Genomic DNA, 113,278 nt, shown 5'->3' with positions numbered 1-113,278 from the left:
CCGCAGCCCCAACCTCCCCTCCGAAGAAGGACTCGTCGTCTCCTACAGCGGCGTCGTCGAATCCGCACACCGCGTCGGACGTACTCTCTACGACATCGACGACTCCGCCCTGCGCGACACCATCGCCGCCGAAGTCAGCACCGAACAGGCCGCCATCGAATCCGCCGAACGCGGCGACCTGTCCGCCCGCGCCCGCCAAGCCGTCGAACTATCCCGCCCCGACGTCTCCCCGGCCCAGGTACAAGCCGCCGACGACCTCTTACGCGCCGACCCGCTCGGCTCCATCGAACTGTTCACCGAACTCGACCCAGCCTCCGCCTCCGTCGCCGCCGCACACTGGCTGCTCGCCGCCGCCGAAGTCGCGGGCGAAATGGCCGGTGTGCCATGCACCGACGTCGTCGTGGAAGCCGACGACATCGAAGCGCTCCAAGTCGAAACACCCACCCTGGTACTCGAACGACTCGACGCGGGGGAGAGCCCAACCGAAGTAGTCGTCGACCTGATCGCCGAAGCCATGGCCGTCCACGAAGGCCGGGTGCCCGCGCCGTGGGCCGTCGTCGGCCGCGTCGCCGAAATCGAAGAGCAAGCACGCAAATTCGAGGTCGACGCCGACACCCGCGAAGCCATGCTCGCCGGCTTCCGCATCAGCCGCCTCGACCCCTCCCGCCCCGCCCTCGACCTCCTCGAAGACCTCCTCGACGGCATCCGCGGCTGCCTGCTCCTCTACGCAGCCCACACCGACGACCCCGACGTGGAAACCCTCTTCACCGCCGACGTCCGCCTAGAAGCCGACGCCGACCCCGAACACCTCCTCTGAACCCAACTGCGCCGCATCGCCCACAACGAACGACGCCGCTCCGCAGGTGACAGCGGTGGTGTGGCACACGTAACCGCACCGCCCGCGCGGCAGCCCGTCGATGGCGTGGCTACCTGCCGCGCATAGGGGACGGCGGTCGTGTGGCACGCATAACCCACCGTCCGCGTGGCAACATCCACCGAGGGCGCGGCGACCCGATGCCCCGCCGCGTGCAGACGAACCAACGGCCGAGCGGCACACCATGGCATCAACAATCCAGACGGTCCTGCCGTGGTGTGCTTCTTGCGCCACCGGGTTGCCGAGGTCTGGGCGGACGTCGCAGGTGGCCCTGTCGTTGCTCACCGAACGGGATATGACGGCGTCAAAACGCGGGTGACGCCGCCGCTATCTCCAGTTCGAGACGGCCCGCTATGTGTGCCACTCGCGGATCATCCGCCGAGCGGGTCATGACGGGCGTCGAAACGCGGGTGACATGGCCGTCATGTCTCGTTCGAGACGGTCCTGCCGTGGTGTGCTGCTTGCGCCCTCGGGTTGTCGAGGTCAAGGGTGGACACTCGCATAGCTCACCGAGCGGGACATGATGGCGCGAAAACGCGGGTGATGCCGCCGTCATGTCCCGTTCGGCGATACATAGCGGGCCGCCTGGGCGTTGAGCGGGACATGGTGGCGGCGGAACACGAGAGAGCTTCGCCATTGGCGTGCCACTCGCGCTACTTGGCCGCCTGGTCGGCGGCGGGGTCGGTGCTCAACCAGTGCAAGAGACCCTCGTAGACCGCGTGGTGGTTGAGGAGTGTGAAGTGATTGGCGGCCGGGATATGGAGGCCGTTGGAGTCGTCGAAACCTATGCGGCGGGCGCGGTTTCGACCCGCGGCGCTGGGGGTGAGGACCAGGCCGTCACCGATGATGCGGCCGAGGGGGTGGCGTGGACTGCGGGTGACGCAGGCGGTGACGAAATAGTGGTCGGCGCCATGGAGGAGGGGGACCTCGCGAATAGCCCGGCGGGCCAACGCGTCCGTGTCGGCACCACGCCAATCCTCGTCGACCAGCGAACCCTGCCGCAGATCACGGATCCCCGCACTGCGGCGACGCAGTAGGCGACCGAACGGACGAGTCTCGGGCACCCGGACCAACGCGGCCGACGCGTAGTGCACAAGCTGCTCGAGCGGCGCACCAAGATGCGGCGAACCAAGACAGACCAAGTGCCGAACCTTGCCCACCCAGGCCAGCCCGGACTCACCCGCGTCGAAACACGCACCACGCGCGATCAACCCACCCATCGAATGCCCGACCAACGATAGCTGCTCGATATTCACTGGCCAGTGCGCGACAAGCCGTTCCAGCAACTCACTCAGCTGCCGGGCATTCTCGGAGATGTGCAAACCGCTGTTGTACCGGATCTGCACAGTGCTGTACCCGAGATCCTGCTCGAGCCCCTCGGCATAGGTCGTCCGCCCACCCAACCGCCACGCATGCTCGGTCTCTACCAGCCCATGCAGAAAAACCACCACCCGCGAACTCGGTTGCGCGACATAGTTTCCGATCAGCTCGGGCGACACCGGCTCCCCGTCCACCCGCAACGTCATCGGCCCGGCGAGGATCGGCCGCGCATCCTCGAGATCGTCGCCGATCAACCCCTGCAACGCACCGAGGAAACCCGCCCCGAACACCGTCCGCGACGGCGCCTGCGCACCCGGCAGATCCACCGTCCGCTCGGCCAACCGTCCCGCCGCGACAGCCGTCCCGCTCACGATCCGATACACCCCGTCGGCGATCGCGTCGTGCACCACCTCCACCGGCAACGCGGCCGGACCGACCCCGAACCGCACCGCCGCGAAAACCCGCCAAGCGATCGCGCGATGCACGGACGCGATCCCGTCCACCGCGCCACCGAGCTCGTCGCCAGCCAACCGGGCAAGGGCCCGGACCTCGGCCTGGCGCTGATGCGTCTGCTCAGTCATGATTTCAGTGTACAAGCGTGCACTGAAATCCTCAGGGTGTCAGGAAGCTCGCGGCACCCGGCTCGCGCCCACCGCGGACTCGGTAAGACTGCCCAGATACAACGCACCGTCCCGCTCGACAACGCCGGTGACCATCGCGAAGTTCGTCCCCTCGGTCTGCAAGTCGTGCACCACATTCCCGTCGAAATCGACCGCCATCACCCAAACGGTCTTCGCCAGTTTCGGCTGCACCCAATCGGGCAGCATCCACACGACGCGCCGCAGATAGCCCGGCAGTGGAAGTAACTGATCCAGCACCGGATTTCGCGGAGTAGGCAGCGTGATCCACACGAGCCCATCGCTGCCGAGGCCGAGGTTATCCGGGAACCCAGGAAGGTTCTCGATGAGACGGTCGTGCGTGCCTGCCTTCGGTCCGGTGAGCCAGTAGCGGGACAGTCGATAGCTGCCGGTCTCGGCGACGATTACGCACGAGCGGTCCGGCGCGAGCACCACCCCGTTCGCGAAATGCAGGTTGTCGAGCAGAGTTTCGACCTTGCCGGACGGGTCACGCCGGAACAGTCGGCCGGTTCCGGAATGCTCGAGCAGGTCTCCCTTGTAGTCGGCCAATGAGTAGCGGCTCGACGAGGAGGAGAAATAGATCGTGCCGTCAGTGTCGCGAACGACGTTGCTGGCGAACGGAAGTCGCTCACCGTCGATCTCATCGACGAGCACATCCAGCGCGCCGTCCGGATCCAGTTGCAGCAGACCACGTTCGAAGTCGCAGATCAAGACGGTGCCATCCGGATCGGCATGCAAGCCGAGCGGCCGTCCACCGGTATTCACCAGCTGACGCACGTCGCCATCGGATGGATCGATGCTGAGGATCGATCCGTCCGCGATTCCGGCGATCAGCCGTCCGTCCGGGCCGAGCACGACATCTTCGGGCCCTGGACCCGGTAGCTCGAATCGGGTAAGTGCGGGAAGCGGTGGGTTGCTGCGGGTTTGGCGCGCTCGCGGGGGAGTGGGTGGCGGTGTCCAGCGTTGGGGATTCATCGTCGATGTGGGCACCTCTCAGAGGGTAGCGCCGGGTTGGTCGATGTCCCGGCGGAACGGTGGGGTAGGGGAGGGTGCTGCGGATCGAACGTTCGAGTACGGATCGGGCTACGTAAGGGAAGTGTCGCTAGGCGCAATCGGCCGCGATTGCTGGGATGGCAGGTCATGTTCGGACACCGCAGGTCCACTCTAAATAGAAAAGGCATGTTCTTACGTAGATATGCGCATCTAACTATGTGATATCCGCTAGGGAGGGCGGCCACAAGTGCGTCGGATGAACAGCCTCGTCGGCTACGACCTCTGGTCCGCGATAGGGGACCCGGCGCCGCATGCTCGACCTACTCCTGGCCGACGGCGAGGCACCGCCACCACCGACGACTACCGGTGACCAGACAGGCCGTCACAAGAGGGCGAGGGTTGAACCGCCAGGGGAGCGCGGCGGCTTCACCGGCGAGCAGGAACGGGTGCGGCCCCGCAGTCATCACGGCGCGGCGGACCGCGGTTTCAGGGCGGCGGCCCACAAGTGCGTCGGCTGTGGAGTTTCGGCACTACTTGCTGACGTACATCACCCGTCGGCGAGGCGTTGGATGGTGGCACTCAACCAGGCCTGGAGACCAGCGGGGTCGCTGAGTTCGGCACGCAGGACCCGCCGACGAGTCGAGACGCCGAGCACGAAGGCATCGATCGCCGCAGCCCGGTCGCGCGCGTCCGCGTCGTCGAGGCCGTTATCGCGCAGGTAGCGGTACAGCGGCTCCAGCGAGTTCGTGTCAAGGAAAACGGCAAGCGCCTCTGCCGCCTCGGGCCGTTCGCCGGACGCCCGTTGCAGCACGAGCAGCGGATCCTCCTCGGGCGCACCGAACCAGCGCTCGACGATGCTCGTCGCGAGGCGCGAACCCAACGCGGAAAGCTCGCCATCGAAGGAGTCCGATACCGGGATCTCCACCTGGGTCGCCGCCAGGAAAAGGCCGTCCTTGCCGCCGAAATAGCGTGTGATGAGGTTGGGCGAAACGCCGGCCGCGTCGGCGACGCCCTTGACCGTGGTTGCCACGAACCCGTGCTGGGCGAACTGGCGTTGCGCGTGCTCCAGGATCCGTTGCCTGGTAGCGGCCGCATTACGCAAAGTCATGTGTACAAGCATACACATCTATGTGTACGCTGATACACATGATCGACGAAGTGCGGGACCGACTCCAGTGGACGCGACGTGTCACGACCCCGTGGAGTAACGACGAGAAGCGCGGCATCACCGAGACTCGCCTCGATGAACTCCTCGAACGCTGGGCGAACGGATACGACTGGGGCGTGCACGAGCGCCGCATCACCGAGTTCCCTTGGGCGACAGTGCGGGCAGGCGACACCGAACTGCGAGTGATCCACCAGCGGTCCGCGACTCCCGACGCCCCGGTCGTCGTATTACTGCATGGCTGGCCGGATTCGGTGCTGCGATTCGAGCGCGTCCTGCCTTTGCTCACGGACATGCACGTGGTGGTTCCCGCGCTGCCCGGCTTCCCGTTCGCGGCCCCGCTCGCCGGTCCCGGCATGTCGGTCAACCGGATCGCCGAGATCGTCGCGGACGCGCTGGCTGAACTCGGTTACTCGCGGTACACGGTGTCCGGCGGTGACGTGGGTGGCACCGTCGCGGAAATCCTTGCGGCACAACACCCGGACCGTGTTGCCGCTCTGCACCTCACGAATATCGCCCCTGTGCGCGCGCTTACGGCGGATCGATCGAAGCTCCCGCCCGACGCGGTCGCCTACCTCGACCGGGCGGCGCAGTGGTTCCGAACCGAGGGCGGCTATATCGCGGAGCAGTCGACGCGCCCGAATACCCTCGCGGTCGCCCTCGGCGACTCACCCGCGGGCCTCGCGGCCTGGATCGTCGAGAAACTGGAGTCCTGGTCCGACGCTTCGGCCTTCACCACGGACGAACTGCTCACCTGGGTCACCGCCTACTGGGTCAGTGGCACGATCGGCACCTCATTCGCCACGTATGCCGAACCGGCCACCCTACCGGGCCGGATCGAAACGCCGACAATGCTTTCCGTGTTCGCGCACGACATCAAACCAGAGCCGCGAAGTTACGCCGAGGCGTTCCTGAACGTCTGCGAGTACGTGGAACACCGTGCTGGTGGCCACTTCTCAGCGTGGGAACAGCCCGAGGCCTACGTCGGCGACCTACGCCGAGCGGTCAAGCTGGGCGGCTGAAACCGCCTGGCGCCGAATCGAATCGACCGCTTACGGCTGATGCGTGATCGAATACCACAGCACCGCGAGGGTGCCGAGCACGAACAGCGGTGAGAGGATCCAGGTTTCGAGCTTGTTCCCGGTGCGGTCGATGATCGGCACCCTGGTGCGGAGTTTGAACGGCCAGAACAAGCGGCAGCCGCGGTCGGTGAGGCAGTCGCCGATCAGGTGCACCAGTGCGCCGAGGCCGACGGAGAACGGCAGCCACACGGGCTTGTCCGAGATCCAATGGTCCATGGCGAACGTCCCCGCGGCCGCGAGGATCACGATGGTGCCCCACGCCTCGATCCCCTCGCCGGGCGGACATAGGTGCAGCGCCCGCACAGCCAGCGCGAGCAGGAAGAAAACGAGCCCGAGGGTGAACCAGCGGCCGATCCAGTGCTCGCCCGCCCATGTGCCGTAGGAGATGGCGGCGACGAAGGCGAAGGAATGGGTGGCGTGCCGATGCCCGCCCGAGATCCACGAGATGAACTTGCAGAGGTAATAGGAGATTGGACCGAGCACATGCGCGATCGTTCCGTCGGGATGGTCCGCGTCTGGCAACAGCGCCGCACCCGCCGTCAGGAATGTTCCGAGAATCAGATCCACGGGGCCGAGATGCCCTGATACATCCTGGATTGTCGGGTAGGTCAAGATCGCTACGGGCAGCGCCGCTGCCGCCCCCGACCAGGCCAAAGCGCCACTGGTCGCATGTGAATGTCCAAGCACCGCTTGAAGGTTAGTTCACCTCAGCATCGTTCAGCGAATGCCGGTTCAGTGATCTTGTGCGGCGGGCGAATTGGGGGATGGGTAACCTGTGGCGATCGGGATCGGCTGTGCGAGAGGCGCGGTAGTAGGGGAGCGGACCGATTGGGCAGGGCGAGTTGGCATCTGACGGGGAGTAAGGCCTGCGACATCGCAGTCTGAGCACGCAGGGGATCGCGTCAACGACCTTCGGAACGGTTGATTTCGAGTATCAACGTAAGAAAACATTGTGGTACCTAGACGTGCGTATATATGCATATAAATGCTATTGAGTAGTCGCCGAACAAACAACACTCCTGTCCAACAACAGCATTAGAGCCGAGCGGGGAGCTCTGGCCAGTCAGCGAAGGCCCGCAAGGGTTCCGTCACGGCCGAGCGTGCGGGTTGACGATGCGATCGAGTGCGTGCAGATCGGATTCGAGGGTGTAGAAAACCCGCAGCGCGATGAGGAAGGCGAACAACCCGCACACGCACAGCCCCACGATCGAGGCGATCACCGTCTGCTGCTGCGTGGGATCGAGGAACGCCACACCCGCGGCAACCCCGAAGAGGGGAACCGAGGCGGCGATGCCGAGGTAGATCCGGCTGCGCCGAGCCAGCCGATGCAGCTGAGCCGATTCGTCGGGGGAGCTGAGCCCGGCCGCGACCAATCCCGGGTAGTACCAGCGAAGTACGAAGAACGTCACCGGGAAGTAGGTGTAGACCACGGCCACCGAGGCGGCGACCAGATGGGACGCGATCAGGTTGAACAGCAGCCCGGCGGAAAGGTCCGCGATGTCGTGCAGCTTGATCAGGAAGGCCACCAACGCCAGCAGCCACCCACCGAACGCGACGGCCGCGATCCGATCGCTACAGGCAAGGGTGTCCGCCCGCGCTTTGGCGAGTGTCTGTTCGCTGTACTGCTTGCCGCTGCGCAATCCGTGCGGAACCAGGAACACCAGCCGACACCAGTACAGCAGGATCGCGATGCCGACCGGATAACCGACGGCGGCCGCGATCAGCCCGAGTTTGGTGAGTTGCGCCTGCCCGTCGGCGCCGAGTTCGAGGTCGAGCAGTCTGGTGTTGTGCGTCGAGAGGTACAGCCCGCCGAGCAGCTGCCCGAGCGCGCTGGACAGCGTCACCACCGGCATTGGCCGCATCCGCATCCGGCCGCGCAGACTGCGTCGTGGTGGGTCGACGAGGTCGCGGGCGGTCCGGTCCAGGGTAAGTTCGAGGTGCTGGGCGAGGTCGGCGCCGGTGGCGTAGCGGTCGTCGCGGTCGGGGGACAGGCAGGTCAGCAGTGCGTGGCGCAGGATCTGCGGGCAGTCCGCCGGTGTGCTGGCCTGTAGGCGGTCCTCGATCGGCCGTCGGCGCAGTTCGATCATTCTGGTGAGTGAGGTGTCGGATTCGCCGATGCCGAGTTCGTCGGTGAAGGGGAGCCGCCCGGTGAGCAGCTCCCACAGCACGACCGCGAGGGCGTAGAGATCGCTGCGGGTGTCGAGGTCGGCGGCCGTGGTGGGGAGCGCGGGATGGCAGGCCTCGAGTTGTTCGGGGGACATGTAGGCCAGTGAGCCGCCGAAGTAGGCGACCGGGCTCGCGCCCGGTATATGCGCGCTGAAGCTGATATTGAAGTCGGCGAGCTTGGGTTGGCCGTCCGCGGTGAGTAGCACGTTGGCGGGTTTGATGTCGCGGTGCAGGACGCCCGCGCGGTTGGCGTAGTCCAGTGCGGTGGCGAGTCGGCTGCCGAGCCATGCGACGGCTTCGGACCAGCTGAGGCGCGCGAGGTCGGTGCGGGTGGCGGACGGTTGCGGGCTCAGTACGCCGCCGGCGGTGACCGCGGCGTCGACCGCGTCCAGGAGTAGTTGGCCGGTGCGTTGGGCGATCGGCGTGGTGCGGACGAGGCGGAGGACGCCGAGCAGGGTGCCGCCTGGCACGTACTGCATGTACATCAGTTTGAGGTGTTGTTCCTCGATCTGGCGTTGGTCGAAGACGCGCACGATGTGTTCGTGGTCGAGTTGGGCGAGGGTCTGTGGTTCGCTGCCTCGGTCGCGTGAGATCTTCACCGCGACAAGGCGTTGCATGGAGCGTTGCCTGGCAAGGAATACGCGCGCGAACGCGCCTTGACCGAGGGCGATGAGTAGGTCGAAGTCGTCGATGGTGGCGCCGGGGGAGATGGTGTCGAGCGCGTTGATCGCGGTCGGGTCGGAGAGCACTGTGGTGCGGAAGTTCTCGGCGGCGAGGATGTCGGTGTCGAGCTGGGTGGCGAGTTGCGCCATTTGCGAGGCGAATTCGTGTTCGTACTCGGTGAGGTCGAGTCCGAGGTCGCCGCCGCGGCTGCGTGCGGTGATCTCCTCGTAGATGAGGTCGGGCGGCAGTGGGGCGGCGTCGAGTTCGGGGAACTGTGCCCGGTATTCGGCGAGGCGTTTGCCGTTGGGTGTTTCCCGCCAGCGATGCTGCAGGTCCACCTTGATCAACTCGATCAAGGCCGAGCGCCGCAACCGGTCTTCGGCAGGCAGATGCGCCGCCAGGTCCGGTGGAGCGTCCGCGTCCTCCCAAGCACTGTCGAATCCAACAACCAGTCGCGTCAACGCGGTCTGCGTCGCCGCCACCCGGTCCATCTCCATGTGGCCCACCCGATCAAAAATGGCTTCCCGAGCCCTCATCCGAGGATAAACGATCTTTACGGGCTCGGCCGCCGAATTACCTGCTACCGCAAGTTACGTGGTGGGTGGGCTGCTCCCGAAAACAATACGCAACCAAGTGTTGCGCGTTGAGGTCTTGTCGGCTAGCGTCATGCGCAACAAAACGTTGCGAGTTAGGGAGTTGGTATGGAGTACGGGCGAATTGAGCGGACGATGTACGTCGAAGCGACCCCGGAGGTGGTCTACGAGGTCATCAGCAGCCCCGAACATCTGAAGCAGTGGTGGCCCGACGACGCGTCGCTCGAGCCCGTTCCCGGTGCGGTCGGCACCCTGAGCTGGGGGACCGGAGCCGACCAGGAGATCGCCTCGATCACCGTCGTCGATGCCGAGCCACACCGGTTGTTCTCCTTTCGCTGGACCCATCCGGCCGATGAGGCGGCCGCCGTTGGCAATTCACTGTTCGTCACCTTCGAACTGACCCCCTCCGGCGACGGCACCACGGTCCACATGGCCGAGACCGGATTCCGCGAAATGGGCTGGGCGATCGCCGTTCTCGAACAGCAGTACAACGCGCACATCAACGGCTGGAACACCCACCTGCCGCGACTGGGCGACTACGTCGCACGACTGGTCTCGAGCCGATGAACAGCGTCGTCGACGACGACCTGTGGTCCGCGATAGGGGACCCGACCCGGCGCCGCATGCTCGACCTACTCCTGGCCGACGGCGAGGCCACCGCCACCACCCTCAGCGAACGACTACCCGTGACCCGCCAGGCCGTCGCCAGACACCTCAGCGTCCTCGACCGAGTCGGCCTCGTACACGGCACCCCGGCGGGCCGGGAGCGGCGCTACCGCGTCGACGACGCGCAACTCGCCCGCGCCGTAGCCCAGCTCAACGCGGTCGGATCGACATGGGATGCCAGGCTCCAGCGCATCAAGCGCATCGCCGAAGCCATCCAACGCGGCAAACAGCAGTAACGAGAGGAATCGACATGGTGGACATTCTGCACAGGGTCGGGATCAAGTCACCGTCCGTCGACGACGTCTACGCGGCATTGACGTCGGTCGACAGCCTGGCGGGCTGGTGGGCGAGCGACACTCAGGGCGACGCGAACGCCGGGGGAGTCATCCAGTTCCGTTTCACGGCAGGCGGATTCGATATGAAGGTGGTCGACCTCCAGCCCGGAAAGCAGGTGCTGTGGGAGGTTATCGACGGGCCCGAGGAGTGGGTCGGCACCGAAGTCGTCTGGGATCTCCAACGCGAGGACGACTACACGATCATCCTGTTCAAGCATCAGGGATGGAAAGAACCGGGGGAGTTCATGCACCACTGCAGCACCAAATGGGCCATCTACCTGATGAGTCTGAAGCAGTTGGTCGAAACCGGAACCGGGGCACCAGATCCCCGAGACGTCCAGATCAGCAACTGGCATTGAGCCCGAATATCGTTGGATAAGGGCCGGAACGGCTGTATATGGTGCGCACCATGGAGATTCGGGAGGTCGTCGAGGCCGACTGGCCGCAGGTGTGGGCGATCATCCACGATGTGGTCCGTCGGCAGGAGACATTCACCTACGATCCGGCCATGAGTGAGGGGGAGGCGCGCGGCATTTGGCTCGAGCGGCCGCCGGGCGTCACCGTTGTCGCCGTCGAAAGTGACCGAGTGCTCGGGACCGCGAAGATGGGTCCCAACCGCGCTGGCCCTGGAGCGCATGTGTCGACGGCGAGCTTCATGGTTGCCAGCGATGCACGGGGCCGCGGGGTGGGTACGAAGCTGTGTGAGCACGCATTGGATTGGGCGAAGAGCCGCGGGTACGCGGGCATGCAGTTCAACGCGGTAGCCGAGAGCAACCAGACAGCCGTAGACCTATACCGCCGCCTCGGCTTCTCCATCATCGGCACCGTACCTGCCGCATTCGAACACCCCACACTGGGCCGGGTAGGCCTGCACGTGATGTATCGGCAGTTCTGATCTCGCTCGCAGGTTCTGATGCTCGCGGACAGCGCACAGATCAGGACAGCCGAGCGAGCTACCGGGCCGATGGCCGAGCAAGGGCAGCTACCCGTTCACCCACCTTCAGGTAGGCGATCGCTGCGAGCAGCCGCGCTGGGGCATCGCCGAACGCACCAAGACCGGCATTACACGGCGGGCAGAGGAGACCTCGAACCGCGCCCGAGGTGTGATCGTGATCCACGGCGAGCGGTACTTTGCACAGCTGTTGCCCGGCCTTGCGCGGTCGGCCGCCAACGCGAGACAGGTCGATATCGGTCTCCAGCACGCCGCAGATCGCGCAGCGATACTGTTGCTGTTCACGCATGGCGTCGTACTGCTCTGGTTTGATGCGGTACTTGGCCCAGAGGTTGGCCCGGCGGACGACAAGTGGCCCTTGGCGCGCGCGGCGGGCGCGCTGGTAACACGCACAGCAGAGCGGTGCGCGCGGATTTGTTTGCGCCATCATGCTTCTCGGCTGCAGCTTGCCGCAGCCGTTCGTTGGCGAGCACTGGATCAACTCGTCGGGGGATGGCTGCGGCGTCATGGTGAGAATTCTGGCAGGGGGCACTGACATCTTCTCTACTGATATTCGATTCCGTGCGACGGGGCAGAGCCAACCTGACATAGTGTTGATTATCGGCGTAGAAACGGGCGTGGATAAATGGGGGTTACGCCGGTCGATGATGTTGGTGTGTGCGGTGTTTCGTGTTGCTGGCACCCCGGCTTGCTGGGACGCTCCGCCCTGGCTTATGGGTGTCGGTGTTGCGTGGGTTGGATCGGTGTCGATCTCCCCTTGGCCGGATTTGCCGCTGATGTAAATATTCCTGTTTGCGGCCGACTTGGGCGGAAAGTATTGAGCTGGTGCTGGATTGGGGTTTTGAGGCTTCTCCCCTAGGTCCTCTGCCCTACCTTCAAAACGTCACTGTGACGTTTTGAAGGTAGGGCAGAGGATGGTGAATGCTGTTGCGAGGCTGCCGTTCCGGCTAACTTCCGCTGGTGCCGCCGTAGTAGCCACCGAGGAGGCGGCGACGGCGCTTGCGCTTCTTGTTGGCGTCGGCGGTTTTCTGGTCGGTCGAGTTGGCGGGTTGTTCATCGGGCTTGTCGGTGTTTTTACAGAAGATGCCCATGCGTGATCCTTTGTCTGGCGGCTTGTGTTGTCTGCCAGTGTGTTCCGGGCGTGCTCGGTGCCGCATCGGGCGCAGGGATGGGTGGGCGTACGCCGCGGTGCGTAGGTTTTGCGGTCGTGAGCTGCGGGTGCAGTCCACCTTTGGTGCCAGTCGTCAGTCCATCTGTTACTGACTGGATCTGTTTTCAGATGCCAGTTGTCGGTCATGCTGGGCGGGTGTTGATTCGTCGGCTAGTTGCGCTGTATGTCGGGTTGGGGCTGTATGGGTTCTCGATGGCTGTGATGGTGCGTGCCGGGCTCGGGTTGGATCCGTGGGACGTGTTCCATCAGGGTGTTGCGCAGCATGTGCCGATCAGCTTCGGGGCGGTGACGGCGCTGACCGGGATCGCGGTGCTCTTGGCGTGGATTCCGTTGCGGCAGCGGCCCGGTCTGGGGACGGTGAGCAATGTGGTGGTGATCGCGGTGTCGGTGGATGCGGGGCTGTGGCTGTTGCCCGCGTGGGAGATGATTCCGGCGCGGGTGGGTGCGATGGGTGCCGCGGTGCTGCTCAACGCGATCGCTACGGTGTTGTACATCGGCGCCGGGATGGGTCCAGGTCCGCGTGATGGACTGATGACTGGACTGGTTCGCCGGACCGGTATGTCGGTGTGGGTGGTGCGGACCTCGATCGAGGTGACGGTGTTGACGATCGGTTGGGTGCTCGGCGGCAGTGTCGGGATCGGGACGGTTGTCTATGCGTTCGGCATCGGTCCGCTGATTCAGTTGCTGATCCCCGCGGTGAATCGCTACCTGCCCGGCTTCGAGACCAAACCGTCGGCTGAGCCCGTGGCGGTCGTCCCCGCGTGAGTTCGAGCGGGACATGGTGGCGGCGCTACTCGCGATATGCCGCCACCATGTCCCGTTGATCTTGGTTTCTAGGGCTGGGGTCGACTCCCCTGCCGTTCGTTGTCTGTGCAGGAACCCTCCCCTGAAACGTCACTGTGACGATTTAGGGGAGGGTTTCCCTGGATTCTGAGAGGCGCGTCGGTTCGGCGGGTCGCCATCCACCGCCACGTGCGCACCAAGATCACCAGGACGATCACGTGGGCGGTGTGTAGCGCCCACAGTGCGAGCCACGGCCGGAGGAACCCCACCTCGGTGTGCTGTCCGCGGTCGCCGACGCAGTACATCGAGTAGTTGGTGCTTTGTCCTTCGGAGTCGTGGAAGGTGTCGGAGACGATGATCGGCTCGGTGTACGGCGCTTCGCAGAACAAGGGTGCGGTCAGTTTCGCTTCGCCGGGCCAGATGGCGACGGGCAGCACGGCTCCGAGGATCGCGGTACTGAACAGGATTGCGGCCAGTGTCGCCAGGATTCGTGGGGATCGTCGTTGGGTCTGGTCGGCGGGGCGTTCGCCGCTCATGCTCGGCTCATCCGCAGAAATGTTCCGGCACGGTCGAATTGGGCGACCACCGTGGTGCGCGGTGAGCTGACGTTGACGGTCATGAGAATCTCGGGCCCGACGCGGTTGACCACCACCGACGAAACGTATCCGTCGTCCACCGCACTCTGGGTGAGTGCGGTATCGACGACGTGCTCGAGGCGCAGCAGGCCGGGAACCTCTCGGATATCGAACATCTCGCTGTCCGGGTCGTCGAATGCCGACACGTGTACCGGTGTTGGACCGTGCAGGGTTGTGTTGGCGAAGGTGTAGTCGTCTTGCTGGTCCGGGTGGGTGGGAACCTGGATGCGCAGGTGGGCGGCGGTGTCCTGGGTGAGCAGGTCGGGGTTGTCGGCGAGGAAGCGGCTGAGCTGTGGTGGCTGATCGAACATGGTCAAGCTGTGAGATTCGGGTGCGGTGAGCACGATGACCGAGGCGTGGATCTCGGTGGTGCCGAGGCGTTGCCGGAGAGCGTCGATGGCGGTGGCCGGCAGGGCTGAGACGAGTCCGCCGCCGCGGGCCTGGATGGTCTTCTCGAAGTCGGCGCGGTCGACCGCGCCGATGCAGCCGGTGGTGCCGACTGCGATGAGAAGTGCTCCGAGTATGGCCACCAGGCGGGAGTGGCGGTGTGGCATGGGCTGCATCGTATAGCGCTGGGCTGACGGGAGTTTGGCGAGCGCGAGGGCCGGGTGGGTGTTAGGTTCACCGAGAGTTGGACATCGGTCCATCTGGTGCGGAGGGTTTGGTGCGCAAGACGTCACCGGCTGTGATCGCGTGTGCGGCATTGGGTATGGTGCTGTCGCTGGGTGGGATGCCGGTGGCGTCGGCGACGCCCGGGTTCGGTGAGTATGTGGCGCTGGGTGATTCGTGGGCGGCCGACGCGTCGTTGATTCAGGCGACCGATGATTTCGTGCCGTTGGGGTGCGCGCAGAGCCGGGGCAGTTACGCCAAGCAGGTGGCGGCCGCGCTGGCGGTCCCGGTGTCCCGGGATGCGACCTGCGGTGGGGCGATGTCGAAGAATATGACCGCACCGCAGGGCACTGCGCTCGGGGTCAATCCCCCGCAGTTCGATCGGCTGAGCGCCTCGACCGATCTGGTGACCCTCGAAATCGGCGGCAACGACGCGGGATTGGCGGCGACCGTGCAGCGATGCCTGACCAGTGACGCGTCGGCATCCCCGTGCCTGGACGCGCTGGTGGTCGGTGGTGTGGACCAGATGTCGCTGAATATCGCCGCGTCGGAGCACAGAGTGGCCGCGGCGGTCGACGGGATTCGGCAGCGTGCACCGCATGCGCGGATTCTGCTGCTGGACTACTTCGAAGGAGTCAGCACCGGCCACGGCTGCTTCCCCACCGTGCCGATCTCCGACGCCGACGCGGACTGGTTGGGCCGCAAGCTGATCGAGCTGAACGCGATGCTGGCGCGAGTGGCGCGGACGACCGGTGTGGAGTTGATCGACACCTACCGCACCAGCATCGGCCACGACGGCTGCCAGCCACCCGGTGTTCGCTGGGTGGAAGGGCTGATCCCCTGGTCGAGCAACCCGCCCGGGTTGGCGGTGCCGTTCCACCCCAACCAACTCGGTGCCGACCACCAGGCGCGCAGCATTCTGGCGGCGCTGGGTAGGTAGTCCCCCACCCTTGTTGTGGTGCACGGGGTCGAGGTCCGTGCCTCTCCGAATCCGCTACGCGCGGGTACCCACCAGCGACGCAGGTGCCCAGAAGCGCCGACAACGGCCCCCTTTCAAGATCATGGGGAACTGGTGGCGGGGGCTTCTCGAACTTTGCCGCCACCAGTTCCCCATGATCTTGATCCCGCCCCCTGAAACCCCCGCCAACCCGACCGCATCGAGACCCGCGCACGTTTCTAGGTCCAGTGCGGTCGTCCTGGGCGAGTGCTCGATCGCGGCTCTGGTTGGTGTCCACAGCATTCCGCACATCAGCGCCGACAGCCCTCGTGAGCCATACGCGTACGGCGGAGGTCGTCATCGAATTGCGTGCTCGGGAGTCGAGGTCGCCGTCGAACTCAACATCGGTCGGAGCACGCGCTCCGCCGCACCGTCGTCCAGCCCGCCCCAGTCATGCCTTCGCCTGATGGTCACGCTGACACCGCCGACCACCAGACAGCCCTCGGTGTCGCATCGAACGGGACATGGCGGCGGCTCTACTCGCACAATGCCGCCATCATGTCCCCGTTCGATGCTGCCCTCGTCCTCGTTACCGTTGGACTACTTGGAGTCGACCGGTCGGCTATCAATGCACGGCTAGCTTGGGTAGAACCCGTCGGCCATCACATCACCTCGCCGTGGCGTCTGGCACCCCACCCGGGCACGGTGTTGTTCCCGTCAACTGGCATATGAGCCCCCTCCGTATCGAACCGGCCGTCATCGCGGCAGCCCTCGCTGCCGATGCTGATCTTGTCAACCATGTGGCACCAGCATTCAGGGGTAGCTGGGTCGCGGCCTGGCTACCGGCGATAGTTGGCACGGTCGGTTGCCGCAGCGTTGCCGATGTCAATGTCAACCTGGTGCATGGCCCGGCGGTCACGGACACGTTCTCCGGCTGACCTCGGTCAGGAGCGGATGCGGCGCGCATCAACGCCGCCTGACTCAGCCCTGGTCAGCGGGCTATCTGACTGTTCGCCGGTGTGTGCTGCTGTGTTGCGGCAGCATTGCTACTGCTGGGCGGATTGCCAACGACGCGCCGCGTCGGGCCGCTCGGCACCGAGGAGGAACGCCATGCCGGACCTATCGGAATCAGCGATCAAAGAGCTGAACGAGGCTATCCAACGTCAGGTCGGATCGATCATGTCGACGCCGACGATGCAGCAGTTGGCGTCGGTTCTGCAGAGCAAGGCGGCCGAAGCGGGGTTGTCGAAGGACACGTTGTCGGAACTGACGGCCAAGCTGCAGTCGATGGGCGATCTCGCGTCGAAGGGCAATGGTGGCGCGATGGATCTGAGCACGCTGCTCGGCGCGTTCGGGCTGCTGAACACCGACGCCTTCAAAGACGCGGGCGCGGCGCAGAAAGATACGGGTGCGGCGGGACGTGCCGGCGAGACGTCCGCGTCGGCGGCGCATGATCAGGTCAGTTAGTAGGACATCAGCGTTGCCGGGGTGCGGCGAGGGAGGCGTTTCGCCGCACCCCGAGCGGGACGAGTCACCTCCGCGGTGCGGTCAACGGCAGCTGCGATCCCTCCAGGTCGAGGTGGGCGATGTCGCCGAGCCTGACGAGTTGGCGGTTGTGGAAGTAGCTGTCCTCACGCAGTTCGGTGATGCTTCCTGATGGACCGTGGAATCGCGCGTAGTCGAGTGATTCGATCGGCAACCTCATCCACGACGTCACGGCGAAGGTGAGCGCGCCACCGTGCGTCACCACGATCTGGTGTTGGCAGTGGCTCGACGCGATCGTCTCCATTGCCGCGTAGACGCGTGCACCGAACGCGCCCATGGTCTCCGAACCCGCGATGCCATCATGATGTCGCATCCGATCGCCGACAGCGGGCGGGGTGCGGAACCGCTGCCTCAGCCATTGCAGGCTTGCCTTCGGCCTCGCCGTCGGACCCACAGGCACGAGGGTTTGGAGAAGTCGGCTGTCAGTTTTCAGTAACCCGCACGCCACAGTGTTTGCGGGACCCTGGCAGCGCTCATAGGCTCGGGCACTGGACAAACCTTTCCGGAGGCCAGGCTGCGCCGGCAGAAGTCTGTCCGTCCAGACGGGACAAGCCTTGTTGCCGTCCATGCGTGTGAAGGTGCTACTGGATGTTGGATTACGGCATTGACATGTCCGGTGTCGAGCGCGATCTCGCTCTGCCCGATTTGGTGGCCGAAGGATACGAGCTCGACGCTCTGGTATCAGCGCAGCCCGACTGGTCCATACCCACACCGGCGGTGGGGTGGACGATCGCCCATCAGATCGCTCATCTCGCTTCGGCTGATGAGAACGTGCTCATCGCCATCCGAACCCCGGAGGCATTCGACGCCGTCCTGAAGCACGCGGAGGCCGAAGGCCCCCGGTACCGCGATCTCGACGCCGCCGAGGGCGCGGCCAAACCGCGATCGGAACTGCTCGAACAGTGGCGTGCCGGTCGCATCGAGGTGGCGGCGGCGCTCGGTGACATTGCCCTCGACCATGCGTTCCCGTGGTACGGCTCGCAGCTGACCCCAGCGCTGATGGTGCCGCTGCGACTGATGGAAACGTGGGCGCATGGGCAGGACGTTTTCGATGCGCTGGGTGTCGCGCACCGTGCGACGGGTCGGCTCCGGCATATCGCCGCTTTGGGTGTCGTCGGACGAGAGCTGTCGTTCTACACGGCCCAATTGCCCACCCCGGCAGAGCCGTTCCGTGTCGAGCTGATCGGTCCCGACGGCGAAACCTGGGCATGGGGGCCAGCAGATGCCAGGCAGCGGGTCCAAGGGAGTGCCCTCGACTTCTGTCTCCGGGTCACCCAACGCAGGCCCCTAGCCAAGACCGACCTCACCGCCGTCGGAGAGGACGCGCAGAAGTGGCTGGAAGTCGCTCGCATCTTCCTCTGAAAAACGTACTGCTACCTGAACTACCTGTGGGCCGGACCAGTGTGGGTGCGACGCCGACATCGTGCGAGGGGCCGCCGCCAGCTCCCCGCTGATCCGGCGTCAGTGGGTTACGGATCTGCAGAAACCGCATCCGCCGTTACGCAGCTCGGTCGCGTTCTCGGCGACCACGGTTGTGTGGGTGTACGCACCGGAGACGTCGTAGGCCCTCTGACTGGGATCGCCCCACAGCACGCGGCCCGCGGTCATCGCGGCGGACCGCGGTTAGGGCGTCGGCGGCCCACAAGCGCGTCGGCCGCCGCAGTGGAGTTTGGTGTCGAAGGCGGGCGCGATTCGTCCCGGCGAGAACGGTTGGGGCAGTCGCGTGCGGATGAGTCAGCGGCACACACTCCGTAATCAGCAGGCCGGCTGACTACGCCGTCACGACAGTCACTCGATAACCGAGGCGGATCTCGCGGCCGATGTGGGCGGCGCCGCTGAGGTAGAGCCAGCGGTCGGTGCCGCCGCGCGGGTCAGGCAGATACGCGGCTTGGACGTGTTCGACGCCGAAGGGGAAGTTGCCCGAGATCGAGGTCGCGATGCCGGTCATCAGGTACGCCTCGGCCAGCAGTCGCGGCTCGGGGACGGCCGCGGGCAGTGGTGTCGCGGTGGGGACGAAGAACCCGAACTGTTCGGGCGGTGCGCCGGAGCCCTGGACAAGCATGCCGGTCACGAACAGTCGCGCGATTCCGGTGTGTACCAAGCATTCCGGCGTCAACTGCAACGGTGGAGTCGGCCGCAGCTCGAGTTGGAACGCCATGCGCCGAACTTTACGGTCACCGACCACCGCTGTCCTCACGACAATCCCCGGCCCGCCGCCGCGCCAGACACCGGCGCTCTACGACGTGCGCGGCGCTCTACGACGTGCGCGGCGCCGCGGAGTGCGGCAGGCCGGGCAGTCAACGCCTCTCGGTCCGGGTCTCAGCCGACCCTGCACCTGTGCTCAGCTGAGCGCGCGGCCGGTGCCCCGCCGAGACATTCGACCCAGCGGCGGCATCGAGTTGGACGCGGATCTCGGCCCCAAGCATCCGCGGGCGACTAGTGGATGGCACCGGGTTCTCTACGGCTAACGGTGTCCGCGATGGCATGCGACGCGACACTGCACACGTCGCTGCTTGGGTCGATCGCGCGATCGGACCCAGCTGACCCGCCAGAGAAACTCACCGTCGTAGCGGCCTTCCTGGCTAGCGTTGCGGTCGATGCAGACATGCACGCGCTGCATCGGGGTGACGTGAACAGCGTTGGTGCACTTCATAATTCATCGTCTGCACCAGCGGTTCCACGTGAATCAGCCTGACCGCTCGTACGACTCCGGCGGCTGCCCGAAGCTCGGCATCGAGGCATCCGCGTGCTCTCGAGTGCAGTGTGGAATGACTCCGGGGTCCGGATGGCGATGGACACGTTCGCATCACCGAACCGAGATGAGCAACCTGATTGGGCGATCGTCACTCCCGCGGAAAGTTCCGGCACAGAGCATCCGCATCGCAGGGCTCGACGCCGCAGCGCTCGAGCGCCAGAGCCAGCGCGTTGGCAATGTCGGCGAGCTTGATGAGATCGCGCTCAGCCAGTGCCGGATCGGCGGCGATCACCGCAGAGTCCCTTGGCGCGTGGCGCGAGCCGCGCGCCGCTCAATTCCGAGTGCGCAGCGCGCATGAGGGGGTGATGATCGCTGATACCGCGCGTTGGGTTTGTTGCGCATCCGATTACCAGTTGATCCGTTCGTGGCTCGATCAGCGAGCGCGCGGTTCCATCGGGCCGAGTACCGATCGCCAGCCGGAATCATCTCCCACCCGAGCAACCGCCCCGGCCCACATTGCTCACCCGCGACATCGCCCGCGGCCAGGCGACGCTTCCCACGCCGAAGGGGACATGACGTCGGCTCTAGAAGCAGGAGGCAACGGCCCACATTGCTCTTCAGCGACATCGCCCGCGACCGGCGACGTTCCCGCGCCGAAGGGGACATGACGTCGGCTCTGGAGGCAGAGGGGTTCGCTGTCCGGAACTGCCCGGCCGATAGGGTCGGGTGGTGACGTGGACGGTGGGCTTCGACCTGGACATGACGCTGATCGACTCGCGACCGGGCGTCAGCCGGGCCATCGATATTCTCGCGGCCGAGTTCGATGTGCCGGTGCGCGGCGCCGATTTCGCCGATCGGCTCGGGCCGCCGCTGGCCACCTTGCTTGTCGAAGCGGGCGCGCCAGAGGAGCTCGTTCCGGCGCTGGTCACGCGTTATCGCGAGCTCTATCCGAGCATCGTGTCGAGCATTCCCGCGATGCCGGGCGCGGATGCGGCGCTGGCCGCGATCGAGGAACGCGGCGGGCGGGTACTCGTCGTCACCGGCAAACACGGTCCGCTCGCGCAATTGCACATCGATGAACTCGGTTGGCGGATAGACCATCTCGCCGGTGACCTGTGGTCCGCGGCCAAGGCCGCCGTTTTGCGGGACGAACACGCGAGCATCTACGTCGGCGATCACGTCGGTGACATGCGCGGCGCGCAAGCGGCCGGTGTCCTCGCGATCGGCGTCACCACCGGACCGTGCGACGCCGCGGAACTGCGTGCCGCGGGCGCCGACGTGATCCTCACCGACCTCACCGAGTTCCCGCAGTGGCTCGCCGACGAGCTCGGCCCGGTCGCCGACGCGGGTTAGCCGCTTGCTGGTTCGGCCACGATCACGCCTCGAATACCGTACGTCGTCCCAGTTGTGCCACAGGCCTGCCCGCCACGGCTCGTTCACGGTCACCGCCCACCCAGTCCGGTTGTGCACCCGGTGAGCGCGCTCGTCAGGCGTAGCGGGTGGGATTCTCACGGCGCCGACCCTGCCGATGCCCGGCTACGGCTGGCCTCTGCGACCGGCTCAGCGAGGTCGGCTGGGGTCTCGACCGCGAGCCACGGGCATCGCGTCAGCCGACCTCGCTGGCGATCCTCGATAACCGCGCCATCAGTTCGATGCGAACGAATACGACGATGGCATTGCGCCACAGCATCCGCCCGCTGGACCGCCGCTTGTCCTCGATCACCGCGCCCTCACCTCGGCACGGTCGCGCACCGGCGAGCGCGTCCATTTGTCCAGTGCGCCAAACCAATCGGGGGACGCCGACGGGTATCACCTGCGCTGAGCACCGTATTGATCATGGCGTCGCGCGGATCGTCTAGCCTGCACACGAGGCGCCCGCGGCGCAGCGAGGGTGTGTTGAGAGGAGAACGAATCAATGGACCGTTTCACCGACAGGGTTGCCGTGGTGACGGGTGCGGCGCAGGGTATCGGCGCGGCCACCGCGTTGCGGCTCGCGATCGAGGGCGCTTCCGTCGCGGTGCTCGACCGCAACACCCCCGACGCCACCGTCGAACAGATCACCCGAGCGGGGGGCACCGCGCGCGGCTACGTCTGTGACGTCACCGACCGCGGCTCCGTGCAGACCGTATTCGACCAGATCGCCACCGATCTCGGCGATCCGCACATCCTGGTGAACAACGCGGGCATCACCCGCGACGACCTGTTCTTCCGGCTCTCCGAGGACGACTGGAACGCCGTGCTGTCGGTCAACCTGACCGGTGTCTACCACTGTGCCCAGGTCGCGCAGCAGTACATGGTCGCCCAGCGCTACGGAAAGATCGTCTCGCTGTCGAGTCGCTCGGCCCTCGGCAACCGTGGACAGGCCAACTACGCCGCCGCGAAAGCGGGCATCCAGGGCCTGACCGCCACCCTCGCCATCGAGCTCGGCCAATACAACATCAACGTCAACGCCGTCGCGCCCGGCTACATCGCCACCGCGATGACCGACGCCACCGCCGAACGCGTCGGCATGTCCCCCGAACAACTGCAGCAGTCCGTCGCCGAACGCACCCCACTCGGCCGTGTCGGCCAGCCCGAGGAGGTCGCCGCCGTCATCGCCTTCCTCGCCAGCGACGAGGCCTCCTACGTCAGCGGCCAAACCCTCTACGTCAACGGCGGCGCCCGCTGAAGATCAACGGGACATGGTGGCGGCATTATGCGAGTGGCGCCGCCCGCATGTCCCGTTGATCATGAATCCCACAGCTATGAGCGGGCGGATCATGCTGTGCGACAACAAGGTTTGGTCCGGGCAATCGGATGAACGACGGGGCGAATGATCGTCTGGCGGCGGCGCTCGACGAGCCGTCGGCCTCGGGGTGAGGCCGCACGCGGTCGTTCGCCTCGAGCGCTGGCGAACCGCCGCGCGGCAACGCCGACATCAGTCCGTGGGGCAGACCTTGTGGGTGCACGCCCACTGCCGCGAATCCGAGCGAGTGGGTGGGCATCGCGTCCACCTGACTCCTTCCGATCCTCAGCTTCCAGGCCAATGGCGGGTGCACGGGCCTCGATAGCGTGCCGATGCCATCGGCGCAGTGCTCGTCATCCAGGTAGACGCTTCAGGCGAACTGTCGGGCAACCTCTGGTGGTCACCCGCGACCTCCTAGGCTGCCCGGCGAAGTCCACGCGGCTCGGAGCACGATCAACGAGACACGACCAGGCATCATGACCCGGATCCCGTACTCAGCTCACCACGGAATCGGGCCGTGGCGGTCGAAGTAGCCGCCGGTGGGACCGTCGGGTCCGATGGTGGCGAAACCGACGATGACATCGGTGCCCTCGGTCAGGGTTTGGTGTCCGGCGTTGCCGTTGAAGTCGGTGGCGGTGTAGCCCGGGTCGACGGCGTTGATCTGGATGTTCGGTAGTGCGCGCGCGTATTGCGAGGTGATCATGTTCAGCGCGGACTTGGACGAGGTGTAGGGCAGGTTCGGCAGGGTGGATTCGAGACGGTTCGGATCCGAGGTGATGGCCAGGGAACCCATTCCGCTCGACACCATCACGATGCGCGGTTGGTCCGCGGCGCGCAGCAGCGGCAAGAACGCGTGGGTCAGTTGGACGGGGGCGAAGACGTTGGTTTCGAAAACCGGGCGCAGGTCGGCGGCCTGTGTCTGGTCCGGGTCGGCGAACCCGCCCGAGATTCCCGCGTTGTTGATGAGCACGTCCAGGTGTGTGGCTCGGTCCCCGATCGTGTCGACGGCGGCCGCGATCGAGGTGATGGAGGTGACGTCGAGCTGGACGAATTCGACGTTCAACCCCTGTTCGACCAGCTCAGCCGCCGCCTGCTTGCCGCGGTCGGCGTCGCGGGCGCCGAGGAACACCTGCCAGCCGAGTTCGCCGAGCCTGCGGACCGTTTCGTGGCCGAGGCCCTTGTTCGCGCCGGTCACCAGCGCTGTTGTCGTTGCGTTCATGACCCCAGCCTCGGTGTGCGTGGCGCCGGTGGGCAGGCCCGCCTTGTCCTGGGACCGGTGGTACCACCCCGGGTGAGTGCGGGTGCGGGATGATCGAGTGATGGACCGTTCCGAACTCGCGGCGCTGCTGCGTCAAGCCCGCACCCGGGTACAGCCGCGTGATGTCGGGTTGCCCGCGGGCGCGCGCCGTCAGGTGCCGGGGCTGCGTCGTGAAGAGGTCGCTCAGCTTGCCGGGGTCAGTGTCGATTACGTGGTGCGGCTCGAGCAGGGGCGCGGTCCGCGTCCCTCGACCGCGGTGCTCGGCGCACTGTCGCGGGCGCTGCGGTTGAACGACGACGACCGTGACCTGCTGTTCCAACTCGCCGGATCCGCACCACCACAGGCGGGCCGGATCGCGCAGGTCGTGCGGCCGAGCGTGTTACGGCTGCTCGACCGGATGGCGGACCTGCCAGCACTGGTGATGTCCGCGAAAGGTGATGTGCTGGCCTGGAATTCGATGGCGGCGGCGCTGCTCGGCGATTTCTCCGCCTGGCCGCCCGCGCGCCGCAACATCATCTGGCAGTGCTTCCTCGGCGCCGAACCGAGCCGGGTGCGCTTCACCGCCGAGGAGTTCCGGATGGTCGCCGCCTACGGTGTCGGCACCCTGCGCAGCGCGAAGGCCCGCTACCCCACCGACCCCGACCTGGACCGTCTCATCGCCGAACTCCGTTCCCGCAGTAGCGATTTCGAACAACTCTGGCGCGAACGTCCCTCCGCTCAATGGCGCAGCGCCACCAAAACCGTCGCCCATCCCGAACTCGGCACCATCGTCTTGGAATGTGACACCCTGCTCGTCCCCGACGCCGACCAATCCGTCGTCGTCTACTCCGCCGCTCCCCATACCCCCGCCGCCTCCGCCCTGGATCTGCTGCGCGTCACCGGCACTCAGCAGTTCACCGACCACACCTGAGCGATCCGTCGCTCACCACCAGACCCGCGATCCGGAACTCGCCTACGCCGCCTTGTACTTACGCAGGTACTGCCCGGTCAGCGAGACCGGGTCGTCGAGCAGCGCGGCGGGGGTCCCGGTGAAAACCACCTCACCGCCTGCCTTGCCACCGTCGGGGCCCAGGTCGATCACCCAGTCCGAGTGCGCGACCACGTCGAGGTTGTGTTCGATGACGACCACCGTATTGCCGCGCTCGACCAGACCATCCAACAAGGCGAGCAGGGTGTCCACATCGGACATGTGCAGCCCGGTGGTCGGCTCGTCGAGAACATACACCGAGCCGGTATTGCCCAGTTGGGTGGCGAGTTTGATGCGTTGACGCTCACCACCGGACAACGTGCTCATGGCCTGACCCAGGCTCAGGTAATCCAGGCCGACCTCGTTCATGGTGCGCAGCTTGGCATTCAACGCTTTCTCCGGGAAGAACCCCAGCGCTTGCTCGGCGGTCATCTCCAGCACATCGGCGATCGACTTGCCGCGCAAGGTGAGTGCGAGCACGTCCTCGGAGAAGCGGCGCCCGTCGCAGGCATCGCAGTGCGTGGTCACCGGGTCCATGTAGGCGATCTCGGTGATGATCACCCCGCGGCCCTCGCACTGCTCGCACGCACCGGCGGAGTTGAAACTGAACAACCCCGGCGCCGCACCGGTGGCCTTGGCGAACAGTTTGCGGATCGGATCCAGCAAACCAAGATACGTCGCCGGAGTCGACCGCGAGGACGCCCCGATCGCGGACTGGTCGACGAAGATCGCCTCGGGATGCTCGACCACGAACACATCCCGGATCAAACTGCTCTTACCCGACCCCGCCACCCCGGTGATCGAGGTCAGCACCCCGGTCGGAATCGCGACGGTCACATCCTTGAGGTTGTGCACCCCGGCATGCTCGATCAGCAACTGCCCACTCGCCTGCCGGAAGGTGTCCTTCACGGTGAACGGCCGGCGCAGCCCGGCTCCGGTCGGAGTGTCGGCGGCACGCAACTCGGCGAAACTGCCCTCGAACACGACCCGCCCGCCATGGGATCCCGCGCGCGGCCCGACATCGACGATGTGGTCGGCGATCTGGATGACATCGGGATCGTGCTCGACCACCAGCACCGTGTTCCCCTTGTCCCGCAACGCCTTCAACAGATCGTTCAACCGCCCCACATCACGCGGATGCAGCCCGACGCTGGGTTCGTCGAAAATGTAGGTCATCCCGATCAACGTGCTCGACAGATGCTTGATCATCTTCAACCGTTGACCTTCACCACCGGACAACGTCGAGGTCGGCCGATCCAGGCTCAGATACCCCAGCCCGATATCGGCGACCCGCTGCAGCGAGGTCCGGATCGCCGCGGCCAGCCCCGCCGCCGCGGGCTCGGTGATCTCCTCGAGTACCGCCATCAGATCGGTGATCTGCAACCCGGCCCAGTCGGCGATATTGCGGCCTCCGATTTTCGTGGCCAGCGCCGCCGCGTTGAGCCGAGCCCCATGGCAGGTCGGGCAGATCCCCTCGGTGAGGAACTGGCGCATCTGCTCACGCGTCTTCTCGCTGAGCGTGGAAGTGTCGCGCTGCAGGCGGGTGCGGGTGAACTTGGTGGCGATGCCCTCGTAGTTGGCCTTCCAGGTGCCCTTGGCGAAGGTCAGCTCCACCTTGCCGCCGGTGCCGTGCAATAGATCCTCGAACTCCTCGGCGGTGTAATCGGCGAGCTTCTTGTCCGGATCGAAACGCCCGGAGTTGCCGTAGAGCTGCCATTCGCCGACGCCGACACCGTAGCCGGGCAACAGGATCGCGCCCTCGTTGAGCGATTTGGTTCGATCGAGCAGCCGATCCGGATCCGCGCGCACCGTGATGCCGAGACCGTCGCAATCCGGGCACATGCCCTGGGGCACGTTGAACGAGTAGTTGTAGACGAAACCGGCTGAGGGCGCACCGAATCGGGCGAACATCGCCCGCACCATCGAGAAGATGTCGGTCATCGTGCCGACCGTCGACCGAGGGCCGCCACCGACCGGCTGCTGATCGATGATCACCGGCGCGGTCAGATTCTCCATCGCCTCGGCGTGCGGACGTTCGTAGCGCGGCAGGAAGTTCAGGATGAACGCCGGAAACGTCGCGTAGAGCTGACGCTGCGATTCCACCGCGATCGTGTCGAACACGATCGAGGACTTGCCCGAACCGGACACACCGGTGAACACCGTGATCTTGTTCTTGGGGATCTCGAGCGACACGTCGCGCAGGTTGTGCTCGCTGGCACCCAGGACGCGGATGACATCGGCGGGAACGGCGGCTTCGGCGAAAGGCATACCGGACACCATGCCATCAGGTACCGACAATATGCCCGGGGGAATGTGATGCAGGTCACAGGAATTGAGTGGTTGTCGGACCCCGTCCGTACTGTCGTGGCGTGAGTGACGATCCGTACTGGAACCACAACACCCACTTCCACCCCTGGCTGCTCGCGCAGGTCCCCGAGACCGCCCGCACCGTGCTCGACATCGGTTGCGGCGACGGACTTCTCGCCGCGAAGCTCGCCCGCCGCGGCCTGCGGGTGCGCGGGGTCGATCTCGACCCGGCCATCCTCGACAAGGCAACGCCCGCACCGGATGTCACGTTCGAACACGGCGACTTCCTTGATCTGCCAGGCACTTTCGACGTCGTCACCGCCGTGGCGACCCTGCACCACGTCCCGCTCAAAGATGGCCTGACCGCCCTGCGCCGACTGGTCGCCCCCGGCGGCACCCTCGCGGTGGTCGGTCTGTGGAAGTTCGACCTCCGCACCGACTACCCGTATCTGGCGCTGCTCCCGGCCATCGTCGCCATCGACACCTTCCACCGACCCCAACGCGCCGACCCCGACGTGCACCTGCGCGACCCCGAGGACGCCTACCTCGAAATCCGCAGCGCCGCCGCCGAAATCCTGCCCGGCGCCCGACTACGCCGCCATCTGCTGCTGCGCTACACCCTGCTCTGGCGCAAGCCCGCCTAGCTCCTGCCCCTCCCCAGCGGCGGCTTCCCGCGATAAAGTGCACAGATGGCCCCCTCGCGCGCGCACCGGACCCGGAAGGTCACCGTCACGCTGCCCGAGGAACTGGTCACCACTCTCGAACGCTGGCGCGCCGAAGGGCGCATCGAATCGCTGTCGGCATTCGTCTCCGAATCGGTGCTCGCCCGGCTCAACACCGCCGAATCGCTGGCCAAGCTCGAGGAAGTCTTCGGCGGCAGGCCACCGCTGGACCTGATCAACAGAGCACGCGCCACTCAGGGACTACCGCCGTTATCGGAGGAGGACGCGGGCGGACCGCACGCCGGCGCCGCGTGAGGGCCCCGGCCCTTGGCGGTGTCGTCTTCGACACCGCCGCCGTCGTCAGCTGGGCCAACCAGGCCAACTACGCCCAGGCCGTGGTCTGGGCGACCGTCGGTGCGGGCAACACCATCGTCGTGCCCGCCACCGCCCTGGCCGCCGCCCGCGCCCACATCCCCACCGACCGCCTCGACATCCTCGCCGTGCTCCTTGAACTTCCGCACACCATCATCACCGCCCTCGACCGCGCCGCCTCCGAACGCCTCGGCGCCGCCTTCGCCGGCCGCCCCGACGCCGAAATCCTGCTCCCCGCCGGGCACGCCGCCGCCGAAGCCGTCGCCCGAGACTGGCCATGCCTGACCTCACGCCCCAAGAAACTGCGTCAACTCGATCCCCGCGTCATCATCGACCTGCTGCCCTGATGCCGCACACCTCCTGACTTCTCGTACCGGACATCGCATGCGATGTCGGGTGCGGGAAAACACGACGCGTACCCGACATCGGCAGGTGTGCGCCAAGTAGAGCTGTGCGTGCAGGACGGGCGTCGAGACTCGGTGTGGTGGCCTGGTCTCGGCGCGGGAGGTTCGATCACCGGGGGCGAACTGATCCATGCTGTGGTCGGAGCGCAGTGATGTAGGTGAAGCCGAATCCAGGTCGACCGGGCCGGTGTCTGTCGCGCAGTTCCAGACCTCAATGTACTTACATTTGCAAGTACATTCGGCCTTGCAGATGAGCGCTCATCCACTTAGGATCTGTCAAATCGGGGCGGTAGGTTTTTCTGGCTGGAACGTACCGGTGGCGGACTGCAGCGGTGTCAAGAGCGGGGGTGAGGCCGAGGTGTACTCGGATGCTCCCTGAAGTAGAGAGCGACGGAAATGGCTGAACCGAAGACGTCGACCTTGGTCGGTCTGGCCGTAGTGGCGCTGTGCGCCACCATCATCGGCTTGGTGGCGGGAATCGTCGCCGGGCTATCCGGTACCGGAGCCCCGAACGCAATCCTGGTGGGCGGCGGCGCGGCGCTGACGGCGTCGGGGGTGGGCATCGCGGCCCTTAAGGTCCTATTGCCCTGAGTCGCCAGAATCTTTGTGCCGCATCGGTTTTCGAGTCGGCGAGGGGCGGCGGGCCCGGTCTCAGCGCAGGAGTTCGATGACCGGGGCGAACTGCTCCATGCTGTGCTCGAGCACGGTGATGTAGGTGAAACCGTAGCGGTCGCGGTGGGCCCGGACGCGGTCGGCGATCTCCTCGGGGGTGCCGATCAACAGGGTCGGCAGGTCTTCGGGGTGGTCGGCGACGTCGTCGGGCAGGGCAGGGCCGAACAGCTCGAGGACCGCGGTGCGTTCCTCCGGGGGCACCACGCGCTGGATCAAAATGTTGAACTCGACGCTGCGGCCGCCGAGTAGATCGCGCACGTAATCGACCTTCTCGCTCATCTCACCGACGCCGGCCAGATGCAGCGGCCCACCGTTCTCCGTGGCCGACGCGCCGGGGAAGGCGATGATGTCGGCGTGTTCGGCGGCCAGGCGCAGCAGCCGGTTACCCCAGCCCGCGATCAGCAGCGGCGGCCCGGACGGCTGGGCGGGGCGTGGCTGATACTCCGGATCGGAGAACAGGGTGCGCAGCGTGGTGACCGTGTGCTCCAGATGGGCGACGCGCTTGGCGCCGCTCTCGAAAGGGATACCGGCGGTCTCGAATTCGGCCTGCACATAGCCCGCGCCGAGACCGATCTCCACCCGTCCCTCGGTGAGTTGATCGGCGCCCGCGATATCGCGGGCCAGCAGCACCGGATTATAGAACGGGGTATTGAGCACGAAGGTGTTCAACCGCACCCGCTCGGTCGCCTCGGCGGCCACCATCATCGACGGAAACGGCGCCGGGCAACCGAGATGATCGGCGACCGAGATCACGTCGAAACCCAGTTCCTCGGCCCTGCGGCATTTTTCGATCCAGTTGACCCGGGAGTCCGGCGTCACCATGTTGACACCGAACCGGAATGCACGCTGCGCGGTCACGGTTCCTGTCTACCAGCAGGCGGCGCGCGGCAACAGCACACCCGCGCATCCCGGCAGCCTCCCCGATTCTGTCCTACAGTGGACGCCAGAGATTTGCTGAACGACCGCTCATGCACTGACACCTGATCCGAGAGAGGTAACCAGATGACTGAGCTAGATCCAGTGGTGCGAGAATTCGTCGACGCGCTCAACGCCAACGACCAGGACCGCCTCTTCGCCGCGCTCACCGACGACGCCACCATGTCCGACGACGGCGTGGAACGCAACGTCGCCCAGTGGACCGACTCGGAAGTCTTCGGCAGCAACGGCCACATGAACGTCGAGTCCATCACCGATAGCGGCACCGAACTCGTCGCCGACTACACCAATTCCCGCTGGGGCTCGATGCGCACGAGCTGGCGATTCACCGTGCGCGACGGCAAAGTCGCCCGCTTCGAAACCGGCCAGGCATAACCGGTCCGTAGCGGCGCAGCCCAACTCGATTGCGAGCGGCGAGCACCGTCGCAGCCAGGTGGCCCGGCCAGGTGCAGACCCGGCGGCCCCTCCGTGGCGCAGCCGAGCGGGAATGGGGCGCAGCGAGCCAGCGCACGCCGTCAACCGGCTCGTCCACCGTGCCGATCAATACATATGGCGCGCTGAGCAAGCGGCGATACGGGTGTCCTCGCCCAAGCGCACGGGCGGCACAGCCATCACCATGTCCGTGTAGTCGGGTAGGCGCAGTCGGATTGCCTGGGCCGACAGAGTTCGCGATCCGCGCCGCGGCCGGAACTCCGGTGGGCGCAGGCTCAGCCGGGTTTCCGGGCAGACCGGAGCCGAGCGGCGGTGTAATGGGCTTGCCTGCGCCGCACCGGGCTTGACATTCTGAGCCTCGTGTTCGACGCGCCTCGTTACGGTACGGGCTCCCTGGCCGATCTGTTCCCGTCGCTGCTTGCCGGATTCGGGGTGCCCGGCGAGGTCGATCGGCTCGGACTCGGCATTAGCGCCGACCGGGTGTGTGTGCTGCTCATCGATGGGCTCGGCGCGGCCGCGCTGGCCGCGAATCCTGGTGCGGCGCCGTTCTTGTCGGGTCTGGGTGCGGCGACACTGACCGCTGGATTTCCCAGCACCACCGCCACCAGCCTCAGTTCACTCGGGGTCGGTGTTCCGCCCGGCGAGCACGGTATCGTCGGCTATCTGCTGCGGGTGCCTGGTCAGGAGCGATTGGTCAACGCGTTGCGCTGGCGCCCGCACGGGGAAGGCCCGCGCATCGATCTGCTCAGTGCGTTGGTTCCCGAGCAGTTCCAGCCCACCGCAACGGTTTTCGAGCGCGCCGCGGCACACGGGATCACCGTGACCCAGGTCGCTCCGAGTTATCAGAACGGTTCCGGGCTCACTCGCGCGGCCCTGCGTGGCTGCGAGTTCCGTGACAGCTTCTCGGTCGGCGACCTCGTCGACGGCATCGCGATCCGCGCGGGCCGCCGCTCGCTGGTCTACGCCTACCACGCCGACCTCGACACCACCGGGCACGCGCGCGGACCGTCCTCGGACGCCTGGCTGCTGGAACTGGCCCACGTCGACCGCATCGCCACCGAGATCGCCGAACGTTTGCCACCCGATGCCGTGCTGCTCGTCACCGCCGACCACGGCATGGTCGAACTCGACGAACGCATCGACTTCGACCACCACCCCGGCCTGCGCGACGCGGTCCGGCAACTGGGCGGGGAACCCCGTGCGCGCCATGTCTATACCGAACCCGGCGCCGCCACCGACGTCACCGCGGCCTGGCGTGAGATCCTCGGTGACGACTTCGCGGTCCTGCCGCGCGCCGAGGTCATCACCCGAGGCTGGTTCGGCCCCACCGTCGCCCCGCACATCACCGACCGCATCGGCGACGTCGTGGTCGCCGCCCGCGGCGCACGCGGCATCATCCGCAGCGGCGCCGAACCCGTCCAATCAATGATGATCGGCCACCACGGCTCCCTCACCCCCGCCGAACTCGACATCCCCCTGTGCACCTTCCGTTCCTGAGTGCTGGACACATGATCATGGGGAACTGGTGGCGGCGACCTCTCGCGAAATGCCGCCACCAGTTCCCCATGATCTTGATCGCGCCCGCGACCCGCCGGGGATGGGCCGGACACCAGCGTGGTCGCGGGCATCTAGGCTGAACAGCGATCGCCGCGGATCGCCGCGCGACGAAGCATTCAGGAGGAGCACATGAACGCCACGCTGTCACGGACCGGACGAACCGGCCTCGGGATCGCGGCGGTCGCCCTGATGCTCGCCGGGTGCACCGACGTCCAGCGCGCCCTCAACCGCGGCGGCGACACCCCGTGCAGCGAATACGTCAAACAGAACCAGGACGACAAGCGCATGACGATCACCAAATTCGTCAAGCAGCAGACCAACGACGACCACGAGCCCGCAGGCACCGTCGTCGACGCCACCATGGTCTCGGTCGATCTGCTGTGCGGCGGCCAGCGCAACGCCGAAACCCCCATCAAAAACGCCGACGTCGCAGGCATTTTCCTCAACAAGTGAACTTGATTGCAGTCGCTGCACCACCGCATCGACCGCACATTTCCGGCAGTGCGGAGCGACCGGAACGTGAGAAGGCGCGTACCTAGGTGCGCTGCTCACTCGGACGGGTGCATGGCCAACCAGTCCGCGGCACGCTTACGCGACGCCCGTGACAGCCACGCATCCTGCACCACCTCGGACAACTCGCCGACGGTGAGCTCACCGATCCGGCTGCCACGTACCAGTACCGATGGGTGGCCGTCGAAATGGGCGGTGGTGAAAAACGGCAACCCCGGATCTTGCACCAGCGCCTGCTTATCCGACTCCGATGGCACCCAGAACACGATCACATCGGCGTAGCGCTGCCCGGTCTCCGCGTCGAAGGCATCCGGTCGCGGCGTCCGAAAGAACACGAACGACTTACCCCCGACCTGATACACCGGATTACCGCGGGGACCGTCGATCAACGTCACATGCGGCATACCCAACGCCAGCTCATGCACATCGGCGACCCGGGCCCGCCGCGAAACGGTAGCCATCCCAGCAGCATAACGACGCAACCAGGCATACACCGCGGAGGCGAACCAAGGCCGAGGTACGCACCCAGTCCCGGCGAACACGCGGGTCGCCACGCCGGAGCGACACCGCCGCTCAGAATGGGGACCGTTCGGTTTGCTGCCAATCGGTCCCGCCGCTGTCGTGCGTACGCCAGAATGAGAGAGCGAATGTGAGCTCACACGACGATGGGGTTCCCCGAAGTGGCACAGTTCCGCACCCTGACCCAGCGGCGAGCCGAGCTGGAGAAGGAATGGGAGCGCTGGGCTACGGCTCCGAATATCGCGACACCGCCGGCCCGAACGACGTTGCTGCGCACCGATGTCGCGCAATCGTGGCAGCGCTCGCTGCACACCGTCGACCCGGCCGTCACCGTCGCGCCGGGCCGCGACGACATCGGTGACACGTGGTCGCGATCGCCGCTGCGTAACCCGATCACCGAGCTGTCGGCCGACCTGCGCGCCATCACCGAGGACGCGGGCTATCTCGCCGTGGTCACCGACGACGCGGGCACCATCATGTGGTCGTGTGGCGATCGCACACTGCGCAGACAAGCCGAGGACGTGAACTTCGCCCCCGGCGGCTGCTGGGACGAAACCCACATGGGCACCAACGGTTTATCCCTTGCCCTGCACGACGACCGCCCCTGCTCGGTGTTCTCCGCCGAACATCTCGTCGCCGCCCTGCACGGCTGGGTCTGCTACTCCGCACCGATCCACGCCCCCGACGGCAGACAGGTCGGCGTGCTCGACCTGTCCAGCTCCTGGGAACGCTCCCACCCGGCGGTGATGACCTCGGTGCGCGCACTGGTCACCGCCGTGGAAACCATGCTGCGCGCCGCCGAACCCGCCCCCACCCCCGGCGTGCGACTCGAATGTCTCGGCACCGCACGGCTCCTGCGCGACGGCCGCCCGGTACCGCTGCCCCCACGCCAGCTCGAGATCCTCGCACTACTGGCCCTGGAACCCGACGGCTTCACCCCCGAACAACTCCACGCCGCGGTCTACGGCGATCGCGCGGTGTCCACCAGCACCCTCAAAGCCGATGTCTCCCACCTGCGCCGCGCCACCGGCGGCGAAATCACCAACCGCCGATACCTGCTGACCGGCCCGGTCGCCTGCGACGCGGTGGACCTGCTCGCCGCGGTCGCCGCCGGCGACACCACCTCCGCGGTCTGGCTCTATCGCGGCCCGCTACTGCCCGGCTCCGACACCCCCGGCGTCGTCGAGTGGCGCGCGTATCTCGATGTCGGCGTACGCAATGCGGTACTGGCCAGCGACCGAGCCGAACACGCCGTCGCCTTCGGCGAACGCGCACCCGGCGACATCGAGGTCCACGAACACGCCCTACGCCTGCTGCCCCTCGACGACGTCCGCCGCGCCGTAGTCGCCGCCCGCCTGCACACTGCCCTGCGGACATAGCTGGTGTTCGGCTAGGACTTCACCGCCGCGATCGGACTGCTGCGGGTGGAGACCTTCGTGCTGCCCGCGACGGCGGTCACCTCGTTCGTCACCACCGCCGTGCTTCCGGTGCGCCAGGACACCACCGGCCCCAGACCCGACTCCAACGCTGTTCATCGAGCTCGGCTCTTGGTCGCTGACGCCCCACCTCGGCGACGTCCGCCGCGCGCCTGCACACCGCCCTGCGGGACATGATGGCGGCCCCACTCGCACTGTGCCGCCCCTCATGTCCCACTCGACGGTCAGAACCATGCACTCGCCCCTGCACCACGCTGGACTGTTCAGCGCGATCAGACACTATGGCGCGCTGTGTCTCCGGTGCACTCGCGCGCCATGCCCGCTGACGCTCGCAGACCACAACCCCGCTGAGGCTCGGCTCTCCCATACCCTCAGCCGCCCAGGTCCCGATTTGAAGTGCACGACCACACTTCGCTGACGCACGCCTCCCGCACCCGCTCAACCACACCGCACCCCAGGTTGAACCTCACACACCAACCTCACACCAACCTTCACCGTTCATAGTTGGCCCTCTCAGAGTAATTCTGGAGGAGCGAAGCCATGATCTACGCCAGACCGGGGTCCGACTCCGGCATAGTCAGCTACGCCACCCGCTATGACAACTTCATCGACGGCGACTGGGCCGCACCCATCGAAGGACGCTATTTCGACAACGCCTCTCCCGTGGACGGCGAAACATTCTGCGCGGTAGCGCGTTCCAGCGCCGCCGACATCGACCTGGCCCTGGAGGCCGCGCACGCCGCGGTCGAGCGCTGGTCGGCCACCTCACCGGCCCAGCGCGCCGCGATCCTGCACAAGATCGCCGACCGCATCGAGGCCAACCTCGAATCCCTTGCCGTCGCCGAAACCTGGGACAACGGCAAACCGATCCGCGAAACCCTCGCCGCCGACCTGCCTTTGGCCGTCGACCACTTCCGCTACTTCGCCGCCGCCATCCGCGCCCAGCAGGGCAGCGTCGCCGAAATCGACGGCGACACCGTGGCCTATCACTTCCACGAACCCCTCGGCGTGGTCGGTCAGATCATTCCGTGGAACTTCCCGATCCTGATGGCCGCGTGGAAGATCGCGCCAGCCCTGGCCGCCGGCAACTGCATCGTGCTCAAACCCGCCGAGCAGACACCGGTGTCGATCCTGCTCGTCATCGAACTCATCGCCGATCTGTTGCCGCCCGGAGTGCTCAACGTGGTCAACGGTTTCGGTGCCGAAGCCGGAAAACCCCTCGCGTGCAGCCCGCGCGTGGCCAAACTCGCCTTCACCGGCGAGACCACTACCGGGCGGCTGATCATGCAGTACGCCAGCGAGAACATCATCCCGGTCAGCATGGAACTGGGCGGCAAGAGCCCCAACATCTTCCTGCCCGACGTGCTGGCCGACGACGACGCCTTCCTCGACAAGGCCGTCGAGGGTTTTGTGCTGTTCGCGCTCAACCAGGGCGAGGTGTGCACCTGCCCGTCGCGCGCGCTGATCCACTCCTCGATCTATGACGAGTTCCTGGCCCGCTGCGTGGCCCGCACCGAAGCCATCACCGGCGGTGACCCCCTCGACGAGGCCACCATGATCGGCGCTCAATCCAGCAACGACCAATACGAGAAGATCCTGTCCTACTTCGACATCGGCAGACAGGAGGGTGCTCGCGTCCGCACCGGCGGTGAGGCACGCAAGGTCGACGGGCTACCCGGCGGCTACTACATCCAGCCCACCATCTTCGAGGGCAAGAACACCATGCGGGTGTTTCAGGAGGAGATCTTCGGACCGGTGGTCTCGGTGACCCGGTTCGACACCGTCGAGGAAGCGGTGCGCATCGCCAACGACACCTTCTACGGTCTCGGCGCCGGAGTGTGGACCAGAGACGGCACCACCGCCTACCGGATGGGTCGCGCCATCAAAGCCGGTCGGGTCTGGACCAACTGCTATCACGCCTACCCGGCCCACGCCGCGTTCGGTGGCTACAAGAAATCCGGCATCGGCCGGGAGAGCCACAAGATGGTGCTCGATCACTATCAGCAGACCAAGAACCTGCTGGTCAGTTATTCACCGACGAAACTGGGGTTCTTCTGATGCAGCAATATCGACACCGCCGTGTCGCCATCACCGACCGGGCCCGGAATGTGTTGCGCCAGTTGATCGAATGCCACGGCGCGGTGTTGTTCCACCAGTCCGGCGGCTTCTGCGACGGCAGCTCACCGATGTGTTTTCCGGTGCGCGAGTTCCGCGTCGGCGGCGCGGACGTGCTACTCGGGTATCTGCCTTGGCACACCGAATTCTGGATGAGCGCCGACCAGTACGAGATGTGGAAACACACCCATCTGACCGTCGACGTCGTGCACGGGCGCGGCAGCAGCTTCTCCCTGGAGGCGCCCGACGACGTGCGTTTCCTCATCCGATCGCGGCTGCTCACCGACGAGGAGGTGGCCACCTTGCCGCCGCCGCGCACCGGTGCCGATCGGATGACCTGAAAGACCACCGGAAAACCCCGAGCCCGCACGGTCGAACCGGACGGCACGGGCGTCCCTCCCCCATCCCGCCGCGGCCATGTGCGGGACGGAGAACACGGACTCCCGTCGGGGCCTACCGGCGGCGGCGTCCGCCGGGTGGCGCACGACCACCCGGCGGACGCCGATCATCACCGGCCAGGGAAAAACCGCAGACTACGCGCGACCGTCATCAGGAACCGCTGCCACTTGTCCTGCGAAACCAGCGGCGGCGCATCCAGATTCAGGAACCGAGTGACCACCACGGTCTGCGGTTCGGTGAACTTGAGCAACCCGTCGGGGCCGTGCCTGCGCCCGACCCCGGAGATGCCCATGCCACCCATCGGCGCGCCCGTGCTGCCCCACGCCGGGGCATAACCCTCATCGACACACACCGTGCCCGCGTGCAGGCGCGCGGCGATGCGCTCGCCCTCGGACTTGCTCGCCGCCCACACGCTCGCGTTGAGCCCGTACTCGGTGTCGTTGGCCAAGCGAATGGCCTCCTCGACGTTGTCGACCGGATAGATCGAGACCAGCGGGCCGAAGGTTTCCTCGCGCCCGCACTCCATCTCATCGGTCACCTCCGAGAGCACCGTCGGCTCGAAGAACAGCGGACCCAGATCCGGGCGGGCCTTGCCACCGGCGAGCACCTTCGCGCCCTTGGAGGTGGCATCGGCGACATGCTTGGTCACCGTCTCGAGCTGCGCCTCCGAGATCAGCGACCCGATATCGGCCGAATAGTCATAGGCCGCACCCAGTTTCGCGGCGGTCACCGCGGCGACGAACTTCTCGGTGAACTCCGCGGCGATCGCGCGCTCGACATAGAGCCGCTCGATCGAAATGCACAACTGCCCGGCATTGGAGAAACACGCGCGCACCGCGGCCTTGGCGACCTTGTCCAGTTTCGCGCCCTTGGTCACGATCATCGGGTTCTTGCCGCCGAGCTCGGCCGAGAACCCGATCAACCGGCGCCCGCACTGCTCGGCCAGGGTGCGCCCGGTCGCCGAGGACCCGGTGAACATCAGATAGTCGCAGCGGTCAACGATCGCGGTGCCGACCACCGTGCCCGGACCCGGCACGACCGCAAGCAGATCACGCGGCAACCCCGCGCGATAGAGCAACTCGGCATTGGCCAGCGAGGAGAACGGGGTCTGACTGTCCGGCTTGACGACCACGGCGTTACCCGCGATCAACGCCGGGATCGAATCACCGATCGAGAGCAGCATCGGGTAATTCCACGGGGCGATGACACCGACGACACCCTTGGGCTGCGTACCCACCGACGTGCGGTTGAGCACCGGGAACGCGCCCGCGACACTATGCGGGGCAAGCAGATTCGGCGCGTGCTTCGCGAAATAGCGGGCCGCGAAGATCAAGCCCATGATCTCCTCCTGGGCCGCCCAGCGCGCCTTGCCGGTCTCGGCCTGCACCACATCCATCAGGAACTCGCGGTTCTCCACGATCAAACCCCGATACCGCTCCAGCACCGCGGCGCGATCGGCGACCGACCGCGCGGCCCACCGCGCCTGCGCGGCCCTGGCCTTCTCGAACGCCGCCGCCACATCCTCGACCGTGCCGACGGGCACACTGCCCAGCGGTGTGCCGGTGAAGGTCTCGGCAATCGTCTTGCGCGGGCGGGCGTCGGGAGTGTCGATCGCGGCCAGCGCGGCCAAACGGTCGAAGACTGCGGCTTCCGGCGCGGGCATCGTTGCCTCCTACGTATGTGTCGACGCGATCTCGTGTAACCGCGAGATACACACAATCTACGCCGTACAACGCCGTGTCAGAAGCCATCGCCCGGCACGGCGTAGCGCATCCGGCCGGATATGCGGGCTTTCGGCGCCGTCAGCGCGGTCGCGGCGGCAAAGTCAATTCCAGTCCCACTCACCGGGACACAACGGCCGTGCGGTCCGTTTTGTGGTTTAGGTTGTGCCGATGTTCAGAGCGAGGCTCGGGGTTCGTACGCGGATTCTGGCAATCGCGCTCATTCCGAGCTTGACTCTGCTTGTAGTCGGCGTGGGCGCAGCGGGGTATCTGGTAGCCGAGGGGACCAAAGCCAAGGAATGGGCGGTTCAGAATCAGGACGCCATCCCGCACACCAGGGAATTGATGGAAGCGGTCCAGCAGGAACGCCGCCTGACCCTGGCCCAGCTCGCCGGTGACGAGACCGTGCCCCCGGCACTGGCCGCCGCGCGGATCCGCCTCGACGGCGCGATGCGCGGACTCATCGAGGCCTCGACCGGGCTGCGCAAGGTCGACGATTCCAAGATCGGTGACGACGTCGCGGGCTTCAACACCCTGCTCAGCCAAATGACCCAGGTGCGCATGGCCACCGACGCCGGCCAGCTGCCACCCTCCGACGCGTACATGTTCTACAACCGGCTACTCGATGTCGTCTCCGTCGGCACCGGCATCGCCGAACAGTCCGCCCCCGACACCGAGATCGGTGTCGCGATCGCCGAGGGCATGCGTTTCCTCAACGCCGCCGAGGCGATGGCACGCAGCAACGCCCTCGGCGTCATGCTCGCCACCGCCAACGGGCCCGCCCCGATCCCGGTCGAGGAATTCCTGCGCCAGGTCGGCTTCTACCACACCGAAATCGGTAACCTCGCCACCGAAATCGCCGCCGGCCCCCAGCACGACCGGCTCCAGCAGCTCACCGGAAGCAACGCCTGGCAGCAGCTCTCGCTGATGGAAACCGCGCTCTCCCAACGGTTTCTGACCGCCCAGTCCCCCGCATCCACCAGCTCCTCGACCGGATCGACCTCCTCGAACAGCAGCTCCTCGGCCAGTTCGAAACAGTCCCCGCCCGCGCTGCCACTATCGACCAACGACTGGCAAAACGCCGCGGCCGAAGTCAACCGCACCCTCATCGATGTGTGGATCTCGCAGAACCGCCACTCCCAGGAACTGGCCGAGGAAAAAGCCAACACCTCCGCCGCCAACTCCCTCTACGCCGGTGGCGGCGTGCTCGTGGTCAGCATCGCGGCCTTCCTCATCGCGCTCGTGCTGGCCAACCGGATCATCCGCAGGCTCAAGCGACTACGCAAGCAAACCTTCGCCCTCGCCGATGAGCGACTACCCGAGACCATGCGCAGGCTCAACGCGGGCGACACCATCGACCCCGCGGCCGAAACCCCGATCCTCGACTTCGGCCACGACGAAATCGGCCAGGTGGCCAAGGCATTCCAGCACGCGCACGCCGCCGCCATCGCCGCCGCGGTCGCCGAGGCCCGCACCCGCGAAGGGGTCAAGGCGGTGTTCCTCAACATCGCCCACCGCAGCCAGATCGTGGTACACCGCCAGCTCGAGATCCTCGACGAAGCCGAACAGCGCCAAGAAGATCCGGTACTCCTCGACACCCTGTTCCGGCTCGACCACCTGGCCACCCGCGAACGCCGCAACGCCGAGAATCTCACCATCCTCGGCGGCGGCCAGCCCGGACGCCAATGGCGCAACCCCGTCCCACTGATGGACCTGGTGCGCAGCTCGGTCGGCGAAACCCTCGACTACGCCCGAGTCCGCGTGTCGCGCCTGCCCGAGGTGCACGTCGTCGGCACCGTCGTCGCCGACCTCATCCACCTGCTCGCCGAACTCGTCGACAACGCCACCGCCTTCTCCCCGCCGCAGTCACGCGTGGCGGTCAGCGGCAACGTGGTCGGCAAGGGTGTAGTCACCGAGATCAGTGACCAGGGCATGGGCATGTCCAGCACCGAACTCGACCGCCTCAACGACATGCTGCGCACCCCACCGGATTTCGGTGTCGCCGCGCTGTCGGCGGATTCGCGGCTGGGGCTGTTCGTCGTCGCCCAGCTCGCGGTGCGCCACGGTGTCACGGTGCGGCTGGCGGAATCGGACTACGGCGGCATCACAGCCATCGTGCTCATCCCCTCCGCGCTGATCGTCACCGAATCCATTCCGGCACAGACTCCTTCGGAGCTGACCGACCCCGGCCGCCGCAGGCGCCTTGCCGCACCGATGACCAGCGAACCCGCCGAATCCGCTCAGCCGGTTACCGGTGCGGTCGCGACACTGGCCATCGAGCCGCCCGCGCCCTACAGCCCGCGACCACACCTGCCGCCACCGGCCCAGCCCAGCGGCGACGGCCGCCCCGCCCTGCCGCGGCGCAGCAGGCAAACCAATCTGGCACCACAACTGGCCGAACCCGCACCCGAGCCCGCCGCCCCCGCGGCACCGGCCCGGTCCGCGGAACAAGCGCGTGATCTGATGTCCGCCATCGAGAACGGGACCAGGCAGGGCCGACGCTCCGCCGTCATCCCGGACGAACAGGAAGGTTAGGGGTGTCCTCTTCTCCCACAGGTGATCTCAATTGGCTGCTCGACGATCTCGTCGACCGGCTGGCCGGGGTGCGCCACGCGGTGGTGCTGTCCACCGACGGACTCCTACTCGGGCGCTCCAGCGCGATGACCCGTGAAGACGCCGAACACTTCGGCGCGATGTCCTCGGCGCTCTACGGCCTGGCACGCAGCGCGGGCAACCGATTCGACGGCGGCGGCGTGCGCCAGGCCGTCATCGAACTGGACCGGGCCGTGCTGTTCGTCACCTCCGCCGGTGACAACGCATGCCTTGCGCTGCAAGCGATCGAGTCCGCGAACCTGGGCATGGTGGCCTACGAGATGAACCTCACCGTCCAACGGGTCGGCAGCTATCTGTCCACCACGCCACGACGCGATCTCGTCGGACAGGGCGAGTCGACGCTGCCATGACCCACCCGCGTGAGCCCTGGTTCGACGAAGCGGCAGGCCCGCTGGTGCGCCCGTACGCGGTCACCCGCGGGCGCACCGCGGGAGCCGGTCCCGAACTGGACATGCTCACGTCGGTGGTCGCCGACGAATCGGCGGGCAGCACCCGCCGGATGGAACCCGAATACGCCGATATCCTTCGGCTGTGCCGTGTTTCGCAATCGGTGGCCGAAGTGTCGGCCCAGTTGCGTTTACCGCTCGCGGTGACGAAGATCCTCGTCGGCGACCTCATCGGCGACGGGCAACTCATATTCCGTGCTCCCGTCCCGACGGAAGCCGGGCCCGAAGACCTCAACATATTGCGAGCGGTACTGGATGGAATCCGAAAACTTTGACCCCAGCGGCACGCCGCACCTGGCCGCCTCGGTCAAGATCCTCGTCGCCGGCGGGTTCGGCGTCGGCAAAACGACCATGGTGTCGGCGATCAGCGAGGTCGCGCCCCTGCGCACCGAGGAACTGATCACCGAGGTCAGCACCGGCGTCGACGATCTGTCCGGCGTGGAGCAGAAGACAACGACCACGGTCGCCTTGGACTTCGGCAGGCTCACCATCGACAAGGACCTGGTGCTGTATCTGTTCGGCACCCCGGGACAGGACCGCTTCTGGTTCCTCTGGGACGAGCTGGCCCGCGGCGCGCTCGGCGCGGTCGTGCTGGCCGACACCCGGCGACTCGGCAATTCCTTTGCCGCCGTTGACTTCTTCGAACGACGGCGGCTGCCGTTCATCGTCGGCGTCAACTGCTTCGACGGCGCGCCGGTCTACACCATCGACGAGGTGCGCGACGCGCTCGACCTCGATCCCAACACGCCGGTGCTGCTGTGTGACGCCCGCGACCGAGGCTCGTGTAAGACGGTCCTGACGACACTGGTGGAACATCTCATCGAACGCGTGCAGCGTCCGGCCGTCACCACTTGAGCATCCGACAGCCCCGAGCCGTTTCGGGGCTGTCGGGAGCCACACCGTTTCGAAGGGAGTCGGGTTCATGCGTATCGAGCGAACCCTTGCCGCCGTCCTCGTTTCCGGCGCACTCGTATTAACGGCCGCGCCCGCCGTCGCCGAACCCGCGCCGGTGGTCTCGACCGTGCAGGACTCCGGGGCCGCCACTTACGCCCGCGAATTCGTGTTCTTCCTCGTGTGCCTGCTCAAGGGACAGTTGGCGGGCTCGACGTTTCCGCTCTGCTGAAGTTCACGCCTGATCGAGCCAGGCCAGGAACAACAACACACCCGCCGCGCACACCAGCACCGCCGACGGAACGGGCCAGCGCGGTCCGGCCCGCCCGAGCACGGCACGGGTGAGCCACACCTGCAGCGTGCCCAGCCCGGCGAGCAGCAGCAGCCACACCGGCACCAAGGCGGCACCGATCAACAGGTGCACCGACCAGGCACCGGCCAAACTCGGGCCACCCCACGCGTTCTCGTACCCGCTCGACAGCAGCGGATAGAGCACACCGCGCACCGCGCCGAGCACCGCGAGGAACGCGAAGAACCACGTCGCCACCCCGAGCGCGCCACTGAGCACCGAGTGCCACACCGCACGCACTGCCGAATACCTACGCGGGACGACGGATTCGCCGAGCAACCGCCGCGGCACCCGTAGTCGCGGTGGAACCGGGCCGACCGCCAACGGCAGCGCCCACAGGGCGTAGGCCGCCGCGCGCAGCCAGCCCAGGACCAAACTCATACCGCCGACGGTAGCGCGTTGTGCCTGCGGCTCAACGCAATCGGCCCGCATCAACCAGATCGTCGAACAGCAGCTGATCCACCGGCGGGACCAGGGACCGATCGGCGTAGCTGAACCACGCCATCTCCTCGATCTCGCTGCTCGCCGCGAGGATGCCGTGGTAGTCGGCGGTGTAGCAGCTCATCCGCACCACCAGCTCGGGTGCGTGCACGGCCTCGTACGTGCCGACGTGCGCGACCGTCTCGGGCAGCAACGCGACCGTGAGCTCCTCCTCGATCTCACGCACCAACGTCTGCAGATCGGTCTCCGCACCCTCACGCTTACCGCCGGGAATGTAGAACACATCCTTACCGCGCGGACGCGCACACAGAATCCGCCCACCCTCGATCCGCACCCACGCCACCGTATCGATCAGCTGCCCGTCCACCCACGCACCCTAACCATCGGACCGGATGCGCATCGAACGCGACACCAGCGAGTCCGGACGGGCAGGAGCGGAGCGGGGTTGTCACCGCAGATCTGCCAGACACCTCGAACGGCTGGCGCATCGCCGACACCGCGCACCACATCCGCTGGCGGACAGGGCACTTCGGGAAATGGCGCACACCCGATAAGCCTGAGCGACGATCTCGGGCACACTCGCCGCGCGCGGCGCGACGTACTGTCGCCGCAATCGCCACGCGAAAACCTGATCCCAGGTGAGGCGCACGGTAACTCCTTAGATCAGCCCAACACGGCGCTGCAGAACGCTACCGTTGCCGCGACGAACGCCAATCCGGTGACCGTCGTCGCGATCACGCCGAGCAGGGCGGTGCGTGTGGTCGCGCGCCGGATCGGGCTCACCGGATCCACCAGGCGTTCGGCCCTGGCCAGCACCGCGGTCCCGGCGGCGGCCAGCGCGCCCGAGGGCACCGGCCCGGACACCCCGAGAATCACCAGCAGACCGCCGAGCAGCGGCGCCGAACCGTGCTTGCCCGCCGCCTTGTCATCGGCGCACATCTCGAGCAGCCGGGCGATCTCGGTGGTGCCCGTGGTCACCAGACGCAGGCCGGGCAGGGTGGTCGCGATCGCGCGCAGCACCGCCATCAGCGGCGCGTGCCTGCCCGACAGGTGCGCGCGTTCATGGTCGAGGACCGCGGCCAGTTGATCCGGTACCAACGCTTCGAGTGCGGCACTGGTGACCACGATGGTGTCGGGTCGCCCTGGCACGCAATAGGCTTGGCGCTCAGGTGAATCCAGCACCAGCGCACCGAGCCCGGGCACCCGCCGTCCGACCAGCCGCAGCGCCTTCGCGTGCACGTGGGTGCGCCTGCGCATCTCGCGCACCACCGACACCGCCCGCGCCACCACCGCCATCGTGCAGGCCGCGACCAGCGCGCCGAGCGCGAAGGTCAACGCCTGGGCCCCGCCGCTGCCGTCGTGCACCGGATTCCACATGATCGCCACGCAGGCGCGCAACGCCTCGTGCGGATGTCCCCAGTAGGTGGCGAACTCCACGGTGAGCATGACCGCCGCCGCCACCCACGCGCCCAGCGTGCCGACAATGGCAACGACCCAGGCGATGATGCCGAGCCGTGGCGCGTTGCCGCGCTGGGTCAGCCGTCGCAGCACCGGCGGACCGACGGTGGCCACCGTGGCGCCGTACACCATCAACGCGATCGCCAGCGTCACGACGCACCCGGCGGCGCATCGGGGGTCTTGTGGGAGGTGATCCGGCGCAACGCGGCACGCAGCCCCGCCGATTCCTCGGCGCTGATCCGGTCGACGAAGTGGCTGAGCACCAGATCCGAGCGGCCGCCCGCGCCGAGCGCCTCGAGCATCAGCCGGGCACTGTGCTCCTCGCGGGTCAGTGTCGGCCAGTACTTGTAGGCCTTGCCCGAACGTTCGCGGGCCAGCCAGCCCTTGCGGTGCAGGTTGTCCATGGTGGACATGACGGTGGTGTAGGCGATGTCGCGCTGGGCGGACAGTTCGTCGAAGATCTCGCGCACCGTGGTGTCCTCTGCGTCCCGATCCCAGATGCGGTCCATGATCACCGCCTCCAGGTCTCCAAATCCGCGCACAGTACCGACTCCCTCATCCAAAACGTGCCTTGTTGTCGGGTTAGCCTACCGGTTCGTCCGAATTGCTACGTAGTCAAGGCGTAGATTCGTGAGTTTTGTTCACCGATCAGGGTTCCGGATGTCGGTGGGTCATGCGAACATATGTTCGTGTCCGACGCACCCGCATCCCGCCCGCGGATCCTCGCGCGGGCCGAGGCGTCGATCCTGCACGCCGACCTCGATTCGTTCTATGCCTCGGTCGAGCAGCGCGACAATCCCCGGCTGCGCGGCAAGCCGGTCATCGTCGGCGGCGGTGTGGTGCTCGCGGCCAGCTATGAGGCCAAAGCGTTCGGGGTGCGCACGCCGATGAACGGTGCTGCGGCACGGCGGTTGTGCCCGCACGCGATCGTCGTGCCGCCGCGCATGTCGGCCTACGCCGAGGCGAGCAAGGCGGTGTTCGAGGTCTTCCACGACACCACTCCGCTGGTCGAGGGCGTCTCCATCGATGAGGCGTTCCTCGATGTCGGCGGACTGCGGCGGATCGCGGGCGAACCGACCGGCATCGCCGAGCGGTTACGCGCTCGCGTGCGCGCGGACGTCGGACTGCCGATCTCGGTCGGCATCGCCCGCACCAAATTCCTGGCCAAGGTCGCCAGCGCCGTCGCCAAACCCGACGGCCTTCGCGTCGTGGCACCCGAGGCCGAACTCGACTTCCTGCACCCGCTGCCCATCGAAAGACTCTGGGGCGTCGGCGAAGTCACCGCCCGCACCCTGCACGAACACGGCATCACCCGTGTCGGCCAACTCGCCGACCTCGGCGAAAGTCCGCTGCGCGCCATCCTCGGCCCCGGCGCCGCCCGCCACCTCTACGCCCTGTCCTTGGCCCGCGACCCCCGCCGCGTCGACACCGGCGTGCGCCGCCGCTCCCTGGGCGCCCAGCGCGCCCTCGGCCGTCAACCACACCCGCCCGACGAAATCGAGGCCTACCTGCACGGGCTCACCGACCGCCTCGGCCGCCGCCTGCGCGCCGCCGACCGCATCTGCCGAACCCTGGTGCTGCGCATGCGCTTCGACGACTTCACCCGAGCCACCCGCTCCCACACCCTGCCCGAAGCCACCGACCACACCGAAACCCTGCTCCGCGCCGCCCGCACCCTGCTGGCCACCGCCATGCCCACCATCGAAGAACGCGGCCTGACCCTGATCGGCCTAGCCCTCACCAACCTCACCGACGCCGACCCCTACCAACTGCCGCTGCCCTTCGAGCCCCGCGCCACCAACACCCTCGACGCCACCCTCGACGACCTACGCCACCGCTTCGGCTCGGCCGCCGTCACCCGCGCCGCCCTCCTCAACCGCGGCGAAGGCCTGTCCGTGGCCCTGCTCCCGGACTGACAACTCAGCCGTCGAGCTGCGAAAACAGTATCGTCGCCGGGAACGGACTCTCCAGAACCACAGCCTCTTGATGGGTGTCGACCAGCCGGTAGGAGTGGGTTGCCCAGTCGAGGCGGTATTCGTGAATCATCTTCACGTACAAGCTCGCATCCAGATGGACCGCGCACTGGCTGCCCCACTCGGAGAAGGACTGTCGCGGTCATCAGTCATGCTACGTGTCGGCTTCGGTGACCGCGCATCCCGCGCCTCAGGACGCGGACTGGGCCTGTACGGCGGCCAGGGCCTCCTCTTGGATGCGCGGGAACTGGGCGGCCATCGCTTCGGAGAGCGCGTTGGCGGCGGAGAGGGGGCGGACCATGACGGTCAGGGAGTCGATCTGGCCGTTGTCGTCGTAGTGCAGGAAATCGCAGCCGTTGACGGTTTTGCCGTCGACCTTCGCCTCGAAGATCAGCGCGTGGTCGCGGCCGTCGGGGTTGGCGATCTCGCGCAGATAGTGGAAGTCCTCGAACACGCGAAACACGCCGCGCAGGATGGCGGCGGTGATCGCCTTGCCCGGGTAGGGCTTGAAGGCGACCGGGCTGGTGAACACGACGTTCTCGGCGAGCAGCGCCTCGACCGCATCGGCGTCTCCGGCTTCGACAGCCTCGCGGAACGTAGTCATCACGGCACCTCGCATATGCAACTCGTTGAATAGGTCGGTTCGAGGGTAACGCAGAACCCTGCGCGCGGCATCTCCTTCCGCTGGGCGCCAGCGCCGCGCGCATCGTGGCGCGGCGCGCGCAGAATTCGTCGGCGAATTCGCGCGCGCCGCGAGATGATGCGCGCCGCGAGATGATGCGCGCCGCGAGATGATGCGCGCCGCGAGATGATGCGCGCCGCGAGATGATGCGCGCCGCGAGATGATGCGCGCCGCGAGATGATGCGCGCCGCGAGGAGGTGCGCGCCGCGAGGAGGTGCGCGCCGCGGTCAGCGAGAGCGTTTGGGACGCTTGTCCATCAGCCGCAGGATCAGCGGGGTGAAGATCAACTGCATGGCCAGTGCCATTTTGCCGCCGGGCACCACGATGCAGTTGGGGCGCGACATGAACGAGTCGTGCAGCATCGACAGCAGGTAGGGGAAGTCGATCACCTTCGGGTCGGCGAAGCGGATGACGACGAAGCTCTCGTCGGCGGTGGGGATGCTGCGGGCGATGAACGGATTCGAGGTGTCCACGGTGGGCACGCGCTGGAAGTTGACGTAGGTGTGGGAGAACTGCGGGCAGATGTATTTCACGTAGTCGGGCATGCGGCGCAGGATCGTATCGATCACCGCCTCGCTCGAATATCCGCGTTCGGTCTTGTCGCGGATCACCTTCTGAATCCACTCCAGGTTCACGATCGGCACCACCCCGACCAGCAGATCGGCGTACTGCGCGACATTCACACTGTCGGTGACCGCGGCACCGTGCAACCCCTCGTAGAACAGCAGATCACTGCCGGGCGCCAGATCCGCCCACGGGGTGAACGTGCCGACGGGCTGCCCGTGCGGCGTGGCCTCGAGCTCGTCGTGCAGATACTTGCGCACCGAACCGACCCCGGTCTCGCCGTAATCACGGAACAACGTCTCGAGCTCTTTGAGCAGATTCGCCTCCTCCCCGAAATGGGAGAAGGTCAGATTGCGATGCTGTTCGGCCTCGGCCATCGCAAGCTTCATCTCGTTGCGGTCATAGCGGTGAAACGAATCACCCTCCACCACAACGGCATTGATCCCCTCACGCCGGAAGATCTCCTGAAAGGTCCGCGTGACACTTGTCGTTCCCGCACCGGATGACCCGGTGATCGCGACGACGGGATGCTTGACCGACATGGCACCTCCTCGATTGCCGGACAATAGATTTCAGTGCGGCGCCGGACGAAACAGCGACCGCGTGCCGAACAATGAGCTGTCGAAGACATGCCCCTCGTCGGGCTCGCTGTGATAGCGCTCGATCCGCTCGACCTCGTTGCGCGACCCGAAGATCAACGGCACCTGGTGATGCACATGCTCCGGCGGTACCTCCAGCACCCGCTCGCCACCGGTGGTCGCCCACCCACCGGCCTGCTCGACGATGAACGCGATCGGATTCGCGCCATAGAGCAACGACACCCGCCCGGGGCGCACCGGCGGGCGATGATCGTGCGGATACAGATAGACCCCGCCCCTGGTCAGAATGTGGAAAGTGTCCGCGACCAGCGACGCCACCCAGCGCATATTGAAATCGCGCCCGCGCGGGCCCTCCACCCCGTCGAGGCACTCGTGCACATACCGGCGCACCGGCCGCTCCCAGAACCGCTCGTTGGCGGCGTTGATCGCGAACCCGGAGGTGTCCTCGGGAATGCGCATGCGCGGATGGGTCAGCACGAACGCGCCGATCTCGCGGTCGAGGGTGAATCCGTCGACACCGCTGCCGGTGGTGATCACCAGCATGGTCGCCGGGCCGTAGAGGGTGAACCCGGCACAGACCTGACGCACACCCGGTTGCAGGAAGTCATCGGCGGTGGGCGCACCGTTCTCCGCGGCCCGCAGCACACTGAAAATCGTTCCGACAGGCAGGTTTACGTCGATATTGGACGATCCATCGAGGGGATCGAACACCAGCAGGTACTTGCCGCGCCGATGCGCGTCGGGCACCGGATGAATGGCCGACATCTGCTCCGACAGCAGCGCGGCCAGATATCCCGTCCACTGCGTTTCCGACACCATGATGTCGTTGGCGATGGCGTCGAGCTTGCGATGCACCGTCGGCGGCAGATTGTCCGGCTCCGCGGCGCTGTACTTACCCACCCCGTCGGCTGCGCCTCCTACCGTCCCCCAGTACTTACCCACCCCGTCGGCTGCGCCTCCTGCCGTCCCCCAGCGCTCACCCACCCCATCGGCTGCGCCTCCTGCCGTCCCCCAGCGCGAGTCGACGATCGCGCCCCTGGTCACCTGGTTGGCGATGATTTTCGTCGCAGTGGCAACAACATTGAGTAACGCCGAGAACTCACCGGACGAGCCGGGATGGCGATGCTCCTCCTCGATCGTGTACCGGGTGAGCGTCTTCAGTCCTTCTGGCATGGGCGCCTCGATCTCGTCACGCTGGGGCCCGCGCGCTCGGCCCGTCCTGCGGTGCGGTGCTGTCGGTGAAGACGCTGCTGCCGTAGACATCTCGGTCGGTCAGCGTGATCAGATCGGTCTTGGTCAGCGGTCGGCGCAGCTCCACCAACCGTTTGGCCTGACGTAACCGGCACCGGTCCAGCGCGTTGCGCACGCTGCGCGCGTTGGAGAACCGGGGCCGGGTCATCCGCAGCGCCAGATACTCCGCGAACGCCGAGCGCGCGGGTTCGTCGAAACGAAAGTTCTCCCGCGCCACCATGAGTTCGGCGATCCCCATCAGCTCGCCGTGGGTGTAGTCGTCGAACTCCAGATGATGGGCCACCCGCGAGGACAGACCGGGGTTGGCGGAGAAGAACCGTTCCATCCGATCCGGATAGCCCGCGAAGATCACCACCAAGCTCGCGCGCTCACTTTCCATCTCCTGCAACAGGATTTCGATGACCTCCTGCCCGTAGTCGCGCTCGTTCTCCGGGCGGAACAGGTAGTAGGCCTCATCGATGAACAACACCCCACCCGCGGCCTTGGCCAGGGCCTCCTTGGTTTTCGGTGCGGTGTGGCCGATGAACTGGCCGACCAGATCGTCACGGGTGACGTTGTGCACCTTCGGTTTTCGGATATAGCCCAGAGCGTGCAGCATCTCGGCCATGCGCAGCGCGACGGTCGTTTTACCGGTGCCAGGCCCGCCGGTGAAGCTCATGTGCATGGTGGGCCGTGAGGAACTCAGCCCGAAGCGCTGCCGGGCGCGGTCGATCAGCAGCAAGGCCGCGATCTCACGCACCCGGCGTTTGACGTTGGCAAGCCCGACGAGTTCGGCGTCGAGCCTGCCCAACGTGTCCTCGACGTCGTTGCCCGCGATATCGGTCGAAAGATCAAGCACCGCAGCGTCATCCAGGATCGCGGGTTCGACGGGCGCGTCGGGCTCGGCGCGCACCGGCCTGCCGTCGCCGGGACGGTGCAGTCGGAATCCGTTGGCCTCAGCCGCCATACCGCTGTCCCTGGCGATCTTCGGTGGCGTAGGAGTGCAGGCCGTACTTCTGCTGACGGTCCGGACCCTCCGAACGGGTCAGCACGAAGCCCGGTTCGTCGGCCGGGCGTTGCACCAGGAAACTCAGCGCCGTGGTCTGCCTGCCGAAACGAGCGTCGTAGGCCAGCACCCGCACGTAATGGCGCGGGAAGGTCGCACGGCAGGCGTTGATCTCGGCGAGCACACCGTCGGGCTCGTCCAGGTCGAACAGCGGCAGCCCCCACATCTCCCAGTAGGCGTTACGCGGATGCGGGTCGTCGGTGTATTCGATCGACACCGGCCAGCTGTTGAGCAGCGCGTAGCGCACTTGCGCGGAGATCTCCTCGTCGGTGAACTCCGGCAGATACGAAAACGTTCCGTGACGCAGATACATGCTTGGGCTCCAAGGGATTTCAGCGAGTGGCCGTCGGCACCGCATCGGGTGCGTCGGTGGAGGTGTAGTCGAAGGTGACATCGCCCCAGGTCGCCAGCGCGACCTCGAGGGGACGACAGATCGCGGCGGCCTTGCGTAACACCTCCGGGCCCTCTTTGAGCAGATCGCGACCTTCGTTGCGGGCCTTGACGACTGCTTCCAAGGCCACCCGATTCGCCTCGGCGCCCGCGGCGATACCCAGCGGATGCCCGATGGTGCCGCCACCGAACTGCAGGATCACATCGTCACCGAAAAGGTCGAGGAGCTGGTGCATCTGACCGGCGTGGATACCGCCGGAGGCCACCGGCATCACCCCGGGCAGGCTTGCCCAATCCTGGTCGAAGAAGATCCCGTTGCCAGGGTTGGCCGGAATGTGGTTGTCGCGCAACGTGTCATAGAAGCCGCGCGTGGTCGCCGGATCACCCTCGAGCTTGCCGACCACCGTGCCAGCGTGCACATGGTCGACCCCGATCAGCCTGCACCACTTGGCCAGCACCCGGAAGCTCACGCCGTGGGTCTTCTGCCGGGTGAAGGTCGAATGCCCGGCCCGGTGCAGATGCAACAGCACACCATTGCGCCGCGCCCAATGCGACATCGACTGCATCGCCGTGTAGCCGACGGTCAGATCGATCATGATCACGACGCTGCCCAGGCTCTTGGCGAACTCGGCCCGCTCGTACATGTCCTCCATCGACGCCGCGGTGACATTGAGGTAGTGGCCCTTGATCTCTCCCGTGTCGGCCATCGCGCGGTTGACGCCCTCCATGGCGAACAGGTACCGGTCGCGCCACCGCATGAACGGCTGGGAGTTGATGTTCTCGTCATCCTTGGTGAAATCCAGTCCACCCTTACACGCCTCATAGATCACCCGGCCGTAATTGCGTGCCGACAGACCCAGTTTCGGCTTCACCGTGGCCCCGAGCAATGGGCGACCGTATTTGTTCAGATATTCGCGTTCCATCACCGTTCCATGCGCCGGGCCCTGGAAGGTCTTCACATACGCCACCGGAATCCGCATGTCCTCCAGGCGCAGCGCCAGCAACGGTTTGAAACCGAACACATTGCCGATCACCGAGGACGTCAGGTTGGTGATCGACCCCTCCTCGAACAGGTCGAGATCGTAAGCGACATAAGCGAAATACTCACCGGCCCGCCCCGGCACCTCATCGATCCGATAGCATTTGGCCTGGTACTTCGAGTGCGCGGTCAGCCGGTCGGTCCACACCACCGTCCATGTCGCGGTCGATGATTCGCCGGCGACCGCGGCCGCCGCCTCGATCGGATCCACCCCCGGCTGCGGGGTGACCCGGAATACGGCGAGCACATCGGTGTCCGAGGGCTGATAGTCCGGCGCGTAATATCCCATCGACGCGTACGATTGAACACCCGGATCCCACCGGTCCCGCTCGGTCGCTTCGGCCATCGTTCCTCCTGGCAGTCGTTACTGCGGGACACCCGTTACCGGTTGTGCGCCTTGCGATTTCCAGGATGACGGCAGTGCGCACAACAAACAATTTGATTGTTCCTGCGAAAGCTCAACGGAATAGTCAGGTTTCGCGCGACCCGAAAGAGGGAAGATAGGGCCGCGGGTGGTGGAAAACTTCCGGCACCCGCAGCGAACACCCCGGGACGCGCACCGTCCCGGGGTGTTCGGGCGCGGCGTGGAAGGGGAGTCACACGCCGCCGTCGGGTAGACCTCGACACCAGCGATATTTCCACAAACCACCACCTTCGCGCCGCTACCTCGGAGCCACCAATTCCGTTGGCACCAGAGTCACGGTCGCGGCTTTGCTACCGTCGGCAGATGGGAGCGGTCAGTGCGGCCAGGATGGAAACCTTCCTGGTCGTCGCCCGCCTCAGCAGCATCCGCCGCGCCGCCACCCAGCTACACATCACCGAGGCCGCCGTCTCCGCCGCCGTCGCCCACATCGAAAAACAGCTCGGCGCCAAGCTCATCGCCAAATCCGGGCGCGGTATCGCGCTCACCGAAGCCGGACGCGTCTACGCCGAATACTGCCGCAGCATCCTCGGATTGATGAAAGAAGCCCACGCCGCGGTCCAGCAGGCCGAAACCGGGCGCCTACGCATCGGCGTCGTCGCCACCGCGGGCGAATACGTCCTGCTGCGCCCACTGGCCTCGTTCCGCAACCGCTACCCCGACATCGAACTGAGCCTGTCGGTGCACCCCCGAGACGTCCTGTTCCTCGAATTGCAGCACCACGAAACAGATCTCGTCATCGCGGGCCGCCCACCCCGCAACACCGGCCTGGTCATCCGCGCCCGCCGACCGAGCCACCTCATCGTGGTCGGCGCCGCCGACCACGACCCCCTGCACACCACCTGGCTCCTGCGCGGGCGCGGCTCCGGCACCCGCGACGCCACCCTTGCCCTGCTCGACCAACTCGACATCACCCCACCCACCCTCACCCTCGGCAGCCACGGCGCCGTCCTCGCCGCCGCCCGAGAAGGGCTGGGCGTCACCCTCATTCACAGCGACGCCGTCTCCCACGACCTCGAATCCGGTGCCCTGCACATACTCCCGGTCACCGGCACCCCCCTGGACCGCCCCTGGCACGCCATCACTACCCGAACCCCCACCCCCACCACCCGCCTATTCCTCACCCACATCCTCGATCCCGAAGAAGTCGGCCCCGACGCCTTCTACCCCGCCTGAACCACACACGGGGTCATGCGCCATCTCCGAGGAACGGTGACGTGTACGACCGCGCATAGGTGCAGTGCGGCGACACGGTGATCACGTCGCAGACCCGCACCACCCGATCCGGCACCCTGCCACCGAAATGCTCGGGCCCGGGTACGACAACGGCCTCGGCCTCAGTGCTGCGAACCACCGTCAACAGGCGGGTGACCGGATCATCGACCTCCGGGCCGAACACCACCGTCTTCGCCAACTCGTACCCCAATCGCCGTGCCAGACTGCGGATCTGCGTCTCGTGCCACATCTGGGAGCCGCCGGAGATATCCCGGCGCAGATACCCGATCGCCCTAGGTCGACTCATCGATCTGTCCCATCCGTCATGTCCCCGCGCAGGAACCCGCGATAGGACCGTCCGTTCAGCAGAGCCCGTCCTCGACCGGCAAGGACCTCGACTTGCATCTGAGTGAGTGGCACAGCAACCCCCTGATGTCGGCGTTGGCTGGCGGCTCAGGACCAGGTCGACCGCACCGATCCTGAGCGCCACTGCCGACGTTACGAAGTGGACTCGTGGACCGTCCATCGACTTGCGACTACTTGCGCGCCAGTTCCCAACTACTTCCGAGGAACCCACACGTCAGCGACTATGGATGCGTACACACAAGTACCCGCAAGCACTGAGATCGGAGCCAAGATCATGCGCTTACGATTCCTCGGCAAAGGTGGCTCGGATAAGACGAACTGCCCATCGCTGTACGTAACCGATCAGGGGAGTTTCTTGGTCCAAGGCTGGAAGACCGACACTCCGGAAGCGATCGAAATCCCACATCTACTGCTCGGATTCGCCGAGCCTGACACATTCGTCGGGGCGACGATGACCGATACCGGCCGGGGTACCTTCACCCTGACGGGCCGAGCGGTGACCGAGCCTGAGACGCTGGCTCAGCTCGAACTGGCCGACAACGAGACGGCTATCGAGGTACCGAAGGCTGAAAGGACTTTCTACGGTGGAATTTCGCCACAATGATTTCTGGATGGACCTCATCCTGAGCGCTCGAGAATCTGCATTTCACCTGGAGGTGCGTGATGCCTACGCGGAACCGGAAGAGTCAGAACCATTGCGGCGGTTCCTCAACGGGGAGCCGGAGCCAGTCAACGGCTACGACAAGGATGATTGGATCGACCTCGTTGAGGAGATGATCGGGCGCGGAGCGACCATCAGCCGAGTTCGGGTTATTACCGTGCCGCACAGCGATTATCAACGGTGGTTGCTCTCAGTAGCGGGGAGTAGTGTTGCAGCGGGCGAAGACATCCGCTACCTTCCTCGCCACCGTGTCGATCCACAGGACGTTCCGTCCGATGATTGGTGGTTACTCGATTGTCGGCAGGTAGCGTTCAATTTGGTTGACCACGATGGGCGGCCAGCTGGCGCTGCGCTAAGTACTGATCCCAAGATTGTCGGGCACTGCATAGACGTCAAAGACCAACTCTGGCAACTGGCTACGCCGTATCGCGAGTACACCAATGGATCGACGCCCGAAGACCGGTAGTGGCGGATTCAGCACAGGAGGCACGTGAAGCTCTCGGCCAACGGCTCCGAGAGATAAGGCGTAACGCCGGAATAACCGGTCGAGCGCTCTCAGCTCGTCAAGGCTGGCACGAGTCCAAGATATCTCGTATCGAGCATGGGAAGGCTAAACCGTCCAGCAGCGACGTTCGCGCGTACTGCGCCCAGTGTGGGGCCAACGATCAGCTAGCTGACTTGCTGGCCACCCTCCATAACATCGACGCCGCATACATGGAGTATCGGCGACTACTCAGCGGCGGCGTCAAACGTGGCCAGCAGGTGGCGATGAAACTCGAAGCGGCCGCGACGTTTATCCGAAACTACGAGCCGCAGATCGTTCCTGGCCTGTTGCAGACTGCGGACTATGCCGAAGCGAAACTTAGAAGCGTTATCGACTTCTATCGTCTGCCGGACGATCTCGATGTCGGCGTTTCCCAGCGGATGGAGCGCCAACGCATCCTCTACCACCGTGACCGCCGTTTTCATTTCATCATCAGCGAACGATCCCTCTACTCGACCGTCGGTGACGACCAGGTGATGGTGGGACAGCTGGACAGACTACACTCGATCATCGGAATGCCACGGGTGTTGATAGGGATAGTCCCGCTAACAGCTGAGGCGACGGTAGTGGTCGAAAACTTCCTGATGTTCGACAATCGGATGGTCAAAGTGGAGGGCCACACAGCCGAGCTGACCATCACCCAACCCCGAGAGATCGCGCTCTACGGGCGCGCGTTCGACGTACTTGCCGGGCAAGCAGCTACCGGAGAATCCGCCCGTTCCCTCATCGGAACGGCACTCGACCAACGCCACAAGGAGATCCGCCGCGATGCGCATACCGACGGATGAGCGGCTGGATGAGTTGTTTCGGTCGCCGTGGCATCTACCTCGGCAGGAGTCGAGCGTTGGTTAACGAACTTGCAGGGACTTTACGTTGTTGCCGAAGGTCCAGTTGCGGGAGCCGTCCCAGTTGATGGACCAGGTCATCAAGCCCTTCAGCGGGTTGGCGGAGCCGGTGCCGTAGTGGTTCCAGGCCTGGGTGACCAGGTCCGGGGTCATGTAGCCGCCGCCAGCGCCGGATTGGGCGGGGAGGCCGGGGGCTTGTTTGTCGTAGGGGACGGTTATGGTGGTGCCCTGGATGGTGAGACCCTGTGCCAGGCAGTCGGTTTGGGCGATGAAGCCCTGGACTGTTCCGGCTTGGTAGGAGTCGCCGGTGCAGCCGTACATGCTGCCGTTGTAGTACTGCATGTTCAGCCACCAGAGGCGGCCGTTGTCGGCGTACTTCTTGATGATGGGCAGATAGGAGCCCCAGATGGAGCCGTAGGTGACGCTGCCGCCGGTGACGTAGGCGGTTTCGGGTGCCATGGTCAGGCCGAAGCCCGCGGGCATCTGGGCCAGGACGCCGTCGATGATGCGCACCAGGTTCGTCTGGGAGGTGGACAGCGTATTGATGTTGCCGCCGCCGACGAGGCCGGTCTCCAGGTCGATGTCGATGCCGTCGAAGTTGTACTGCTTCAGGATCGGCACGATGGTCGCGACGAAGCGGTCGGCGACCGCGCTGGAGTTGAGGTCGATGCCCGCCGCCGCGCCGCCGATCGACATCAAAATGGTGGCACCAGCCGCCTTGGCCTGGCACATCTCCGCAGGGGTCGCGACCTTCACGGTCGCGTCCATCCCGTCCTCCCAGCGCGCGGTGCCGTCGGACTCGATGACCGGGAACGCCGCGTTGATGACGTTATGGCCGTGCGCGGCGATGCGGGCGTCGGTGATCGGAATCCACCCCATACCCGGATGCACACCGTTGGCCGCACCATCCCAATTCTCCCAATAACCCTGCAGCACTTTGCCTGTCGGGCGCGGCTTGGTCGCGCAGGTATCGTTCGGCGCCGCGGAAACACCCGGGGCGACCGCGACAATCATCGCGCCGATCACCGCCAGCACGGCCATCACGTATCTGAGCAACATCAAACGCTGGCCGACCCCACGCAAGCCACAGGTGGAATTCATAACCAAGTAGAACCACACCCAGAATGATCAACTCCAATGGCGACAACTGGGGAAACGCCGATCCGGGCTAGCCACGAGGTGGCCCTGGCTAATTCGCCGGGTGCGTTGAATGCCCGCGGCCAGCGCCACCAGTTTGTCCACTGTCGGCGGAAACTCCTTGCCCCTTCACGCGATTTGCCGGTGCGCGAACCCCGAGAACGGGTGCGAATTCCCCTGACAAAGGTCGCGTTCAAGATCATGGGGAACTGGTGGCGGTGCTCTCTCGAACTTTTCCGCCACCAGTTCCCCATGATCTTGAATGGACGGCTCGATGGCTTACCGTCGGGCGCATTTCATGATCAACGGGACATGAGGGCGGGGTTCTCTCGGATTTTGCCGCCACCATGTCCCGAACGCCGGGCGCTACAGCTGGCCGTGCTGGGAGTCGAAAGTGACGACGCGGCCGCCGAGTTGGACCTGGGCGCCGGGGGTCAGTTTCACCGGGTGGCCGGGGATGGCGCGGGTCCAATCCTGGTGGCCGGGCTGGCGGATGTGGGTGCCGTTGGTGGAGCCGCCGTCGACAACCGTGACGTCCCAATCGATGAGGCGGATCTCGGCGTGGGCGCGCGACATTCCGCCCGACACATCCTCGAGCCGGACCGGGCGGGCACCGTGGGCCACGGCTTCCGCGTGTTCGGGTTCGCGGCCGAGGACGCAATCGTTGTCGAGGACGAAGGAGGTGCCGTCGTCGAGGAGCAGCAGGCCAAGTGGCGGGCGGACACCGTCGGTGAGCACACACGTCAGCTGGTCCATTCGGATCCCGCAGACCGCACAGAACGACACGCGTGGATCGTTGAGATGGTCACGCGCGCATTTGAATCCCTTGACCACCACACCTCGCGGGGTCGTCTCGGGCAGGGCGGCGCTGTCGAGGACACGGGCGACCATGCTCTCGGCAGAGATCATGGTCTCCTGGAGATCGACGTCGCTGACGTGATCCTGAACCTGATCGTGCGCACCGAATTCGGGCGCAAGGCCGGGATGTTCGCCGCTGTGCGCCTGCGCGACATTCTCCGACTGCCCCGCGCCTGCGGACTTGTGCAAGTCAGGCATCGCGACGTGCGGCAGCACCGGACGCACCGATGCCGACTCTTGGCTGGGCCACTCAGGATTCGCGGACGGTGACTCCTCACTCGACCACGCGACAGGATAGGAATGGTGCGGACTCGGCGGCGTCACCTGCCCACCCGGCGCCCCGCCCACGGATGAGGAGTCCTCGTACGGCGGTTCACCATTCGCGGGCGCCGCAAAGCCGTAGGAGTGCGACCCGGCCACCTCGGGCGGCGGCACGCTCAACGGTGACGAGACTTCGCTCAGCTGCTCGACGCTCGCGGACTCCGGTCCGCGGGACGAACGCGGCGCACCGGAAGACTCCCCCGCGAGGCGTGACGAATCCTCGCCCAGCGACCCGGCACTCCCCGGCACGGCCGCGCCGGGGTCGTGGGGCGCATTCGACGACTCCGGCACGAGGTTTGCCGATGCGCCGTGACGCGGCGGCTCGGGGCTTGCAGGCCCTGCGGACCCCGGAAAGCGTGGCGCGCTCGGCGGCTGCGCCGCAATGTGTGGGTAACGCGGCGACTCACCACTCGGCGCCCCCGCAGGGTCCGGGGCAGCAGGCTCCCGCGACACCGCCGCCGTACTGTAGTTCTCCGTCGCCGCATCCATGGTCTCGTCCCGCCGCCACGGCTCGAACACGCCCTGTGACTCGGCCACTCGCGGCGCCTCGGGTTTACGTGACGGATTGAGCACACCCTGCGACTCACGCGCGCGTGGCGACTCGAACACGCTCTGTGCCCCAGGCTCTCCCGGTACGTCGGGTACCTGCGGCGGTCCGAATGCACCGGGCGTCTCGGGACCACTCGGCGACTCGGGCAGGCCCGGGGTCTCGAGCTCTCTCGGTGTCTTGAACATTCCCGGTGGCTCAGCCACCCGCTGCGGTCCGAATGCACCGGGTGTCTCGGGCACTCGTGGTGGCTCCGGCACATCCGAGGTCTCAGGCGCGCCCTGTGTTTCGAACATTCCCGGTGACTCAGGCGCGCGCAGTAGCTCAGGCGCACGCTGTGACGAGGACTCAGATACCCGCTGCGGGTCCATCAAGTATGGAGGCTCGGACGCGTGCTGGGGTCCGGATAAACGCGACGGCTCGGACGCGTGTTGGGGGTCTGACACACAGGAAGGGGCGGGCACGTGTTGGGGGTCTGACACACGCGACGGCTCGGGCATGTGTTGGGGATCGGACACATCGTGGGACGCGGCCTCGCGCCACGGCTCGAACGCATGTTGCGCATCTGACACAGGCTGCGCGGAAATCCCACCTCGCGGAACATCCTGCGCGGCAGACTCGCGATCGGCAGCCTCGAACCAGAGCACCGCCCCCGCCCCCGGCGCCGTCCCTTCCGCCAACGCGAAAACCCCACGCGCGGGCAGCCTCTCGACCGCACCCCCCACTTCATCCACGAACAACCCGGCCCCGACCACCGGGGCTGGTGTCACCACACGATCGACCGTGAACCCGGCCTCTCGCCCCCGCAGGATCTCCGACCGCTGCGCCCCGGCCAGCACCGCCGTCACCCCACCATGCAGAAATACCGCGATCCCACCGTCGCCCAGGGTGATCACCCCGAACTCGACCTCGTCCTCATCCCCGTTCTCCAACCCCATCAACCAATTGGTAGCCAGCCGCGCCACCGTCCGTCCGCTGCGCCGCGCCTCGTTCGACGTGGCTTGTCGCACGATCGCGAGCAACGCCGTCATCGCGCGTGCCGCCACCGAATCCGCGGTCACCGCGCCCTCGGCTCGGTGCGCGACCACGACAACCACACCTCCGGCGCCGGCCACCAGGTGTCCGCCGGGAAGAACCTCGATCTGCCTACTCACAAGAACCTGCCACCCTGAAAACGCCACCGATGGAACACAATCCGCATCGGCCCATTGACGATGAGCCAGAACACAATCCAGGTGACGATGAACTGGATGAGGAACGCGGTCAGCGACGGGTGCAGCGACTCGGGCAACACGATGGTCGTGTACCGGACGAGGACCCACATGAGTGCCCCCTCGTTGACCATGGTCAGGAAGCCGAACAGGGTCGGCCAGTCCTTTTCCCAGCGGAACTGTTGCAAGAAATGGTAGAGCAGTTCCCACAACACCCCGAACAGAACGGTGGCAAGCAGGATCGACAACGTCACCCGGTAGGCCTGCCCGAGACTCAGCGATCCGGTCGGCAGAAACGGGGTGATGATCAGTGCGACGAAGAACCCGAGCACGCTCAGCGCGAGTAGCCGGGTCTGGATTCGCCCGTTCAAAGTTGGAAGCATCAGCTCAGATCTTCTTGTTCGTGACCCAGGACCACCACTGGCGCGTCGAGCGCAGCGGACCCATCCGGCGGCAGAAACCCAGCGCCGCAAGATCGTCGGCGATCTCCTGCGCGGCGATCTGCAACCCGAGGAAGGTGTCGACTCCGACGAACGGCCCGCCCAGCGTCGCGCTACCGGATGCGTAGATGCGCCCGTTGCCACTTCGCGTGCCGATCAACTCGAAGGTGGTGTCCACATCGAGGCGCCCGACCGGATTACGCCCGGCCCCAGCGTGATCGAGCAGATCCGCCAGCAACCGATGCTCACGGATATCGGCCTCGAGCCCGGTGCAGTCGATGATGTAATCGACCGTCGTGTCGAACGGCTGCGTCGGCGGCGGAGTCGGCAGCTCGGCGGTGGTGTCCGGAATGATCGTGGCGACCACGCCTTGGCGGCCCTCGGCGGGTCGCGGCGCGCGCATCGTCCCGGCCAGCACCTGATACCAGCCCTGCTTGCGCCCGCGCCGCAACTGCTCCTGCCACGAGTACCGGATCGGCGTATTCGTCCCGGAAATCTCCTGGTACGCCGCGGCCCGCTGCGCACCTTGCAGCGCACGCATCTTCTGCTTGAGCTGTCCGCCCCACACCGACTTCGGATAGTTGAAACCCTGATACGCCCAGCCGTCGGCGCCCTTGCGCCGGTTGAACATATTCTTGCCGTGCGATTTCGCGATGTAGGTGCGGAACAGATGCAGGATCTGGGTGTTCAGCTGCAACTTGTCCCGATCATCGATGAGCCGCTGCAGTACTCGGCTCGCGACGATCCCGCTACCACGGATCAGCACCGTTCCCTGCCTGCGCTGCAACGCCTGATAGACGTGTTCGTGCGGCTCGTAGGCGTTCACCACCCGCGTCGGATCGCGATGGGTCTCGCGATATTCCTGCAGATCCGGCAGCAGCTTCAACCCCGGATATCCCACGGCCACATGCACATACGTGCTGCGAAACGCCACCCGCTTGGTCGGCGTCGACCCCGCGGCGGGGGTGAGAATCGTGAAGTACCCGCCACCGTGCCGCTTGCGCACCATGCGCACTTGCCCCCGATGCAACGAGCTCGCATAGTCGATGCGCGCGAACTCACGCTCCATCCCGGCGAACGCCTGCCCGGCCCTCGGCGTGTAGTAGTTGGCGAAGATCGGCTCCACGAACACATTCCACAGCGGCCTGATCGACTTGTCCGCGATCGCCTCACGCACCGCGTAGGACGGAAAGCCCCACATGTTGTCCGGCTCCGACGCCGAATCACTGCGCAACCGCTCCCCGCGCGGAATCTGCGACACCCGCGTCAAATACTCATACGATGACCACGGGTGCTCCTGCGGCCCGAGTACCGCCATCGACTGCGCGGGCACCCCGAAGATGCGCAACGTGTCATAGGTGACGAACGATCCGATCCCACTGCCGATCGTCACGAACGGCACATCGATCACCGGAATCCCGGTGCTGTCCAGCATTTCATCGGTCCACACGTCGGTATCGACGAGGACCTGAGTGAGATCGCCCCGCATTTCGGGGACTCTACCGGCCGATTCTTACCGAAAACTTGCGATCTTCCTTCGGCGGCAAGCACTCCGGTGACGCGACGCGCGCACGCCGATCTACCCCAACCTGCCACGCACGAGCCCCTCTCGGACGTAGCATGCGCTGGTGGCCGACTCTCTGCGGGTCCTCGTGTACAGCAACGACGCCGATACCCGGCGCCAGGTGATCCTGGCACTGGGCAAACATCCGCACCCTGACCTACCCGCACTCGACTACCTCGAAGTGGCCACCGGCCCCGTGGTGATCGAGCACATGGACGCGGGCGGCATCGACCTCGCCATCCTCGACGGCGAATCGGCGCCGACCGGCGGGCTCGGCATCGCCAAGCAACTCAAGGACGAAATCGACCACTGCCCACCGGTGCTCGTGCTCACCGGGCGTCCCGACGACGCCTGGCTGGCCAACTGGTCGCGCGCGGAGGCCGCGGTGTCGCATCCGATCGATCCGATCCGGCTCACCGAGGCCGTCGTCGGGTTGCTGCGCAACCGTTCGGCAGCCTGAGCGGACCGCGTCAACCCCGTTTGTCGCATTCGCTCATTCGAACTGCGCATCAATAGCGTGCCCTTGCAAGTGTCCGCCGGAGCCGATCAGGTTCCGGCGGCTCACCAGCGTGGAAACGGCACGCACCGGCGCGGCGCTGTCGCGGAACGTGACCGCCCGCAAACGTGCACCGAGTGCCGAAAACCTCAGCGACAAGGCCGTTTTCGCCGCATCGACTGACCGGTCAACCAACGTCACGTGACAACACCCCGGATTACCCCCGTTTCAGTCATGAATCGACGTCGCGAATTCGATCAAACGCAGCAGCCAAAGCCGCAGCACTAAGAGCGATCAGTTGTAGGCTGTGCCCTAGCTCACACCAGCGCGGGTAGCAGCCCTACCCGCGTCGAGCAGGCCATGGGGCGTGTCTGGCCGAGGCGGACAACGACGTCAGCCCGCCTCGGAAGCTGCTGTCCGGTAACGGATAACCCACCCGCAGGCTCCAGCTCGCAAGGGAAGGGCTGGCGCAGACTAAAGGGAGAGCGCAGTCGTGAATATCGAGATGCCCACTCTTGTTCTAGGCGCGATCGCCGCGGCGTTCGCGGTGTTCTCCATCGTCATGGCGGCGCTCGTCGGCCCCAAGCGGTACAACCGAGCCAAGCTCGAGGCGTACGAATGCGGTATCGAACCGACACCGCACGCCATCGCCGGCGGCCCGGGAAACGTGACAGGCCAACGCTTTCCGGTGAAGTACTACCTCACCGCCATGCTGTTCATCATCTTCGACATCGAGATCGTGTTCCTCTACCCGTGGGCAGTGCACTTCGATGCGCTCGGTCTCTTCGGTCTCGCCGCGATGGCGCTGTTCATCTTCAACGTCTCCGTGGCCTACGCCTACGAATGGCGACGCGGCGGCCTGAGCTGGGAGTGACTGCCGCGCAACGTGTTCGGGCGACGAGTGGAAGTGAAGGTTAGTCGGATATGGGGTTAGAGGAAAAACTGCCCAGCGGATTTCTGCTGAGCACGGTCGAGGATTTCGCCGGTTATCTGCGTAAGGGCTCACTGTGGCCCGCCACCTTCGGTCTCGCCTGCTGCGCCATCGAGATGATGGCCACCGGCGCGGGCCGTTTCGACATCGCCCGCTTCGGCATGGAGGCGTTCCGCGCCTCGCCGAGGCAGGCCGATCTGATGATCGTCGCTGGCCGGGTCAGCAACAAGATGGCGCCGGTGCTGCGACAGGTCTACGACCAGATGACCGAACCGAAATGGGTGCTCGCCATGGGCGTGTGCGCGTCCTCGGGTGGCATGTTCAACAACTACGCCATCGTGCAGGGCGTCGACCACGTGGTACCGGTCGACATCTACCTGCCGGGCTGCCCGCCGCGCCCGGAGATGCTGTTGAACGCGATCCTGGCGCTGCACGCCAAGATTCAGGAGATGCCACTCGGCGTCAATCGCGAAGAGGCCGTCAAGGCCGCCGAAGCGGCGGCGCTGGCCTCGACCCCGACCATCCGGATGGAGGGTCTGCTGCGATGACGTTCGATTCCTCCGACAACACCACCGCCACCGCGCACGACGAGATCGACGCGGCCGCGACGGCGGGACCGGAAGGCACCCCGCCCAGCGAGGAGCAGGCCGCCGGCGCCGAGGTGATCGGCGTGCGCCACGGCATGTTCGGTGTCACCGGCTCCGGCGACACCTCCGGCTACGGTGGACTGGTCCGTCCGGTCAGCCTGCCCGGCAGCACACCGGCGCCCTACGGCGGCTACTTCGACGAGATCGTCGACGCACTGCGCACCGCGCTCGGCGCGGCAGGTACCAGGCTCGAGCAGGCGCTGGAGAAGATCGTCGTGTTCCGCGGCGAACTCACCCTGCACGTGCACCGCGAGCACCTGGTCGCCGTCGCGCAGGTGTTGCGTGACCATCCCGCACTGCGTTTCGAGCTGAGCCTCGGCGTCAGCGGCGTGCACTACCCCGAAGACGCGGGCCGCGAACTGCACGCGGTGTACCCGCTCATGTCGATCACGCACAACCGGCGGCTGCGCGTCGAGGTGTCCACCCCCGACGCCGACGCACACATTCCGTCGCTGTACGAGGTGTACCCGACCACCGACTGGCACGAGCGCGAAACCTACGACTTCTTCGGCATCATCTTCGACGGGCACCCCTCGCTCACTCGAATCCTGATGCCCGACGACTGGCGCGGCCACCCCCAGCGCAAGGACTACCCGCTCGGCGGGATCCCGGTCGAGTACAAGGGCGCGCGTATACCGCCGCCCGACGAGCGGAGGGCGTACAACTAATGAACCACACCGACATCCGGCCCGACGTCGAAGGCGACGCTGGGCCGGAACCTACTGTTGTCACCGTCGCGGGACAGGACTGGGAAGAAGTCTCCGATTCGCTGCGCGGCGCGGGCGAGGAACGCATCGTCGTCAACATGGGCCCGCAGCACCCATCCACCCACGGCGTGCTCCGGCTCATCCTCGAGATCGAGGGCGAGACCGTCACCGAGGCGCGCTGCGGCATCGGCTACCTGCACACCGGCATCGAGAAGAACCTCGAATTCCGCAACTGGACCCAGGGCGTCACCTTCGTCACCCGGATGGACTACCTCTCGCCGTTCTTCAACGAGACCGCGTACTGCCTCGGCGTGGAGAAGCTGCTCGACATCACCGAGGCAATTCCGGAGCGGGTCAACATCATTCGGGTCATGCTCATGGAGCTGAACCGGATCTCCTCGCACCTGGTCGCACTGGCCACCGGCGGCATGGAACTCGGCGCGCTCACCCCGATGCTGTTCGGTTTCCGGGAACGCGAACTGATCCTCGACGTGTTCGAGACCATCACCGGCCTGCGCATGAACCACGCCTACATCCGGCCGGGCGGCCTGGCCCAGGATCTGCCCGACGACGGCGTCAGCAAGGTCCGTGAGCTGCTCGAGCTGATGCCCAAGCGGCTCAAGGACATGGAGCAGCTGCTCACCTCGAACCCGATCTGGAAGGCCCGCACGCAGAACGTCGGCTACCTGAACCTGCAGGGCTGCATGGCCCTCGGGATCACCGGCCCGGTGCTGCGCGCCACCGGCCTGCCGCACGATCTGCGCAAGTCCCAGCCCTACTGCGGGTACGAGAACTACGAATTCGACATCCCCACCACCACCGGCTGTGACTGCTACGGCCGCTACGTGATCCGGGTGGACGAGATGAAGGAATCGCTCAAGATCGTCGAACAGTGCCTGGACAAACTGCGTCCCGGCCCGGTCATGGTCGACGACAAGAAGATCGCCTGGCCCGCCGACCTGGAACTGGGCCCGGACGGACTCGGCAACTCCCCCAAGCACATCGGCAAGATCATGGGCACGTCCATGGAGGGACTCATCCACCACTTCAAGCTGGTCACCGAGGGCATCAGGGTGCCTGCGGGTCAGGTGTACACCGCCGTGGAATCACCGCGCGGCGAGCTGGGCGTGCACATGGTCAGCGACGGCGGCACCCGGCCCTACCGGGTGCACTACCGCGACCCCTCGTTCACCAATCTGCAAGCGGTGGCGGCGACGTGTGAGGGCGGCATGGTCGCCGACGTGATCGCCGCGGTCGCCAGCATCGACCCCGTCATGGGCGGAGTGGACCGATGACCGAGATCATGCTCAAACTCAGTACCCGGCCAGAACCGTTCCAGCCGTTCGTGCGCGAGCGACTCGAACTCGATTCCAAAGAGATCATCGGCCGCTACCCGGAGCCACGCTCGGCGCTGCTGCCGCTGCTGCACCTGGTCCAGGCCGAGGAGGGCTGTGTCACCGGCACCGGCATCGACTTCTGCGCCGACCAGCTGGGATTGACCGGCGCCGAGGTCACCGCGGTGGCCACGTTCTACTCGATGTACCGGCGCACCCCGACCGGCGACTACCACGTCGGGGTGTGCACCAACACGCTGTGCGCGGTCATGGGCGGCGACGCCATCCTTTCCGCGCTGGAACGCCATCTCGGCATCGGCCACGGTGACACCACCGCGGACGGGAAGATCACCCTCGAGCACGTCGAGTGCAACGCGGCCTGCGATTTCGCGCCGGTGATCATGGTCAACTGGGAGTTCTTCGACAACCAGACCCCGGAATCGGCTCAGGCACTGGTGGATTCGCTGCGCGCGGGCCAGCAGGTGCGCCCGACCCGTGGCGCGCCGCTGTGCACGTTCAAGGAGACCGCGCGCATCCTCGCCGGTTTCCCCGACGAACGCCCCGGCGTCCTCGACGGCGCGGCGGGCGAGGCTACCCTGGCCGGACTGTATGCCGCCCGCGAACAGAACATGAATGCTCCTGGACCGCAACAGGATTCGGAGGGCGCCTGAATGACGCTCACACCCGTACTCAGCAGGTACTGGGACGACCCGCAGTCGTGGACGATGGACACCTACCGCCGCCACGACGGCTACCGGGCGCTGCGCAAGGCGCTGGCGATGGAGCCCGACCAGGTCATCCAAACCGTCAAGGACGCCGGCCTGCGCGGCCGCGGCGGCGCGGGCTTCCCGACGGGCATGAAGTGGAGCTTCATCCCGCAGGGCAGCGGACCCGACGGCGTCACCAAACCGCACTACATGGTGGTCAACGCCGACGAGTCCGAACCCGGTACGTGTAAAGACATTCCGCTGATGCTGTCGAGCCCGCACGCGTTGATCGAGGGCATCATCATCGGCTCCTACGCCATCCGTGCCGCGCACGCGTTCATCTACGTGCGCGGTGAAGTGGTGCCGGTGCTGCGCCGACTGCAAGCCGCGGTCGCGCAGGCCTACGAGGCGGGGTTCCTGGGCCGCAACATTCTCGGTTCCGGCTACGACCTCGAACTCATCGTGCACGCCGGAGCGGGCGCCTACATCTGCGGTGAGGAAACCGCGCTGCTGGATTCCCTGGAGGGTCGCCGCGGTCAGCCGCGCCTGCGTCCGCCGTTCCCCGCCGTCGCCGGTCTGTATGCCTGCCCGACCGTGGTGAACAACGTGGAATCCATTGCCTCCGTGCCGCCGATCATCCTCAACGGCACCGCCTGGTTCCGCTCGATGGGCAGCGAGAAGTCCCCCGGCTTCACCCTCTACTCGCTGTCGGGGCACGTGAATCGGCCAGGACAGTACGAGGCGCCGCTCGGGGTCACCCTGCGCGAACTGCTCGGCTACGCCGGTGGTGTGCGCACCGGGCACACGGTGAAGTTCTGGACCCCCGGCGGCTCGTCGACCCCGCTGTTCACCGACGCGCACCTGGATGTGCCGCTCGACTACGAGGGTGTCGCCACGGCCGGATCCATGTTGGGCACCAAGGCATTACAGATCTTCGACGACACCACCTGTGTGGTGCGCGCGGTGCTGCGCTGGACCGAGTTCTACATGCACGAATCCTGCGGCAAATGCACCCCGTGCCGGGAAGGCACGTACTGGCTGGTGCAACTGCTGCAACGGATCGAGTCCGGGCGGGGCACCGAATCGGATCTGGACAAGCTGCTCGATATCAGCGACACCATCAACGGCAAGTCGTTCTGCGCGCTCGGCGACGGCGCGGCCAGCCCGATCATCTCGTCGCTGCAGTACTTCCGCGACGAGTACGTCGACCACATCGCCACCGGCGGCTGCCCGTTCGATCCGGCGCGGTCCACCGCGTGGGCGAACGGCGTTGGGGCCGGGGCGCATTCGCGCGATCAGGACACGGAAGGAGTGCGATGACCGCCACTGTGAATGCGAATACCAGCGGGGTTGTTCCGGCTGACCTGGTGACCGTCACTATCGACGACACGACGGTCAGTGTGCCCGCGGGGACCTTGGTGATCCGGGCCGCCGAGTTGATCGGCATCCAGATCCCGCGTTTCTGTGACCATCCGCTGCTCGACCCGGTCGGTGCCTGCCGTCAGTGCATCGTCGAGGTGGAAGGCCAGCGCAAGCCGGTCGCATCCTGCACGATGACCGTCACCGACGGCATGGTGGTGCGCACCCAGCTCACCTCCGCGGTCGCCGACAAGGCGCAAGAGGGCGTGATGGAGCTGCTGCTCATCAATCACCCCCTCGACTGCCCGGTGTGTGACAAGGGCGGTGAATGCCCGCTGCAGAACCAGGCGATGTCCACCGGCCGCACCGAATCCCGCTTCGAGGGGGAAAAGCGCACCTATCCCAAGCCGATTCCGCTGTCCAGCGCGGTGCTGCTGGACCGGGAACGCTGTGTGCTGTGCGCGCGCTGCACTCGCTTCTCCCAGCAGGTCGCCGGTGACCCGTTCATCGAACTGCTCGAACGTGGTGCGCTGCAGCAGGTCGGCACCGCGCAGGCCGAACCGCTGGATTCCTACTTCTCCGGCAACACCGTGCAGGTCTGCCCGGTCGGCGCGCTGACCGGCACCAGCTACCGGTTCCGTGCCCGCCCGTTCGACCTGGTGTCGAGCCCGAATGTGTGCGAACACTGCGCATCCGGGTGCGCCCAACGCACCGATCACCGCCGCGGCAAGGTACTTCGCCGGCTGGCCGGGGACGACCCGCAGGTCAACGAGGAATGGAACTGCGACAAGGGCCGCTGGGCCTTCGCCTACGCGACCGAACGCGACCGGCTCACCACGCCACTGGTCCGCGGCTGGGACGGCAACCTCGCACCCGCCTCCTGGTCGGAGGCACTCGCCGCGGCCGCGGAGGGATTGGCTGCCGCGTTCGGCAGCGCGGGTGTGCTCGTCGGCGGCCGGGTCACCGAGGAGGACGCCTACACCTACGGCAAGTTCGCGCGAATCGCGTTGGGCACCAACGACGTCGACTTCCGCGCCAGGGTGCACTCGGCCGAAGAAGCCGACTTCCTCGCCGCGCGCATCGCGGGCCAGGGCATGACGGTCAACTACGACAACCTCGAGACCGCGCCGATCGTGCTGCTCGTCGGATTCGAGCCGGAGGAAGAATCGCCGATCGTCTACCTGCGGCTGCGCAAGGCCGCGCGCAAGCGTCGCCTGCCGATCTACTCGCTGGCCCCGTACTCCTCGCGTGGACTGGACCGCATGTCGGGCAAGCTGATGCAGGCCATGCCCGGTGCCGAACCGCACCTGCTCGAGGCCGTGCGCACCGGCGAAACATCTACTCCCGGAGCTGATCCCACGCAGATCGCCGATGTGACGCGACTGCTGCGTGAGCCAGGTGCGGTGATCATGGTCGGTGAGCGGATGGCCGGAATCCCCGGTGCGTTGTCCGCGGCCGTCCGGCTCGCCGATGAGACCGGTGCCGCGCTGGCGTGGGTGCCTCGTCGCGCGGGTGAGCGTGGCGCGGTCGAGGCCGGTGCACTGCCCGGCCTGCTGCCCGGTGGCCGTCCGGTGGCGGATCCGCTTGCCCGCCAACAGGTTCGGGCCGTATGGAATGTGCCGGACCTGCCGGTCACCGCCGGTCGTGACACCACCGCCATCCTGGAGGCCGCACCCGGTCTCGGGGCGCTGGTGATCGGTGGCGTCGACGTCGTCGACCTGCCGGACCCGAACGGCGCGCTGGCCGCCATCGACGCCGCACGGTTCGTGGTCAGCCTCGAACAGCGGCACAGCGCGGTCACCGACCGCGCCGACGTCGTGTTCCCGGTCGCCACGGCCATGGAGAAGTCCGGCACCTTCCGCAACTGGGAGGGCAGGCCGCGCCCGTTCGCGGCCGCGCTCGGCGATGACATGGTGCGCCGCCAATCCGCCCCGCTCTCGGATCAGCGTGTGCTGCACGCGATCGCCGACGAGATGAAGGTGCGCCTCGGCCTGCCCGACACCGACACGGCGCGCGCCGAACTCGCCGAACTCGGCGCGTGGGACGGCACGGCCGTCGCGCCGCCCGCACACCGGCCGCACCCGCTGACCCAGCCAGGCCCCGGCACCGCGGTGTTGGCCAGCTGGCGGATGCTGCTCGACCTCGGCCGTCTCCAAGAGGGCGAACCCAACCTGGCCGGCATCGCCCGCACACCGGTGGTCCGGCTCGCTGCCGCGACGGCCGCCGAAATCGGTGCCGCGGCACACGATCTGGTGACCGTGGCCAGCGAGCACGGCACCGTCACGCTGCCGCTGGTGATCACCGACCTGCCCGACCGAGTGGTCTGGCTGCCGCAGCACTCACCGGGCAGCTCGATCGCCCAGCAGTTGGCCACCCAGCCCGGCGGCGTCGTGCAGTTGCGGCGGGCCGACGAGAGGATGAAGGAGCACAGGCATGAGTGACCTCAGTTTGTTCGGCCACGACCCCCTGTGGCTTGTTATCGGTAAGTCCGTCGCCATCTTCATCTTCCTGCTGCTCATCCCGATGATCGCGGTGGTCGCGGAACGAAAGATCGTGGCGCGCATGCAGATGCGCATCGGACCGAACCGGATCGGCCCGTACGGCATGCTGCAGAGCATCGCCGACGGCGTCAAGATGGCGCTCAAGGAAGACATCATCCCGGCCATCGTCGACAAGCCGATCTTCATCATGGCCCCGATCATCTCGCTGATCCCGGCCGTGATGGCGTTCGCGGTGATCCCGTTCGGGCCAGAGGTTTCCGTCTTCGGCCACCACACCGCGCTGCAACTGACCGATATGCCGGTGGCGGTGCTCTACATCCTCGCGATCACCTCGATCGGCGTGTACGGGATCGTGCTCGCCGGATGGTCGTCGGGTTCCACCTATCCGCTGCTGGGCGGGCTGCGTTCGACCGCGCAGGTGATCTCCTACGAGATCGCGATGGCGCTGTGCTTCGCCACCGTGTTCTTGCTCGGCGGCACCATGTCCACCTCGGGCATCGTGGCCGCACAGCACAACACCTGGTACGTCTTCCTGCTGCTGCCCTCGTTCCTCATCTACTGCGTGTCCATGGTCGGTGAGACCAACCGGGCACCGTTCGACCTGCCCGAGGCCGAGGGCGAGCTGGTCGGCGGCTTCCACACCGAGTACTCCTCGCTGAAGTTCGCCATGTTCATGATGGCCGAATACATCAACATGGCAACGGTTTCCGCGCTCGCCACCACCCTGTTCCTCGGCGGCTGGCACGCGCCGTGGCCGCTCAGCCTGTGGGCGGGCGCCAATACCGGCTGGTGGCCGGTGCTGTGGTTCACCGCCAAGGTGTGGGGCTTCCTGTTCGTGTTCATCTGGTTGCGCGGCACACTGCCCCGCCTGCGCTACGACCAGTTCATGAACCTCGGCTGGAAGCTGCTGATCCCGACCTCGCTGCTGTGGGTCATGCTGGTCGGCGGTGCCAGGGTGTTGCAGGCCGAGGGCTACCACGTGCAGACCGTGGTGCTCGTCATCGGCGGACTGCTGGTCTCCGCGCTGATGGTGGGAACGTTCCTGCGCGCCGGACGCAAGGGTGGCGCGCCGCCACCGGTCGAGCCGGAGCCGAGTTCGGATTCGGCTGTGTTCCTCGGCTTCCCGACACCGCCGCTGCCCGAACATCCCCGCGAGGTCGCCAAGTCGGGCCTGTTCGATCCGCTGGCCGGGTTCCTGGTCACCGCGGCGACCATGTTCAAAAAGCCCAACACCGAGTTCTATCCGGAACAGAAGGTGCCGACCGCGCCGCGCTACCACGGGCGTCATCAGCTCAACCGGCACCCGGACGGGCTGGAGAAGTGCATCGGCTGCGAGCTGTGCGCCTGGGCCTGCCCCGCCGACGCCATCTTCGTCGAAGGCGCGGACAACACCGAGACCGAACGCTTCTCGCCCGGTGAACGCTACGGGCAGGTCTATCAGATCAACTACCTGCGCTGCATCGGCTGCGGCCTGTGCATCGAGGCGTGCCCGACGCGGGCGCTGACCATGACCAACGACTACGAGATGACCGACGACAACCGCGCCGCGCTCATCTACGAGAAGGACCGGCTGCTCGCGCCGCTGCAGCCGGGCATGACCGCGCCACCGCACGCCATGCATCCCGGCACCGACGAGGCCGACTACTACCTGGGCAACGTGCTCGGCAGTATCCGAGAACCCAACGGCGGCAACGGAACCCCGGCGCCGGACAGTCCGAAACAGCCCGCCGCCGTTGGCGTGGAAGGAGGCGTGCGGTGAACGAACTGATCCTTGCCGCCGAGCCGCTCACCCGAACCTCCACCGGAGAAGCGGTGGACTTCTGGGTGCTCGCGCCGCTGGCCGTGGTCGGCGCGCTCGGCATGGTATTCGCCCGCAAGGCAGTGCATTCCGCGATCTGCCTGGCCGCGACCATGATCGTGCTCGCCGTGTTCTACATGGCACAGGACGCGCTGTTCCTCGGCGTCGTGCAGATCGTCGTCTACACCGGCGCGGTCATGATGCTGTTCCTGTTCGTGCTCATGCTCGTCGGTGTCGACTCCACCGAATCGCTGAAGGAGAACCTGCGCGGCCAGCAACTCGCCGCGGCGGCCGTCGGCATCGGCTTCGGGCTGCTGCTGATCAGCGGTATCGCCCGCGGCATCCGGGAATCCGGAATCTCGTTCCCCGCAACCGGTTTCACCGGACGTGACGTGATCGGCGAGCTCGCCGAGCTGATCTTCGTCCGCTACGTGTGGGCGTTCGAACTCACCGGCGCGCTGCTCATCACCGCCACCATCGGCGCGATGGTGCTCGCGCACCGCGAGCAGTTCGGTCCGAAGATCGGGCAGCGGGAGATGTCGGTGCGCCGGTTCCGCGAGGCGGGCCACCGGGCCACCCCGCTGCCGACACCGGGCGTCTACGCCAGGCACAACGCGGTCGACATTCCGGCCAGGCTGCCCGACGGATCCTTCGAGGAACTGTCGGTCAGCACCATCCTGCGGCACCGCCGCACCCGGGCGCTCGCCGAAGCGGCCGTCATCTCGGTCGCGGAGCCTGCGGCGCCCGCGCCCGAGAACCAGAGCGACGAGGAAGGCAACCGGTGAATCCCCAGAACTACCTGTTCCTGTCCGCCCTGCTGTTCACCATCGGCGCCGCCGGGGTGCTGCTGCGGCGCAACGCCATCGTGGTGTTCATGTGCATCGAGCTGATGCTCAACGCGGTGAACCTCGCGTTCGTCGCCTTCTCCAGGTTGCACGCCAACCTGGACGGTCAGGTGTTCGCGTTCTTCACCATGGTGGTCGCCGCGGCCGAAGTCGTCGTCGGGCTCGCCATCATCATGACCATCTTCCGCGCCCGTCGCTCGACCTCGGTCGACGACGCCAACCTGCTGAAGTTCTGAGATGGAGACGGCTACGCTCTGGCTGCTGCCTGCCCTGCCCCTCGCAGGCGCCGTAATCCTTCTGCTCACCGGTCGTTTCAGCGACAAGTGGGGCCACCTGCTCGGGACCCTGATGGCGCTTGCCGCGTTCGTGGTCGCCGGGATCGGGTTCTTCGACATGCTCGGGCGCGACACCGGGCAGCGCGGCATCCACACCGACCTGTTCAGCTGGGTTCCGGTGGCCGGGCTGCAGGCCGACTTCAGCCTCCAATTGGACCAGCTGTCCATGTGTTTCGCGCTGCTGATCACCGGCGTCGGCTCGCTGATCCACATCTACTCCGTCGGCTACATGAGCCACGACCCGGGACGGCGGCGATTCTTCGCCTACCTCAACCTGTTCCTGGCGGCCATGCTGCTGCTGGTGCTTGCGAACAACTACCTGGTGCTCTACCTCGGCTGGGAAGGCGTCGGTTTGGCGTCCTACCTGCTGATCGGGTTCTGGTTCCACAAGCCCTCGGCGGCAACGGCGGCCAAGAAGGCGTTCGTGGTCAACCGGGTCGGTGACATGGGGTTGGCGATCGCCATGTTCGTCATGTTCTCGACGTTCGGGTCGATCAACTTCACCGACGTGTTCGCGGGTGCGCCGCGGGCCGGGGAAGGGACGCTGACCGCGATCGGGTTGCTGCTGTTGCTCGCCGCGTGCGGTAAGTCCGCGCAGGTGCCGCTGCAGTCCTGGCTCGGGGACGCGATGGAAGGTCCGACTCCGGTGTCGGCACTCATCCACGCGGCCACCATGGTGACCGCGGGTGTGTATCTGATCGCGCGGTCCGGGCCGATCTTCGATCTGGCACCGAATGCGCGACTCGGTGTTGTTCTGGTCGGCGCGGTGACATTGCTGTTCGGTGCGATCGTCGGCTGTGCGAAGGACGACATCAAGAAGGCACTGGCCGCGTCGACCATGAGCCAGATCGGGTACATGATGCTGGCCGCTGGTCTCGGTCCGGCCGGGTACGCGTTCGCGATCATGCATCTGCTCACCCACGGGTTCTTCAAGGCCGGGCTGTTCCTCGGGGCCGGTTCGGTGATGCACGCGATGAACGACGAGACCGATATGCGCCGCTACGGCGGACTGCGCAAGCTGCTGCCGGTCACCTATGTCACCTTCGGGCTCGGGTATCTCGCGATCATCGGGGTGCCGCCGTTCGCCGGGTTCTTCTCCAAGGACAAGATCATCGAGGCGGCGTTCAACCAAGGTGGCGCAAACGGTTTGGCGCTGGGCACGGTGACGTTGCTCGGTGCGGGGCTCACCGCGTTCTACATGACGCGGGTCATGGTGATGACGTTCTTCGGCGAACGTCGCTGGCAGCCTGATACTCACCCGCACGAATCTCCGGCGGTGATGACCGGGCCGATGATTCTGCTGGCCATCGGATCGGTCGCGGCGGGCGGGTTGTTCGCCTTCGGTTCCTCGCTGCAGAACTGGCTCGAACCGGTGGTCGGTGCCCATCACGGCGAGGAAACCGTCCCGGCCGGTGTCGTCACGGCGCTCGCGCTGATGGTGGTCGCCATCGGAGTCGGGTTCGCCTACTACCAGTACGCACAGCGCGCGATCCCGGAGACCGCGCCGGAAGCGGTGTCCGCGTTGACCATCGCGGCCCGCAAGGACCTCTACGCTGACGCGTTCAACGAGGGGGCCCTGATGCGGCCGGGCAGCTACCTGACCCGCGCGCTGGTGTTCCTCGACAACCGGGGTATCGACGGGATCGTCAACGGGACGGCCGCGCTGATCGGTGGGTTGTCCGCTCGAATCCGGCGCGTGCAATCCGGGTTCGTGCGGTCCTATGCCCTGTCCATGTTCACCGGCGCGGCCCTGGTGGCTGCCGCCCTGCTGGCAGTGAGGTTGTGGTGACGGACTTTCCCTGGTTGACCACTCTGTGGTTGGCGCCCGCGATCGGCGCGGCCATCGTGTTGATGCTGCCCGCCTCGCAACGGATCTTCGCGCGGTGCCTTGCGCTGGCGGTGTCGGTGCTGGTGCTGGTGTTCGCCGTCGTGCTCGCGGTGCGCTTCGAACCCGGTGGGGCGCAGTACCAGTTCGTCGAGAACCACGAGTGGATACCGGCCTTCGGCGCCGGATACACCGTCGGGATCGACGGGATCGCGCTGGTGCTTGTGCTGCTCACCACCGTGCTTGTGCCGCTGCTGATCCTGGCGGGCTGGCACGACGAGCGTGAGGTCGGCAGTGGGCGGCGGGTGTCGCACACCTATGTCGCGCTGACCCTGCTCGTCGAGGCGATGGTGCTGATTTCGTTTGTCTCGCTCGACATTCTGCTGTTCTACGTGTTCTTCGAAGCCATGTTGATTCCGATGTACTTCCTCATCGGCGGCTTCGGACCGCGGTCGGCGAATCTGGAACTGCGTCAGCAGCGGTCGCGGGCCGCGGTGAAGTTCCTGCTGTACAACCTGTTCGGCGGGCTGATCATGCTTGCCGCGGTGATCGGGTTGTATGTGGTCACCGCGCGCGACGGGCTCGGTGGCGGATCGGCGGGCACCTTCGACTTCCGCATGGTGGTCGCCGCGGCCAACTCCGGACACCTCAGCGCGGCACCCGCGGTGCTCAACGCGCTGTTCCTCGGATTCATGTTCGCGTTCGCGGTGAAGGCGCCGCTGTGGCCGCTGCACACCTGGCTGCCCGACGCCGCCGTCGCCGCGACACCGTCGAGTGCGGTGCTGATGATGGCGGTGGTCGACAAGGTCGGCACCTTCGGCATGCTGCGCTACTGCCTGATGCTGTTTCCCGACGCGTCGAGTACCTATGCGCCGCTGGTGATCACCCTCGCGGTGATCGGCATCATCTACGGTGCGCTGCTGGCCATCGGGCAGACCGATGTGATGCGGTTGATCGCCTACACCTCGATCTCGCACTTCGGATTCATCATCCTCGGCATCTTCGCGATGACCAGTCAGGGCCAGACCGGTGCGACGCTGTACATGGTCAACCACGGCATCTCCACCGCCGCGCTGTTCCTGATCGCGGGCTTTCTGGTGTCGCGGCGCGGGACTCGGCTCATCGCCGACTTCGGCGGCGTGCAGAAGGTGGCGCCGATACTCGCAGGCACCTTCTTCATCTCCGGCCTTGCCACCCTCTCGTTGCCCGGGCTCGCGCCGTTCATCAGCGAATTCCTGGTGCTGGTCGGCACATTCAGCCGCTACCAGTTCGCCGCGATCATCGCGACCGGCGCGCTGGTGCTCGCGGCGCTCTACATCCTGTGGATGTATCAGCGGATGATGACCGGGCCGGTCAAGGACGGCAACGAACGCATATACGACCTGGTGCCCCGCGAACTCGCGGTGGTGGTGCCGTTGATCGCGGCGCTGCTGTTCCTCGGTGTCTATCCGAAACCGATCCTTGACTTCATCAACCCCGCGGTGAGCCAGACGTTGACCACCATCGGCAAGCACGACCCAGCACCGGCGGTGCCCGCGCTGCCCGAGGCGGGTAAGGCCGACCATCCCGGAGGTGTCCACAAATGAGTCGCACCAGTGTTCGCGTCGCCATCGCTCTCATCGTCGCGGGGCTGCTCGCCGCGGTGATCTCCTTCTCGAGGACGGCCTAAGTGACTTCCTTGGACTACGGAACAACCCTCGCCGCAACGATTCCGGCGCCGAGCATCGAATACGGGCATCTTTCGCCGATGTTGATCGTGTTCGGTGTCGCGGTGGTCAGCGTGCTGGTCGAGGCGTTCATGGGGCGGCGGTTCCGGTTCGGCGCGCAGTTGTTGTTGAGCGTCGTCGGGTTGATCGGCGCGCTGGTCGCGGTGATCGTGCTGGCGGGGACCTCGGCCACCGCGGTGGGCGGTGCGGTCGCGGTGGACGGGGTGACGCTGTTTTTGCAGGGCACCATTCTGGTGGTGGCGATCCTCGGGGTGCTGTTCATGGGCGAGCGCGGTGCCGAGCCGCGGGTCCAGGCGCGCAGCGGGCCGGGGACCTGGAGTGTGGCCGCGGCAACGCTCGGGCGCGGGGTGGATGCGTTTACGCCGCAGGCCTCTTCGGTGCCGGGCAGTGCGATGGAGCGGACCGCGTTGCGGGCGGGGATCGCGACGACCGAGGTGTTCCCGTTGACGCTGCTCGCGGTCGGCGGGTTGCTGCTGTTCCCGGCGTCCAACGATCTGCTCACCATGTTCGTCGCGCTCGAAGTGTTGTCGCTGCCGCTGTATCTGCTGTGCGGGCTTGCCCGGCGCAAGCGGCTGCTGTCGCAGGAAGCGGCGCTGAAGTACTTCCTGCTCGGCGCGTTCTCCTCGGCGTTCTTCCTCTACGGTGTCGCGCTGCTGTACGGGCAGGCCGGGACGGTCAAGCTGGCCGGGATCGCCGATGCCATTGCCCAGCACCCGGATAACGCGATGCTCGCGCTGCTCGGGGTGGCGCTGCTGTCGGTCGGGCTGCTGTTCAAGATCGGCACGGTGCCGTTCCAGTCCTGGGTGCCCGATGTGTATCAGGGTGCGCCGACACCGATTACGGCGTTCATGGCGGCGGCGACCAAGATCGCGGCAGTCGGTGCGTTGTTGCGCGTGCTGCAGGTCGCGGTGCCCGGGTTGCGTGACGACTGGCGGCCGGTGCTTTCCGCCATCGCCATCGCGACCATGGCGGTCGGCGCGGTCATGGCGATCACGCAGACCGACGTCAAACGGATGCTCGCGTATTCGTCTGTCGCGCATGCCGGTTTCATCCTGACCGGGCTGGTCGCGGCCAACAACAAGGGCGTCTCGGCGATCCTGTTCTACCTGGTCGCCTACGGCATCGGCACCCTCGGCGCGTTCGCCGTGGTCAGCCTCGTCCGCGATGCCTCCGGTGACGAAGCCACCGCGCTGTCGCAGTGGGCCGGACTCGGCCGCCGCTCCCCCTGGCTGGCCAGCGTCTTCGCCCTGTTCCTGCTCTCCTTCGCCGGTCTGCCGTTGACCAGCGGATTCGTCAGCAAGTTCGCCGTTTTCGAAGCCGCGGCCGCCGGCGGTGCCACCTTCCTGGTGATCGTCGGCGTCATCTGCAGCGCCATCGCCGCCTTCTTCTACATCCGCGTCATCGTCCTGATGTTCTTCACCGACCCACCCACCGACGCCCCGATCGTGGTCTCCCCCTTCCTCACCACCACCGTCGTAGCCTTCGGCGCCGGAGCAACCCTCATCCTCGGCATCTTCCCCCAGGTACTCCTCGACCTGGCCGACCGAGCGTCAACCTTCGTCCGCTGAGGTAGTTCTCCCGCCGCGCACCGTTTGTGTGGGCCGCTCACCGCTATACGAGGTGTGCGGGTTCCACAAACGGTGCGCGGCTTCAGTTTTGCCTGGGCCGTCGATCTGCTCGTAGTCGCCCGGCGGCGCGCCCCACCGCCGAGATGTGCACCCTTTCTCGGGATCCGCCCCCACCACGGGCACCAGAAGCGGTGCGACTATTGCCGATAGCGCCCGGCGGGTACCCGATCTACCGGGATCAGGCCCTTCGAGTACCTGCCGGGCGGACTGCGCAGGCTCGCGGGCAAGCTCTCCGACCGTATTCCGGACGGCACCCGAGGCAACAGTCTGCTGCACCGCGGCTCGCTCAGCCTGGAGGAGCGCTACTACGGCAACGCGCGCAGCTTCAGCGACGCCCAATTACGTTCCGTGCTACGCGAATTCCGGCCCGATCAGGACGTCACCGCGCCGATCTACGCGCAGTCACGCGGCTTGGATCCGGTGGCGCGCACGCAGCACTTGGACCTGTTCACCTGGTTCAAGATCATGGGGAACTGGTGGCGGGACCTTCTCGAACTTTGCCGCCACCAGTTCCCCATGATCTTGAACGGGGCGCCGAAACGTGCGCCGCCACGTCATCGAGATCGGCACCCAGAAGTGGTGCGAACTCCCGGAGAACCGGTACAGCCACTGATCCTGGCCTGCGCGCGAAGTTCGGCGACCGGTTGCCAACAGCGCCCCCATTCGAATCGACGAAGTAGATGCGCGGCCAACGGGACATGGTGGCGGGCTTACTCGCACTTTTCCGCCACCAGTTCCCCATGATCTTGAACGGGGCGCCGAAAACGTGCACGAACCCCACGGGCACCACCGCGTCGAGAAGCTCGCTCGCGGGATCCGCACCTACTCCGCAGTACCCAGGTGCGAACCCCCGAGAAACGGTACGGCGGTTGCCGACGCAGCCCATTCAAGATCAACGGGACAGATGCTCGACCAACGGGACATGATGGCGCGCTTACTCGTACTTTTCCGCCACCATGTCCCGTTGGGCGTGAGGCAGCAGTGGCTAGCTTGGCGGTGGTGGGTCCGCTGGCGGGGCCGAGATCGAGGGGAACTGGTGGCGGCGGACTCGATCCGCCCGAGGGGGCGCCGCAGCCAGTTCCCGCTGATCATGGACGCGGCGGAATCCGGGCCGATAGCAATCGCCACCGAAGTGTGACGCCTACGTGGTGGGCTGCGGGTCAGGCCCTTGTACTGGAACATGTCGGGGTGGATTCGGATCAGGTCGGCACGCGTGCCAGGGAACTTGCGGTGATGCTCGGTGTGCGGGTGCCGCGCGTGAAGCTGGGGAGACTTCCGCGGAAATGGTTTCCCGGTGGGGTGTGGGTTCGGATTCTTGTCGTGCGGCCGTACATTGTGATCGGTCCGGCGTTCGCTGAGCTTTCCGCGCGCGAGCAGGACGGTGAACTTGCGCGAGCTGTGGTGCATGCGGATCTTTTGCGTGATGGCGCGCCCAAACTCGTGGCGGTTGGGTCGCCGATTTCACTGCTGATCGGTGGGCTCTTTGGGATGTTGCTGGTGGCAGCCGAGGCGCCGATGTTGGCGGGTCTCCTGGTGCTCGCTGTGGTGGGGGTGATTGTCGCCGCCGCGGCGCAGCTGATGTGGGAGCGACGCATCGTATTCCGGTCGGACCGAAAGGTCGCGGAGGTACTCGGGCTGCCGGTAATGAACACGGCCCTGTCCCTCAGCCGCCGGGTGCGATACAAGCGGCGCGGCCTGATCGGCATCTTCTTCAGCCTCTGCGTGCCCAACGAGGCCAGGCGAACCGACGCCCTGTCCGACCTCGCCACTGAATCAGATCCTCGGCACGACGACCAAAGTTGGTTCGCCGAGCCATATGTCGGCGGCTGGTGATCGAACCGCACCGGCAACCATGCGAACCCGGATGATGAGACGGTGGACGATCTCCTGGAGCACGGACAGCGCCGATTCCGCGTAATGGCATACGACGACGCGATACACGACGACGCATGGGCTGTTGAACTCGCCGAGCTCGTGGACGGCGAACTGGGTCCGAGCATCGTGACGGTGCTGTTCCCGAGCGACGAAACACCCCGCGAACCACGGGTTCTGGTAAGCCAAGGTGATCTGCCCCTGCCGGTGCTGCAAACCTTTCTGGCCGTCGTCGATCGCGAGAGCCGCCGTATCCAACAACCACCACCTTTGCACTGAAACCCGCCGAGCCTTGCGGACGAACACTTTCGCCTAGAGGTGCGGGCGCTATCGATCACTATCCCGAATACCGCACCGCTCAAACCTCGTTGGCGCAGCGACCGTCAACTGTCCGCACCGCTACTTCGGAACCGCACCGGTTGTGGGCGTCCAGAAAGGCGCCGATCCGCCACATTGGACCGAGGGGCGCGATGCTGTCGATCGCTATCCCGAATACCGCACCGCGCGGACCTTGTTGGCGCGGCTACCGTCAAGGATCCGCACCAGTTTCCGCGGACGATCACTTTGCTCCGAGGGTGCGGACGCCATTGATCGCTATGCCGAATACCGCACCGCTCGGGTCTCGGCGGCGCGGCTACTGTCAAGGATCGCACCAGTTTCCGCAGACGATCACTTTGCTCCCACGGTCGTCATCGCGGCGATCAACGAGTGGCTTCCATGACATCCGAAACTGGCCCAAGCAGACTTCGCAACCACTGATGCCCCGGATCCATGTCGTGCACCGGGTGCCACCAGAATGCCTCAATCAGCGGCACGGCGTCGAACGGGCAGTCGAGCACCCGGATGCCAGGGCCCGCAGCCGCCGCGAGGCGGCAGGAACGATGGCGATCGTGTCCGTTTCCGGCAGTAACCAGAACACCACGAGAAACGACTCCGCGGTGGCCGCTATCCGCGGCCTGACACCGAGGAGTTCCATCTGCCGCCACCCAGGAGAACGGCCGAGATAGTTGGCGAACGTGGCCACCCACGGCATCCGACTCGGGTCGTCCATGGTCAGCAGGTCGCCGACGAACCGATTGTCAGCGGCTACCACACACACCCAGCGATCGGCGTACAGGTCGTGGTGCCGGGCCGAGCCAAGGAACCCGTGGGGCAGCAACACCCCGTCGACGGTGCGTAGGTAGTCGTCCTCGTCGTCGAGCAGCCGCGGAGTTGCCGGCGTGAATCGCAGGCTCACGTCAGGCGCGGCGTTCCGGACCAGCCGGAGAAGCGCCGCGCCTGCGGTACCGATGCCGTTGTCGGACGAGACGATGGTGAACGTCCGTGTGCTGGTGCGCGGGTCGAAGGCGGTTTCGGCCGCGAACGTGCGCTCGACGGCCGCGACCGCGGCGGAGGCCAGCGGGCGCAGCCGTTCCGCGAACGGTGTCAGCCGATAGTGATTGCCAGCCCGTTCGAGCAACGGGTCTCCGAAGTGCTTGCGTAACTGGCTCAACGCCTTCGACAGTGTCGGCTGGGTCCTCCGCAACAGGACGGCAGCGCCGGTCACGCTGCGCGCGTCCAGCAGGGCGTGCAACGCCTGCAGATGCGTGGAATCCAGCCCGAACGATAGCAGCGCGTCGTTGCGCCGCTGGTCTCCACTGTCCGGTTGATGCGGGGCGAACACGACATCACCATAGCCAGGAGGAATGTTGACCATGCCTAATATGCTCTACGTTTTGGATCTCTCCCAGCGCACGATCGAGGTGAACCCCGCCTCGCCGTGCTGAAGGAGCGATCGTGTGCCACCCCGTCATCGATGTCCACGCCCATCTGTGGGCCGCCGAAATCGAGTCGGCCACCGATGCATTGCCCGGTCGCGCCGAACAGCGCCGCCTGGAGCACCGGCGGCTGGGCGACGTGTCCGCCGACGTCGGCGCCAGCCAGTTGCGCAGCCGTCTTCCGCTCCTGGTCGATGTCGACCACTCGAAGTCGGTGACGGCGCCAAGCCCGGCACTCACGTCGGGCCACTGGTCACGAGCCGGCAGCGGCAACGCGTGCTCGACTACCTCGACATCGGCAGCGCCGAAGGCGCCGTACTCGCCGCGCAGGCCGACCTGCCGCGTGACCCGACGCTGTCCGACGGCTACTTCGTGCGGCCGACACTGCTCACCGAGGTGACGCCCGACATGAGGGTGGCCAACGAGGAGATCTTCGGACCGGTCGTCACCATGATCAGGTTCAGCACGGAGGAGCAGGCGGTCCGTATCGCCAACGGCACACCATTCGGACTGGTCGCCGGTGTGTTCAGCGCCGACACGGAACGCGTGCTGCGGGTGGCCAACGCGGTCCGTGCCGGTCAGGTGTTCGTCAACCATTACAACCGCGCGGCGGTCGGCGTTCCGTTCGGCGGAGTCGGTGCCAGCGGCTACGGACGCGAGCACGCCCGGGAAACCCTGCACGAATACGGCTACAGCAAGAGCCTGCGCATCCCCAATGGACTCGGACCGATACCCCGCTGGCAGCCCTCACTCGACATCACCCGGCCCGACGAAGACAGGAAGCCCTCATGACCGCCACCGGCTGGATCGATATCCACGCGCACTTCTCCACACCGTCCACCGACGAGCAGCGGCACGCGGCGTGGGAAGCGATGCACAAGCTGGGCTTCATGGCACCGCACCCCCACGTCTGGACACCCGAAACGGCCCTCGCGTCGATGGACCGCGCCGGTGTCGCCATGCAGCTGCTGAGCAACGTCCCGCACACTCACGCAGCGCTGCGCGATGCCAACACCTACGGCGCCACGCTTGTCGCCGACCACCCCTCGCGGTTCGGATTGCTCGCCGCGCTGCCGACCGACGACCCGGACGCCGCACTGGCGGAACTCGACCATGCCGACGGTGAACTGTCCGCGGATGGCTGGGCGGTCAGCACCACCTATGCCGGCGTCAACCTTTCCAGCCCGTCACTCGAACCGGTGTGGGCCGAGCTCGACCGGCGGCACGCAACCGTGTTCGTTCATCCGGACACCACGACCCTGCCGCAGCTGGGGTTGCCAACGCCCCTGGTGGAGGTCGCGTTCGACACCGCCCGGACGGTGGTGGCGATGATGTACGGAGGGGTGTTCCACCGGCACCCGAACATCCGTTTCGTACTGGCCCACTGCGGCGGCGCTCTGCCTGGGCTGTCCGGGCGGATAGGTCTGCTCGGCACCGAAGCCTGGGTTCCAGGTGCGGCCGGGATCACCCCCGACGAGATCCGCGCACAGCTGGGTCGCCTCTACCTCGACACCGCCGCTTCCGGCACCGACGCCAACATCGCCGCCGCGCTAACGATGGTGCCAGCCGACCACATCGTCTACGGCACCGACTCCGGCGTTCCCTGCAGCACCGAGGACACCATCGCCGCCAACATCGCCGCGTTGCGCGACTCGACGGTCCTCGATGGCGCACAGGTCGACCACATCGGCAGCCGCGCCTTCGACTTGGTCCCCTCGGCAGCCCACCGTCACGGCGGTGGGGACCCGAGGACCACTTCGCCTGCCCGATGAAAGCTCGCCGTGCGCTTCGCAGGCGCTACCAGTGATCAGCCTCAGTCAACGAATGGCGCCTCGTTTATGAAACAGACCCTAGGGCGCGGCCGCCGTCGACTACGAGGCGTTGGCCGGTGATGAAAGATGTTGGGGGTGCGGCGAAGAAGCTGACGGCGGTGGCGATGTCGTCGGGGGTTCCCATGCGACCGGCGGGGACGGTGGCGAGGTAGGTGGCGCGGATGGAGTCGGGGACATCGGCGTGGCGTTCGACGGGGATGAAGCCCGGGGCGACCGTGTTGACTGTGATGCCGAAGGGTGCGAGTTCACGGGCCCAGCTGCGGGTCAGGCCGATCTGGGCGTTTTTGGCGGTGGCGTAGGCGGAGCGGCCCGGTGGTGGGCGGTCGGCTACTTCGGAGTCGATGTGCACGATTCGGCCGTAGTGACGTTCCTGCATGCCGGGGATTATCTGGTTGCCGAGCAGGACCGGGCTCTTGACGAAGAAGTCCAGTTGCGCAAGGTGATCCGACCACGTGACGTCGGTCAGCGGCGCATCGGGTTGGGGCCCGGTCGCATTGAGGACCAGCACGTCGACCGGGCCGAGGCGGTCGGTGATCGCGGCGACAAGTCCGCGCACCTGACGTTCGTCGGTGACATCGGCCGAAATCGGTTCGGCGACACCGCCGTTGTCGCGGATCGTGCGAACAACCGCGTGCGTCTTCTCGTCGTCATGCAAACCATTGACCACGACGGCCAACCCGTCAGCGGCAAGCCGCCGCGCGATCGCGCTACCCAACCCCCGCGAACTCCCCGTCACCAACGCGACCCGTCGCTGCGACACCACCACGCATCCGATCATTCCATGACCACGCGGCAAATCCATTGGTAGCGAAGCATTCCACGATCGTGCCGCCCTGCCCGCATGGATTCTGGGTCAGCAACGCACCCTGACACTGTGTACGACCCCGACCGCGGCCAACTCGTTGGCGGCGAGCCATCTCGTGATCGCGTTGTCTGAATCTTCACGGACCAACGCGACCGGGCGGAGACGATCCGCACAGACGTGAGCAGGCGGAAGGTCTCCGGTAGCAGTAGTTCTCGGCGTTGGGACGGATCTGGAAATGCGGCACCCGATCGGCGATCGACTCCGCGGCACCGGCCACCAGCAGCACGAGCGCAGATCTCGGGTGAGTGCTTCGTAGGTACCCGACGAGCATCCGCACCCTTTCTCGAACGCCACCCACTGCGGGCCGACGAAACGGTGCGAATCCCGAGAAGGGCGCGGATGTCGCCAAATACCGGCCCCCATTCAAGATCATGGGGAACTGGTGGCGGAGCTCTCTCGAACTTTTCCGCCACCAGTTCCCCATGATCTTGATCGCTCCCCGAACGTGAACAACCCCACGGGCACCACCGTGTCGAGAACCTCTCTCGCGGGATCCGCAATGCCCAGACGGGGTGCGAACCCCGAGAAACGCTACGGCTGTCGCCAACGGCGGCCCCATCCAAGATCAACGGGACACATGCGCGACCAGCGGGACATGATGGCGGGCTCACCCGCACGCACGACCAACGGGACATAGCGGCGGGCTCACCCGCACGCACGACCAACGGGACATAGCGGCGGGGCTACTCGCATATCGGCGCCACCATGTCCCGTTGATCATGAACGCGACTCACAGTCCGGCGAGGGTATAGCCGTCGATGCTGGAGCGGGACGCGGTCAGTGCAGGTACGAGGCGCCGTTGACGTTGAGGACGGAGCCGGAGGTCCAGGTTGCCTCGGGTGAGGCGAGATACCTTACGGCGGAGGCGATTTCGGCGGGCGCCGCGACCCGGCCGAAGGGGCTCTGCGCGCGGACCTCGTCGGTGACGCGGTGGGCGACTCGGTCGGTCGCGACGAAGCCGGGCGCGACGGAGGCGACCGCGATTCCGTGCGGCGCCAACTCGACAGCCAGTGACTGGCCAAGCGCGTGCACGGCGGCCTTGCTTGCACCGTAGGCGGTGTACTCGGGTTCACCGCGGAATGCGCCGCGTGAACCGATGTTCACGATTCGCCCCGCGATGCCCTTGTCGATCATGTGCCTGGCAACGCAGTAGGACATGTTGGCGGTCCCGAACACGTTGACGCCCACGGTCTCTCGCCACGCCCGCTGCCACTCGGCGTAGCCAGTATCCGCCACCGGGTGCGCGATATTGACGGCGGCATTGTTGACAAGCACGTCAATTGTGCCGAGTCCCTCGACAGCCGCCTCGACGATCCCCGCGACGGCATCTGCGGATCCGATGTCCCCGCTGACGAGCACGTGCCCTTCACCCGGCAGTCCGCGCAAGGTCTCCTCGCCGTCGTCGCGCCGCGACGAGTAGTGCACCGCCACCCGATCACCGATCTCCGCGAACGCCAAGGCAACTGCCCGCCCGATCCCCCGCGAAGCCCCTGTCACCAACACACCCCGACTCATTCTGTAACCACCATGCCGCAAGTCTGCCATCGTCGGCTTGGTCTCACGTCGGGGGGAGGCGTCGATCACCCGTTCTCAGCGGTAGCGGGGGGCGGTGATGTGCCACTCGGCACCCCCGCCCATCCATGCGCGCACACCGTTCAGGAAGCGCTGCAACTCCGGTAACGGGACCTCCCGCATGCGTCGGTGACCGTCGCGGAAGTCGCGCACGAGCTGGTTGTGCAGTTCGACCGTGATCTCGGTCGCGTCGGACAGCGAACAGTGTCGGTCGGCCGCGATCTGTAACACCATGTTGGGCAACGGTTTCGCGTCGGCGGCATCCTTGGTCACCGAAACGAGGTCGTTGAGTACCACCGACGCCAGGCCGGCCTGATTAGCCAATCGCCGCACGTCCGGGTCGTAGAAAACGTTGGCGGGCAATTCATATCCGCCGACCGGGTCGACGAGTGTCATGGAGGTGAAGAAGCTGTCGTGCTGGCGGGCGGCCAGGTACTCCCATGCTGGGGGGTAATTCTCGGTATGCCGCCAGGCGGCGTAGGCCGTCCACGACACGAACATCGCGAAGCTGGCGTAGCAGGCACGCTGCACCTGGGCGGGGGTGCCACGCTCGGCCAGGTATCGCACTCCCGACTGCAACGCCGCGAGCACCGGTTCGGATCGGATCCGCTCTGCCAGCGGAGGGTCGAATTCACCTACGGGCGCAAGGGGATCCAACGCCATCATGGCCACCATCAGTCGCGGCGGCAGCTTTTCCGGCAGCGCGCCCTTGTCGGTGTCGTCGGCGTAGCGGTCATCGGCGGCCCACCAGGCGGCGTTGAGCCAGGCCGCGATCATCAACTGATCCGGATCGTCGGAATCCGGGTGGGCGAGCATCGCGAGGCGACCGAACCCGTTGTCGCGCAACTCTTCGGACCCCTGCTTGTCGAATCCGCACTCGGTTCCCCATTCGCCCACCCGCGCGTCGAGCAGATCGCCGAGCGCAGTATCGATCCGCTCCGGAGCGGGAAGGTACAGCGGCGGTCCCGACCCATCACCCCACGACCGATCGACGTACCCCTCATCCAGTTCGTCGTCGAACACCTCCGGCAGCGTGGACTGGAATGCCCGCGCTGCCGAAGTGCCAAGGCCTTTCGGCAGCGTGGACAGGAATGCACGTGCGGCCGAAGTGCTCCTCGGCCCGATGGATTGTTCGTACGGAGTCGGCGACATCGGCGTGCCCGAATCATGGACGGGCGCGAATTCTCTAGCGCTCATGGAAGATTCCCCTCATCCTCGGTCGAACAACGCACCCGAAACGGTAGACGCTGACCACCGATACCGCGGCGTCCCGGCAAACATCTGGTTCCATCCCGGCGTGGCGACCGACCGGGGCGTGTCATCACGTTTGCCCCATGGGCTGACGCACTGTTGCCGAGATTCGCGATCGCAAACGCTTACCGACACCGCACCTCAGGCTACGAGCGCCCGCGCGACAAGGTCCGCGAGTACGCGCCTTTGCAAAGCCTGGGAAGCATCGCACGCCGGACCGAACCCCTCCCGGTGGCGGGCGGGCCCGCTTCAGGATTCCGGGCCGATCCCGAACGTTGAGTTGGAAGTCGGCGGGAATCTCCTATTCGGCGACGACGGCACCGGTGTGCAGCGCGATCCCGGACTGGGCGGGGACGTCGGCGTGGAGTAGGCCGGTGTTGTCGATCTCGTAGGCCGGGCCGGTGCAGGTTCCCGACTGGACAACACCGTGCAGCACGTCGCAGTAGCGGCCCGGGGGTAGCGAGGTGTGATAAGCGCGGTCGGTGGCCGGGGAGTCTTCGCCGTTGAGGATGAGGTATCCGTCTGTGCCGCGACCGAAGGCGATGAGGTTGGCGCCGTTGTCGGACCAGTCGACTACCGGTTGACCTTGCACCTGCTGATGGAAGGCGACCATGGCACCGATGCCGGGCCACGCGTGTTCACACAGCCAGTGGCCGTCGCCGCACGTGGCGTCGATGGTGCGGCCGAGCGGGTCGGAGGGTGATGGCTCGTCGTAGGTGCTGAATGCGTAGCCGCTGAGCACTTTTGGGCGGCCGTAGGGCCAGGCGAGCATGAACGCGTTGGCCAGGGTGTATCGCTCGCCGTCGGCGTAGGTCAGGGTGGATCCGTTGTGTTCGGTGTCGTGGTTGGCCACGAACACCACGGTCTTGTCCGACGGTAAGGCCGAGCTGAAGGTGCGCAGCCAGGCGAGTCGTCCGTGCCGGAAGATCTGGCTCAGGGTTCCGGCGTAGCGCAGATCCATGACGGCGCCGGTGGCCAGGTACTCCTCGGGTTGCACGGCTTCGCCCCAGCCGTAGATGACTTCCTGGTAGACGTAGGCCGGTCGGGTCAGTCGCTGCTCGATGGCCGCGAGGTCGTCGGGGGGAATGTATTTGGCCGAGTCGACGCGGAACCCGTCGACGCCGAGGGAGAGCAGGTCGTTGAGGTAGGCGGCGATCCGATCCCGGACCGAGTCGTCTTCGGTCGCCACGTCTGCCCCGTTGAACGACTGACAGTTGAACACCTGGGCGCGGTCATGCAGATCTTCGACGGCATCACCCGGTGTTCCGCAATGGTGGAAGTCGCGATCGGTGTAGGGCACCGCCGGATACCAGTAGTGGCAATACGGCGTACCCGCGCTGCCGATGCCGCACCCGGTCGTCGCGGACATGTTGTTGATCACCGCGTCGATGTAGACCCGGACACCCGATTCATGGCAGCTGCGGACCATCGACGCCAGCTCATCGCGCGTGCCGAAGCGACTCTCCAGCTTGTGGGACACCGCGGAGTAGCTCTGCCACCACGGAAAACCCTTCTCCGGCAACAGCGAATGCTCCTCCGGCGGCGAGGTCTGCACGGCGCCGTAACCCAGCTTGCCGAGCGTCGCCTGGCATTCATGGCCGATCGATCGCCAGTTCCAGCCGAACATCTGCGCGATCACGTCACGCCCGCCTGGCTCCTCTGCCGAAGCCTGGGCCGGGACCGTGACCCATGTCGTCGTTACCGCAGTGATCAGCGCGAACACCCATACGCGGGACATGGGGCGACTGTAACCGAGGGTGCGTTACCTCGGGTTCGGCACGCCGGAGCGACAAGTCGACGGAAGCAGGCGGCCGATGAGGGTCGATTTGCCGTCGTCGACGCTGCCCGCCGTAGCCAGGAGCATCGCGACGGTGTGTCAGATACTCGCTACTGCGGCACGTTCGCGGCGAGGAAGGCCAGCAACAGGTCGATAGTTCGTTGCGGGTCTTCGAGCATCGGCGTGTGGCCTACTCCAGGGAGTATGTTGATGCGCACGCCCGGGATGATCCGGTATTCCTCGGCCGCGGCGGTTCGCACGCGCCGATCGTCGCTGCCGAAGACCACCAGGACGGGGCGATCCAGGGCGGCCAGGCGATCGGGCAGCGTCCGCTCAGTGATGTATCGGCGAGCTTGCTTGGGCGACAAGGTGAATGAGCGGTAGGTCATGCCCCGCACGCCGCCGATGAGAGTGTCGGGTATGTCGAAGTCGCGGCTGAAGGCCGTGTCCAGTCCCGCTCGGATACGGTCGTCGGTGCGGAATCGCCACAGCAGCTGGCCGAGAACGGGCACTGGAACGAGCCGGGGAATCAGCGCCTGCCGGATGGGGGCGCCGGGGCTCGGCGCTGAGTCGATGAGTGCCAGCGCGGTCACCAGGCCGGGTCGTTGCTCGGCCAATGCGGTGGCGACCATACCGCCCATCGAGTGCGCGATGATGGTGGCGCGGGAGACGCCGAGTTTGTCCAAGACGTCGCCAGATCGCCGCGCCTGGGCCGGAACATCGTATCTCGCAATGGGTTTCGCGGAACGCCCGTGACCGAGCAGATCGATGCGGAACACGCGGTACCGCACGGCGAGGGCCGGGACGATCGGATCCCACCACGCTGTCGAACTGGCGTTGCCGTGGATGAGTAGCAGCGCGGGGGCATCGCTTGGTCCGTCTTCGACGATATGCAGATCACCGTCCGGGAGCCGGACGGTGCGCTCGCCGGTCGCGGCCGCCGTATCTCGTGACGCCAGGACCGTGTTCACCGCGAGCGCGGCAACGATCGCCTTCACCGGGCTGGCGACAATCCCCCATGGCTTGCGCTTTTGACGTCTGACGACACCGCCCGACCCGGTCTCCTCGGACATGCAGCCTCCCTGCTCGCCTCCACCGCACAGTACTGGCCAACGCCGCCCGGGCGGATGCCACACCGAACGGGACATCACGGCGAGCCCACTCGCGATTCACCGCCGCCATGTCCCGTGCGATGCTCAGGCGGATGTAGTGCCCGGCGGTGCGGCGTATGTACTCGGGGACATCCAGCAACGCGGTCGCGGCAGACGTGGTCAGCGAGCTGGTCCGCATCGCGCTCTCGGATGCGCCAGCCGTGCTCGGTTGGCAAGCGTGGCGGGAATTCGAAGCCCGCTACGGCCTGATCGCCGCCCTGCTCGAAAACGCCCGCGCCGACGGCTCGATGACGGGTGGCTCGGGGGTGATGGCTCGAGTGTTGAACGATCCCACTGCTACTTGCCAGCCCTTGGCCGAATCTCGTTGGGCAGACTTGTCGGCTCAACCGTCTGAGCCGGGGCGGCGTTCACCGGAACTCGACCGTACCGATCTTGGCGAATTGCATGGAATAGTTGGCCATCTCCTGACAAATCGCCCAGTGACGTGGTCCCTTTCACATGGCAACGTCACTGACCGTGAGAATTGCGGCGCGGCGTCTCGGACGGTCGGAACAACAGGGGAGGCGGCGCGTCGAGCGCCGAAATGGTTGGGCGGCAACGGTGGTGATGACGGTGGTTGCCGCCGGTCTCGTGCCGCCGGGGCTGGCGGCGGCCGCCGATGAACCGCCCGTCTCGGTGGCGACGGATCGCCAGGAGCAGCCGGTCGCGACCCGCGACGGAATCGCGGTGTCCTACGTCAGCTTCCGGCTGCCGTTGCCCGCCAATGCGCCCGCGCATTCGGAGGCCTGCGATCGCACCGGCTACCTGCGCTATCGACCGGTGGACGGGCCGCAGAACTCGCGTGATGCCGACGCGGTGGTCGTGCAACAGCAGGGATTGGCCGGTGGCGCAGTCAATTCCGAGGGCGTCGCCGGCAACACAGTACGTTCGGCGAAGACCCTCGGCCGCAATATCGAGTTCTGGTCGCTGGCACGGCGCGGCGCCTGCTTGGATGAGACAGCGGGCTTCGACTACGCCCTGAAGACCGGGAACTACCTGGACGCGGTCGACTACTACTTCAACGGCAAGCCGATCGACGGACAGACGTTCCCCGGTTTCAAGACCTCGCAGGACCTGCCGATTCTCGATTCGATCGGCGTGGAGCGGGTGATCAGGGACCAGTACGAGATCATGCTGCACGAGATGCCGGATCAGGCCGAGCGGCAACGCAAGTACGTCTGCACCGGCATTTCGATGGGCGGAATGGTCACCGGGTTCTTCTCGGACTGGGATTTCGACGGCAACCCGGCCACCCAGGCCGACGCGGGCTACAACCAGTGCGCCGCGTTCGCCGCCCAGGATTCGATGGTGTCCTCGGATCCGGCCGCCATCCAGAACACGCCGTTCTTCCACGATCTCACCGACGCCATCATGGGCCCGACGAACAATGTGCTGAAGGCCGGTTTCGACAGCGGTGTGCTGCCGATGCGCACGCTCGGTCCCGTTCCGGTGATCGGCACCAAGGCAATGATGCTCTACCGGCTGGCCGGGCTCGCCGCGCATCTCGCGCCCGACGAGGAAAGCCAGTTGCTCGCCCACATCCACGATCCCGAGGTCGAGGCGACGCTGAGCACCATGTTCGGCCAGAGCTGGGCGGCGGTGGCGACCGGCGGCGCGGACGGTGAGGGCACCATCCGCGACTACCACTTCACCAACACGGCGCTGCTGGGCACGTTCATCGACAACAACTCCGGCAACTTCGCGTTGCTGCAGCAGGGTGTCGGCGCGCTGTCCGGCGGTCCGGTGCAGGAGAAGACGTTCCCGAACGGCGGTGGGGCAACGCAGATTCCGGTGCTCGGCAACTATCTGCGGATCAGCGCGGGGCCGCAGACGCGTGTCGCGCCGACCGATCGGACCGCGCTCTACACGTGGCGCAACTACAACGACGTCGTCGGTGTGCCGTGGACCTCGCCGAATCGGGAGACCTCCGACATTCGCGAGGTGGCAAGGCAATTGGGCACCGGCGCGCCAACGGCGTACTGGGAGACCTACTTTCCGTTGCGGATGATCATCGATCTCGGTGCGGGGATGACCGGAGCGCGCAGCGGCGACATGGTCAATCTGCGCTACCACAACATGAGCCGCACCAAGCCGAACTTCATCGCCTACGCGGGCGACAGCGTCGTGCAGTACGGGGTCGGTACGTGGGTCCCCACCGGAGCGACCGCGCAGGTGGAGACCCTGCCTGGCTACACCCACATCGACACCATCGGCGCGGCCGCGGTGCAGAACAACGGTAAGCCCGACTACAGCGGGCAGTATCTTGCCGAATTCATCAGGGGCCTCACCTAATTCGTCAGTGCCCGGGTGGGCGGTGACGCCGGGCGAGCTTTCCTCTCATCAGGTCGCCCGGTGAACGTCCTTGGCGGCGGCGTGGGCAGCGCCGCCGCCAACGGACATTCACCGCGCGCCGATCATTCAGCCGAGTACTTCACGCAGCCGGACGACGAAAGCGGCTGGGTCCTCGACGAATCCGGTGTGGGCGCCCGGGAACAGGGTGGGTTCGAGGCCGAGTTGCGCGGCCAGCGCGCGCGTCGTGTGGTCGCAGAACTGGTTCGCCGACTCGGCGCCGATCCCGGCCACCACGCGCACCGGTGTCGTGCGCAGTGCCGCGAGATCCGGCTCCCACCAAGCGGTTCCGTCGATCTCGTGCAGGTACCAGAAGCGTTCGCTAGCCACCTGTGCCGGATCGCGGTCGCCGCCGAACATCTGCTCGAGCATCAGCTCCGGCATCTGAATGTTGGCGTTGGCGAAGAACTTTCGCCACGCGCCGAGGGTGTCGCCACTGGCGTAGGTGGTGACGAGATCCGCTGTCTGTACCCGCAATTCGTCGCGGTTGTCGAGCAGCTGGTTCAGCGGTGGCTCGTGCGCGATCGCGGTGCTGACCAGTTCCGGGTTGGCCTGTACCAGCGCCAGGATGGTGACCGCGCCGCCGCTGGAACCGAGGACAACGGCCGGGCCCGCGTCGAGATGGGTCAGGATCCGGGCCAGGTCGTCGGCGCGCAGTTGCGGAGTGGAGTCCTGTTCGGGGTCGTCGAGCACGCTGCCCATGTGCCCGCGCGGGTCCATGGTGAGCACGGTGTGGTCGGTGGCGAGCAGCTCGGCCGCCGGAGCGAACGCGGCGGCGTTCATCGGCGCGCCGACCATGGCGATCAGCGGTCCGCTGCCGCGTACCTCGTAGTACAGGCGGGCGCCGGGAACGTCGAGGGTGTGGGCGGCGACCGACGAGGTCTGGGTCATGAGTTCTCCTTGGGAGGGTGCTACGTGCTCCTCTCTGTCGACGGTGTTCGCGTTCGAAACTCATCGGTGGGCGGCCGAATTGCTGTGGCACTTGCCAAACCTAATGCTCCTAGTTTATAAACTAGTGGCCCTAGTTTGAGGAGTGGACATGATGGCACGAGCCGGGTTGACCGCCGAACGGATCACCCGCGCCGCAGCCGATCTCGCCGATGAGATCGGCTTCGACAGCGTGACGATGTCGGCGTTGGCCAAGAAGTTCGGCGTCAAGGACGCCAGTCTCTACTCGCATGTGAAGAACCTCCAGGAACTGCGGGCCCGGGTAGCCATGCTGGCCGCGGCCGAAAAGACCGCCCTGATCGCGGATGCCGTCGCGGGACGCGCGGGCCGCGACGCGCTCGCCGCGTTCGCCAATGCCTGGCGCGAGTACGCATTGCGGTATCCGGGGCGCTACTCCGCGACCCAGGCGCCCGTCGCTCCCGGACTGGTCGAGGCCGATCCCGGCGCGGTGCGCGGCATCGAACTCACCTACGGCATGCTGCGCGCCTATGGACTGACCGAACCCGACCTCACCGACGCGGTTCGATTGCTGCGCAGCACATTTCACGGTTACGCCGTCTTGGAGGCGACCGGCGGGTTCGGTCACTCGCGCGATACGGCGGAGTCCTGGGCACGCATCATCGACGCACTGCACGTCACGCTAGAGCAGTGGCCGGCCGAGAAGGAAAAGTGATGAGATCCGACACCCTGAAGGTTCCCGGCGCCACCCTTTACTACGAGGTGCGCGGCCACGGTCCCGTGCTGCTACTCCTGCCCGGCAGCGGTGGTGACGCGGCCGTGTTCGACCCGATCGCCGACACACTTGCCGAGCACTTCACCGTCGTCACGCTCGACCCGCGCGGCTACTCACGCAGTGTCCTCGACTCGGCCGAGCCGGTCGATCAGCAGGTCTCGGTGCAGCGCGACGACGCCTACCGCCTACTCGAAACCCTCACTCCCGCAGGCGAAGACGCCTACGTCTTCGGCGGAAGCGGCGGCGCGGTCGTCGCCATCGACCTGCTCGCCCACCATCCCGAACGTCTGCGCCTGGTCATCGCCCACGAACCACCGTGCTTCGCGGTGCTCCCCGATGCCGCCGCGCAGAAGGCGTTCGTCGACGAGGTGTACACACTGTTCCGCACCCAGGGGGTAGCGGCCGCGGGCGCCCGCTTCCTGGACGGCATCGGCGCAACCATGAAAGGCATGCCCGATCCCGCCGATCTCCCCCCACGCACCGCCGAAATGATCCACCGACTCCACGCCAACGCCGCCCCGATGATGGCCAACGAACTACGCCCCATCACCTCCTACCTCCCCAACGAGACCGCCCTCGCCACACTGACCGACCGCCTGATCCTCGCCGCAGGCCGAGAAACCCGCGGCCACCTCCCCCACCGCCCAGCCGCCACCCTCGCCGCCCACCTACACCTGCCCCTCACCGAATTCCCCGGCGGCCACAGCGGTTTCACCGATGCCCCCACCGAATTCGCCGACCAGCTGCTCGACCTACTACTGGCGGCCGAGAGGCAAATCCGCCCAATCCGGCGCTGAGGTCAGACGTCGGTGTACCGCCTCGCGAAGTATGCGCGAGTGTTCGTTGAAGGGTTCGCGCTGATCAAATCCGACACCGACTGGGCCGCGCCGGGACGACCGGGCCGCTGATTTTCCGTTGCCAACGTCGAACGATACTGTCCGTGAACGAGACCCACCGCTCAGTGACCGCATACGGCACCCGGCCGTTACTGTGCATGCGAGCGCCAGCCAATGCGTCTGCACGACATCGGCTTCTCGGACTGCGCCGCCACTTTGATCATCAAGCGGTTGCCCTCGCTCGGACGCCGGGGCTAGTGCTAACTCGACTCTTCCTGGGGGGCCTCGTTCCGGTCCTTGCGCGATCCGTCCGGATTGCGCGGCACGTCATCGTTGTTGAAGTCGTCGTCGCCGAAGCGGCTGGACAGGTGGATGCGTTCTTCTGGTGGGACGGCCTCTCGGCGTGCGTTGAAGTCGTCTAGCATCGCCATTTTCCGGGCGATTTCCTCGTCGGATCGTGGCGGTAGTCCGTCTTCCTCGCGTGAGGAGAAGCGGCGGCCTTTGTGGTATTCGGCCATGGCAAAGCTCCTTATCGTTCGAACATTTTGATGATGATTCGACCGGTGATCGGGTCGGGGGGCTCAACCTTTTGCACATCGAACGTGGTGCCGGGTTTGAAGGGCACTTCCTGTTCTGATGGTTTGCGCGCGAATTCCTCGATAGATTTTCCGTGTTCGGACACGATCTGAAATTCGACATCGCGGTCGAACGCTGCGGCTGGGGATCGCGAACTCGAGATGAATTGCGGTTCGGTGACCGAGCCACCTTCCTTATATACGGCCAGATCTTCGGGGGACAGATTCACACGGCGGGTGACCGGGCCCTGATAGTCAGGGAGTTTGTCGAGGGCTCTAACCGTCTCGTCTATCCGGAGTTGTTGTGCCCTGTTGATGTTGCCGGGTTCGCGACGCAGCATGTAGTTGAGCGCTTCGGCGTCGGGGCCGGTGTAGTTCCAGAGTGCGGCTCGGTCGGTGTCATCGAGTAGTTCGGCCGGTAGTGGGTCGCGTTTGGGTCTGAGTTTCCCGTTGGGGGCGAGTTCTTCGAGTTCTTCGCATTTGCGTTTGGCGCGGGCTAGATCCTGATCGAATTTCACTCCGGCACGTAGGTTGCGTTCGGTGCGCCAGTTCTCGATGATCAACGCATGGGTCGGGCGTAACGAGCGCAGATGGCGGCGGCACTGGCCAAACCGATCGCGGCACCGGCCCCGAAGGTGATAAAGCTGCTCGCGACCGAGATGGCGGCGGTGATCGTCAACTCTTGGAGCAGCGCGTCGCGGACCATCTCCAGTTGTTGTTTGAGCAACTCGCGCAGCTCATCGAGTGGCGCGCGGTGATCGCGGCACGACTGCGCCAATTCACCCATTCCGGTCAAGGTCGACTCTGCGGCAGCTTTGAGGGCGCGCAGGTCCTCATCGATGAACGATGCTTCTGGGGCGATCGCGTCTTGGAACGCGACAGCAGCGGCTTCGAGGATCGCGGGAAATCCCGCCGCACCCTCCGCCGTCCTGGCGCTGTCCCAGGTCAGTCCGGCGTTGGAGATGAGCGTTGCGTTGCCGTCCGGAATGGTGATGCCGATCTTCTCGACCAGCCCGAGACCGCCATCGACCAACCCCTGACCGGGGCCACCGGCTGAAGGTAGCGGCACCCGGCAAACGAGGACCGGATACATCGGGGCCGGGGGTTTGACCGGTGCGGGTCCAGCGTCGATGGTCGCGCCGTGCTCATCGAGGGCACGCTGATACCCCATCTCATTGAGCACGATGGCGTAGGAGTGGGCGGCGGTGGCGACCTTTTCGACCATTTTCAAGATCTCGGTCGCGCGCTGATCGTAGGACTTGGCCCAGTCCAGTGCATCGGAATACGACCCAGCCATGTGGTTCGCTTTTTCCAGCTCGGACCAGCGCGCATCGACCGCGGCCCACCACGCTGCCGCGCCCGCCGCGATCTTGGTTGCGGTGTCGTAGTAGACCGTGGTGTCGACGTCGAGGACGGTGCCGGTCACCGGTCGGCCTTACCGCCGCGGCCTAGCATTGCGCGATTGGCGGCGGTTCCGTTCTGGTAGGACGCGTGTGCTGCCGCGGCGGCGGCGCGCATTTTCTCTAGTCCTTCGGTCATGCGTGCGGCGGCGACCCATTCGCTATGCGCGGTGGCGTGGGCGTCGGCGGCCGCGCCGGTCCAGGTCGATTGCATCGTGGCGATGCGTTGGTCCAATTCGGTCAGAGAGTCGGATACGAACGCGTTGAGTGCCGCTACCTTGGCGGTGACGGTGTCCAGGTGTGCGAGGTCGACGCGATATTGATCGGTCATGTTGTGCTGTCCCCCAACGGGTCTCGGTGCGGAACGAGGGTCGTCAGGGCAGGTCCAATGAACTCAGCGCAGCGGCGGTGCCGGTGTCGGTGGCAGCGGTACGGTCGACCACGACGAGCAGGTCGGCCATGTCGGCGAGAGCTTCGAAGACGTCGAGGGCGCCGGCGTGCACCTCGTCCCACGCGGTGGCGTATGCGGTCGCCGCGGTGCCGCGCCAGCTCGTCTCGAGCGCGTTGACGTCGGCTGTCGCTGAACGCAGACCGCTGATGAGATTCTGCGCGGTGGTCTGCACATAGCGTCCGGCTTCGCTGACGTGCTCGGGAACCAGGTTGAGGGTGTTGGGTGCCGCAGTGGCGACGTTGTCGGTCACGGGGATGCTCGGGCTCAGGGGCAGTGTTGCAATGTTGGACGCGCCCACCTCGCCCATGGTTCCATCCGAATCTATCGGCCCTCAGCGGCGCCCCGGAAAGGGCGGGGCACGTTCAGTCGAGACAGAACTCGTTGCCCTCGATGTCCTGCATCACGAGGCATGACTCGTTGTCCTCATCGGCGAGCAGTAGTTGCAGGCGTGTTGCGCCGAGTGGGAGGAGTCGTGCGCACTCGGCTTCGAGGGCGGCGAGGCGCTCTTCACCGACGAGCCCGGTGCCGACGCGCACGCAGAGATGCACACGGTTCTTGACGACCTTGCCTTCGGGAACGCGCTGAAAGTACAGTCGCGGACCGACACCTGTGGGATCAACGGCCCCTGAACCCTCGGGCTGATGCTCGTACCCCAACACCTCGCACCAGAAACGCGCGACGCGTTCAGGTTCCGCGCAGTCGAAGGTGACTTGGAACTGCCTGACCGATGTCATCGGTCCACCATAGTGGCGTGTTATTCAGTGCGACAAATGATTTCGATGCGGTACGGCACCGCGCGGCTCGCCTGCAGCGGGGAGGCACTAGCGGTGTGTTGAACCGTGTGACCCGCGCAACTTCGCGTTGAGTCCGTGCGGCTCACCCGAATGGGGGAAGCGTGCTAACTCTGCGTTGAACCACGTAACTGCGCGTTGAGTCGTGCGGCCTGACGCGTGAGATGGTCACGTTCGGGCAGGCTGGGCGCCGATCGGGCCGCTTCGACGTAGAGCCGGGCCGCGGTCCCCGGATCACCGTCACGCTCATGGAGGTACGCGGCGACGGCGGCGTACCTAGGCAAAGCGGGGTCGAGCTCCGCCAAGGCGGCCAGACCGGCTCGCGGACCGTCGGCCTCGCCGACCGCGACAGCCCGATTGAGACGCGCCACCGGGCTGTCGGTGAGACGGACCAGTTCGTCGTACCACTCGACGATCTGCACCCAGTCGGTCTCCTCGGCCGTGCGGGCGTCGGCGTGCAGCGCGGCGATGGCGGCTTGGGCTTGGAACTCGCCGAGGCGGTCGCGGGCCAGGGCGGCCTGGAGCACGTCGACGCCCTCGGTGATCAGGCGGGTATTCCACCGGCTTCGGTCCTGCTCGGCCAGCGGCACGAGGCTGCCGTCGGTCCGGGTTCGTGCCTGGTGCCGGGCGTGGTGCAGCAGCATGAGCGCGAGCAGGCCCGCGACCTCCTCATGCTTGGTTTTGACCGCCAGTTGGCGAGTGAGCCGGATCGCCTCGGCGGCGAGATCGATATCGCCGGAGTAGCCCTCGTTGAAGACCAGGTAGAGCACGCGCAGCACGGTGGCGACGTCACCGGTTTGATTGAGACGCACACCCGAGACGGTCCGCTTGGCTCGGCTGATCCGCTGGGCCATGGTCGCTTCCGGCACGAGGTAGGCCTGTGCGATCTGACGCGTGGTCAGGCCGCCGACCGCGCGCAGTGTGAGCGCGACGGCCGAGGCCGGTGTCAGGGATGGATGCGCGCACAGGAAATACAGCTGGAGTGTGTCGTCGGCCGCCTCAGTCGGGCCGGGTGGCGGCTCGGCCTCGATCCGCTGCTCCCGTTCCCGGCGCGCGGCCTCGGAACGGTGGGCGTCGAGAAACTTGCGCCAGGCGACCGTGATCAGCCAGCCTTTCGGGTCGGCGGGCTGGTTGTCCGGCCAGCTCAGCGCGGCCTGGACGAGCGCTTCCTGCACCGCGTCCTCGGCAGTCGCGAAGTCGACTCCGCGATGCACGAGGACGCCGATCACCGCGGGCGTCAGTTCCCGCAGCAGCAGTTCGTCGATCATCCGATCTGTCCGATCATTCGGCAGCCGTCGGCCAGCGGCGGTTTGTCCGTCATCTGATCAGCCCGGTGATCGCTGGCCAGCAGCGATTTCATCCATCACTTGACCTACTCGGTGACCGTCGGCGCCGCGCCGAGGAACGGGCGCAGCTCGAGCCACTCGTGGATCGGTTTCCCACCGGCACCCGGAGCAGCGGACAACTCGGCGGCCAGTTCGAGCGCCCGCTCGTAGGTTTCGACGTCGATGATCACCCAGCCCGCGATCAGGTCCTTGGTCTCCGCGAATGGGCCGTCGGTGACCGGTGGCCGCCCCGTGCCGTCGGAGCGGACGAACGTGCCCTCGGGCGAAAGAGCCTGACTGTCGACGAACTCGCCGGTGCCCTCGAGTCGAGCGTTGAAGTCCAGCATGTACTGCACGTGGGCCGTAACTTCCTCCGGCGTCCACTGATCCATCGGCACATCGTTATCCGATGCTGGCGCTCCCCGGTAGTGCTTGAGCAACAGGTACTTGGCCATCATGTTCTCCTTCTGCGGTACGGCCCATTCTGGCCGTGTTCATTACAGGGACGAAGCCGCGCACGGATTCTCGACATCCTGCCGCGACCGATAGTCAGGCGCGTTGACGCTCTTCGCGCTGCCGGGCCAACTCCTCGACCGCGCTCGGCAACGTGGTCTCGAAGTCGATCAGCTTCGCCCACGTCGGGGTCACGACGATCCGGACCATGCCGTCATAGAGCGAACGCACCTCCGCCTCCCAATGGACCCGCTGCTCGGGCGTCATCTCGTAGCTGCCGTTCATCTGGAGATACTCGTCGGGGATGCCATCGACCACGTCCAGCTCGACCCGGCCGCGGATGAGCAGGATCTTGGGCGGATGCACCTCGGTGTCGATCGTCAGGGCAACCATCGGGTTTTTGCGCAACGCGGGGAGCTTCGGTGCGTTCTTCGACGTGCACAAGACGATCTCCGAGCCGTTCCACGCGAACGCGATCGGGATGCTGCGGGGCGTGCCGTCCTTGGCGATATAGGCCAAGCGGGTCAGGTCGCGGGACAACAGTTCCTGGCTGATCGGGCGGTTCAGGATTTCGGTGATCTCGTGCTGTTGCATGGTCTGCCTCTTTCGTAGCGCGGCCCTCGTGGCTGCTGATATCCCGGGGACGGAGCCAGCGTCACATTCTCGACATCCGAAGCGTGCGGATTTCTCGGACATGTTTCTGAACGTCCACCCGGGCGTGCCCGCCGCCGATCTCGCGCCGCCGAAGGGCGAAGTTGAACCTGGCCAGGCAGGGCGGCGTCGAACTCGGCCAGAGACACGGCGGCGCCGGACCCGGCCACGCAGGATGGCGCCGAATTCAGCTAGGCAAGGCGGCACTGAACTCGGCCAGGCAGGAGGGCGCCGAACTCGGCCAGGCGGGCGGCACTGAACTCGGCCAGACACGGCGGCACCGGACCCTGCCAAGCAGGAGGGCGTCGAATTCGGCCAGGCAGGGCGGCGTCGAATTCAGCTAGGCAGGGCGGCACCGAACTCGGCCAAGCAGGAGGGCGCCGGCCCCAGCCAGGCAGGGCGGCACTGAATTCGGCCAGACATGGCGGCGCCAGACCTGGTCACGCAGGATGGCACTGAATTCGGCCAGACATGGCGGCGCCAGACCTGGTCACGCAGGATGGCACTGAACTCGGCCAGACACGGCGGCGCCGAACTCGGCCAAGCAGGGCGGCGCCATCGGACAGACCCGGGGTCGACCGAACGCGGCTTCGCCTCGCCGACCCGATCACGCACGGCTGGGATCTCGCCCAGGCCACCGGAATTCCGGTATAGGTCCCCGCCCGAACTCGCCGAAGGGTCATTGACGTTCCTGCGCGGGTGGGACCCGGCAGGCAGGATGGCACTGAACTCGGCTAGGCAAGGCGGCGCCGAACTCGGCTAAGCAGCGCCGAATTCGGCTATGCCCGTGCCGAGCGTCCCGACGATGCGGCGGCCGCGCTCGCCGAGCATGAACCGCGCGCCCCTTCGCAGGTCGCCCTCCACACCCAATGCGAGGTCGGTCCCGATGCGCCGTATGCCCAGAGTCGCCGGTCAGCGCCTGGGCCGCAGCGGGTCTGCACTCAGAGTCGCGCATGCCCCAGATCGTAGGGCCCCAGCCACCAACGATCCGGAAAGTGTGCCTGCGCGCGGCAAGTAGGTGATCAACCAGTGTTGAGGCGAGTCAAAGGGTCGCTAAATGATCTGCAACAGCGACCCTTTGACTCGCCTCAACTCATGCGGTGAAGCCGAGGCTGCGGACCTGTTCGCGTCAATCCACGTGCACCGGAACAGGTTCCGGCCGACGCTTCCACTCCGGGATGGACAGGTACGTCGCGGCCCGCAGTGCCCATTCGACCGGTCCGTACCGGTGACTGCGCAACCACCAGGTACTCAGCGCCAATTGCGCGACATACGTGACCAGGGCGACGGCGATGACACCGGCCGGTGGGATCTTGTCGACCAGTGCGAACCCGTAACCGGTATAGATCACCATGAGCACGACGGACTGACCGATGTAGTTGGACGCCGCCATCCGTCCGGCGGGGGCCAGCCGCCCGATTACCTGTGCGGTGCGCGGTGATCGGGCGAGGCAGAGAATGCCTGCCATATAGGCGAAGGTCATCAGCGGATTGATGATTTCCTGCGCGCCGTCCCAGCCGGCGGGCGGGGTGATCCAGTCCATCAAACCCGCGAAGCTCACCGCCGACACCGGCAGACCGATCGCCAGTCCGCCGACGAGCACCCGAGGCGTCCAGCGCCGCAACGTTTCCCGATCGCTGAGCAGCTCTCGCTTGCCCGCCGCCATGCCGATCAGGAACATGCCGAAGGCGGTCATGCCCTGGGACAACCAGATCACGGCGATGAAGATGGGCGCGAGCCACATCTGGTTGGCGAACGTGTCGCCGAGGGTGCCGGTGTATCCGTCGTGGATCCGCTGCAGATCGAATGCGCTGACCAGCACGGAGACTCCGTCACCACCGTCGCTCGACAGTACGTTCCATCCGCACCACACCACATACAGCACCGCGCCGGTGATCACCGCGGTGCGCGGCGTCAGCTTCTTCAGCGGGATCAGGATCAGGCACAGGAACGCGTACAGGGTGAGGATGTCGCCGATCCACAGGAAGAACACGTGCGCGAGCCCGATCGCCAGCAACGCCAGGCAGCGCCGAAGCAACCGCGCGTTGGCCGAGACGCCCGCGCGCTGTGCCGCCGCGATCTGCAGGGTGAACGAGTAACCGAACAAGAACGCGAACAGCAGATAGAACCGGCCTTCGAACAAGGCTCCGATCGCCGCGCTCACCAGATGGTCGAATCGGCCGTCGAAGCGCAGTCGCGGATCGTCGCTCGTCCCGCCGAACGACCACAGCGTGGTCGCGACCATGACGTTGGTGATGAGGATGCCGAACAACGCGAAGCCGCGCAGTATGTCGACTTCGGCGATCCGTCGGCCCGAAGCGGTGGCGGGGAGAGCCGATTCGGTCATGGTGTGAAAGTAGCTTTCGGTACCGGCGTGACGCGTCCGTCGGCGGGCTGACAATCGCCATGACCTTGGGGGTGTCGCGGCTGCGACCTGCGGCGTATTGACATTCACCGTCGGGCGGTCACGCCAGGTCGGCGACCTCCAGATAGATCTGGTGCCCGACCGCGATCTCGGCCAGAAATCCTTGTGCGCCATCAGCGGACGCGGTCGCTGGGAACGCCGCGACCGCCAGTTCCCCTGCGCGCAAACGGGTACCGATGAACTCGCGTTGCCCGAGGATGATCGGCTGCGCCTGTGCGAAAGTCGGCCCGACGATCTCGTCCGCCAAGGGTTCGCCGAGTAGGTCGGTCACGGTTCCCGGGATGAGGCGGGCCGCGACGATCTGGTCGAAACTGGGTTGGCGGGTGATGTGGTGCGCCAGGTACATCCGGTCGGGCTGTCCGAAGCACAGGTGGGTGAGCAGTCCGCGGCCGCGTTCGCGCGTCGGGTCGAGTTCGGCGAAGTGGACGACGCGGCGCACCGTGACGAGCACGTCGGTGGCGAGCGTGGTGCCGCCGCGTCTGCCGCGGATCAAGGTGCCGCGGAACGATCCGCGGGGGCTCGGATATCCCGGGTCCAGTTCCGCGATAGGGAAATCCTCGGGATCGAAGGTGTGGATATCGGTGCGGCCGATCCGACGATCCGCGCCCAGTGCCCCGCTGCCCCGCTCATCGAACTCGACGGCGAGCAGTACCTGGAAGTTGTACGGCGCCTGGAACATCGGACGGTAGGAGAGGTAACAGTCCAGTCCGGTCCCGAAAACCACCATGCTGTGCAGCCCCGCACCCCCTGCCAATTCGGGCCGATGATGGTGTCCCGGCGCACGAATATGGATTGCGCTCACGACTGCACCTCGCTGGTACTCGGCTCCGTCATGACCGCACCAACGGCTGCGGCCTCGCCACGCTTCCTCATGACTCGACTGCCGCTCACCACAACAAAGGTTGCGCCTTCGCTACGCCTGCTCACGACTGCACCCCGCTGACACTCGCTCCGTCGTGACCGCCACAGCGGGTGCGCCTGCAGTTCGCCCGCTCACGACTGCCCCCTGCCGCTCGGGTCTATCGTGACCGCAACAATGGCTGCGCCTTCGGTTCGCTCGCTCATAGTGGGCTCCCTTCTCGCCACCATCACAGTGCCAAGAACTGATTTCGCTGCCACGAGTGCCGGACTACTCGAATCCCCTGGTACCGGCTACTCGGAAGGCGCAGTGAACTCCGCTCGAGCCCACAGGCTCCGGCGATCTGGGCCGTTTTCGGCTCGGCGCGCCGAGTCCCAAGTCGGCGCCGGTGATGCGCGAACGCATCGCGTGTAATTCGCGATGCTGCAGGCGGACCAGCGTTCACGGCATGTGAAGACGTGTGCAGGGACTCCCACGTATGCAGCTCTCCGGTCAACGTCGGCGCGGTCGATCCGTGAATGGCACCCGGTCTGCGGCAAATTCGAGAGCCTTTCGCCGGGGTGCGCCAGTCACGGGCAAGCGAGCCATGGATCGCGCTATGGCGCAAGACCAACGGGACTTGACGGCGGCACTTCACGAGTAGCGCCGCCGTCAAGTCCCGTTGGTCAACGGACGGTGAGTCAGGGATGGCGGGCTCACCCGCCGGTTTGTTACTTGTGGCGCAACCTGTTCCGGTATCCGCGGAGCACTCGGCGATCCGGCCGACGCGGTGGCGCGCCATGCCAACACGCAGCGCGCGCCAGACGACCATCATCGACGTTCAAGATCATGGGGAACTGGTGGCGGCAAAGTTCGAGAAGCCACCGCCACCAGTTCCCCATGATCTTGAACGGGCGCGTATTCAGCGAAGGCTGTCCCGGGTCCGAGATGACCATGCAGGTCAATGTGACGTGGCCATTACTTTCAGGTCTGGGAGGTTGCCGATGCGCTGGCTTGCCGGTCGACCCGGCGTGCTCGTCCGTGGTGATCCGGTGGCGCGCAGGCGGTCGCGGACCTCGGCGGGCATTTTGCGATGACCGGCCCCGGTGCTGATGCCTTGGTAGCTCGCGACCGAGCACTACTGTATTGCGGCCGGTTCGGCTATCAGGGATCGAGGCGAACGGTGCGCAACCCGGAAACTCCGGGCAGATCCACGACGCTGTGACGCACCGCCGCGACGCTGAGCACTTCCATGGTCCCGATCACGATGAGGAACAGTCCGAACACCAGCCCGAGCACATCCACCGAATTGAACGGCAGCACGCCGACCAGGATGCCGAGCACCATGGTGGCCAGGCCGAACACCTCTTGCCTTCCGCTGCCGACCAGGTTGTCCGCCCACACCGCGACCGTGGCGTGGCAGATCCCGCGAACCGACCAGGCCAGCCCGATCCAGAACGACAGCAGCAGTGCCGAATTGCCGCCGCTGAAACACAGCACGGCAAGCAGTATCGACACCACGCCACTTCCGAAGACGAGCACGCGCAGGGCGGGCGCGAACTTCGCACCGACCGCGATGATCATCTGCAGTCCGCCGTTGAGCAGTAGGTAGAGACCGAACAGCAGCTCCGCGGTCGGCAGCGACTTGTGTGGCCACACCGCTACGACCACACCCACGATCATCGAGCAGGCACCGGCCACCACTATCGCCTGCCGGGCACCCCCGGTCAGTGGTTCCGTACGCCCTTCGAGCTCGTTTTCGGGCATAGCTACATGATATGGCCGGTCGATGCGGTTAACCTCGTGTTTGCTTTCACTCGGTGCGCCGAGTGGGACGAGGGTTCGGATCGTCCGATGGCGTCCGCGCTACCGAGGGTCGGCGGCGGGCCACACCGATCGTGTTGTCAGGGTTGTGCGGTAAGGGTTTTCCAGAATCCGCAGTGGTGGTCGGTGTCGAAGGCGGTTGCGGAGACGGGGCCGGTGGCGTCGGGTTTGAACGACATCAGGTGCGGGTTGGTGCTGGTGTAGGCGGGCATGGCGGGCAGCCCCGAGGGGTCGGGGGTTCCGGTGAGCACGAATCGGGTCCAGTAGCGCACGAGTTGGTCGGTGAGGCTGTGCTGGGCGGCGGTCATCATGGCAGGATCGCCGAACGGAGCGCTCATCTGCCACAGGTAGGGCAGTTCGCTGGCATGGTAGGCGCCCAGCGGGAACGTACTCGGAGGTGCGGGTGGGGTGGGGTCGGCGAATTCGTAGCTGTAGGTGGGGGCGTGGGCGGCGAGTTGGGCGGCTTGGTCGCCGATGGCGCAGGTGGCTTGGTCGCTGAGGGCGCGGGTCGCGGCGATGACCGGTTGGGGGTATCTATCGAGGGGGTATTCGGCGGTGATCGCGGCGGTTTGGTCCTCGCGCAAGGGGAAGTCACTTGCCTGCGATATCTCGGTCAGTGCCTGCGGGTATCGGTCAGCGGTCAGGGTGGGTGTGCCGGGCATGCCGTAGATCAGCCAGGCGAACAGGGCGGATTCGTCGTGGTTGGCCCCGGTTATCACCGGGACATGAGCCAGGGCACCGTCTTTGAGCCCTTGTTCGGGGCTGCGTGGCAGGAACGGGGTGCCGACGGTCCCGAGGAACGGGATGCCGGTAAGGCCGTTGGTTTGCTGGGCTTGCGCGGTGAGGATGGCCGAGACGGGCAGCTCACGCAGGCAGGTCGCGGTGGTGGCCGGATCCGGGCAGCCGAGCCCGGTCGCGGTGGTGGTGGCGGCGGTTTCGGCGTCGCGTTCGGACTGCCACGGTACACAGGCTCCCGATTGCATGATCGCGGCGCGGAACAGCCCTGCCGAACCGGGTGCGGCCAGGTGGGTGCACACCGAATTCGAGCCCGAGGATTCTCCGGCGATGGTGACCTTGGCGGGGTCGCCGCCGAACGCGGTGATGTTGCGTTGCACCCATTTCAGGGCGAACTGCTGGTCTTGGAAGCCGTAGTTGCCGACATCACCGTTGGTGTCTTTTAGGGACTTGTCGGCCAGAAAGCCCAGGGTGCCCAGGCGATAGTTGATCGTGACCACGATCATCGGGCCTTCGGTGCCGGTCAGGAATTTCTGTGGGCCGTAGTCGCTGCCGGCGCCGCTGATCAGGGAGCCGCCGTGGATCCACACCAGCACGGGCAGGTCGGTGTGGGAACCGGCGGGGGTCCAGACGTTGAGGTTCAAACAGTCCTCGGTCATCGACCCCGGTGTGCCCGGGCCCGCGGCCTGCGGGCACATCGCACCCGGTGTGGTTGCCTCGCGCACTCCGCCCCAGCTCGCCGGTGCGGTAGGAGCGTGCCAGCGCAGCGCGCCGGTCGGCGCGGCGGCATACGGGATGCCCGCGAATTCGCGGTAGCCGGCCGGATCGACGCGCCCGCGCACGGCACCGGAGTCGAGGCCGACCACGTTCGAGCGGTCTGCCGGTGGATCCGGTGGGCTTGCGCACCCGGCCACCAGGGTGGCACCGGCGAGGAGGAGCAGTAGCGGTGTCGACCATCGGCGGGCTACTCGGGTCATGAACGGCTCCTTAGGGTTTCGGCACCCGTGGTGCGCGAGGGACGCCTATCCCGGGGATGGGTGGCGGTGAAGCGGCATGCAAGGGCGAGAGGTGCGGCCGGGCAACTCGAACGACGGCTGTCAGGGCGGGGTCGTGCGGGGCGCAGCACAGTCGTGTCGCCAGCGGTAGTCGACAGTCGAATCCGTTCTCGGGTTCAGCCTCAGCCAGTGCCGACACGTTTTAGCTCGCCAGTGCCGACGGGTTCGGGTTTGGCCGGTGCGGACGGGATTCGGCTTGGCCCAGTGCCGACGAGACTCGGCTCGACCGGTGCCGACAGGTTCGGGCTTGGCCGGTGCTGACGAGACTCGGCTCGGCCGGTGCTGACGAGGTTCGGGCTTGGCCGGTGCTGACGAGGTTCGGGCTTGGCCGGTGCTGACGGGACTCGGGCTCGGCCGGTGCTGACGAGGTTCGGGCTTGGCCGGTGCTGACGAGGTTCGGGCTTGGCCGGTGCTGACGGGACTCGGGCTCGGCCGGTGCTGACGAGGTTCGGGCTCGGCCGGTGCTGACGGGACTCGGGCTCGGCCGGTGCTGACGGGACTCGGGCTCGGCCGGTGCTGACGAGGTTCGGGCTCGGCCGGTGCTGACGGGGTTCGGGCTCGGCAGTGCCGACGGGACTCGGCTTGGCCAGTGCTGACGGGATTCCGCTTGGTCGGTGCTGATGGGATTCGGCTCGGCCGGTGCGCATGGACGGTGTCGATCGACGCCCATCGTCAGTGCATGTCTGCGCCGAGCACTGGATGCACTTCCAGCGCACAGGCATTGATGGTGGCCGGGACGGGTTGCGGGGTAGGTGAGTTCGGTGGGGTGACGCTTAGGTGGGTGTAGGTCGGGCAGGGATTGCCGTTGGCGTCGACTGCCATTCCCTCGACGATGGCCGATGCCGCACCGGTCGCGGTGGTGCTGCTGTCGGTCACGATGACGACCGGCGGTGTGTCGCGGTCGGGTGGGAGGCCGCCGAGGTATCCGCGGAGTGTGTGGTCGGCGCGGATCATGGGGCCGCCCTCGTCGGCTTCGATCTCGGGGTAGCCCGACAGCTCGCACGCCGGGCCGTTGGCCAGGCCGACGGTGATCCGCACGCCGCGGTGCGTCGCGCCGGGCGATACCGCGGCGGCGCTGAGCGCGAGTTGTCCAGGCGCGCAGGGCGCGACCGTGCTCGGCGGTGTGCCAGTAGCAGTACTGCCAACTCTCGGCGATGTGACGGCCCTCGGGGTACTGCCAATGCTCGGCGACGCGGCGACCGGAGTAGTGCCGACTCCCGACGACGCGGTGGCGGAGGCACTGCCGACACTCGACGATGCGTCAGTAGCACCCGGGGTGCTCGTGCATCCGGCGACTCCGACAAGCGCCGCACAGACGACAACTCGTGCGTACCGAATGGTCCGTTTCGACATGGGAATCACGTCCTTTCGTCATCGGAGCAGGCCATCCCCGCCGCTGCACGATCCGTGCGCCGTTCACTCCGACAAAGATATGGTCGCAGGCAGCGCGTCACGTGTCTCGTCGAGCCGACGACATGTCGGTGAACAACCTTGCGGCCGTTCACCTTTCGCCACCCCGCTAACTCTCCGCGTGACCGTCGAAGGACAGGAACACCCCGCGCACCGAGGATCCGTCCGGCAGCTTCCACGGCACGGTGACATGACCCGCGCCGGGCCGCTCGGACGACTCGTCACCGGGCCGCAGAATCCGGTTGACCCGAACGATCGCCGTACTGCCCGGCACCTGCGCACCGACCATGATGTCGGTGCGCACCGACCCGTCCTCGGCCGTCACCGGCTCCGATCCCAGTGCAGGAACGGCGATATCGGGTGTCGTCACGGCAACCGACTCATCCACCGCCCCACTGTCGTACTGCGCCTGGGGCAGTGCCGTTCCGCCGAGCAGCGCGAGAATCTGCGCCACCACCACCGGATCGCGGGTCCCGTCGTAGAGCCACCGTTGCCCGAGCACACCGTGCATCGACGTACCGATCAGCGCGTCTTCCGCACCCTCGAGCGGCGCGCCGCGATAGGCGAACGGCACCTGATACGTGACCGACTCATCCCTTGAACCATCGGTGACCGCCAGGAACTCGATCCCGACCGCACCATCCGGATCGTCGAGCCGGAAACCTCCGACTCGAGTCAGCACCGGCGTCGCGCCACCGCGGTACCACGGTCGAGTCGGCAACCACGAAGCCAACAACTCGACCTTGGTGGGAACCATCGTGGTCTCGTGGATTACGGCCATACTGCGAGTCCTCCTGCTCCGCGCCGCGCGACGCTGCGCATCGCAGTTTATGGGACCGAGACGACTGTTCCCTTGGTCTCCCACGATTTTCAGGGCTGCGCGGAGTCACTGGGTGGCCGAGCACGGCGTCCTCCAGGTGTTTCGTCTTGATCGCTCTGATGATCGGCGCGACCTTTCCGGCGGCGACCACGTCGTTGAGCGCGTTCATGGTCTCCTCGATCGGAGTCTCGCTGTCCCGGCGGTGAATCTGGTATATGTCTACGCGGTCGACGCCGAGCCGGTCGAGCGAGGCGTCGACGGCGGCCGTGATGTGCGACGACGTTCGGTGGGCACGCCGAACCTGGTGCGACAACGCATAATCCGCACCTGATAGTCCAGGTCGGTGCACCCCGAGTTGGGTTCGAACGGCTTACGCGCCCGTGTGACTGTCCAGTTCCGTGACCGCGACTGGCTTGCGGCGGGTTTCGGCGAGTAGTTCGTCGAGTTGCGCTTCGGCGCGTTCGGCGCGGGCGAGGGTTTGGGTGCGGGCTTCGTCGAGGGCTTCGATGCGGTGTGCGGCTTCGGCGCGGGCTTTGTCGATGGTGCTGGCGGCTTCGGCGCGGGCGGCGGCGATATCGGTGGCGGCGGTGCGGCGGATGTCGGCGAGTTCGGTGCGGGCCGTGTCGAGTTCGGCGCGGACCCTGCGCCATTCCTCGCGGGCCTCGTTCGCGGCTTCGATGCGTTCCATAGCTGCCTGCTCGGCGCGTTCGGTCGCGCGTTCGGCGTCGGCGGCGCGCTGGACGGCGAGGTCGCGTTCGGATTGCGCGGCGGCGACCTGGGCAGCGGATTCGCGTTGGGCGTTGGCGATTTCGGTTGCGACGCGGCGTTCGGCGCGTTCCACCTGCTCGGCCGAGTCCTTGCGGATGCGTTCGATTTCCTCGGCGGTTTCGCGGCGGGCGGTGCGGATGTCGGCCTCGGCTTCGCTGCGTGCGGCGAATACGTCATCGGCGGCTTGCCTGGTGGCACGCTCCATTTCGCGCAGGGCGTCGTCACGGGTGCTGTTGGCGTCGGCGACGGCGGCTTCGGCATGTTCGGCCGCACCGGCCGCGTCGTCGGCCGCGGCCTCGGCGAGCGCGCGTGCTTCCTCCGCCTCGCGGCGCGCCTGTTCGGCGGCGACGGTGGCCATTTCGGCTTCCGCGATACGCCGGGCGGCGTCGGCTTGCACCGCCTGGACCTGCGCTTCCGCGACGGAAGGGTCGCCAAGGGTGGATAGTTCGGCGACGGCGGCGTTGAGGGTGTTGCCCAATTGGTCGGCGAGCCCACGGAATTGGGTGAGCAGCTCATCGGCGCGGAGACGGGCGACGGTGACCGGACCTTGCTGCGTCACAGTGACGGAAGCGAGGGGTACCTCTGACTCCTGTTGTTGCCGTTGACGTTCCCGCCACGCGCGCCATCGCGTGTGGTCGGGGTGATCACAGTATTCGGAGGGGCGGCCGGGTCCCCCGCCGCGCGTGATCGGTCGAGCGCAGCCCGGATAGTTGCAGACGTTGGACACTGGAGAATCGTAGCGTTGGTTTCGTCACTATTGACGTATTCATACGAAACGAATTGTTCCGTGTCGCAAGAAGACTGATTCGCCGACGGCGATTCCTGACCGCCGATAAGTGAACATTATCGGCGGTCAGACTTGATCGACATTCCGAAGACTCCCCCAGATCGACTGGTTCTATTACGTTTACGTTTGGTCGCAACCAACGAAACGAAACGCCTACGAAACCTCTTAAAAACTATGCACCCATGTACGCCCGTACTACTTTCGTGAGTTCTCAGCAGATCTGGCAGTTCTCTCACGTATGTAGCGAGACGATGTCGCGATGCAACGTGAATCCAGCGCCGGAATCGGCGAGGTGACCGGCGCAGAAAGTAGCGGCGCTTAGCGGCCGAACAGGGACTTCAACCGCTCGGGGACGCGCTCACCCTGGATATGGTTCGCGGCCGCCTCGATGCGTTGCAGGTCGCCGGACGTCAATTCGACATCGAGCGCTCCCAGGTTCTCTTCCAAGCGATGCGGTTTGGTTGTGCCGGGGATCGGCACGAACCGCGGATTTCTGCGCCAG

General features: G+C 66.3%; 116 protein-coding genes and 5 pseudogenes (1 of these 121 only partly in view). 58 read left to right on the top strand and 63 right to left on the bottom strand.

Translation table 11 applies throughout. The annotated features are described in order from the left end of the window. Positions 1–817 carry the 3' portion of a hypothetical protein gene (locus OG203_RS02375; protein ID WP_405163990.1) on the top strand. Its footprint begins 275 nt before the window's first position, so only the last 817 of its 1,092 coding nucleotides appear in the window; its start codon lies off the left edge, out of view; it ends in the stop codon at positions 815–817. Positions 818–1,527: 710 nt separating this feature from the next. Here the strand turns inward: OG203_RS02375 and OG203_RS02370 are convergent. From OG203_RS02370 to OG203_RS02360, 3 genes are all read right to left on the bottom strand, one after another. Continuing rightward, positions 1,528–2,775, bottom strand: a complete 1,248-nt coding sequence (locus tag OG203_RS02370) for a lipase family alpha/beta hydrolase (protein ID WP_405163989.1) — start codon at positions 2,773–2,775, stop codon at positions 1,528–1,530. A gap of 39 nt (positions 2,776–2,814) precedes the next feature. Continuing rightward, positions 2,815–3,822 (bottom strand): SMP-30/gluconolactonase/LRE family protein, encoded by a 1,008-nt coding sequence (locus tag OG203_RS02365; RefSeq protein ID WP_405163988.1) that lies wholly within the window; start codon positions 3,820–3,822, stop codon positions 2,815–2,817. Between the two features lie 550 nt (positions 3,823–4,372). Continuing rightward, complete coding sequence (locus OG203_RS02360; protein WP_405163987.1) at positions 4,373–4,933, bottom strand: TetR family transcriptional regulator; 561 nt, start codon at positions 4,931–4,933, stop codon at positions 4,373–4,375. 38 nt (positions 4,934–4,971) lie between these two features. On the opposite strand from OG203_RS02360, the gene OG203_RS02355 reads away from it, so the two are divergent. Next, positions 4,972–6,012 (top strand): epoxide hydrolase family protein, encoded by a 1,041-nt coding sequence (locus OG203_RS02355; RefSeq protein ID WP_405163986.1) that lies wholly within the window; start codon positions 4,972–4,974, stop codon positions 6,010–6,012. A 30-nt stretch (positions 6,013–6,042) separates the two neighbouring features. Here the strand turns inward: OG203_RS02355 and OG203_RS02350 are convergent, their stop codons facing one another. After that, entirely contained in the window at positions 6,043–6,759 is a 717-nt protein-coding gene (locus OG203_RS02350) for a metal-dependent hydrolase (protein WP_405163985.1), read from the bottom strand. A 401-nt stretch (positions 6,760–7,160) separates the two neighbouring features. After that, entirely contained in the window at positions 7,161–9,398 is a 2,238-nt protein-coding gene (locus OG203_RS02345; protein ID WP_405163984.1) for a serine/threonine-protein kinase, read from the bottom strand. A 204-nt stretch (positions 9,399–9,602) separates the two neighbouring features. Here OG203_RS02345 and OG203_RS02340 point away from each other — a divergent pair, with 204 nt between their 5' ends. The 4 genes from OG203_RS02340 to OG203_RS02325 are packed head-to-tail and all read left to right on the top strand — an operon-like array spanning position 9,603 to position 11,390. Next, a complete protein-coding gene (locus OG203_RS02340) occupies positions 9,603–10,061 on the top strand; it encodes an SRPBCC domain-containing protein (RefSeq protein ID WP_405163983.1) in 459 nt (152 codons plus the stop codon). Beyond that, entirely contained in the window at positions 10,058–10,396 is a 339-nt protein-coding gene (locus OG203_RS02335; RefSeq protein ID WP_405163982.1) for an ArsR/SmtB family transcription factor, read from the top strand. Before OG203_RS02340 ends, OG203_RS02335 begins: the two co-directional genes overlap by 4 nt. Positions 10,397–10,410: 14 nt before the next feature. Further along, positions 10,411–10,854 carry an SRPBCC domain-containing protein gene (locus tag OG203_RS02330; protein ID WP_405163981.1) on the top strand — a complete coding sequence of 148 codons (444 nt, stop codon included), beginning with the start codon at positions 10,411–10,413 and terminating at the stop codon, positions 10,852–10,854. Positions 10,855–10,904: 50 nt separating this feature from the next. Beyond that, positions 10,905–11,390: a GNAT family N-acetyltransferase gene (locus OG203_RS02325; RefSeq protein WP_405163980.1), complete on the top strand. Its 486-nt coding sequence runs from the start codon at positions 10,905–10,907 to the stop codon at positions 11,388–11,390. Positions 11,391–11,448: 58 nt separating this feature from the next. Here OG203_RS02325 and OG203_RS02320 read toward each other — a convergent pair whose 3' ends face one another. Both OG203_RS02320 and OG203_RS02315 read right to left on the bottom strand, forming a co-directional pair. Next, positions 11,449–11,955: an endonuclease VII domain-containing protein gene (locus tag OG203_RS02320; RefSeq protein ID WP_405163979.1), complete on the bottom strand. Its 507-nt coding sequence runs from the start codon at positions 11,953–11,955 to the stop codon at positions 11,449–11,451. Positions 11,956–12,394: 439 nt separating this feature from the next. Further along, positions 12,395–12,538: a hypothetical protein gene (locus tag OG203_RS02315; RefSeq protein WP_405163978.1), complete on the bottom strand. Its 144-nt coding sequence runs from the start codon at positions 12,536–12,538 to the stop codon at positions 12,395–12,397. 188 nt (positions 12,539–12,726) lie between these two features. On the opposite strand from OG203_RS02315, the gene OG203_RS02310 reads away from it, so the two are divergent. Then, positions 12,727–13,383 carry a YitT family protein gene (locus OG203_RS02310; protein ID WP_405163977.1) on the top strand — a complete coding sequence of 219 codons (657 nt, stop codon included), beginning with the start codon at positions 12,727–12,729 and terminating at the stop codon, positions 13,381–13,383. Positions 13,384–13,451: 68 nt separating this feature from the next. On the opposite strand, the gene OG203_RS02305 is transcribed toward OG203_RS02310, so the two are convergent. Further along, positions 13,452–13,937: a hypothetical protein gene (locus OG203_RS02305; RefSeq protein WP_405163976.1), complete on the bottom strand. Its 486-nt coding sequence runs from the start codon at positions 13,935–13,937 to the stop codon at positions 13,452–13,454. Further along, positions 13,934–14,590, bottom strand: coding sequence for a hypothetical protein (locus OG203_RS02300; RefSeq protein ID WP_405163975.1), 657 nt, complete (start codon positions 14,588–14,590; stop codon positions 13,934–13,936). The genes OG203_RS02305 and OG203_RS02300 overlap by 4 nt, the downstream gene beginning before the upstream one ends. A gap of 110 nt (positions 14,591–14,700) precedes the next feature. Here OG203_RS02300 and OG203_RS02295 point away from each other — a divergent pair, with 110 nt between their 5' ends. Beyond that, the gene (locus OG203_RS02295; RefSeq protein WP_405163974.1) at positions 14,701–15,585 is read left to right on the top strand and encodes an SGNH/GDSL hydrolase family protein; all 885 of its coding nucleotides are present in this window, start codon (positions 14,701–14,703) and stop codon (positions 15,583–15,585) included. Positions 15,586–16,692: 1,107 nt separating this feature from the next. Beyond that, positions 16,693–17,049, top strand: coding sequence for a hypothetical protein (locus tag OG203_RS02290; RefSeq protein WP_405163973.1), 357 nt, complete (start codon positions 16,693–16,695; stop codon positions 17,047–17,049). Positions 17,050–17,113: 64 nt separating this feature from the next. Here the strand turns inward: OG203_RS02290 and OG203_RS02285 are convergent, their stop codons facing one another. After that, positions 17,114–17,695, bottom strand: a complete 582-nt coding sequence (locus OG203_RS02285) for a histidine phosphatase family protein (protein ID WP_405163972.1) — start codon at positions 17,693–17,695, stop codon at positions 17,114–17,116. Positions 17,696–17,715: 20 nt separating this feature from the next. Here OG203_RS02285 and OG203_RS02280 point away from each other — a divergent pair, with 20 nt between their 5' ends. Then, on the top strand, positions 17,716–18,489 hold the full coding sequence (locus OG203_RS02280; RefSeq protein WP_405163971.1) for a TIGR03084 family metal-binding protein: 774 nt from the start codon (positions 17,716–17,718) through the stop codon (positions 18,487–18,489). A gap of 135 nt (positions 18,490–18,624) precedes the next feature. Here the strand turns inward: OG203_RS02280 and OG203_RS02275 are convergent. From OG203_RS02275 to OG203_RS02265, 3 genes and pseudogenes are all read right to left on the bottom strand, one after another. Then, positions 18,625–18,723: pseudogene (locus OG203_RS02275) on the bottom strand (hypothetical protein); the annotation flags it as partial. 175 nt (positions 18,724–18,898) lie between these two features. Further along, complete coding sequence (locus tag OG203_RS02270; protein ID WP_405163970.1) at positions 18,899–19,285, bottom strand: hypothetical protein; 387 nt, start codon at positions 19,283–19,285, stop codon at positions 18,899–18,901. A gap of 685 nt (positions 19,286–19,970) precedes the next feature. Continuing rightward, entirely contained in the window at positions 19,971–20,114 is a 144-nt protein-coding gene (locus tag OG203_RS02265; RefSeq protein ID WP_405163969.1) for a hypothetical protein, read from the bottom strand. 437 nt (positions 20,115–20,551) lie between these two features. On the opposite strand from OG203_RS02265, the gene OG203_RS02260 reads away from it, so the two are divergent. Continuing rightward, a complete protein-coding gene (locus OG203_RS02260; protein ID WP_405163968.1) occupies positions 20,552–21,175 on the top strand; it encodes an HAD family hydrolase in 624 nt (207 codons plus the stop codon). A 253-nt stretch (positions 21,176–21,428) separates the two neighbouring features. Here the strand turns inward: OG203_RS02260 and OG203_RS02255 are convergent, their stop codons facing one another. Continuing rightward, entirely contained in the window at positions 21,429–21,590 is a 162-nt protein-coding gene (locus tag OG203_RS02255) for a hypothetical protein (protein WP_405163967.1), read from the bottom strand. Positions 21,591–21,737: 147 nt separating this feature from the next. Here OG203_RS02255 and fabG point away from each other — a divergent pair, with 147 nt between their 5' ends. After that, on the top strand, positions 21,738–22,490 hold the full coding sequence (gene fabG / locus OG203_RS02250; RefSeq protein ID WP_405163966.1) for a 3-oxoacyl-ACP reductase FabG: 753 nt from the start codon (positions 21,738–21,740) through the stop codon (positions 22,488–22,490). 556 nt (positions 22,491–23,046) lie between these two features. Here fabG and OG203_RS02245 read toward each other — a convergent pair. Beyond that, positions 23,047–23,766: an SDR family oxidoreductase gene (locus OG203_RS02245; RefSeq protein WP_405163965.1), complete on the bottom strand. Its 720-nt coding sequence runs from the start codon at positions 23,764–23,766 to the stop codon at positions 23,047–23,049. Between the two features lie 100 nt (positions 23,767–23,866). Between OG203_RS02245 and OG203_RS02240 the strand changes: the two genes are divergently transcribed. Next, complete coding sequence (locus OG203_RS02240) at positions 23,867–24,715, top strand: helix-turn-helix transcriptional regulator (protein WP_405163964.1); 849 nt, start codon at positions 23,867–23,869, stop codon at positions 24,713–24,715. Between the two features lie 42 nt (positions 24,716–24,757). Here the strand turns inward: OG203_RS02240 and OG203_RS02235 are convergent, their stop codons facing one another. Then, on the bottom strand, positions 24,758–27,040 hold the full coding sequence (locus tag OG203_RS02235; RefSeq protein WP_405163963.1) for an ATP-binding cassette domain-containing protein: 2,283 nt from the start codon (positions 27,038–27,040) through the stop codon (positions 24,758–24,760). Between the two features lie 101 nt (positions 27,041–27,141). Here OG203_RS02235 and OG203_RS02230 point away from each other — a divergent pair, with 101 nt between their 5' ends. The 4 genes from OG203_RS02230 (at position 27,142) to OG203_RS02215 (ending at position 29,108) form a co-directional block, all read left to right on the top strand. Beyond that, on the top strand, positions 27,142–27,723 hold the full coding sequence (locus OG203_RS02230) for a class I SAM-dependent methyltransferase (RefSeq protein ID WP_405163962.1): 582 nt from the start codon (positions 27,142–27,144) through the stop codon (positions 27,721–27,723). A gap of 45 nt (positions 27,724–27,768) precedes the next feature. Beyond that, a complete protein-coding gene (locus OG203_RS02225; RefSeq protein ID WP_405163961.1) occupies positions 27,769–28,056 on the top strand; it encodes a hypothetical protein in 288 nt (95 codons plus the stop codon). After that, entirely contained in the window at positions 28,053–28,460 is a 408-nt protein-coding gene (locus OG203_RS02220; RefSeq protein ID WP_405163960.1) for a hypothetical protein, read from the top strand. Before OG203_RS02225 ends, OG203_RS02220 begins: the two co-directional genes overlap by 4 nt. A gap of 453 nt (positions 28,461–28,913) precedes the next feature. Further along, a complete protein-coding gene (locus OG203_RS02215) occupies positions 28,914–29,108 on the top strand; it encodes a hypothetical protein (RefSeq protein WP_405163959.1) in 195 nt (64 codons plus the stop codon). A 60-nt stretch (positions 29,109–29,168) separates the two neighbouring features. On the opposite strand, the gene OG203_RS02210 is transcribed toward OG203_RS02215, so the two are convergent. Beyond that, on the bottom strand, positions 29,169–30,047 hold the full coding sequence (locus OG203_RS02210) for an LLM class F420-dependent oxidoreductase (RefSeq protein ID WP_405163958.1): 879 nt from the start codon (positions 30,045–30,047) through the stop codon (positions 29,169–29,171). Between the two features lie 144 nt (positions 30,048–30,191). Between OG203_RS02210 and OG203_RS02205 the strand changes: the two genes are divergently transcribed. The 3 genes from OG203_RS02205 to OG203_RS02195 all read left to right on the top strand — a co-directional run bounded on the left by OG203_RS02205 (position 30,192) and on the right by OG203_RS02195 (position 32,567). Beyond that, complete coding sequence (locus tag OG203_RS02205; RefSeq protein WP_405163957.1) at positions 30,192–30,500, top strand: nuclear transport factor 2 family protein; 309 nt, start codon at positions 30,192–30,194, stop codon at positions 30,498–30,500. 417 nt (positions 30,501–30,917) lie between these two features. Next, positions 30,918–32,054, top strand: a complete 1,137-nt coding sequence (locus OG203_RS02200) for an alkaline phosphatase family protein (protein ID WP_405163956.1) — start codon at positions 30,918–30,920, stop codon at positions 32,052–32,054. Between the two features lie 189 nt (positions 32,055–32,243). Then, complete coding sequence (locus tag OG203_RS02195) at positions 32,244–32,567, top strand: hypothetical protein (protein WP_405163955.1); 324 nt, start codon at positions 32,244–32,246, stop codon at positions 32,565–32,567. 95 nt (positions 32,568–32,662) lie between these two features. Here OG203_RS02195 and OG203_RS02190 read toward each other — a convergent pair whose 3' ends face one another. Continuing rightward, a complete protein-coding gene (locus OG203_RS02190; protein ID WP_405163954.1) occupies positions 32,663–33,085 on the bottom strand; it encodes an MmcQ/YjbR family DNA-binding protein in 423 nt (140 codons plus the stop codon). A gap of 204 nt (positions 33,086–33,289) precedes the next feature. Between OG203_RS02190 and OG203_RS02185 the strand changes: the two genes are divergently transcribed. Then, positions 33,290–34,522: a transcriptional regulator gene (locus OG203_RS02185; RefSeq protein ID WP_405163953.1), complete on the top strand. Its 1,233-nt coding sequence runs from the start codon at positions 33,290–33,292 to the stop codon at positions 34,520–34,522. A gap of 11 nt (positions 34,523–34,533) precedes the next feature. Here the strand turns inward: OG203_RS02185 and OG203_RS02180 are convergent, their stop codons facing one another. Beyond that, complete coding sequence (locus OG203_RS02180; RefSeq protein ID WP_405163952.1) at positions 34,534–34,668, bottom strand: hypothetical protein; 135 nt, start codon at positions 34,666–34,668, stop codon at positions 34,534–34,536. Between the two features lie 451 nt (positions 34,669–35,119). Here OG203_RS02180 and OG203_RS02175 point away from each other — a divergent pair, with 451 nt between their 5' ends. Together OG203_RS02175 and OG203_RS02170 are read left to right on the top strand one after the other, a co-directional pair. Beyond that, entirely contained in the window at positions 35,120–36,637 is a 1,518-nt protein-coding gene (locus OG203_RS02175) for an aldehyde dehydrogenase family protein (protein WP_405163951.1), read from the top strand. Continuing rightward, positions 36,637–37,035: a DUF779 domain-containing protein gene (locus OG203_RS02170; protein WP_405163950.1), complete on the top strand. Its 399-nt coding sequence runs from the start codon at positions 36,637–36,639 to the stop codon at positions 37,033–37,035. Before OG203_RS02175 ends, OG203_RS02170 begins: the two co-directional genes overlap by 1 nt. A gap of 167 nt (positions 37,036–37,202) precedes the next feature. Here the strand turns inward: OG203_RS02170 and OG203_RS02165 are convergent, their stop codons facing one another. Next, positions 37,203–38,756 carry a succinic semialdehyde dehydrogenase gene (locus tag OG203_RS02165; RefSeq protein WP_405163949.1) on the bottom strand — a complete coding sequence of 518 codons (1,554 nt, stop codon included), beginning with the start codon at positions 38,754–38,756 and terminating at the stop codon, positions 37,203–37,205. A gap of 229 nt (positions 38,757–38,985) precedes the next feature. Here OG203_RS02165 and OG203_RS02160 point away from each other — a divergent pair, with 229 nt between their 5' ends. From OG203_RS02160 to OG203_RS02140, 5 genes are all read left to right on the top strand, one after another. Continuing rightward, positions 38,986–41,349: a nitrate- and nitrite sensing domain-containing protein gene (locus OG203_RS02160; protein ID WP_405163948.1), complete on the top strand. Its 2,364-nt coding sequence runs from the start codon at positions 38,986–38,988 to the stop codon at positions 41,347–41,349. 2 nt (positions 41,350–41,351) lie between these two features. Beyond that, entirely contained in the window at positions 41,352–41,777 is a 426-nt protein-coding gene (locus tag OG203_RS02155) for a roadblock/LC7 domain-containing protein (RefSeq protein WP_405163947.1), read from the top strand. Next, entirely contained in the window at positions 41,774–42,148 is a 375-nt protein-coding gene (locus OG203_RS02150) for a DUF742 domain-containing protein (protein ID WP_405163946.1), read from the top strand. Before OG203_RS02155 ends, OG203_RS02150 begins: the two co-directional genes overlap by 4 nt. Beyond that, a complete protein-coding gene (locus OG203_RS02145; protein ID WP_405163945.1) occupies positions 42,129–42,728 on the top strand; it encodes a GTP-binding protein in 600 nt (199 codons plus the stop codon). Before OG203_RS02150 ends, OG203_RS02145 begins: the two co-directional genes overlap by 20 nt. A 67-nt stretch (positions 42,729–42,795) precedes the next feature. Beyond that, positions 42,796–42,996, top strand: a complete 201-nt coding sequence (locus OG203_RS02140) for a hypothetical protein (protein ID WP_405163944.1) — start codon at positions 42,796–42,798, stop codon at positions 42,994–42,996. Between the two features lie 3 nt (positions 42,997–42,999). Here the strand turns inward: OG203_RS02140 and OG203_RS02135 are convergent, their stop codons facing one another. The 4 genes from OG203_RS02135 to OG203_RS02120 all read right to left on the bottom strand — a co-directional run bounded on the left by OG203_RS02135 (position 43,000) and on the right by OG203_RS02120 (position 45,554). After that, the gene (locus OG203_RS02135; RefSeq protein ID WP_405163943.1) at positions 43,000–43,494 is read right to left on the bottom strand and encodes a hypothetical protein; all 495 of its coding nucleotides are present in this window, start codon (positions 43,492–43,494) and stop codon (positions 43,000–43,002) included. 31 nt (positions 43,495–43,525) lie between these two features. Next, complete coding sequence (locus OG203_RS02130) at positions 43,526–43,921, bottom strand: NUDIX domain-containing protein (RefSeq protein ID WP_405163942.1); 396 nt, start codon at positions 43,919–43,921, stop codon at positions 43,526–43,528. Between the two features lie 296 nt (positions 43,922–44,217). Further along, entirely contained in the window at positions 44,218–45,165 is a 948-nt protein-coding gene (locus OG203_RS02125) for a M56 family metallopeptidase (protein WP_405163941.1), read from the bottom strand. Continuing rightward, positions 45,162–45,554: a BlaI/MecI/CopY family transcriptional regulator gene (locus OG203_RS02120; RefSeq protein WP_405163940.1), complete on the bottom strand. Its 393-nt coding sequence runs from the start codon at positions 45,552–45,554 to the stop codon at positions 45,162–45,164. Before OG203_RS02120 ends, OG203_RS02125 begins: the two co-directional genes overlap by 4 nt. A 141-nt stretch (positions 45,555–45,695) precedes the next feature. On the opposite strand from OG203_RS02120, the gene dinB reads away from it, so the two are divergent. Beyond that, on the top strand, positions 45,696–46,928 hold the full coding sequence (gene dinB, locus OG203_RS02115; protein WP_405163939.1) for a DNA polymerase IV: 1,233 nt from the start codon (positions 45,696–45,698) through the stop codon (positions 46,926–46,928). A gap of 4 nt (positions 46,929–46,932) precedes the next feature. Here dinB and OG203_RS02110 read toward each other — a convergent pair whose 3' ends face one another. From OG203_RS02110 to OG203_RS02080, 7 genes are all read right to left on the bottom strand, one after another. Continuing rightward, positions 46,933–47,070 carry a hypothetical protein gene (locus OG203_RS02110; protein ID WP_405163938.1) on the bottom strand — a complete coding sequence of 46 codons (138 nt, stop codon included), beginning with the start codon at positions 47,068–47,070 and terminating at the stop codon, positions 46,933–46,935. A 105-nt stretch (positions 47,071–47,175) separates the two neighbouring features. After that, a complete protein-coding gene (locus tag OG203_RS02105) occupies positions 47,176–47,589 on the bottom strand; it encodes a nuclear transport factor 2 family protein (protein ID WP_405163937.1) in 414 nt (137 codons plus the stop codon). A 305-nt stretch (positions 47,590–47,894) separates the two neighbouring features. Next, a complete protein-coding gene (locus tag OG203_RS02100; protein WP_405163936.1) occupies positions 47,895–48,773 on the bottom strand; it encodes a phosphoribulokinase in 879 nt (292 codons plus the stop codon). A gap of 30 nt (positions 48,774–48,803) precedes the next feature. Beyond that, on the bottom strand, positions 48,804–50,003 hold the full coding sequence (locus OG203_RS02095) for a class 1 fructose-bisphosphatase (RefSeq protein WP_405163935.1): 1,200 nt from the start codon (positions 50,001–50,003) through the stop codon (positions 48,804–48,806). Between the two features lie 16 nt (positions 50,004–50,019). Beyond that, the gene (locus tag OG203_RS02090; protein ID WP_405163934.1) at positions 50,020–51,027 is read right to left on the bottom strand and encodes an AAA family ATPase; all 1,008 of its coding nucleotides are present in this window, start codon (positions 51,025–51,027) and stop codon (positions 50,020–50,022) included. Further along, entirely contained in the window at positions 51,017–51,439 is a 423-nt protein-coding gene (locus tag OG203_RS02085) for a ribulose bisphosphate carboxylase small subunit (RefSeq protein ID WP_405163933.1), read from the bottom strand. The genes OG203_RS02090 and OG203_RS02085 overlap by 11 nt, the downstream gene beginning before the upstream one ends. A 19-nt stretch (positions 51,440–51,458) precedes the next feature. Next, positions 51,459–52,901: a form I ribulose bisphosphate carboxylase large subunit gene (locus OG203_RS02080; protein WP_405163932.1), complete on the bottom strand. Its 1,443-nt coding sequence runs from the start codon at positions 52,899–52,901 to the stop codon at positions 51,459–51,461. 381 nt (positions 52,902–53,282) lie between these two features. On the opposite strand from OG203_RS02080, the gene OG203_RS02075 reads away from it, so the two are divergent. Beyond that, positions 53,283–54,152 carry a LysR family transcriptional regulator gene (locus OG203_RS02075; protein ID WP_405163931.1) on the top strand — a complete coding sequence of 290 codons (870 nt, stop codon included), beginning with the start codon at positions 53,283–53,285 and terminating at the stop codon, positions 54,150–54,152. A 13-nt stretch (positions 54,153–54,165) separates the two neighbouring features. Here the strand turns inward: OG203_RS02075 and OG203_RS02070 are convergent, their stop codons facing one another. Next, on the bottom strand, positions 54,166–54,498 hold the full coding sequence (locus tag OG203_RS02070) for a hypothetical protein (protein ID WP_405163930.1): 333 nt from the start codon (positions 54,496–54,498) through the stop codon (positions 54,166–54,168). Positions 54,499–54,780: 282 nt separating this feature from the next. Here OG203_RS02070 and OG203_RS02065 point away from each other — a divergent pair, with 282 nt between their 5' ends. The 4 genes and pseudogenes from OG203_RS02065 to OG203_RS02050 all read left to right on the top strand — a co-directional run bounded on the left by OG203_RS02065 (position 54,781) and on the right by OG203_RS02050 (position 56,550). Next, complete coding sequence (locus tag OG203_RS02065) at positions 54,781–55,161, top strand: hypothetical protein (protein ID WP_405163929.1); 381 nt, start codon at positions 54,781–54,783, stop codon at positions 55,159–55,161. After that, the gene (locus OG203_RS02060; RefSeq protein WP_405163928.1) at positions 55,142–55,684 is read left to right on the top strand and encodes a DUF6879 family protein; all 543 of its coding nucleotides are present in this window, start codon (positions 55,142–55,144) and stop codon (positions 55,682–55,684) included. Before OG203_RS02065 ends, OG203_RS02060 begins: the two co-directional genes overlap by 20 nt. Beyond that, positions 55,684–55,890 (top strand): annotated as a pseudogene (locus OG203_RS02055) (helix-turn-helix domain-containing protein); the annotation flags it as partial. The gene OG203_RS02060 and the pseudogene OG203_RS02055, both read left to right, overlap by 1 nt. A gap of 6 nt (positions 55,891–55,896) precedes the next feature. Further along, positions 55,897–56,550, top strand: coding sequence for a DUF5753 domain-containing protein (locus tag OG203_RS02050; protein WP_405167751.1), 654 nt, complete (start codon positions 55,897–55,899; stop codon positions 56,548–56,550). Positions 56,551–56,610: 60 nt separating this feature from the next. Here the strand turns inward: OG203_RS02050 and OG203_RS02045 are convergent, their stop codons facing one another. The 4 genes from OG203_RS02045 to OG203_RS02030 form a co-directional block, all read right to left on the bottom strand. Beyond that, on the bottom strand, positions 56,611–57,708 hold the full coding sequence (locus OG203_RS02045) for a chitinase (RefSeq protein WP_405163927.1): 1,098 nt from the start codon (positions 57,706–57,708) through the stop codon (positions 56,611–56,613). Between the two features lie 402 nt (positions 57,709–58,110). Continuing rightward, entirely contained in the window at positions 58,111–60,624 is a 2,514-nt protein-coding gene (locus OG203_RS02040) for an FHA domain-containing protein (RefSeq protein WP_405163926.1), read from the bottom strand. After that, positions 60,621–61,064, bottom strand: a complete 444-nt coding sequence (locus OG203_RS02035; RefSeq protein WP_405163925.1) for a hypothetical protein — start codon at positions 61,062–61,064, stop codon at positions 60,621–60,623. The genes OG203_RS02040 and OG203_RS02035 overlap by 4 nt, the downstream gene beginning before the upstream one ends. Positions 61,065–61,068: 4 nt before the next feature. After that, positions 61,069–62,610, bottom strand: coding sequence for a hypothetical protein (locus OG203_RS02030; protein ID WP_405163924.1), 1,542 nt, complete (start codon positions 62,608–62,610; stop codon positions 61,069–61,071). 139 nt (positions 62,611–62,749) lie between these two features. Here OG203_RS02030 and OG203_RS02025 point away from each other — a divergent pair, with 139 nt between their 5' ends. Then, the gene (locus OG203_RS02025) at positions 62,750–63,145 is read left to right on the top strand and encodes a hypothetical protein (protein WP_405163923.1); all 396 of its coding nucleotides are present in this window, start codon (positions 62,750–62,752) and stop codon (positions 63,143–63,145) included. 33 nt (positions 63,146–63,178) lie between these two features. On the opposite strand, the gene OG203_RS02020 is transcribed toward OG203_RS02025, so the two are convergent. Continuing rightward, positions 63,179–63,382 carry a hypothetical protein gene (locus tag OG203_RS02020; RefSeq protein WP_405163922.1) on the bottom strand — a complete coding sequence of 68 codons (204 nt, stop codon included), beginning with the start codon at positions 63,380–63,382 and terminating at the stop codon, positions 63,179–63,181. Positions 63,383–63,686: 304 nt separating this feature from the next. On the opposite strand from OG203_RS02020, the gene OG203_RS02015 reads away from it, so the two are divergent. The 16 genes and pseudogenes from OG203_RS02015 (at position 63,687) to OG203_RS01940 (ending at position 81,676) form a co-directional block, all read left to right on the top strand. Then, the gene (locus tag OG203_RS02015) at positions 63,687–64,055 is read left to right on the top strand and encodes an NADH-quinone oxidoreductase subunit A (RefSeq protein WP_379288787.1); all 369 of its coding nucleotides are present in this window, start codon (positions 63,687–63,689) and stop codon (positions 64,053–64,055) included. Positions 64,056–64,105: 50 nt separating this feature from the next. Continuing rightward, the gene (locus OG203_RS02010; RefSeq protein ID WP_135230999.1) at positions 64,106–64,660 is read left to right on the top strand and encodes an NADH-quinone oxidoreductase subunit B family protein; all 555 of its coding nucleotides are present in this window, start codon (positions 64,106–64,108) and stop codon (positions 64,658–64,660) included. Beyond that, positions 64,657–65,427 carry an NADH-quinone oxidoreductase subunit C gene (locus tag OG203_RS02005; protein ID WP_405163921.1) on the top strand — a complete coding sequence of 257 codons (771 nt, stop codon included), beginning with the start codon at positions 64,657–64,659 and terminating at the stop codon, positions 65,425–65,427. Before OG203_RS02010 ends, OG203_RS02005 begins: the two co-directional genes overlap by 4 nt. Next, positions 65,427–66,761, top strand: a complete 1,335-nt coding sequence (nuoD, locus tag OG203_RS02000) for an NADH dehydrogenase (quinone) subunit D (RefSeq protein WP_405163920.1) — start codon at positions 65,427–65,429, stop codon at positions 66,759–66,761. Before OG203_RS02005 ends, nuoD begins: the two co-directional genes overlap by 1 nt. After that, positions 66,758–67,471 carry an NADH-quinone oxidoreductase subunit NuoE gene (gene nuoE / locus OG203_RS01995; protein ID WP_405163919.1) on the top strand — a complete coding sequence of 238 codons (714 nt, stop codon included), beginning with the start codon at positions 66,758–66,760 and terminating at the stop codon, positions 67,469–67,471. Before nuoD ends, nuoE begins: the two co-directional genes overlap by 4 nt. After that, positions 67,472–68,827, top strand: coding sequence for an NADH-quinone oxidoreductase subunit NuoF (gene nuoF / locus OG203_RS01990; RefSeq protein WP_405163918.1), 1,356 nt, complete (start codon positions 67,472–67,474; stop codon positions 68,825–68,827). Continuing rightward, entirely contained in the window at positions 68,824–71,307 is a 2,484-nt protein-coding gene (locus OG203_RS01985; RefSeq protein WP_405163917.1) for an NADH-quinone oxidoreductase subunit G, read from the top strand. Before nuoF ends, OG203_RS01985 begins: the two co-directional genes overlap by 4 nt. After that, complete coding sequence (nuoH, locus tag OG203_RS01980) at positions 71,300–73,126, top strand: NADH-quinone oxidoreductase subunit NuoH (protein WP_405163916.1); 1,827 nt, start codon at positions 71,300–71,302, stop codon at positions 73,124–73,126. Before OG203_RS01985 ends, nuoH begins: the two co-directional genes overlap by 8 nt. Then, the gene (locus OG203_RS01975) at positions 73,123–73,950 is read left to right on the top strand and encodes an NADH-quinone oxidoreductase subunit J (protein ID WP_405163915.1); all 828 of its coding nucleotides are present in this window, start codon (positions 73,123–73,125) and stop codon (positions 73,948–73,950) included. The genes nuoH and OG203_RS01975 overlap by 4 nt, the downstream gene beginning before the upstream one ends. After that, a complete protein-coding gene (gene nuoK, locus OG203_RS01970; protein ID WP_405163914.1) occupies positions 73,947–74,246 on the top strand; it encodes an NADH-quinone oxidoreductase subunit NuoK in 300 nt (99 codons plus the stop codon). The genes OG203_RS01975 and nuoK overlap by 4 nt, the downstream gene beginning before the upstream one ends. A 1-nt stretch (position 74,247) precedes the next feature. Then, the gene (nuoL, locus tag OG203_RS01965) at positions 74,248–76,134 is read left to right on the top strand and encodes an NADH-quinone oxidoreductase subunit L (protein ID WP_405163913.1); all 1,887 of its coding nucleotides are present in this window, start codon (positions 74,248–74,250) and stop codon (positions 76,132–76,134) included. Continuing rightward, positions 76,131–77,756: an NADH-quinone oxidoreductase subunit M gene (locus tag OG203_RS01960; protein ID WP_405163912.1), complete on the top strand. Its 1,626-nt coding sequence runs from the start codon at positions 76,131–76,133 to the stop codon at positions 77,754–77,756. Before nuoL ends, OG203_RS01960 begins: the two co-directional genes overlap by 4 nt. A gap of 83 nt (positions 77,757–77,839) precedes the next feature. Continuing rightward, on the top strand, positions 77,840–79,465 hold the full coding sequence (gene nuoN, locus OG203_RS01955; RefSeq protein ID WP_405163911.1) for an NADH-quinone oxidoreductase subunit NuoN: 1,626 nt from the start codon (positions 77,840–77,842) through the stop codon (positions 79,463–79,465). 237 nt (positions 79,466–79,702) lie between these two features. Continuing rightward, positions 79,703–79,987: pseudogene (locus OG203_RS01950) on the top strand (asparagine synthetase B); the annotation flags it as partial. A gap of 780 nt (positions 79,988–80,767) precedes the next feature. Further along, the gene (locus OG203_RS01945; RefSeq protein ID WP_405163910.1) at positions 80,768–81,358 is read left to right on the top strand and encodes a hypothetical protein; all 591 of its coding nucleotides are present in this window, start codon (positions 80,768–80,770) and stop codon (positions 81,356–81,358) included. 42 nt (positions 81,359–81,400) lie between these two features. Beyond that, positions 81,401–81,676 (top strand): hypothetical protein, encoded by a 276-nt coding sequence (locus OG203_RS01940; protein ID WP_405163909.1) that lies wholly within the window; start codon positions 81,401–81,403, stop codon positions 81,674–81,676. A gap of 526 nt (positions 81,677–82,202) precedes the next feature. Here the strand turns inward: OG203_RS01940 and OG203_RS01935 are convergent. After that, positions 82,203–83,093: a LysR family transcriptional regulator gene (locus tag OG203_RS01935; RefSeq protein WP_405163908.1), complete on the bottom strand. Its 891-nt coding sequence runs from the start codon at positions 83,091–83,093 to the stop codon at positions 82,203–82,205. 82 nt (positions 83,094–83,175) lie between these two features. On the opposite strand from OG203_RS01935, the gene OG203_RS01930 reads away from it, so the two are divergent. Both OG203_RS01930 and OG203_RS01925 read left to right on the top strand, forming a co-directional pair. Further along, entirely contained in the window at positions 83,176–83,946 is a 771-nt protein-coding gene (locus OG203_RS01930) for an aldehyde dehydrogenase family protein (RefSeq protein WP_405163907.1), read from the top strand. Further along, the gene (locus OG203_RS01925) at positions 83,943–84,926 is read left to right on the top strand and encodes an amidohydrolase family protein (RefSeq protein ID WP_405163906.1); all 984 of its coding nucleotides are present in this window, start codon (positions 83,943–83,945) and stop codon (positions 84,924–84,926) included. The genes OG203_RS01930 and OG203_RS01925 overlap by 4 nt, the downstream gene beginning before the upstream one ends. Before the next feature lie 64 nt (positions 84,927–84,990). On the opposite strand, the gene OG203_RS01920 is transcribed toward OG203_RS01925, so the two are convergent. The 6 genes and pseudogenes from OG203_RS01920 to OG203_RS01895 form a co-directional block, all read right to left on the bottom strand. Further along, positions 84,991–85,752 carry an SDR family NAD(P)-dependent oxidoreductase gene (locus tag OG203_RS01920; RefSeq protein ID WP_405163905.1) on the bottom strand — a complete coding sequence of 254 codons (762 nt, stop codon included), beginning with the start codon at positions 85,750–85,752 and terminating at the stop codon, positions 84,991–84,993. 876 nt (positions 85,753–86,628) lie between these two features. Further along, the gene (locus OG203_RS01915; protein ID WP_405163904.1) at positions 86,629–87,348 is read right to left on the bottom strand and encodes an SDR family NAD(P)-dependent oxidoreductase; all 720 of its coding nucleotides are present in this window, start codon (positions 87,346–87,348) and stop codon (positions 86,629–86,631) included. A 93-nt stretch (positions 87,349–87,441) separates the two neighbouring features. Beyond that, positions 87,442–88,620 carry a family 2 encapsulin nanocompartment cargo protein terpene cyclase gene (locus OG203_RS01910; RefSeq protein ID WP_405163903.1) on the bottom strand — a complete coding sequence of 393 codons (1,179 nt, stop codon included), beginning with the start codon at positions 88,618–88,620 and terminating at the stop codon, positions 87,442–87,444. A gap of 355 nt (positions 88,621–88,975) precedes the next feature. After that, a complete protein-coding gene (locus OG203_RS01905) occupies positions 88,976–90,412 on the bottom strand; it encodes an alpha-amylase family protein (protein WP_405163902.1) in 1,437 nt (478 codons plus the stop codon). Positions 90,413–90,475: 63 nt separating this feature from the next. Then, positions 90,476–90,538: pseudogene (locus tag OG203_RS01900) on the bottom strand (hypothetical protein); the annotation flags it as partial. 23 nt (positions 90,539–90,561) lie between these two features. Beyond that, a complete protein-coding gene (locus OG203_RS01895) occupies positions 90,562–91,524 on the bottom strand; it encodes an alpha/beta fold hydrolase (RefSeq protein WP_405163901.1) in 963 nt (320 codons plus the stop codon). A gap of 155 nt (positions 91,525–91,679) precedes the next feature. Between OG203_RS01895 and OG203_RS01890 the strand changes: the two genes are divergently transcribed. Then, positions 91,680–92,225, top strand: coding sequence for a hypothetical protein (locus OG203_RS01890; RefSeq protein WP_405163900.1), 546 nt, complete (start codon positions 91,680–91,682; stop codon positions 92,223–92,225). Continuing rightward, positions 92,170–93,894: a hypothetical protein gene (locus OG203_RS01885; RefSeq protein ID WP_405163899.1), complete on the top strand. Its 1,725-nt coding sequence runs from the start codon at positions 92,170–92,172 to the stop codon at positions 93,892–93,894. Before OG203_RS01890 ends, OG203_RS01885 begins: the two co-directional genes overlap by 56 nt. Before the next feature lie 126 nt (positions 93,895–94,020). Here OG203_RS01885 and OG203_RS01880 read toward each other — a convergent pair whose 3' ends face one another. Next, a complete protein-coding gene (locus tag OG203_RS01880) occupies positions 94,021–94,842 on the bottom strand; it encodes an alpha/beta fold hydrolase (RefSeq protein WP_405163898.1) in 822 nt (273 codons plus the stop codon). Positions 94,843–94,990: 148 nt separating this feature from the next. On the opposite strand from OG203_RS01880, the gene OG203_RS01875 reads away from it, so the two are divergent. Next, positions 94,991–95,572: a TetR/AcrR family transcriptional regulator gene (locus OG203_RS01875; protein WP_405163897.1), complete on the top strand. Its 582-nt coding sequence runs from the start codon at positions 94,991–94,993 to the stop codon at positions 95,570–95,572. Then, positions 95,572–96,429, top strand: a complete 858-nt coding sequence (locus tag OG203_RS01870; RefSeq protein WP_405163896.1) for an alpha/beta fold hydrolase — start codon at positions 95,572–95,574, stop codon at positions 96,427–96,429. Before OG203_RS01875 ends, OG203_RS01870 begins: the two co-directional genes overlap by 1 nt. 299 nt (positions 96,430–96,728) lie before the next feature. Here OG203_RS01870 and OG203_RS01865 read toward each other — a convergent pair whose 3' ends face one another. The 9 genes from OG203_RS01865 to OG203_RS01825 form a co-directional block, all read right to left on the bottom strand. Next, entirely contained in the window at positions 96,729–96,986 is a 258-nt protein-coding gene (locus tag OG203_RS01865) for a hypothetical protein (RefSeq protein ID WP_405163895.1), read from the bottom strand. Positions 96,987–96,997: 11 nt separating this feature from the next. After that, a complete protein-coding gene (locus tag OG203_RS01860; RefSeq protein WP_405163894.1) occupies positions 96,998–97,606 on the bottom strand; it encodes an ADP-ribosyltransferase domain-containing protein in 609 nt (202 codons plus the stop codon). Beyond that, positions 97,603–98,469 (bottom strand): hypothetical protein, encoded by an 867-nt coding sequence (locus OG203_RS01855; protein WP_405163893.1) that lies wholly within the window; start codon positions 98,467–98,469, stop codon positions 97,603–97,605. The genes OG203_RS01860 and OG203_RS01855 overlap by 4 nt, the downstream gene beginning before the upstream one ends. Next, positions 98,466–98,774: a WXG100 family type VII secretion target gene (locus OG203_RS01850; protein ID WP_405163892.1), complete on the bottom strand. Its 309-nt coding sequence runs from the start codon at positions 98,772–98,774 to the stop codon at positions 98,466–98,468. The genes OG203_RS01855 and OG203_RS01850 overlap by 4 nt, the downstream gene beginning before the upstream one ends. 43 nt (positions 98,775–98,817) lie before the next feature. Continuing rightward, positions 98,818–99,144, bottom strand: coding sequence for a WXG100 family type VII secretion target (locus OG203_RS01845; RefSeq protein WP_405163891.1), 327 nt, complete (start codon positions 99,142–99,144; stop codon positions 98,818–98,820). Positions 99,145–99,256: 112 nt separating this feature from the next. Further along, entirely contained in the window at positions 99,257–99,628 is a 372-nt protein-coding gene (locus OG203_RS01840) for a VOC family protein (protein WP_405163890.1), read from the bottom strand. Positions 99,629–99,792: 164 nt separating this feature from the next. Further along, on the bottom strand, positions 99,793–100,950 hold the full coding sequence (locus OG203_RS01835) for an RNA polymerase sigma factor (protein WP_405167750.1): 1,158 nt from the start codon (positions 100,948–100,950) through the stop codon (positions 99,793–99,795). Positions 100,951–101,057: 107 nt separating this feature from the next. Then, positions 101,058–101,465, bottom strand: a complete 408-nt coding sequence (locus tag OG203_RS01830) for a YciI family protein (protein ID WP_405163889.1) — start codon at positions 101,463–101,465, stop codon at positions 101,058–101,060. 94 nt (positions 101,466–101,559) lie between these two features. Next, a complete protein-coding gene (locus tag OG203_RS01825) occupies positions 101,560–102,057 on the bottom strand; it encodes a pyridoxamine 5'-phosphate oxidase family protein (RefSeq protein WP_405163888.1) in 498 nt (165 codons plus the stop codon). A gap of 161 nt (positions 102,058–102,218) precedes the next feature. Here OG203_RS01825 and OG203_RS01820 point away from each other — a divergent pair, with 161 nt between their 5' ends. Then, positions 102,219–102,458: a hypothetical protein gene (locus OG203_RS01820; protein WP_405163887.1), complete on the top strand. Its 240-nt coding sequence runs from the start codon at positions 102,219–102,221 to the stop codon at positions 102,456–102,458. A 785-nt stretch (positions 102,459–103,243) separates the two neighbouring features. Here OG203_RS01820 and OG203_RS01815 read toward each other — a convergent pair. The 9 genes and pseudogenes from OG203_RS01815 to OG203_RS01775 form a co-directional block, all read right to left on the bottom strand. Beyond that, positions 103,244–104,461 (bottom strand): DUF418 domain-containing protein, encoded by a 1,218-nt coding sequence (locus OG203_RS01815; protein WP_405163886.1) that lies wholly within the window; start codon positions 104,459–104,461, stop codon positions 103,244–103,246. 118 nt (positions 104,462–104,579) lie between these two features. Then, positions 104,580–105,341 carry a hypothetical protein gene (locus OG203_RS01810; protein ID WP_405163885.1) on the bottom strand — a complete coding sequence of 254 codons (762 nt, stop codon included), beginning with the start codon at positions 105,339–105,341 and terminating at the stop codon, positions 104,580–104,582. 1,200 nt (positions 105,342–106,541) lie between these two features. Next, positions 106,542–107,144, bottom strand: a complete 603-nt coding sequence (locus tag OG203_RS01805; RefSeq protein ID WP_405163884.1) for a DUF308 domain-containing protein — start codon at positions 107,142–107,144, stop codon at positions 106,542–106,544. A gap of 137 nt (positions 107,145–107,281) precedes the next feature. After that, positions 107,282–108,913, bottom strand: a complete 1,632-nt coding sequence (locus OG203_RS01800) for a carboxylesterase/lipase family protein (protein WP_405163883.1) — start codon at positions 108,911–108,913, stop codon at positions 107,282–107,284. A 750-nt stretch (positions 108,914–109,663) separates the two neighbouring features. Next, the gene (locus tag OG203_RS01795) at positions 109,664–110,344 is read right to left on the bottom strand and encodes a DUF4232 domain-containing protein (protein WP_405163882.1); all 681 of its coding nucleotides are present in this window, start codon (positions 110,342–110,344) and stop codon (positions 109,664–109,666) included. Between the two features lie 166 nt (positions 110,345–110,510). Continuing rightward, positions 110,511–111,182: a maltokinase N-terminal cap-like domain-containing protein gene (locus tag OG203_RS01790; protein ID WP_405163881.1), complete on the bottom strand. Its 672-nt coding sequence runs from the start codon at positions 111,180–111,182 to the stop codon at positions 110,511–110,513. A gap of 220 nt (positions 111,183–111,402) precedes the next feature. Then, positions 111,403–111,570, bottom strand: a pseudogene (locus OG203_RS01785) (aldo/keto reductase); the annotation flags it as partial. A gap of 21 nt (positions 111,571–111,591) precedes the next feature. Then, entirely contained in the window at positions 111,592–112,548 is a 957-nt protein-coding gene (locus tag OG203_RS01780) for a hypothetical protein (protein WP_405163880.1), read from the bottom strand. 546 nt (positions 112,549–113,094) lie between these two features. Beyond that, positions 113,095–113,223: a hypothetical protein gene (locus OG203_RS01775; RefSeq protein WP_405163879.1), complete on the bottom strand. Its 129-nt coding sequence runs from the start codon at positions 113,221–113,223 to the stop codon at positions 113,095–113,097. Positions 113,224–113,278: the final 55 nt, after the last annotated feature.

It is taken from the genome of Nocardia sp. NBC_01499, assembly GCF_045040275.1.
GTDB lineage: Bacteria > Actinomycetota > Actinomycetes > Mycobacteriales > Mycobacteriaceae > Nocardia.
This window is presented reverse-complemented; position numbering and strand designations above follow the sequence as displayed.

Bases quoted from the DNA above. Each gene is read 5' to 3' on its own strand.
- OG203_RS02370 (WP_405163989.1), bottom strand. From the start codon at position 2,775: ATGACTGAGCAGACGCATCAGCGCCAGGCCGAGGTCCGGGCCCTTGCC.
- OG203_RS02360 (WP_405163987.1), bottom strand. From the start codon at position 4,933: ATGACTTTGCGTAATGCGGCCGCTACCAGGCAACGGATCCTGGAGCAC.
- OG203_RS02355 (WP_405163986.1), top strand. From the start codon at position 4,972: ATGATCGACGAAGTGCGGGACCGACTCCAGTGGACGCGACGTGTCACG.
- OG203_RS02345 (WP_405163984.1), bottom strand. From the start codon at position 9,398: ATGGAGATGGACCGGGTGGCGGCGACGCAGACCGCGTTGACGCGACTG.
- OG203_RS02340 (WP_405163983.1), top strand. From the start codon at position 9,603: ATGGAGTACGGGCGAATTGAGCGGACGATGTACGTCGAAGCGACCCCG.
- OG203_RS02335 (WP_405163982.1), top strand. From the start codon at position 10,058: ATGAACAGCGTCGTCGACGACGACCTGTGGTCCGCGATAGGGGACCCG.
- OG203_RS02330 (WP_405163981.1), top strand. From the start codon at position 10,411: ATGGTGGACATTCTGCACAGGGTCGGGATCAAGTCACCGTCCGTCGAC.
- OG203_RS02325 (WP_405163980.1), top strand. From the start codon at position 10,905: ATGGAGATTCGGGAGGTCGTCGAGGCCGACTGGCCGCAGGTGTGGGCG.
- OG203_RS02320 (WP_405163979.1), bottom strand. From the start codon at position 11,955: ATGACGCCGCAGCCATCCCCCGACGAGTTGATCCAGTGCTCGCCAACG.
- OG203_RS02315 (WP_405163978.1), bottom strand. From the start codon at position 12,538: ATGGGCATCTTCTGTAAAAACACCGACAAGCCCGATGAACAACCCGCC.
- OG203_RS02310 (WP_405163977.1), top strand. From the start codon at position 12,727: ATGCCAGTTGTCGGTCATGCTGGGCGGGTGTTGATTCGTCGGCTAGTT.
- OG203_RS02305 (WP_405163976.1), bottom strand. From the start codon at position 13,937: ATGAGCGGCGAACGCCCCGCCGACCAGACCCAACGACGATCCCCACGA.
- OG203_RS02300 (WP_405163975.1), bottom strand. From the start codon at position 14,590: ATGCCACACCGCCACTCCCGCCTGGTGGCCATACTCGGAGCACTTCTC.
- OG203_RS02290 (WP_405163973.1), top strand. From the start codon at position 16,693: ATGCCGGACCTATCGGAATCAGCGATCAAAGAGCTGAACGAGGCTATC.
- OG203_RS02285 (WP_405163972.1), bottom strand. From the start codon at position 17,695: ATGGACGGCAACAAGGCTTGTCCCGTCTGGACGGACAGACTTCTGCCG.
- OG203_RS02280 (WP_405163971.1), top strand. From the start codon at position 17,716: ATGTTGGATTACGGCATTGACATGTCCGGTGTCGAGCGCGATCTCGCT.
- OG203_RS02270 (WP_405163970.1), bottom strand. From the start codon at position 19,285: ATGGCGTTCCAACTCGAGCTGCGGCCGACTCCACCGTTGCAGTTGACG.
- OG203_RS02255 (WP_405163967.1), bottom strand. From the start codon at position 21,590: ATGGACGCGCTCGCCGGTGCGCGACCGTGCCGAGGTGAGGGCGCGGTG.
- fabG (WP_405163966.1), top strand. From the start codon at position 21,738: ATGGACCGTTTCACCGACAGGGTTGCCGTGGTGACGGGTGCGGCGCAG.
- OG203_RS02245 (WP_405163965.1), bottom strand. From the start codon at position 23,766: ATGAACGCAACGACAACAGCGCTGGTGACCGGCGCGAACAAGGGCCTC.
- OG203_RS02240 (WP_405163964.1), top strand. From the start codon at position 23,867: ATGGACCGTTCCGAACTCGCGGCGCTGCTGCGTCAAGCCCGCACCCGG.
- OG203_RS02235 (WP_405163963.1), bottom strand. From the start codon at position 27,040: ATGCCTTTCGCCGAAGCCGCCGTTCCCGCCGATGTCATCCGCGTCCTG.
- OG203_RS02225 (WP_405163961.1), top strand. From the start codon at position 27,769: ATGGCCCCCTCGCGCGCGCACCGGACCCGGAAGGTCACCGTCACGCTG.
- OG203_RS02215 (WP_405163959.1), top strand. From the start codon at position 28,914: ATGGCTGAACCGAAGACGTCGACCTTGGTCGGTCTGGCCGTAGTGGCG.
- OG203_RS02205 (WP_405163957.1), top strand. From the start codon at position 30,192: ATGACTGAGCTAGATCCAGTGGTGCGAGAATTCGTCGACGCGCTCAAC.
- OG203_RS02195 (WP_405163955.1), top strand. From the start codon at position 32,244: ATGAACGCCACGCTGTCACGGACCGGACGAACCGGCCTCGGGATCGCG.
- OG203_RS02190 (WP_405163954.1), bottom strand. From the start codon at position 33,085: ATGGCTACCGTTTCGCGGCGGGCCCGGGTCGCCGATGTGCATGAGCTG.
- OG203_RS02185 (WP_405163953.1), top strand. From the start codon at position 33,290: ATGGGGTTCCCCGAAGTGGCACAGTTCCGCACCCTGACCCAGCGGCGA.
- OG203_RS02175 (WP_405163951.1), top strand. From the start codon at position 35,120: ATGATCTACGCCAGACCGGGGTCCGACTCCGGCATAGTCAGCTACGCC.
- OG203_RS02170 (WP_405163950.1), top strand. From the start codon at position 36,637: ATGCAGCAATATCGACACCGCCGTGTCGCCATCACCGACCGGGCCCGG.
- OG203_RS02165 (WP_405163949.1), bottom strand. From the start codon at position 38,756: ATGCCCGCGCCGGAAGCCGCAGTCTTCGACCGTTTGGCCGCGCTGGCC.
- OG203_RS02160 (WP_405163948.1), top strand. From the start codon at position 38,986: ATGTTCAGAGCGAGGCTCGGGGTTCGTACGCGGATTCTGGCAATCGCG.
- OG203_RS02150 (WP_405163946.1), top strand. From the start codon at position 41,774: ATGACCCACCCGCGTGAGCCCTGGTTCGACGAAGCGGCAGGCCCGCTG.
- OG203_RS02145 (WP_405163945.1), top strand. From the start codon at position 42,129: ATGGAATCCGAAAACTTTGACCCCAGCGGCACGCCGCACCTGGCCGCC.
- OG203_RS02140 (WP_405163944.1), top strand. From the start codon at position 42,796: ATGCGTATCGAGCGAACCCTTGCCGCCGTCCTCGTTTCCGGCGCACTC.
- OG203_RS02135 (WP_405163943.1), bottom strand. From the start codon at position 43,494: ATGAGTTTGGTCCTGGGCTGGCTGCGCGCGGCGGCCTACGCCCTGTGG.
- dinB (WP_405163939.1), top strand. From the start codon at position 45,696: ATGTTCGTGTCCGACGCACCCGCATCCCGCCCGCGGATCCTCGCGCGG.
- OG203_RS02105 (WP_405163937.1), bottom strand. From the start codon at position 47,589: ATGACTACGTTCCGCGAGGCTGTCGAAGCCGGAGACGCCGATGCGGTC.
- OG203_RS02100 (WP_405163936.1), bottom strand. From the start codon at position 48,773: ATGTCGGTCAAGCATCCCGTCGTCGCGATCACCGGGTCATCCGGTGCG.
- OG203_RS02095 (WP_405163935.1), bottom strand. From the start codon at position 50,003: ATGCCAGAAGGACTGAAGACGCTCACCCGGTACACGATCGAGGAGGAG.
- OG203_RS02090 (WP_405163934.1), bottom strand. From the start codon at position 51,027: ATGGCGGCTGAGGCCAACGGATTCCGACTGCACCGTCCCGGCGACGGC.
- OG203_RS02085 (WP_405163933.1), bottom strand. From the start codon at position 51,439: ATGTATCTGCGTCACGGAACGTTTTCGTATCTGCCGGAGTTCACCGAC.
- OG203_RS02080 (WP_405163932.1), bottom strand. From the start codon at position 52,901: ATGGCCGAAGCGACCGAGCGGGACCGGTGGGATCCGGGTGTTCAATCG.
- OG203_RS02075 (WP_405163931.1), top strand. From the start codon at position 53,283: ATGGGAGCGGTCAGTGCGGCCAGGATGGAAACCTTCCTGGTCGTCGCC.
- OG203_RS02070 (WP_405163930.1), bottom strand. From the start codon at position 54,498: ATGAGTCGACCTAGGGCGATCGGGTATCTGCGCCGGGATATCTCCGGC.
- OG203_RS02065 (WP_405163929.1), top strand. From the start codon at position 54,781: ATGGATGCGTACACACAAGTACCCGCAAGCACTGAGATCGGAGCCAAG.
- OG203_RS02045 (WP_405163927.1), bottom strand. From the start codon at position 57,708: ATGAATTCCACCTGTGGCTTGCGTGGGGTCGGCCAGCGTTTGATGTTG.
- OG203_RS02035 (WP_405163925.1), bottom strand. From the start codon at position 61,064: ATGCTTCCAACTTTGAACGGGCGAATCCAGACCCGGCTACTCGCGCTG.
- OG203_RS02030 (WP_405163924.1), bottom strand. From the start codon at position 62,610: ATGCGGGGCGATCTCACTCAGGTCCTCGTCGATACCGACGTGTGGACC.
- OG203_RS02015 (WP_379288787.1), top strand. From the start codon at position 63,687: ATGCCCACTCTTGTTCTAGGCGCGATCGCCGCGGCGTTCGCGGTGTTC.
- OG203_RS02010 (WP_135230999.1), top strand. From the start codon at position 64,106: ATGGGGTTAGAGGAAAAACTGCCCAGCGGATTTCTGCTGAGCACGGTC.
- OG203_RS02005 (WP_405163921.1), top strand. From the start codon at position 64,657: ATGACGTTCGATTCCTCCGACAACACCACCGCCACCGCGCACGACGAG.
- nuoD (WP_405163920.1), top strand. From the start codon at position 65,427: ATGAACCACACCGACATCCGGCCCGACGTCGAAGGCGACGCTGGGCCG.
- nuoE (WP_405163919.1), top strand. From the start codon at position 66,758: ATGACCGAGATCATGCTCAAACTCAGTACCCGGCCAGAACCGTTCCAG.
- nuoF (WP_405163918.1), top strand. From the start codon at position 67,472: ATGACGCTCACACCCGTACTCAGCAGGTACTGGGACGACCCGCAGTCG.
- OG203_RS01985 (WP_405163917.1), top strand. From the start codon at position 68,824: ATGACCGCCACTGTGAATGCGAATACCAGCGGGGTTGTTCCGGCTGAC.
- nuoH (WP_405163916.1), top strand. From the start codon at position 71,300: ATGAGTGACCTCAGTTTGTTCGGCCACGACCCCCTGTGGCTTGTTATC.
- nuoL (WP_405163913.1), top strand. From the start codon at position 74,248: ATGGAGACGGCTACGCTCTGGCTGCTGCCTGCCCTGCCCCTCGCAGGC.
- OG203_RS01935 (WP_405163908.1), bottom strand. From the start codon at position 83,093: ATGGTCAACATTCCTCCTGGCTATGGTGATGTCGTGTTCGCCCCGCAT.
- OG203_RS01925 (WP_405163906.1), top strand. From the start codon at position 83,943: ATGACCGCCACCGGCTGGATCGATATCCACGCGCACTTCTCCACACCG.
- OG203_RS01910 (WP_405163903.1), bottom strand. From the start codon at position 88,620: ATGAGCGCTAGAGAATTCGCGCCCGTCCATGATTCGGGCACGCCGATG.
- OG203_RS01905 (WP_405163902.1), bottom strand. From the start codon at position 90,412: ATGTCCCGCGTATGGGTGTTCGCGCTGATCACTGCGGTAACGACGACA.
- OG203_RS01895 (WP_405163901.1), bottom strand. From the start codon at position 91,524: ATGTCCGAGGAGACCGGGTCGGGCGGTGTCGTCAGACGTCAAAAGCGC.
- OG203_RS01890 (WP_405163900.1), top strand. From the start codon at position 91,680: ATGTACTCGGGGACATCCAGCAACGCGGTCGCGGCAGACGTGGTCAGC.
- OG203_RS01885 (WP_405163899.1), top strand. From the start codon at position 92,170: ATGACGGTGGTTGCCGCCGGTCTCGTGCCGCCGGGGCTGGCGGCGGCC.
- OG203_RS01880 (WP_405163898.1), bottom strand. From the start codon at position 94,842: ATGACCCAGACCTCGTCGGTCGCCGCCCACACCCTCGACGTTCCCGGC.
- OG203_RS01875 (WP_405163897.1), top strand. From the start codon at position 94,991: ATGATGGCACGAGCCGGGTTGACCGCCGAACGGATCACCCGCGCCGCA.
- OG203_RS01870 (WP_405163896.1), top strand. From the start codon at position 95,572: ATGAGATCCGACACCCTGAAGGTTCCCGGCGCCACCCTTTACTACGAG.
- OG203_RS01865 (WP_405163895.1), bottom strand. From the start codon at position 96,986: ATGGCCGAATACCACAAAGGCCGCCGCTTCTCCTCACGCGAGGAAGAC.
- OG203_RS01850 (WP_405163892.1), bottom strand. From the start codon at position 98,774: ATGACCGATCAATATCGCGTCGACCTCGCACACCTGGACACCGTCACC.
- OG203_RS01840 (WP_405163890.1), bottom strand. From the start codon at position 99,628: ATGACATCGGTCAGGCAGTTCCAAGTCACCTTCGACTGCGCGGAACCT.
- OG203_RS01830 (WP_405163889.1), bottom strand. From the start codon at position 101,465: ATGGCCAAGTACCTGTTGCTCAAGCACTACCGGGGAGCGCCAGCATCG.
- OG203_RS01825 (WP_405163888.1), bottom strand. From the start codon at position 102,057: ATGCAACAGCACGAGATCACCGAAATCCTGAACCGCCCGATCAGCCAG.
- OG203_RS01815 (WP_405163886.1), bottom strand. From the start codon at position 104,461: ATGACCGAATCGGCTCTCCCCGCCACCGCTTCGGGCCGACGGATCGCC.
- OG203_RS01805 (WP_405163884.1), bottom strand. From the start codon at position 107,144: ATGCCCGAAAACGAGCTCGAAGGGCGTACGGAACCACTGACCGGGGGT.
- OG203_RS01800 (WP_405163883.1), bottom strand. From the start codon at position 108,913: ATGACCCGAGTAGCCCGCCGATGGTCGACACCGCTACTGCTCCTCCTC.
- OG203_RS01795 (WP_405163882.1), bottom strand. From the start codon at position 110,344: ATGTCGAAACGGACCATTCGGTACGCACGAGTTGTCGTCTGTGCGGCG.
- OG203_RS01790 (WP_405163881.1), bottom strand. From the start codon at position 111,182: ATGGCCGTAATCCACGAGACCACGATGGTTCCCACCAAGGTCGAGTTG.